Origin of the sequence: Paraburkholderia graminis (assembly GCF_003330785.1) — a bacterium.
Taxonomy (GTDB): domain Bacteria; phylum Pseudomonadota; class Gammaproteobacteria; order Burkholderiales; family Burkholderiaceae; genus Paraburkholderia; species Paraburkholderia graminis.
This window is the reverse complement of sequence record NZ_CP024934.1, coordinates 1,550,218-1,665,560: the sequence shown is the minus strand read 5'-3', so window position 1 is coordinate 1,665,560 and position 115,343 is coordinate 1,550,218. Positions and strand designations below refer to the sequence as shown.

The 115,343-nt window shown below is 64.2% G+C and carries 96 protein-coding genes and 2 pseudogenes (2 of these 98 only partly in view); 39 read left to right on the top strand and 59 right to left on the bottom strand.

Going from position 1 to position 115,343, the window contains the following annotated elements:
- From CUJ91_RS07385 to CUJ91_RS07360, 6 genes are all read left to right on the top strand, one after another.
- A protein-coding gene (locus CUJ91_RS07385) for a 2,3-butanediol dehydrogenase (protein WP_029969320.1) crosses the window boundary here: on the top strand, nt 1-410 show its final stretch. Its footprint begins 661 nt before the window's first position; only the last 410 of its 1,071 coding nucleotides appear in the window; the start codon falls outside the window, past its left edge; its stop codon occupies nt 408-410.
- Nucleotides 411-414: 4 nt separating this feature from the next.
- The gene (locus CUJ91_RS07380; RefSeq protein WP_107708300.1) at nt 415-1,323 is read left to right on the top strand and encodes an NAD(P)-dependent oxidoreductase; all 909 of its coding nucleotides are present in this window, start codon (nt 415-417) and stop codon (nt 1,321-1,323) included.
- 29 nt (nt 1,324-1,352) lie between these two features.
- The gene (locus CUJ91_RS07375) at nt 1,353-1,637 is read left to right on the top strand and encodes a YciI family protein (protein WP_006051026.1); all 285 of its coding nucleotides are present in this window, start codon (nt 1,353-1,355) and stop codon (nt 1,635-1,637) included.
- Nucleotides 1,638-1,657: 20 nt separating this feature from the next.
- Nucleotides 1,658-2,521, top strand: a complete 864-nt coding sequence (locus CUJ91_RS07370; protein WP_107708302.1) for an intradiol ring-cleavage dioxygenase — start codon at nt 1,658-1,660, stop codon at nt 2,519-2,521.
- The gene (locus CUJ91_RS07365) at nt 2,518-3,597 is read left to right on the top strand and encodes a maleylacetate reductase (protein ID WP_107708304.1); all 1,080 of its coding nucleotides are present in this window, start codon (nt 2,518-2,520) and stop codon (nt 3,595-3,597) included. Before CUJ91_RS07370 ends, CUJ91_RS07365 begins: the two co-directional genes overlap by 4 nt.
- Nucleotides 3,598-3,667: 70 nt before the next feature.
- Complete coding sequence (locus CUJ91_RS07360; RefSeq protein WP_006051029.1) at nt 3,668-4,738, top strand: SDR family oxidoreductase; 1,071 nt, start codon at nt 3,668-3,670, stop codon at nt 4,736-4,738.
- A gap of 10 nt (nt 4,739-4,748) precedes the next feature.
- On the opposite strand, the gene CUJ91_RS07355 is transcribed toward CUJ91_RS07360, so the two are convergent.
- Nucleotides 4,749-5,648: a LysR family transcriptional regulator gene (locus CUJ91_RS07355; RefSeq protein ID WP_107708306.1), complete on the bottom strand. Its 900-nt coding sequence runs from the start codon at nt 5,646-5,648 to the stop codon at nt 4,749-4,751.
- Between the two features lie 100 nt (nt 5,649-5,748).
- On the opposite strand from CUJ91_RS07355, the gene CUJ91_RS07350 reads away from it, so the two are divergent.
- Nucleotides 5,749-6,612, top strand: coding sequence for an SDR family oxidoreductase (locus tag CUJ91_RS07350; RefSeq protein WP_107708308.1), 864 nt, complete (start codon nt 5,749-5,751; stop codon nt 6,610-6,612).
- A gap of 47 nt (nt 6,613-6,659) precedes the next feature.
- Here CUJ91_RS07350 and CUJ91_RS07345 read toward each other — a convergent pair whose 3' ends face one another.
- The 7 genes from CUJ91_RS07345 to CUJ91_RS07315 all read right to left on the bottom strand — a co-directional run bounded on the left by CUJ91_RS07345 (nt 6,660) and on the right by CUJ91_RS07315 (nt 17,713).
- Complete coding sequence (locus CUJ91_RS07345) at nt 6,660-7,937, bottom strand: NAD(P)/FAD-dependent oxidoreductase (protein WP_107708502.1); 1,278 nt, start codon at nt 7,935-7,937, stop codon at nt 6,660-6,662.
- A 103-nt stretch (nt 7,938-8,040) separates the two neighbouring features.
- The gene (locus CUJ91_RS07340; RefSeq protein ID WP_107708310.1) at nt 8,041-9,612 is read right to left on the bottom strand and encodes an ABC transporter substrate-binding protein; all 1,572 of its coding nucleotides are present in this window, start codon (nt 9,610-9,612) and stop codon (nt 8,041-8,043) included.
- Nucleotides 9,613-9,855: 243 nt separating this feature from the next.
- Nucleotides 9,856-11,883, bottom strand: coding sequence for a hydantoinase B/oxoprolinase family protein (locus CUJ91_RS07335; RefSeq protein ID WP_107708312.1), 2,028 nt, complete (start codon nt 11,881-11,883; stop codon nt 9,856-9,858).
- A gap of 31 nt (nt 11,884-11,914) precedes the next feature.
- Nucleotides 11,915-13,954 carry a hydantoinase/oxoprolinase family protein gene (locus CUJ91_RS07330; RefSeq protein ID WP_107708314.1) on the bottom strand — a complete coding sequence of 680 codons (2,040 nt, stop codon included), beginning with the start codon at nt 13,952-13,954 and terminating at the stop codon, nt 11,915-11,917.
- Between the two features lie 52 nt (nt 13,955-14,006).
- Entirely contained in the window at nt 14,007-15,341 is a 1,335-nt protein-coding gene (locus tag CUJ91_RS07325) for an NAD(P)/FAD-dependent oxidoreductase (RefSeq protein WP_107708315.1), read from the bottom strand.
- 66 nt (nt 15,342-15,407) lie between these two features.
- The gene (locus tag CUJ91_RS07320; protein WP_244230982.1) at nt 15,408-16,832 is read right to left on the bottom strand and encodes an aminotransferase; all 1,425 of its coding nucleotides are present in this window, start codon (nt 16,830-16,832) and stop codon (nt 15,408-15,410) included.
- Complete coding sequence (locus CUJ91_RS07315) at nt 16,829-17,713, bottom strand: aldo/keto reductase (RefSeq protein WP_107708317.1); 885 nt, start codon at nt 17,711-17,713, stop codon at nt 16,829-16,831. The genes CUJ91_RS07320 and CUJ91_RS07315 overlap by 4 nt, the downstream gene beginning before the upstream one ends.
- A 162-nt stretch (nt 17,714-17,875) precedes the next feature.
- On the opposite strand from CUJ91_RS07315, the gene CUJ91_RS07310 reads away from it, so the two are divergent.
- On the top strand, nt 17,876-18,607 hold the full coding sequence (locus tag CUJ91_RS07310; protein WP_029969294.1) for an IclR family transcriptional regulator: 732 nt from the start codon (nt 17,876-17,878) through the stop codon (nt 18,605-18,607).
- Between the two features lie 28 nt (nt 18,608-18,635).
- Here CUJ91_RS07310 and CUJ91_RS07305 read toward each other — a convergent pair whose 3' ends face one another.
- A complete protein-coding gene (locus CUJ91_RS07305; RefSeq protein ID WP_107708319.1) occupies nt 18,636-19,559 on the bottom strand; it encodes a LysR substrate-binding domain-containing protein in 924 nt (307 codons plus the stop codon).
- 102 nt (nt 19,560-19,661) lie between these two features.
- Here CUJ91_RS07305 and CUJ91_RS07300 point away from each other — a divergent pair, with 102 nt between their 5' ends.
- From CUJ91_RS07300 to CUJ91_RS07280, 5 genes are all read left to right on the top strand, one after another.
- Nucleotides 19,662-20,807, top strand: a complete 1,146-nt coding sequence (locus CUJ91_RS07300) for an NAD(P)/FAD-dependent oxidoreductase (protein WP_107708321.1) — start codon at nt 19,662-19,664, stop codon at nt 20,805-20,807.
- Nucleotides 20,791-21,093: a (2Fe-2S)-binding protein gene (locus CUJ91_RS07295; protein ID WP_107708323.1), complete on the top strand. Its 303-nt coding sequence runs from the start codon at nt 20,791-20,793 to the stop codon at nt 21,091-21,093. Before CUJ91_RS07300 ends, CUJ91_RS07295 begins: the two co-directional genes overlap by 17 nt.
- Complete coding sequence (locus CUJ91_RS07290) at nt 21,090-22,559, top strand: NAD(P)/FAD-dependent oxidoreductase (protein ID WP_107708325.1); 1,470 nt, start codon at nt 21,090-21,092, stop codon at nt 22,557-22,559. Before CUJ91_RS07295 ends, CUJ91_RS07290 begins: the two co-directional genes overlap by 4 nt.
- A gap of 68 nt (nt 22,560-22,627) precedes the next feature.
- The gene (locus CUJ91_RS07285) at nt 22,628-23,422 is read left to right on the top strand and encodes an ABC transporter substrate-binding protein (RefSeq protein WP_006051045.1); all 795 of its coding nucleotides are present in this window, start codon (nt 22,628-22,630) and stop codon (nt 23,420-23,422) included.
- A 206-nt stretch (nt 23,423-23,628) separates the two neighbouring features.
- Nucleotides 23,629-25,587 (top strand): acid phosphatase, encoded by a 1,959-nt coding sequence (locus CUJ91_RS07280; protein ID WP_107708326.1) that lies wholly within the window; start codon nt 23,629-23,631, stop codon nt 25,585-25,587.
- A 69-nt stretch (nt 25,588-25,656) separates the two neighbouring features.
- Here the strand turns inward: CUJ91_RS07280 and CUJ91_RS07275 are convergent, their stop codons facing one another.
- The 7 genes from CUJ91_RS07275 to CUJ91_RS07245 form a co-directional block, all read right to left on the bottom strand.
- The gene (locus CUJ91_RS07275; protein ID WP_107708328.1) at nt 25,657-27,213 is read right to left on the bottom strand and encodes a DHA2 family efflux MFS transporter permease subunit; all 1,557 of its coding nucleotides are present in this window, start codon (nt 27,211-27,213) and stop codon (nt 25,657-25,659) included.
- A 105-nt stretch (nt 27,214-27,318) separates the two neighbouring features.
- The gene (locus CUJ91_RS07270; protein WP_107708330.1) at nt 27,319-28,659 is read right to left on the bottom strand and encodes an HlyD/EmrA/EmrK family protein; all 1,341 of its coding nucleotides are present in this window, start codon (nt 28,657-28,659) and stop codon (nt 27,319-27,321) included.
- 46 nt (nt 28,660-28,705) lie between these two features.
- Nucleotides 28,706-30,208 carry an efflux transporter outer membrane subunit gene (locus tag CUJ91_RS07265; RefSeq protein WP_006051049.1) on the bottom strand — a complete coding sequence of 501 codons (1,503 nt, stop codon included), beginning with the start codon at nt 30,206-30,208 and terminating at the stop codon, nt 28,706-28,708.
- Nucleotides 30,209-30,245: 37 nt separating this feature from the next.
- Nucleotides 30,246-30,683, bottom strand: coding sequence for a MarR family winged helix-turn-helix transcriptional regulator (locus CUJ91_RS07260; RefSeq protein ID WP_107708332.1), 438 nt, complete (start codon nt 30,681-30,683; stop codon nt 30,246-30,248).
- A gap of 151 nt (nt 30,684-30,834) precedes the next feature.
- The gene (locus CUJ91_RS07255) at nt 30,835-31,272 is read right to left on the bottom strand and encodes a MarR family winged helix-turn-helix transcriptional regulator (RefSeq protein ID WP_107708334.1); all 438 of its coding nucleotides are present in this window, start codon (nt 31,270-31,272) and stop codon (nt 30,835-30,837) included.
- A gap of 102 nt (nt 31,273-31,374) precedes the next feature.
- A complete protein-coding gene (locus tag CUJ91_RS07250; RefSeq protein WP_114156067.1) occupies nt 31,375-33,243 on the bottom strand; it encodes a serine hydrolase domain-containing protein in 1,869 nt (622 codons plus the stop codon).
- A 284-nt stretch (nt 33,244-33,527) separates the two neighbouring features.
- A complete protein-coding gene (locus tag CUJ91_RS07245) occupies nt 33,528-34,316 on the bottom strand; it encodes a phytanoyl-CoA dioxygenase family protein (protein ID WP_114156066.1) in 789 nt (262 codons plus the stop codon).
- A 165-nt stretch (nt 34,317-34,481) separates the two neighbouring features.
- Between CUJ91_RS07245 and CUJ91_RS07240 the strand changes: the two genes are divergently transcribed.
- From CUJ91_RS07240 to CUJ91_RS07220, 5 genes are all read left to right on the top strand, one after another.
- Nucleotides 34,482-35,579 (top strand): LacI family DNA-binding transcriptional regulator, encoded by a 1,098-nt coding sequence (locus CUJ91_RS07240; protein ID WP_006051054.1) that lies wholly within the window; start codon nt 34,482-34,484, stop codon nt 35,577-35,579.
- Nucleotides 35,580-35,687: 108 nt separating this feature from the next.
- Nucleotides 35,688-36,698, top strand: coding sequence for an ABC transporter substrate-binding protein (locus CUJ91_RS07235; RefSeq protein ID WP_006051055.1), 1,011 nt, complete (start codon nt 35,688-35,690; stop codon nt 36,696-36,698).
- Nucleotides 36,699-36,781: 83 nt separating this feature from the next.
- Nucleotides 36,782-38,344 carry a sugar ABC transporter ATP-binding protein gene (locus CUJ91_RS07230; protein ID WP_107708338.1) on the top strand — a complete coding sequence of 521 codons (1,563 nt, stop codon included), beginning with the start codon at nt 36,782-36,784 and terminating at the stop codon, nt 38,342-38,344.
- Nucleotides 38,334-39,314, top strand: a complete 981-nt coding sequence (locus CUJ91_RS07225) for an ABC transporter permease (protein ID WP_107708340.1) — start codon at nt 38,334-38,336, stop codon at nt 39,312-39,314. The genes CUJ91_RS07230 and CUJ91_RS07225 overlap by 11 nt, the downstream gene beginning before the upstream one ends.
- A gap of 5 nt (nt 39,315-39,319) precedes the next feature.
- On the top strand, nt 39,320-40,276 hold the full coding sequence (locus tag CUJ91_RS07220) for an ABC transporter permease (RefSeq protein WP_053857943.1): 957 nt from the start codon (nt 39,320-39,322) through the stop codon (nt 40,274-40,276).
- 31 nt (nt 40,277-40,307) lie between these two features.
- Here CUJ91_RS07220 and CUJ91_RS07215 read toward each other — a convergent pair whose 3' ends face one another.
- Together CUJ91_RS07215 and CUJ91_RS07210 are read right to left on the bottom strand one after the other, a co-directional pair.
- Nucleotides 40,308-41,270, bottom strand: a complete 963-nt coding sequence (locus tag CUJ91_RS07215) for a quinone oxidoreductase family protein (protein ID WP_107708342.1) — start codon at nt 41,268-41,270, stop codon at nt 40,308-40,310.
- Nucleotides 41,267-41,551 (bottom strand): hypothetical protein, encoded by a 285-nt coding sequence (locus CUJ91_RS07210; protein ID WP_107708344.1) that lies wholly within the window; start codon nt 41,549-41,551, stop codon nt 41,267-41,269. Before CUJ91_RS07210 ends, CUJ91_RS07215 begins: the two co-directional genes overlap by 4 nt.
- A gap of 95 nt (nt 41,552-41,646) precedes the next feature.
- Between CUJ91_RS07210 and CUJ91_RS07205 the strand changes: the two genes are divergently transcribed.
- The 3 genes from CUJ91_RS07205 to madM all read left to right on the top strand — a co-directional run bounded on the left by CUJ91_RS07205 (nt 41,647) and on the right by madM (nt 43,909).
- A complete protein-coding gene (locus tag CUJ91_RS07205) occupies nt 41,647-42,474 on the top strand; it encodes an AraC family transcriptional regulator (protein ID WP_107708346.1) in 828 nt (275 codons plus the stop codon).
- A gap of 257 nt (nt 42,475-42,731) precedes the next feature.
- Nucleotides 42,732-43,127 (top strand): malonate transporter subunit MadL, encoded by a 396-nt coding sequence (gene madL, locus CUJ91_RS07200; protein ID WP_006051063.1) that lies wholly within the window; start codon nt 42,732-42,734, stop codon nt 43,125-43,127.
- A 14-nt stretch (nt 43,128-43,141) separates the two neighbouring features.
- A complete protein-coding gene (gene madM / locus CUJ91_RS07195) occupies nt 43,142-43,909 on the top strand; it encodes a malonate transporter subunit MadM (RefSeq protein WP_006051064.1) in 768 nt (255 codons plus the stop codon).
- Nucleotides 43,910-43,954: 45 nt separating this feature from the next.
- Here the strand turns inward: madM and CUJ91_RS07190 are convergent, their stop codons facing one another.
- The 11 genes from CUJ91_RS07190 to CUJ91_RS07145 all read right to left on the bottom strand — a co-directional run bounded on the left by CUJ91_RS07190 (nt 43,955) and on the right by CUJ91_RS07145 (nt 56,092).
- Complete coding sequence (locus CUJ91_RS07190; protein ID WP_006051065.1) at nt 43,955-44,869, bottom strand: LysR family transcriptional regulator; 915 nt, start codon at nt 44,867-44,869, stop codon at nt 43,955-43,957.
- Nucleotides 44,870-45,001: 132 nt separating this feature from the next.
- The gene (locus tag CUJ91_RS34330) at nt 45,002-45,169 is read right to left on the bottom strand and encodes a hypothetical protein (RefSeq protein ID WP_006051066.1); all 168 of its coding nucleotides are present in this window, start codon (nt 45,167-45,169) and stop codon (nt 45,002-45,004) included.
- A gap of 48 nt (nt 45,170-45,217) precedes the next feature.
- The gene (locus CUJ91_RS07185; protein WP_006051067.1) at nt 45,218-45,415 is read right to left on the bottom strand and encodes a hypothetical protein; all 198 of its coding nucleotides are present in this window, start codon (nt 45,413-45,415) and stop codon (nt 45,218-45,220) included.
- A 463-nt stretch (nt 45,416-45,878) separates the two neighbouring features.
- Nucleotides 45,879-46,082 (bottom strand): hypothetical protein, encoded by a 204-nt coding sequence (locus CUJ91_RS07180; RefSeq protein ID WP_107708347.1) that lies wholly within the window; start codon nt 46,080-46,082, stop codon nt 45,879-45,881.
- Nucleotides 46,083-46,118: 36 nt separating this feature from the next.
- Nucleotides 46,119-48,980, bottom strand: a complete 2,862-nt coding sequence (locus CUJ91_RS07175) for a nitrate reductase (RefSeq protein ID WP_114156065.1) — start codon at nt 48,978-48,980, stop codon at nt 46,119-46,121.
- Nucleotides 48,981-48,993: 13 nt separating this feature from the next.
- Complete coding sequence (locus tag CUJ91_RS07170; protein ID WP_053857937.1) at nt 48,994-50,283, bottom strand: NAD(P)/FAD-dependent oxidoreductase; 1,290 nt, start codon at nt 50,281-50,283, stop codon at nt 48,994-48,996.
- Nucleotides 50,280-50,627, bottom strand: a complete 348-nt coding sequence (nirD, locus tag CUJ91_RS07165; protein ID WP_107708508.1) for a nitrite reductase small subunit NirD — start codon at nt 50,625-50,627, stop codon at nt 50,280-50,282. Before nirD ends, CUJ91_RS07170 begins: the two co-directional genes overlap by 4 nt.
- A 396-nt stretch (nt 50,628-51,023) precedes the next feature.
- On the bottom strand, nt 51,024-51,404 hold the full coding sequence (locus CUJ91_RS07160; protein WP_029969264.1) for a DUF3579 domain-containing protein: 381 nt from the start codon (nt 51,402-51,404) through the stop codon (nt 51,024-51,026).
- Between the two features lie 6 nt (nt 51,405-51,410).
- Nucleotides 51,411-52,796 (bottom strand): sigma-54-dependent transcriptional regulator, encoded by a 1,386-nt coding sequence (locus CUJ91_RS07155; RefSeq protein WP_029969263.1) that lies wholly within the window; start codon nt 52,794-52,796, stop codon nt 51,411-51,413.
- The gene (locus tag CUJ91_RS07150; RefSeq protein ID WP_244230981.1) at nt 52,786-54,726 is read right to left on the bottom strand and encodes a sensor histidine kinase; all 1,941 of its coding nucleotides are present in this window, start codon (nt 54,724-54,726) and stop codon (nt 52,786-52,788) included. The genes CUJ91_RS07155 and CUJ91_RS07150 overlap by 11 nt, the downstream gene beginning before the upstream one ends.
- The gene (locus CUJ91_RS07145; protein ID WP_107708350.1) at nt 54,716-56,092 is read right to left on the bottom strand and encodes a 2-hydroxycarboxylate transporter family protein; all 1,377 of its coding nucleotides are present in this window, start codon (nt 56,090-56,092) and stop codon (nt 54,716-54,718) included. Before CUJ91_RS07145 ends, CUJ91_RS07150 begins: the two co-directional genes overlap by 11 nt.
- Nucleotides 56,093-56,688: 596 nt before the next feature.
- On the opposite strand from CUJ91_RS07145, the gene CUJ91_RS07140 reads away from it, so the two are divergent.
- On the top strand, nt 56,689-57,696 hold the full coding sequence (locus CUJ91_RS07140) for a sulfonate ABC transporter substrate-binding protein (protein WP_006051076.1): 1,008 nt from the start codon (nt 56,689-56,691) through the stop codon (nt 57,694-57,696).
- Nucleotides 57,697-57,758: 62 nt separating this feature from the next.
- Here CUJ91_RS07140 and CUJ91_RS07135 read toward each other — a convergent pair whose 3' ends face one another.
- The 10 genes from CUJ91_RS07135 to CUJ91_RS07090 form a co-directional block, all read right to left on the bottom strand.
- Nucleotides 57,759-58,232 (bottom strand): VOC family protein, encoded by a 474-nt coding sequence (locus CUJ91_RS07135; protein ID WP_107708352.1) that lies wholly within the window; start codon nt 58,230-58,232, stop codon nt 57,759-57,761.
- Nucleotides 58,233-58,516: 284 nt separating this feature from the next.
- Complete coding sequence (locus CUJ91_RS07130; protein WP_006051078.1) at nt 58,517-58,942, bottom strand: organic hydroperoxide resistance protein; 426 nt, start codon at nt 58,940-58,942, stop codon at nt 58,517-58,519.
- Between the two features lie 183 nt (nt 58,943-59,125).
- On the bottom strand, nt 59,126-59,692 hold the full coding sequence (locus CUJ91_RS07125; protein ID WP_107708354.1) for a TetR/AcrR family transcriptional regulator: 567 nt from the start codon (nt 59,690-59,692) through the stop codon (nt 59,126-59,128).
- A 128-nt stretch (nt 59,693-59,820) separates the two neighbouring features.
- Nucleotides 59,821-60,087 (bottom strand): hypothetical protein, encoded by a 267-nt coding sequence (locus tag CUJ91_RS07120; protein WP_029969256.1) that lies wholly within the window; start codon nt 60,085-60,087, stop codon nt 59,821-59,823.
- Nucleotides 60,088-60,166: 79 nt separating this feature from the next.
- Entirely contained in the window at nt 60,167-61,009 is an 843-nt protein-coding gene (locus tag CUJ91_RS07115; RefSeq protein ID WP_107708356.1) for an IclR family transcriptional regulator, read from the bottom strand.
- A gap of 70 nt (nt 61,010-61,079) precedes the next feature.
- A complete protein-coding gene (locus tag CUJ91_RS07110; protein WP_107708357.1) occupies nt 61,080-62,621 on the bottom strand; it encodes an AMP-binding protein in 1,542 nt (513 codons plus the stop codon).
- A 26-nt stretch (nt 62,622-62,647) separates the two neighbouring features.
- Nucleotides 62,648-64,429, bottom strand: coding sequence for an ABC transporter permease subunit (locus tag CUJ91_RS07105; protein ID WP_107708359.1), 1,782 nt, complete (start codon nt 64,427-64,429; stop codon nt 62,648-62,650).
- Between the two features lie 11 nt (nt 64,430-64,440).
- A complete protein-coding gene (locus CUJ91_RS07100; protein ID WP_107708361.1) occupies nt 64,441-65,541 on the bottom strand; it encodes an ABC transporter ATP-binding protein in 1,101 nt (366 codons plus the stop codon).
- A 9-nt stretch (nt 65,542-65,550) separates the two neighbouring features.
- On the bottom strand, nt 65,551-66,612 hold the full coding sequence (locus CUJ91_RS07095; RefSeq protein ID WP_006053144.1) for an ABC transporter substrate-binding protein: 1,062 nt from the start codon (nt 66,610-66,612) through the stop codon (nt 65,551-65,553).
- Nucleotides 66,613-66,716: 104 nt separating this feature from the next.
- On the bottom strand, nt 66,717-67,478 hold the full coding sequence (locus CUJ91_RS07090; protein ID WP_006053145.1) for an enoyl-CoA hydratase/isomerase family protein: 762 nt from the start codon (nt 67,476-67,478) through the stop codon (nt 66,717-66,719).
- Nucleotides 67,479-68,092: 614 nt separating this feature from the next.
- Here CUJ91_RS07090 and CUJ91_RS34730 point away from each other — a divergent pair.
- The 3 genes from CUJ91_RS34730 (at nt 68,093) to CUJ91_RS07070 (ending at nt 69,670) form a co-directional block, all read left to right on the top strand.
- Nucleotides 68,093-68,287, top strand: a complete 195-nt coding sequence (locus tag CUJ91_RS34730; RefSeq protein ID WP_006053146.1) for a hypothetical protein — start codon at nt 68,093-68,095, stop codon at nt 68,285-68,287.
- Between the two features lie 229 nt (nt 68,288-68,516).
- Entirely contained in the window at nt 68,517-68,924 is a 408-nt protein-coding gene (locus CUJ91_RS07075; RefSeq protein WP_029969247.1) for a hypothetical protein, read from the top strand.
- 119 nt (nt 68,925-69,043) lie between these two features.
- Nucleotides 69,044-69,670, top strand: coding sequence for a dihydrofolate reductase family protein (locus tag CUJ91_RS07070; protein WP_107708366.1), 627 nt, complete (start codon nt 69,044-69,046; stop codon nt 69,668-69,670).
- Nucleotides 69,671-69,704: 34 nt separating this feature from the next.
- Here the strand turns inward: CUJ91_RS07070 and CUJ91_RS07065 are convergent, their stop codons facing one another.
- A complete protein-coding gene (locus CUJ91_RS07065; RefSeq protein WP_029969244.1) occupies nt 69,705-70,607 on the bottom strand; it encodes a LysR substrate-binding domain-containing protein in 903 nt (300 codons plus the stop codon).
- Between the two features lie 97 nt (nt 70,608-70,704).
- On the opposite strand from CUJ91_RS07065, the gene phnA reads away from it, so the two are divergent.
- From phnA to CUJ91_RS07045, 3 genes and pseudogenes are all read left to right on the top strand, one after another.
- The gene (gene phnA, locus CUJ91_RS07060; RefSeq protein WP_107708368.1) at nt 70,705-71,934 is read left to right on the top strand and encodes a phosphonoacetate hydrolase; all 1,230 of its coding nucleotides are present in this window, start codon (nt 70,705-70,707) and stop codon (nt 71,932-71,934) included.
- A 51-nt stretch (nt 71,935-71,985) separates the two neighbouring features.
- Nucleotides 71,986-73,275: an MFS transporter gene (locus CUJ91_RS07055; protein ID WP_107708370.1), complete on the top strand. Its 1,290-nt coding sequence runs from the start codon at nt 71,986-71,988 to the stop codon at nt 73,273-73,275.
- A 333-nt stretch (nt 73,276-73,608) separates the two neighbouring features.
- Nucleotides 73,609-73,881: pseudogene (locus tag CUJ91_RS07045) on the top strand (cation efflux transmembrane domain-containing protein); the annotation flags it as partial.
- 243 nt (nt 73,882-74,124) lie between these two features.
- Here CUJ91_RS07045 and truB read toward each other — a convergent pair.
- The 9 genes from truB to CUJ91_RS07000 all read right to left on the bottom strand — a co-directional run bounded on the left by truB (nt 74,125) and on the right by CUJ91_RS07000 (nt 87,222).
- Nucleotides 74,125-75,063, bottom strand: a complete 939-nt coding sequence (gene truB, locus CUJ91_RS07040; protein ID WP_107708371.1) for a tRNA pseudouridine(55) synthase TruB — start codon at nt 75,061-75,063, stop codon at nt 74,125-74,127.
- A 111-nt stretch (nt 75,064-75,174) separates the two neighbouring features.
- The gene (gene rbfA / locus CUJ91_RS07035) at nt 75,175-75,540 is read right to left on the bottom strand and encodes a 30S ribosome-binding factor RbfA (RefSeq protein ID WP_006053158.1); all 366 of its coding nucleotides are present in this window, start codon (nt 75,538-75,540) and stop codon (nt 75,175-75,177) included.
- A 262-nt stretch (nt 75,541-75,802) separates the two neighbouring features.
- The gene (gene infB, locus CUJ91_RS07030; protein WP_107708372.1) at nt 75,803-78,751 is read right to left on the bottom strand and encodes a translation initiation factor IF-2; all 2,949 of its coding nucleotides are present in this window, start codon (nt 78,749-78,751) and stop codon (nt 75,803-75,805) included.
- Nucleotides 78,752-78,845: 94 nt separating this feature from the next.
- The gene (gene nusA, locus CUJ91_RS07025; protein WP_006052963.1) at nt 78,846-80,321 is read right to left on the bottom strand and encodes a transcription termination factor NusA; all 1,476 of its coding nucleotides are present in this window, start codon (nt 80,319-80,321) and stop codon (nt 78,846-78,848) included.
- Nucleotides 80,318-80,776, bottom strand: a complete 459-nt coding sequence (rimP, locus tag CUJ91_RS07020) for a ribosome maturation factor RimP (RefSeq protein WP_006052964.1) — start codon at nt 80,774-80,776, stop codon at nt 80,318-80,320. The genes nusA and rimP overlap by 4 nt, the downstream gene beginning before the upstream one ends.
- A gap of 481 nt (nt 80,777-81,257) precedes the next feature.
- Nucleotides 81,258-83,201: a 23S rRNA pseudouridine(2605) synthase RluB gene (gene rluB, locus CUJ91_RS07015; protein ID WP_114156064.1), complete on the bottom strand. Its 1,944-nt coding sequence runs from the start codon at nt 83,199-83,201 to the stop codon at nt 81,258-81,260.
- Between the two features lie 64 nt (nt 83,202-83,265).
- Complete coding sequence (gene scpB, locus CUJ91_RS07010; RefSeq protein WP_029969238.1) at nt 83,266-84,420, bottom strand: SMC-Scp complex subunit ScpB; 1,155 nt, start codon at nt 84,418-84,420, stop codon at nt 83,266-83,268.
- 340 nt (nt 84,421-84,760) lie between these two features.
- Nucleotides 84,761-85,987 (bottom strand): pyridoxal phosphate-dependent aminotransferase, encoded by a 1,227-nt coding sequence (locus tag CUJ91_RS07005; protein ID WP_107708374.1) that lies wholly within the window; start codon nt 85,985-85,987, stop codon nt 84,761-84,763.
- 332 nt (nt 85,988-86,319) lie between these two features.
- Nucleotides 86,320-87,222, bottom strand: a complete 903-nt coding sequence (locus tag CUJ91_RS07000; RefSeq protein WP_107708375.1) for a LysR family transcriptional regulator — start codon at nt 87,220-87,222, stop codon at nt 86,320-86,322.
- Between the two features lie 408 nt (nt 87,223-87,630).
- On the opposite strand from CUJ91_RS07000, the pseudogene CUJ91_RS06995 reads away from it, so the two are divergent.
- Nucleotides 87,631-88,026, top strand: a pseudogene (locus CUJ91_RS06995) (transposase); the annotation flags it as partial.
- Between the two features lie 383 nt (nt 88,027-88,409).
- Entirely contained in the window at nt 88,410-88,664 is a 255-nt protein-coding gene (locus CUJ91_RS06990; protein WP_006052970.1) for a hypothetical protein, read from the top strand.
- 301 nt (nt 88,665-88,965) lie between these two features.
- On the opposite strand, the gene CUJ91_RS06985 is transcribed toward CUJ91_RS06990, so the two are convergent.
- Nucleotides 88,966-89,289, bottom strand: a complete 324-nt coding sequence (locus tag CUJ91_RS06985) for a hypothetical protein (RefSeq protein ID WP_053857918.1) — start codon at nt 89,287-89,289, stop codon at nt 88,966-88,968.
- A 267-nt stretch (nt 89,290-89,556) separates the two neighbouring features.
- Here CUJ91_RS06985 and CUJ91_RS06980 point away from each other — a divergent pair, with 267 nt between their 5' ends.
- From CUJ91_RS06980 to CUJ91_RS06970, 3 genes are all read left to right on the top strand, one after another.
- The gene (locus CUJ91_RS06980; RefSeq protein ID WP_181324916.1) at nt 89,557-90,276 is read left to right on the top strand and encodes a YdcF family protein; all 720 of its coding nucleotides are present in this window, start codon (nt 89,557-89,559) and stop codon (nt 90,274-90,276) included.
- A gap of 257 nt (nt 90,277-90,533) precedes the next feature.
- Nucleotides 90,534-90,779, top strand: coding sequence for a hypothetical protein (locus tag CUJ91_RS06975; protein ID WP_006052973.1), 246 nt, complete (start codon nt 90,534-90,536; stop codon nt 90,777-90,779).
- Between the two features lie 232 nt (nt 90,780-91,011).
- On the top strand, nt 91,012-91,269 hold the full coding sequence (locus tag CUJ91_RS06970) for a hypothetical protein (RefSeq protein WP_006052974.1): 258 nt from the start codon (nt 91,012-91,014) through the stop codon (nt 91,267-91,269).
- A gap of 115 nt (nt 91,270-91,384) precedes the next feature.
- Here CUJ91_RS06970 and CUJ91_RS06965 read toward each other — a convergent pair whose 3' ends face one another.
- Nucleotides 91,385-91,675: a putative quinol monooxygenase gene (locus tag CUJ91_RS06965; protein ID WP_006052975.1), complete on the bottom strand. Its 291-nt coding sequence runs from the start codon at nt 91,673-91,675 to the stop codon at nt 91,385-91,387.
- Nucleotides 91,676-92,279: 604 nt separating this feature from the next.
- On the opposite strand from CUJ91_RS06965, the gene CUJ91_RS06955 reads away from it, so the two are divergent.
- On the top strand, nt 92,280-93,590 hold the full coding sequence (locus CUJ91_RS06955) for an EAL domain-containing protein (protein WP_107708514.1): 1,311 nt from the start codon (nt 92,280-92,282) through the stop codon (nt 93,588-93,590).
- Here CUJ91_RS06955 and arfB read toward each other — a convergent pair.
- Nucleotides 93,587-93,991 (bottom strand): alternative ribosome rescue aminoacyl-tRNA hydrolase ArfB, encoded by a 405-nt coding sequence (gene arfB, locus CUJ91_RS06950; RefSeq protein WP_029969227.1) that lies wholly within the window; start codon nt 93,989-93,991, stop codon nt 93,587-93,589. The genes CUJ91_RS06955 and arfB overlap by 4 nt on opposite strands.
- 139 nt (nt 93,992-94,130) lie before the next feature.
- Here arfB and CUJ91_RS06945 point away from each other — a divergent pair, with 139 nt between their 5' ends.
- On the top strand, nt 94,131-94,772 hold the full coding sequence (locus tag CUJ91_RS06945) for a VC0807 family protein (protein WP_114156063.1): 642 nt from the start codon (nt 94,131-94,133) through the stop codon (nt 94,770-94,772).
- Nucleotides 94,773-94,866: 94 nt separating this feature from the next.
- Here CUJ91_RS06945 and CUJ91_RS06940 read toward each other — a convergent pair whose 3' ends face one another.
- From CUJ91_RS06940 to recC, 3 genes are read right to left on the bottom strand one after another with little or no spacing between them, the layout of a single operon-like run.
- Complete coding sequence (locus CUJ91_RS06940) at nt 94,867-97,233, bottom strand: AAA family ATPase (RefSeq protein WP_114156062.1); 2,367 nt, start codon at nt 97,231-97,233, stop codon at nt 94,867-94,869.
- Complete coding sequence (gene recB / locus CUJ91_RS06935; RefSeq protein ID WP_107708380.1) at nt 97,230-100,931, bottom strand: exodeoxyribonuclease V subunit beta; 3,702 nt, start codon at nt 100,929-100,931, stop codon at nt 97,230-97,232. Before recB ends, CUJ91_RS06940 begins: the two co-directional genes overlap by 4 nt.
- Nucleotides 100,928-104,341 (bottom strand): exodeoxyribonuclease V subunit gamma, encoded by a 3,414-nt coding sequence (gene recC, locus CUJ91_RS06930; RefSeq protein WP_114156695.1) that lies wholly within the window; start codon nt 104,339-104,341, stop codon nt 100,928-100,930. Before recC ends, recB begins: the two co-directional genes overlap by 4 nt.
- Before the next feature lie 244 nt (nt 104,342-104,585).
- Here recC and CUJ91_RS06925 point away from each other — a divergent pair, with 244 nt between their 5' ends.
- A complete protein-coding gene (locus CUJ91_RS06925) occupies nt 104,586-107,171 on the top strand; it encodes an FUSC family protein (protein WP_107708381.1) in 2,586 nt (861 codons plus the stop codon).
- Between the two features lie 93 nt (nt 107,172-107,264).
- Here CUJ91_RS06925 and CUJ91_RS06920 read toward each other — a convergent pair whose 3' ends face one another.
- Complete coding sequence (locus CUJ91_RS06920) at nt 107,265-107,498, bottom strand: hypothetical protein (protein WP_029969219.1); 234 nt, start codon at nt 107,496-107,498, stop codon at nt 107,265-107,267.
- 246 nt (nt 107,499-107,744) lie between these two features.
- On the opposite strand from CUJ91_RS06920, the gene CUJ91_RS06915 reads away from it, so the two are divergent.
- Nucleotides 107,745-109,172, top strand: a complete 1,428-nt coding sequence (locus CUJ91_RS06915; protein ID WP_107708382.1) for a homospermidine synthase — start codon at nt 107,745-107,747, stop codon at nt 109,170-109,172.
- Nucleotides 109,173-109,194: 22 nt separating this feature from the next.
- On the top strand, nt 109,195-110,505 hold the full coding sequence (locus CUJ91_RS06910; protein WP_107708383.1) for an NAD(P)/FAD-dependent oxidoreductase: 1,311 nt from the start codon (nt 109,195-109,197) through the stop codon (nt 110,503-110,505).
- A gap of 49 nt (nt 110,506-110,554) precedes the next feature.
- Here the strand turns inward: CUJ91_RS06910 and CUJ91_RS06905 are convergent, their stop codons facing one another.
- Entirely contained in the window at nt 110,555-111,022 is a 468-nt protein-coding gene (locus tag CUJ91_RS06905) for an Lrp/AsnC family transcriptional regulator (RefSeq protein WP_006052938.1), read from the bottom strand.
- 132 nt (nt 111,023-111,154) lie between these two features.
- Between CUJ91_RS06905 and CUJ91_RS06900 the strand changes: the two genes are divergently transcribed.
- On the top strand, nt 111,155-111,787 hold the full coding sequence (locus tag CUJ91_RS06900; protein WP_374710133.1) for a cysteine dioxygenase family protein: 633 nt from the start codon (nt 111,155-111,157) through the stop codon (nt 111,785-111,787).
- 95 nt (nt 111,788-111,882) lie between these two features.
- On the opposite strand, the gene CUJ91_RS06895 is transcribed toward CUJ91_RS06900, so the two are convergent.
- Both CUJ91_RS06895 and CUJ91_RS06890 read right to left on the bottom strand, forming a co-directional pair.
- A complete protein-coding gene (locus CUJ91_RS06895) occupies nt 111,883-114,594 on the bottom strand; it encodes a mechanosensitive ion channel family protein (protein ID WP_107708384.1) in 2,712 nt (903 codons plus the stop codon).
- Nucleotides 114,595-114,782: 188 nt separating this feature from the next.
- Nucleotides 114,783-115,343, bottom strand: partial view of an NAD(P)-dependent oxidoreductase gene (locus CUJ91_RS06890; RefSeq protein ID WP_107708385.1) — the 3' portion only. The gene runs 87 nt beyond the window's last position; only the last 561 of its 648 coding nucleotides appear in the window; its start codon lies beyond the right edge, outside the window — the gene reads right to left on this strand; its stop codon occupies nt 114,783-114,785.

Here is a 115,343-nt window from a genome sequence, read left to right as displayed (position 1 = left end):
CAATCTTCGATCCATCCGACGGCGAACTGCCGCAAAAGATTCGCGACCTGACAGAAGGCGTCGGCGTGGACGTGGCGATCGAATGCGCGGGCAACCAGCATGCGCTGAACGCATGCGTCGACGCGGTGCGATCGGCGGGCGCTGTGGTTCAGGCGGGTCTGCACGTGGGCACAGCGAGCGTCGACCCGATGAAATGGTCGCTGAAGGACATCCGGATCGAAGGCACATGGTGTTACCCCGTCACGATCTGGCCGCGCATCATCGGCATGATCGCGAACGGCAAGTTCCCGGTTGAAAAGCTCATTCACGATCTGATCGATGCCGACGAAGTCGTCGAGAAAGGCTTTGACGTACTGAGCGACAAAGGCAGCGACAAGATGAAGATTCTCATCAATCCCCAGACACGGTGACGACATGCCGCACACGCAAGAGAAGCAACACACACAAACGGTAGGCTGGATCGGGCTCGGCAAGATGGGGTCGCCCATAGTGCGCAATCTGCTCGCCGCGGGGTTCGACGTGACCGTGTACGACGTCGATACAGGACGCGTCGACGAGGCCGTTGGACTCGGCGCGCGCCGTGCAGAGGATGTCGCGAGTGTCGCGCGTTCGGCACCGCTCGTGTTCTCGATCATCCCCGACGACGACGTATTGCGTAAAGTCGCGCTCGGCACACATGGCGTGATCGAAAATGCGAACGACGGCGCCGTTTATATCGACATGAGCACGGTGTCGCCCACGGCATCGGGCGAAGTTCGCGAAGCAGCGCGTAAGCGCGGCGTCGGCTACATCTGCGCGCCGGTATCGGGCAGCACGGTCCTTGCCGGCAACGCGCAGTTGACGGTATTCGCATCGGGCGCGAAAGAGGCATACGGGCGCGCGTTGCCCGTCTTCCAGGCCATGTCGGCGCGTCAGTACTATGTCGGCGAAGATCAGCAGGCACGTTATCTGAAGCTCGCCATCAATCACCTTGTCGGCTCGACGGCCGTGCTGCTTGCCGAAGCCTTGACGCTCGGCACGAAAGGCGGCCTCGACTGGGCCGAGATGCTCGATGTGATCGGCGACAGCGTCGCGGCATCGCCGCTCGTCAAATACAAACTCGATCCGCTGAAAAAACGTGACTTCTCTCCCGCGTTTTCTTCGCGGCAGATGCTCAAGGACATGTCGCTCGTGGTCGACGCCGGCGTCGAAGCCGGCGTCCCGATGGCAGCCGCGGCACTCGTGCGCGAGCAGTTTTCGCACTACGCCCAAGGCGATGGAGCGGAACTGGACTTCTTTTCCATCGTGCGTGCTGTCGAAGCACAAGCCGGCCTTACCCGCTAAGTACGCTTTCACCTTACTCCGGAGTCACGATGCACTACACCGTCTACTGCCTCGACCACGACAACATGGTCGAACGCCGCCTTGCCCATTACGAAGAACACAAGGCGTACCTGGCCACGTCGCCAGTCAGAATGGTCATGTCGGGCCCGCTGCTGGCCGGCGACGAGGAAACGATGATCGGCAGTTTCTTTCTTTTCGAAGCCGACGAGATCGGCGACGTGATGCGCTTTAACAGCAACGACCCGTTCAACAAGGCTGGAATCTGGCGTACCGTCGATATCCGCCCGTTCCTCAAGCGCGTCGACAACCGCTAGGCAGATCAAGGAATCGATTCATGCGAAACCTCGACGAAAACACCATCACGGATGCCGTTCTTGCACGCCACGAACACGCACCCGATGAGCGGCTGAAGACGATCGTCACGAGTCTCGTGCGGCATCTGCACGACTTCGCCCGCGAAGTCGGCTTGAGCGAACGCGAATGGGAAGCCGGTATCCGCTTTCTCACCGAGGTCGGCCATATCACCGACGAGCGCCGTCAGGAATTCATTCTGCTGTCGGATACGCTCGGCCTTTCGATGCTCGTGACCGCGATGGCGCATCGCAAGCCTCAAGGCTGCACGGAAGCCACGGTTTTCGGGCCGTTTTTCGTCGACCATGCGCCCGAGTATCGCGACGGCGACGACGTGGCCAACGGCGCGCGAGGCGAACCGTGCTTCGTGTCGGGCGTGGTGCGCGGCCGGGACGGCGAACCGGTGAGCGGCGCACGCATCGAAGTCTGGCAGGCGGACGCCGATGGTTTCTACGATGTCCAGCACAGCGACGCCGACACGCACCGCGCGCGCGGCGTGTTGCATAGTCTTTCCGATGGGCGCTATCACTTTCGCTCGATCGTCGCGGTGCCCTACCCGATTCCGCACGATGGTCCGGTGGGGCGAATGCTCGAAGCGCTGGGGCGCCATCCGTGGCGCCCTGCGCATCTGCATTTCATGATCACGGCGCCCGGCTATGAACGGCTCGTCACGCACGTGTTCCGCGACGGCGATCGTTACCTCGATTCGGACGCCGTGTTTGGCGTGCGCTCGTCGCTGATTGCGCAGTGGATTCATCACGAGAGCGGCACGGCGCCCGACGGCACCGCAATGACGACGCCCTTCAGCACCCTCGAATTCGACTTTGTCTTGAGCCGATCGTCATGATTGCCTTCACCTACACCAGCCGGCCCGGCCGCATCGTGTTCGGCGCGGGAGCGATCGAGCGCGTCGCGGAGGAACTCGACGAACTGTGCATCCGGCGCGCGCTCGTGCTCTGCACACCGGAGCAACGTTTTCTCGCCGACCGCGTGCGCAGGATAGCCGGCGAGCACTGCGTGGACGTGTTCGATCGGGCTGTCATGCATGTGCCCGTCGAAACCGCGCAGGAAGGCGTTGCGGCCGCGCTCGCAGCGGGCGCCGATGGACTGGTCGCGGCGGGCGGCGGGTCGACGCTGGGGCTCGCAAAAGCCATCGCGCTGGAAACGTCGTTACCGATCCTCGCGATTCCGACGACCTACGCGGGCTCCGAAGTCACGCCGATCTACGGCATGACGTCCGCCGGTGAGAAAAAGACCGGCAAGAGCTACCGTGTACTGCCGCGCACCGTGATCTACGACGCGTGCCTCACGCTGACCTTGCCGGCAGCGCTGTCGGCAACGAGCGGCCTCAACGCGATCGCGCACGCCGCCGAAGGGCTCTATGCGCAGGACGCCAATCCCGTGATGTCGCTCTTCGCGGAAGAAGGCATCCGCAGTCTCGCGCATGCGTTGCCGCGCATCGTCGAACAGCCGGACGACATCGCGGCACGTGAAGCCGCCCAGTACGGTGCATGGCTATGCGGGACCGTGCTGGGGAGCGTCGGCATGGCGTTGCATCACAAGCTGTGCCACACGCTCGGCGGTATGTTCGATCTGCCGCACGCGGAAACTCATGCGGTGATGCTGCCGTACTCGATGGCGTTCAATCTGCCGGCAGCGCCAGCGGCACACGAACGTCTGTGCAGAGCGCTCGATACGCCGGAGCCCGCGACCTCGCTCTACGAGCTTGGCCGCTCGCTTCATGCGCCGGCGTCTCTCAAAGCGCTGGGCCTGCGCGCAGCGGATATTCCGACGGCTGCGGCCGCCGCAATGCAGGCGCCGTATTACAACCCCCGGCCACTCTCATACGAAGCGGTACACCGCTTGCTCACTTCAGCTTTCGACGGCATGCGGCCCGACAGCCGCACGTTCGAAAGCGTATAAGCGCTTCCCTTACCGAAGCGCGGCTCCGCAAATACTCCTGCAAACAGACACTTTTCAATTTCAATTCGCTATGAAAAAACGGGCACTCATCATCGGCGCGACGGGCATCGTCGGCGGCAATCTCGCGCAACATCTACTCGCGTGCGGAGACTGGGACGTGACAGGTCTTTCACGCGGCCGGAGCGCAGCGAATCGCGCGATGGAATCCGTCACCGCCGATCTGACTTCCGCCGCATCCGTCGCCAATGCGCTACAGGGCCGGCAGTTCACGCACGTTTTCTTTACTGCGTGGTCGCGACAGGCGACCGAGCGCGAGAACATCGAAGTGAACGGTGCAATGGTCCGTCATGTACTGGACGCGCTGGGACCGTCCGGCACGCTGGAACATGCGGCTCTCGTCACAGGGCTCAAGCACTACCTCGGACCCTTCGAAGCGTATGCGCAGGGCACTGTGCCGCTTACGCCGTTTCGCGAGGAACAGGGCCGCCAACCCGTCGACAATTTCTATTACGAGCAGGAAGACCGGCTGTTCGAAGCAGCGCGTCAGTACGGCTTTAACTGGAGCGTGCATCGGCCGCATACGATTATCGGCTTCGCGCTCGGCAACGCGATGAACATGGGCGTGACGCTCGCCGTGTACGCGACGCTGTGCAAGGAAACGGGACAACCGTTCATGTTTCCCGGTTCGGCCGCGCAATGGAACGGTCTCACGGATATGACCGACGCGCGCCTGCTTGCGCGACATCTCGAGTGGGCTTCAACGTCGCCCGCCGCGCGCAACGAGGACTTCAACGTTGTGAATGGCGACGTGTTCCGCTGGCAATGGATGTGGTCGCAACTGGCGCAGTACTTCGGCATCGAGCCTGCGCCTTTCGACGGTGAGACGCGTCCGCTCGAACATCGCATGCAGGGAGCCGGCGAACAATGGGCGACAATCGCGGCCCGCTATCAATTGAGGGAAGCGAGCATCGAAAAGCTCGTGTCGTGGTGGCACACCGACGCCGATCTCGGACGTCCGATGGAAGTTCTGACCGACATGAGCAAGAGCCGCAAAGCCGGCTTCCTCGACTATCAGAGCACGCCGGATGCCTTCTTCGCACTCTTCGACAAACTGAAAGAGGAACGCGTCATACCTTCGTAGAGGGCACGCCTCACGGATCCAACCCAATAAATCCCGCCAGTTCCTCGGGCTTTCCGAGAGGAAACGCTTCCTTGATGTGATCGAGAAAGGCGGAGACCCGAGGGCTTAGCAAGCGTCGCGAAGGATAAAGCGCCCATAGCGGGATGTCGGGACCGTCCACATCGCCCCAATGCGCAAGCCTGCCGGCCGCGATGTCATGACTCACGAGCGACAGCGGCAGCCTCGCGGCGCCTACGCCAAGACGCACCGTATCGCGGACCATGAGCAGCGACGAAAGGTGCGCAACCGGCGTGATCGAGATGCGCGATTTTCCCTTCGGGCCCGTGACGTCCCACGCGGCGATCCGGTCAGGCGTCCCGCGAACGACAGCCGGAACACTCGACCCATCCGTCGGCCGCGCCAGGCCCGGTGTGGCCACGACGACCAGCCGGTCGCGCAGGAACACACGGCCGATCAGGCTCTCGTCCACATCGGGGTTCACGCGGATCACCAGATCGTAGCCTTCCTCGACCATATCGACGGGACGATCTTCCGTCGTCACTTCCAGTCGGATGTCGGGGTATTTCAGCGCAAAGGTGGCGACCAGCTTGCCCATCGCGATCTGCGAAAAGAGCGCGGGCGCGCTGATGCGCAGTCGGCCGCGCGGGTGTTCGCTACCCGACGTGATGGCGGCGGCGCTGTCCGCAAGCTCCGCGAGAAGCGCACCGGTCCGCTCGTAAAGCGCGCGTCCTTCCTGCGTGAGTTTCACTCCGCGGGACCCGCGTTCAAACAGCCTGAGCCCCAGGCTGTCCTCGAGCTCGCTGACCCTGCGCGAGAGCGTGGCCTTCGGACGCTCCGCCACACGGGCGGCCTCGCCGAAGCTCCCGTGACGGGCAACCAGGTTGAAATCCGCGAGAGCAAGAAGGTCCATGTGTTCCACCAGTGAGATACCCCGTCTCTTTATAACATCTTCCGGACCACGCATGGATCACTTACCTTGGAGGCGTCCCAACCAACCAAGGAGTAACACCATGACTATCCTCGTTACCGGTGCCACCGGCCGTGTCGGCCGCCAGGTCGTCAACCAGCTCGTCAAGCGCGGTGCCAAAGTGCGCGTGCTTGTCCGCGATCCGTCGAAGGCCGACTTTCCCGCCGATGTCGCCGTGGCCCAAGGCGACATGCTCGATATCGACTCGCTGCGCAGCGCGTTCAGCGGCGTGCGCACGCTGTTTCTGCTCAACGCCGTGGCAGCCGACGAATTCACTCAGGCACTCATCACGCTCAACGTTGCCCGCGAGTCGGGCGTCGAGCGCGTGGTCTACCTGTCGGTCATGCACGCTGAGCGCTCCGTGAACGTGCCGCATTTTGCGGTGAAGTCCGGCGCCGAGCGGATGATCGAACAGATGGGCTTTAACGCGACTATCCTGCGTCCGGCGTACTTCATCGATAACGATCTGACGATCAAGGACGTCATCCTGAACCACGGCGTCTACCCGATGCCGATCGGCAGCAAGGGCGTCGCGATGGTCGACACGCGCGACATCGCGGAGGTCGCGGCAATCGAACTGCTGCGTCGGGATCAGGCGCCCGGCAAATTGCCCGTCGACGTCATCAACCTCGTTGGGCCCGACACGTTGACGGGTCCAGGCCTCGCGTCCATCTGGTCGGAGCTGCTTGGCCGGCCGGTTGCCTACGGCGGCGACGATCCCAGCCAGTTCGAGCAGAACCTGACGAACTTCCTGCCGAAGTGGATGGCGTATGAGATGCGCCTGATGGCCGAGCGCTTCGTCAGCGACGGGATGGTGCCGGAAGCGGGCGACGTCGCTCGGCTTGTCAGCATCCTCGGCCGGCCACTGCACTCATACCGCGACTTCGCCGCCGGCCTCGTCGGCTGAGTCTCACGCGCCGTTGCATGCGGTGCGCGAGCGCGCACCGCATCGGCTCAGTGCAGAACGTCCTGCAGCCGATAGTAGACGCCGACGAGCGGCAGCATCCACCGGCGCGCGGCATGCGCCGGCACGGGCGGCCACGGCAACGCGCGCCACGGGTTGGCATCGGCGGAACCGGACATCACGTCCGCCATCACGCGGCCCATATGCGTGGACATCTGCACGCCGTGGCCGCTGTAACCCATCGAGTAGTAAAGCCCGTCGTGTTGTCCGGCGCGCGGAAGACGGTCCACGGTGATGTCCACGAGACCGCCCCAGCAATAGTCGACTCTCGTTGTGGCCAACTCGGGAAAGTACTTCGCGAGATTGGCTTGCAGTACGTGGCCGCTTTTCGCATCGGAGCGCGGATCGGACATTGCGAATCTCGCTCGCCCGCCCCACAGCAGCCGGTTATCAGGCGTGACGCGAAAGTAGTTGCCGATGTTCAGCGACGTCACATAGTTGCGCCGCTGAGGAAACAGCGCGTCCAGTTGCCCCTTCGAAAGCGGCTCTGTCACGACGATAAAACTGCCGACAGGCGCCATTCGTTGCTGGAACCATTGCAGCGGACCTTGCCGCGAAGGCCCTGTCGCCACCAGCACGTTGTCCGCCCGAACCACGCCGCGCGCACTAGTGATCTCGTAACCGCCACCGGCGATTCGCCTGATCTGGGTCACCGCCGCGTTCTGGAAAATGCGCGCCCCGTGACGCGCCGCCGCCTGCGCGAGCCCCACGCCGAACTTGCCCATATGCATCTGCGCGCCGTTGCGTTGCAACAGTCCGCCATGAAAACCATCGGAGCCGACTTCAGTGCGCATGCGCGCCGGCTCGATCAGTTCGATATCCTGATCGACTTCGCGATGCAACACGTCGTAGGTCCGCGCGAGCTTGTCGAAGTGCTTCGGCTTGGCCGCGAGTTTGAGCTTGCCGCTACGCACGAAATCACAGTCGATCCGATGTTGCGTGACGATGGATTCGACCGTCTGTACCGCGCTTTCGTACGCACGGTAAAACGCGCGCGCTTGTTCCAGCCCGACGCTGGCCGCGAGCGAAGCGAAGTCTTGCGCGACGCCGGTGTTGCATTGTCCGCCGTTGCGCCCCGATGCCTGGCCCGCGATCCGCCCCGCCTCGAGCACCGTGACCGACGTCCCACGCAACGCAAGTTCCAGCGCGGCCGATAGACCTGTAAAGCCGCCGCCGATCACGACCACATCGCTGCGTCCCTCGACGGGACCGTCGGCGCCCTCGTTGAAGTCGGGAGCGGTGTCCAGCCAGTACGAATCTAGCTTCATTGCATTTTCTAATTGAATGTCGGAGCAGACCGGCTTTGCCAGCGAGCGAAGCCTCGGCGGCGAGCCGGTCACCGTAGCGATCAACCGCGAGCACCCGCCTCGCTCATGCCGACCACCACGCATATTCGGCGAACGAAAAACCCATCATCGCGCCGGTCGGAATCGCGCCGAGCCCTTTAAGGCGCTTGTCGTTCGCATCGATCAGACTGATGAACGACGGGATGCCGATGCCGCCTTCGTCCGTGACCAGCGCCTGCATTTCGCCGTACATCTGCTTGCGTTTGGCGTCGTCGGTCTCGCCGCGCGCGCTCACGAGCAATTGATCGAACTTCGGGTCCTTCCACGCCGATTCATTCCACGGCGCATCGGATTTGAAGAACTGCGTGAACAGCACATCCGCGCTAGGCCGCGGGTTGATGCTGCCGAAACCGAGCGGATGCTTCATCCAGTGATTCGACCAGTAGCCGTCGGACGGCACGCGATTCACGCTCAGATTCACACCGATCTTCGCGGCCGTTTGCTGGATCAACTGCGCCATTTCGATTGAGCCGTTGGCGTCGGTGGTGGCATAGATCGGCGGCAATGTAGTTCCGACCGCGCCGGCCTTCTGCATATAAAACTTCGCCTTGTCGAGGTCGAAGCCGCGCTGCGGCAGCGAAGCATTGAAGTACCGATGACCCGGCGGAATCGGCTGATCGTTGCCGGTCACCGCATAGCCGAGAAACACCGCGGAGCGGATCTGCTCCCGATCGAACATGTACTTCATGCCCTTCACAAAATCGGGGTTGCCCGTCAGCGTGTTGTCGCGACGCATGATCAGGTCCGTGTACAGGCCCGACTTCGTCTCCTTGACTTCGTACCCCGGCGTCGACGAAATGCGCCGCGTCGAACGGGGATCGACCGAGTTGATCAGGTGGACGTCGCCGGCGAGCAGCGCGCTGACACGCGCTGCGTTGTCGCTGATACTGATGAGTTCGATCTGATCGAGGTACGGGTGCCCCGGTTTCCAGTAGTTGTCGTTGCGCACGCCCACCGTGCCCGCGCCCGGCGCGAAACTTTTCAGCTTGTAGGGACCGGTGCCGATCGCCGAGTTGAAGTTGGTCGTGCCGTCCTTGACGATGACGAGTTGCGGCGTCGCGAGAATCACGGGCAGATCGGCATTCGGCACCTGTAGCGTCAACGTCACTTCGTTCGGCCCGCTCGCCGTCACGCTCGCGAACTGGTCGGCGAGTGTCTTCACGCGCGAGGCCGTTTGCGGATTCTTGTGACGCATCAGCGAGTACACGACGTCGGCGGAAGTAAGCGTCTTGCCGTCGTGGAAAGTGACGCCTGAGCGCAGCTTGATGATCCACGTCTTCGCGTCCGCGCTCGACACCGACTCCGCGATGTTCATGCGCGGCGCGAGGCTTTCGTCAAGTTGCGTCAGGCCGCTGTAAAACATGAAGAAGCGGATATAGTCGCCGCCGGTCGAGCCCGCTGCGGGATCGAGCGTATCCGACACGGAGCCCGCGTTATAGGCGACGCGAATGCTGCCGCCCTTCTTCGGAACCTCGGCGGCAAGCGCGCCGGGCGCAGTCGTCAGGAGTCCCCCGCCGGCTACCATCATGCCGGTCCCAGCCAACATGCGCATCATGTCGCGGCGGCTGATGCCGCGGCTATTCGTTTCGTCGTTCATCTGAATTGGCTCCGCAGAGGTAAGTGATCCTGGCAATGTTGCATAGAAGTTCGTATAGGCAGCGAGAAGAGATTTTTTCGCGGCTCGTTAGCAGCATCGTATGCCTGCACAAACCGCGTAAAGCGCCGACAAAAAAGGGCAGACGGCATAAACAAACTGTTCCTGCGGCGCTAACGCGGCAATTTGCATGGTCGCCGGTTATGCGCGAAAGACTCGCTGCAAGCGCGGCATCAACGGGCGATATCAGGCGCTCGCCGATGCCTCGACTTCAAGCAACTGCGGATAGCGTTGCAGCACTTCTTCATACAGTTGCGTGATCACTGTTGGCCCCGGCTGCAAGCTGCCGGCCGCTTCTCTTGCATCGAGTGCATCGAAGATCTTGTGCTTGAGAAAATGCCGCCATACCACCGGCGCGCGCGACAGAATGCCGGTCAGCACGTCGTAGCGCTCGCGCGTCCATTTCGCTTCGTACGCGTTGCGCTCCGCGCCATAGTCGAAGTGAGAGGCCGGCCGCCGATGAGCGTCGCTCTTCGCGGCCTCGCGCATATGCAGGGTCGCGGCTTTGTCGATGGCGATGGCGCCGGCTTCTGCGCCGAGTACCACGCCATACAACTCGCGCGCCTGATCGACGGACAGATAGCCGCGTCGCACGTCTTCGAGCACCTTCTGCACGTCTCGTTCGTACGGATCGCCATAGCCGCCGCCGCCACAGCCTTCGAGACGGATCACATCGCCGGGGCCGCACATCACGAGATCGGTCACGCCGAGATCTTCTTCGCCGTCGGTGCCAGGGTTGCGGGTAAACCGCGATACGGCGCCCGCCTTGCCGCCCAGCACGCCCCATGAAGCGAAGCGCGAGCGGTCGCGATTGCGCGCCGTGACGAGCGTACCCGGCGACGACACGCGAAATTCCATCACCGTTCCAAGCCCGCCGCGATACTTGCCGGCGCCGGCGCTGCCTGGCACCACGCCATAGCGCGTGATGCGGATCGGCACTTCGGCTTCGTTGATTTCGACTGGCGTGTTGCGCAGGAACGCGACATTCGCACCCGATGCGTCCGAGCCGTCGGCCGACGCCATGCCGCCCGCGCCGCCGCCCACCGGTCCGATCGACGCGATCACCGTGCGGCCGTTGCGGTCGACGGTCTTCACGTTGAGAATCGACATGCCGCCCGCTGGACAGGCCGGCAGGCGCTCGGGGCACACCATCGAAAATGCGCCGAAGGTGACGTACTGTGCGACCTTCGCAGTCAGACTGCGCATGCCGACCGCGGCCGGCGGCACGCAGTTCATGATCGTGCCTTCGGGCAGGATGCAGCGCGCGACTTTCAGCATGCCCGCATTCAGCAGCAGATCGGGATTCAGCGAATACAGCACGTAGTTCAGGCCGACGAGCGCGAGCACATGGCGCTCCTTGCCGCCCGTCGGCATATTCAGCGACGAACTCAGTTGCGGATCGCTACCCGTGAAGTCGAACACGAGCGAGCCGTCCTTCACCGTCAGCGTCAGCGCGACGCGCAGCGGCTTGCCGTTGACCGAATCCTCGTCGGCGTACTCGGCGAAGAAGTACTCGCCATCGGGCATGCCGCGCACGATCGTGCGCGCCTGCTCCTCCGAATAGTCGAGCAGCGCGTCCATGCCGGCGCGAAACTGCTCGATGCCGAAGCGCTCGATGATTTCGAGCACACGCCGCTCGCCGGTCATGAGCATCGCGATCTGCGCCTTCAGGTCGCCGCGATTCTGCTCGGCCGCGCGCACATTGATCGCCATGTGTTCGAGCAATGCTTCATCGAGCACGCCCGCGCGGACGATCTTGGTCGGCGCGAAACGAATGCCTTCCTGATAGATCTCGGTGAGCGTGCGCGACAGCGACGCGGGCACCGCGCCGCCCATATCGGTGTTGTGAATGTGCCCGCCGACATAGCAGACAATCTCGCCGCCGAAGAACACCGGCTTCCACATCATCACGTCCGGCGTGTGCGTGGCCACGTAGCCGCTATACGCGTCGTTCGTCATGCAGATGTCGCCCGGCTCGTAGTGATCGATCATGTCGATCACCGCGCCGAAGTCGAGTCCGGGATACCAGGTCGCGCCCAGCGTTTTCGGCGACGCGAAAGTCAGGCCGCGCGTGTTCATCAGCGTGCAGGAGAAGTCTTCCGTCTCCTTCACGAACGCGGAGTGCGCGGTTCGCACGAGCGTGTATGCCATGCTTTCGGCGGCCGCGACGCAATAGTTCGCGAAGATCTGAAGGACGGATTTATCGAATGTCATGGTGTGTTTCCTGGATCGATCTATCGATCTATCAGACCGCTTCGAGAAAGAGGTTGCCGTATTCGTCCACGCGTCCGTCGAAACCCGGCAGCACGCATGTCGTGGTGTCGTCCTGCGCGACGATCGCGGGCCCGGCGAACCGGTGTCCGGCGAGCAGCGCGGAGCGCCGGTAAAGCGGGACGCGCCGCCACGCGCCGTCCAGATACACGTCGATCTCCGATTCCGCGCGCGGCGCACCCTCGCCTGTCGCGATGCGCGGCAGCGCGGGCTTCGGCGTGGGCGCGGTGATGACGAGCCGCAGCGCCACCACCTGAATCGGCGACTTCTCGTCGCTATGCCCGAAGAGGCGCGCGTGTTCGCGGTGAAACGCCTGCGCGATTGCTTCGATATCGCCGCCGGTGATCGCTTCCCGCGCGAGCGGCGTGTCGATTTCAAACGATTGCCCGCGATAGCGCATATCGGCCGAAACGACGATCTCGGCGCTTGCGTCCGTCCCCGCCTCGCGAATCACCCATGCGCGCGCGTCGGCTTCCAGATGCGCGAGATCTTGCGCGAGCAAGGCGAGCGAAGCACGGTCCAGCGGATAGTACGTCGTCCGAACAAAATCGTTTTTCGTATCGGCGATCAGGCCGCCCAGCGCGCTCAACACGCCCGGCGTGGTCGGCACCAGCAGATTGCGCACGTTCAGCGCGCGTGCGAGAAAGCAGCCGAGCATGGGCCCCGCGCCGCCGAACGGCATCAGCGCGAACGTGCGCGGGTCGATGCCGAAGCGCGAACTGAGCCGGCTCACGCCCGCATACATGCCGGAGATCGACACCTCGATGATGGCCGCGGCCGTCTGATAGATGTCGAGACCCAGGCGCCTCGCGAGCGGTTCGATTGCCCGCCGCGACGCGTCCACGTCGACCTTCACCGCGTTGTAGCCGAGCGCGGCGCTGCCGAGCACGCCGATCACGGCGAACGCATCGGTGATTGTCGGGCGCGTGCCGCCACGGCCGTAACACACTGGCCCAGGGCTCGAGCCCGCGCTTTCGGGCCCGACCTTCAGCACGCCGAATTCGTCGACCCACGCAATCGAACCACCGCCGTCGCCGACCGATGACACCGACACGGACGGAATATGAATCTGGAATTCGCCGATGTATTCGCCGGTCGCATATTGCGGCTGGCCGTCCACGATCAGCGCGATATCCGCTGTGGTTCCGCCGATGTCGAGGCTCATGCAATCTTTCACGTTACAAAGGCGCGCGAGATACGCCGCGCCGATCACGCCTGAAGCGGTGCCGGACAGGATCATCTGCACGCAGTTCTGTTTGCCGTGCTCGGCGCTCATCACGCCGCCGTTCGATTTCGTGACTTTCAGATCGGCCGCGACGCCGCTTTCCGCCAACGCCGCCTGCAACTGCGTCAGATAGTTGGACACGCGCGGCTGCACATAGCCGCCGATAGTCGCCGTCACCGTGCGCTCGTATTCGCGGATGATGGGCCAGACCTCGTGCGAGCACGACACAAAAAAGCCCGGCAGCGCAGCCTCGATAATTGCTTTCACCTGCTGTTCATGCGCCGGGTTGCGGTACGAATGCAGCAGCGACACCACCACGCCTTCGCAGCCCGCCGCCTGCAAGCCGCGTATCGCATCGAGCACGCTTTGTTCATCGACCGGTGTCTCTTCTTCGCCGTCAGCGCCGAGCCGTCCGATGACACCGAACACGCGGTCGCGCGGAATGAGCGGCGCGGGACGGCTCGACATCAGGTGATACATATCGGGAATCTTCAGGCGCGCGATGTCGAGCACGTCTTCGAAATTGCGCGTTGTGATGAGGCCGAGTTTCAACCCGCGGCGCTGTACCACCGCATTCACGCCGACCGTCGTGCCGTGCGTGAAATAGCTGACATCGTGCGGCTCGATGCCGTAGCGCTCGCGCAGTCCTTCGACGCCCGCGAGCACTTCGCTGCCCGGGCTGTCCGGGCGCGAAAACACCTTTAGCGTGCGGATGCTGCGCGTGTCCTCGTCAAGCACCGCGAAGTCGGTGAACGATCCACCGATATCGACTCCGATTCTCAAGCCCATTGTCGTGCCCTTGCGTGTGTTAAATGGTATGCGTCAAGCGATGTGCGGCCGTTCATGCGTGCCGCCTGCGTTTGTCGATGACGTCGCGAATCTGGTAGTAACTGCCGAGCGCGGGCATGAACCACGGCTTGCCGCTATAAAGCGGATGCGTGACCATCGGCGTGCCGTAGGCGCTTGTCTCGGGCGCCTGTCCTTCGGCGATCAGCCGCGCGACCTTGTAGCCGAGGTAGGTCATCATCACGACGCCGCTGCCGTTGCAGCCGAGCGCGTAGTAAATGCCATCGGCGGTGCGGCCCAGATGCGGGAGAAAATCGAGCGTGAGCGCCACGGTGCCGCCCCAGCTATACGCGACCTTCACATCGGCCATCTGCGGAAAGCGCTCGACCATCTGCGCGTGCAGCACCGCAGCCGACTGGCGGCGATCGAGGTGATAAAAGCGCGCGCGGCCGCCGAACAGCAGGCGTTTGCCATCCGGCGAATAGCGGTAGTAGTTGACGACACGCCGTGTCTCGGAGATGCCGCGACGCTTCGGTATCAGCGAGGCGCGCAGGTCGGCCGGCAATTCCTCGGTGGCAATCTGGTGCGATACGACCGGCACCACGCGACGCTGCAAATCGGGCATCGACGAACCGGTGTAGCCGTTCGTGCAGATCACCACATGCCGGCTCGTGAGCGCGCCGCGCGACGTTTCCACCCGGTATTGAGCGCCGCTTCGCGCGATGCTTCGAACCGCCGCGCGGCTGCATACGGTCACGCCCGCGCCGCGCGCGGCGGCGAGCAAACCGGCGAACATCATCGACGGATGAACCTGGCCCGCGCGTTCGATCAGCACGCCGCCCGCATAGATGTCGCTCGCCAGTTCGCCGCGTAATTCGTCGCGCGACAGCATGCGTGCGCCGGCGCGCGCATAGGCGTTCAGATTGACGATGCGCTTGCGCCAGGCGGCCATGTGCGCATCGGTCCACATTGCGTTGATGCGCCCTGCCTTGACGTAGCTGCATTCAATCGCGTTGTCGCGCAGAATGTTTTCAAACACTTCGTACGACACGGACGCTTCGCCGAGCAACCTTCTCTGTCTTTCTTCGGATACCGAATTATCCAGCTTCTTACCCGACGGCGCCTTGCCGACGTTCACGCCTCCCGATACCTGGCCACCGCTTAGCGTGCTGGCGCCGATGCCCGGCACGTCCGCTTCGAGCACCGCCACGCGCAAGCCCTGCTTCGCGAGTTCGAGCGCGCACGACAAGCCCGCATAACCGGCGCCGACAATCGCCACGTCCGCGTCGCGAGGCACGTCCGACATCAGTTCGTCATGAGGACGCCAGTCTTGCCACCAGTACGGCGTGTCGGTGAAATCGGAAGAGAAAACCTGCTTGCGCGTGGACACGGTCGAGTCCCTGGTTGAGTTGAAGAGCCCCGCTCGCGAGGCAAGCGAGGGCGTGAAAACAGGCGGCTACTGCACGGATAACGCGTCGCTAACATCGTCCAGCGCACGGCGCGCAATCGCGACAATTTCGTCGATGTCCGCGCGCGTGGCGACAAGCGGCGGCGCAAAGCCGACGATGTCGTTCGTGCCGAGCGCACGCACGATCAAACCGCGCGCAAGCGCTGCCTGCGCTACCCGCTGGCTCGCCTTCGCCGCGGCCGGAAACGGGCGGCGCTCGCTCTTGCCGGCCATCAGTTCGAGCGCGGCGAGCATGCCCACGCCTCTGACATTGCCGACGAGCGGATGCGCGTCGAACGCCTCATGCAAACGCGCCTGGAAATAAGCGCCAACCTGCGCTGCGTTGTTCACGAGCTGCTCGCGCTCGATGATGTCGAGATTCGTCAACGCCGCCGCCGCGCACACCGGATGGCCCGAATAGGTCCAGCCGTGATTCATCGCGCCCTGCTCACGCGAGCCGCGCTCGATCACATCCCACACGCGCTCGCTGACGATCACACCCGACAGCGGTAGATACCCGCTCGTCAGGCCCTTCGCCACCGACATCAGATCCGGCTCGAGACCGTAGTGCTCGCTGCCCGTGCGCGAACCGAGCCGGCCGAAACCGCACACCACTTCATCGACGGCGAAGAGAATGTCGTGACGCCTGAGCACCGCCTGAATCGCGGGCCAATAACCTGACGGCGGCGGCACGATGCCGCCCGAGCCCATCACCGGCTCGCCGAAAAATGCGGCGATCGTGTCGGCGCCTTCACGCGCGATCAGTTGCTCCAGGTGCTCGACGCAATCCGCGACGAACTCCGCTTCGCTCGCGCCGGGACGTGCATCGCGATAGAAGTCGGGACTAGCCGTGTGCAGCACTTCGCGCATCGGCAGATCGAAACCGGCGTGGAACTTGGGCTGCCCCGTGAGGCTGCCGGTCGCGATGCCCGAGCCGTGATAACTGCGCTGCCGCGCGATGATCTTTTTCTTGCGCGGCCGTCCCAGCACGTTGTTGTAGTACCAGGCGAGCTTGATCTGCGTTTCGTTCGCGTCCGAGCCCGACATGCCGTAGAACACTTTCTTCATGCCGGGCGGCGCCCACTCTTCGATCAGGCGCCGCGACAGTTCGACAGCGGGGTCGTTCGAGAAGCCCGCATACGTGTGATAGAACGACAACTCGCGCGTCTGCGCGGCGATGGCGTCGGCCATTTCCTCGCGTCCATAGCCGATGTTCACGCAGTAGAGTCCTGCGAACGCGTCGATGTACGAACGTCCCGCCTGATCCTCGATGCGAATCCCTTTCGCCCGCGAGATGAGGCGTGCGTCGAGTTGACCCGACGCATGATCGGACGCATGCGTGCCGGGATGCATCAGATGCCGCCGGTCGGTTTCGAGCGTCAGTTCGCCAGGCGTGCGGATCGCGGGGTTCATGGCGGTGTCGATGAAGTTCATGGTTTGTCCGCCGCTGATGAATGCGCAGGTGCGTCCCACTCGGGATGCCACGCGGGCTTGCTCACGCGGCCGTCGGCGCGAGTGAGCGCGCCGATGCGCGCCATTGCGCCCGCATCCAGTTCGAAATCGAACACGGCCAGGTTTTCGCCGATGCGCAGCGGATTCGACGACTTGGGAATCGCCGCCACGCCAGGCTGCTGCACGAGCCAGCGCAAGATGATCTGAGCCGGCTTGCGCCCGTATTCGCGTGCGATCTCCGCGATGACCGGATCGGCGAGCAGCTTGCCGCTGCCAAGCGGCGTATGCGCAATGAGCACCATGCGATGCCGCCGGCACGCGTCGAGCACGCGCGTCTGATCGAGATACGGGTGGTATTCGCACTGATTGGCGGCCAATGGCACAGAAGCAAGCGCGACCGCGCGATCGAGCAGCGCGGCCGGAAAGTTCGATACGCCGATATGCCGCGTCAAGCCGCTGCGCTGCGCGTCGCAGAGCGCGCCGATGGTCTCTTCGAGCGGCACATCCGGATTGGGCCAATGCACCAGCAGCAGATCGACGTGATCGAGCCCGAGCCGCGCGACGCTCGCCTCGGCGGCACGCCTGAAATCCGCCGCGCGCAATTCTGTGTGCCACACCTTGGTCGTGACGAACACTTCGTCGCGCGGCAAACCGCTCGCCGCGAGCGCCTGCCCGACCGCCTGCTCGTTCTCGTAACGCGCCGCCGTGTCGATATGGCGATAGCCCGCTGCGAGCGCCGCGCACACCGCTTGCACCCCTTCGTCATGGGTGGAGCGCCAGGTGCCGAGGCCGATGGCGGGCAAGCGCGCGCCGTGCGCTTCGATAACCGGCGCAGCGCCGGGCGGCTGAAAAGAGAGTCCCATTGCCTTAATCGTTCTCCGATGCTTTGCAACTCTAAGAGAGGTGTGCCACAATACGGCACGGCGTGCCACGAACAGTGCCCGAAAAGTAACACGCGCTTTTTTGCGTTGCAAGCGCAGCGTGGGCGCGCGCTCGCCCGTCGCCGTCGCTCATCGGAGACCTGCATGAAAAGTTTGTTGAAGAGCCTCGAGATTCTCGAAGCTGTGTCGAAGAACCAGCCGGTCAGCGTCGGCGTGCTGGCGCGCCTGCTCGATATGCCGAAGTCGAGCGTGCAGCGCGCGCTGCTGACGTTTCACGAGGCCGGCTGGCTTCGCCAGACGAGCGGCGACCTGACACGCTGGGAAGTGGGTCCGCGAATCCTCGGCGTGCGGCCTGCCGCGCTGCGCGGCGGTGCGCTGTATGCGGCCGCGCGCGGGCCGATGCGCGAGTTGCGCGATTTGACCAACGAGACAGTTCATCTGTCGGTGCCGGACAGCACCAACTCAATGGTCCTGATCGATCGTGAAGACTGTACGCAGACGGTGCGCACCTTCAGTCCGATTGGCGATCTGAGTCCGTTTCATGCGACCGCGACGGGCCTGGCGGTACTGGCGTACATGACGGAAGCCGACGCCGACGAAATCCTGAGCCGTGACTTGCCGAAGTTCAGTGACACGACGCCATCCGATCCGGCCGAGATACGTCTCGAACTCGAGCGCATCCGGCAACGCGGCTATTCGGTGAATCTCTCGCAGTATCGTCCTGCGGTGTGCGCGATCGGTGCGCCGGTCATCGACTCGGACGGCGCGCCGGCGGCGAGCATCTGCATCTCGATGCCTGAATCGCGCTATGACCCGGCACGTCTTGAAGAATGGGGTAATGCGGTGGCGAAGGCCGCTGCCGCGATCGGCGTCTAGCAGTCGGGCGGCATGCGGATTTCACCAGTCATTTTTTGCAGATATCAGCTTCAGCTATCGCGCGCTCAAACGCTTCCCGTATCGCGCCGCAAAACGTCTCTGCCACGAGCGATAACGGCCGTGACCCATTGGTCACGAGATAAAAATGATCCGGCACGGCGGGCGTGAACGGCCTCACGGCCACACGCTGCCGCGCAAATGCAGCGGTGACCGGATCGATCAGCGCGACGCCCGCGCCATTCGCGACGAGCGCCACGATGGCTTGCGAGAGTTGCGCCTCAATCACGAGATCGCGCGCGATGCCTGCATCGACGAAAACCCGGTCGATCGCGCTGCGTGCATCGAAACTCTGCGGAAACGACACGAAGCGCTCGCCGCGTAAATCCGCGGGAGTCAGCGACGTCTTGCGCGCCAGCCGATGCCCGCGCGGCACGATGCAACGCATGACCGCATTCGCCAGGCGTTCGCTTTTGACGGCCGGATGCGGAATCGGCTCCGCGATCACGCCGACATCGCACTGCCCGGACGCGACTTTCTCGACGACCGTCGTCGCGCTATGCGTAAGCAGACTGATGTCGATACCCGCATGCCGCTCCACGAACCGCGCGATCACCGAAGGCAGCAAATCCAGCGCCACGGCGGGCGAGCCTGCCACGCGCAACGAGCCGCGCCGCATCGCGCGTATCTGCCGCGCCGCCTGCGAGATGCGGTCCATGCCGACGAACGCGCGCTCCACTTCCTCGGACAACACGCGCGCTTCCGCCGTGGGCGTGAGCCGCCCCTGCTGACGATCGAACAGCACGAAGCCGACGCGGCTTTCCAGATCGGCGATAAGACGGCTCACGGCAGGCTGCGAAATATGCAGCGACTCCGCGGCGCGGGTGACGGTGTGCCGAAGCATGACGGCGCGAAAGGCCTCGATCTGGCGAATCTTGAGTTCGGATGTGTCCATAACATTGGATTATAGATGACCGACAAACTGGCATTTGACGCAGTTTTTTGCAGCGCCCAAAGTTCGGTCTCGACTCGTAAAAACAGGCAGGAAACGCATTTCATGCAGCATAAGCTGGCTCATAACACGGCACGCCGCTTCGACATCGTGATCGCGGGCGGAGGACTCGTCGGCATGGCCATCGCCTATGGGCTCGTTCGTGCAGGAAAACGCGTGGCCGTATGCGACGGCGCGGACTCCGCGCATCGAGCGGCACGCGGCAATTTCGGGCTCGTCTGGGTACAAGGCAAGGGCGGCCGGTGCCTGCCCTACGCGCAGTGGTCGCGTGAATCGTCCGAGCGCTGGGGCGCGTTCGCCGCGCAATTGCAGCGCAAGACCGGCGTCGATGCGGGCTTCGAACGTCCCGGCGGCATCGAGTTGTGCGAAACCATCGAGCAGCTCGAAGCGGGCCGGCAATTGCTTGAATCGATTCGCTCGCGCGACGCGTCGCTCACTTATGAGGTGCTCGATATCCATGCGCTGAAGGCGCGCGTGCCCTCGGCATCGGACAAACTGGCGGGCGCGCTGTACTCGCCGCATGACGGACACGCGAGCCCGCTCTATACGTTGCGCGCGATGCAGCAGGCCTTCGCGCTCGCGGGCGGCACGTATCTGCCGCATCATGAAGTCCGCGAAATCCGCCCATATGTGGGCCGCTTCGAAATCGATACGCCGCACGGCACGCTGGAAGCCGAACGCGTCGTGCTCGCCGCGGGCCTCGACAACCAGCGCCTGGCGCCAATGGTCGGCATGCTCGCGCCCATCACGCCCCTGCGCGGCCAGATCATGGTGACGGAGCGGCTCGCGCCGTTTCTCGACTATCCGACGCTCGTCGTACGGCAGACGCCCGAAGGCTCGGTGCTACTCGGCGATTCTGCCGAAGCCGTCGGCTTCGACGACGGCCAGACGCGCGCCGTCATGGCCGATATCGCGCGCCGCGCACGCACCGCATTTCCGGTGCTCGGGCATGCGCGCATCGTGCGCGCGTGGGGCGCGCTTCGCATCATGACGCCCGACGGCCTGCCGGTCTACGAGGAATCGTCCACGCATCCCGGCGCGTTCCTCGCCATCTGCCATAGCGGCGTGACGCTCGCCGCCGCCCATGCCGACGTGATCGCGCCGTGGATCGCGGGCGGCGCGCGACCTTCAATACTTGATCCCTTCGTCGCCACGCGTTTTTCGAATTCGACCGATGCCCACGTACTTTGAATCTCTCGTCACCTTGCCGGCGCCCACGGTGCGCGTCGATATCGACGGCACGCACCGGCATGTGCCGCAGCACTACACGGTCGCCGCGGCGTTGCTCGAAAGCGGCGCGCTCGCCTGCCGGACCACGCCCGTCAGCGGCGCCCCGCGCGGACCGTTCTGCATGATGGGCGTGTGCTTCGACTGTCTCGTGGAAGTCGACGGCGTGCCGAACGTGCAGGCGTGCATGACGCGCGTCTGCGACGGCATGCGGGTCCGCGCGATGTCCGGTAAAGCGAGGCTCGCATGACGCAGCGTCCAGTGCAATCGACGTGCGATCTGCTGATCATCGGCGCGGGACCGGCGGGCATGTCGGCGGCGATCGCTTCGCGCCGTGCGGGTCTCGATGTGATCGTCGCGGACGAAGGCGAGGCGCCTGGCGGACAGATTTATCGCAACGCCGCGCAGTCTCCGCTCACGGATGCGCATGTGCTCGGCGACGAGTATCTCGGCGGACGCACGCTGATCGCGGCTTTCGATGCCAGCGGCGCGAAGCATCTGGCGCGCTGCGTCGTATGGCAGATCGCGTTTGAAAACGGCCGCGCCGTCGCGATGCTCACGCGCCGCGCGCAAGGTGCACAAGGTGCGCAACCTGGCGGCACGCTCGACATCTCGGCGCGCGCGGTGCTCGTCGCGACGGGCGCGCAGGAGCGTTCGTGGCCGGTGCGCGGCTGGACGCTGCCGGGCGTGATGGGCATCGGCGCGGCGCAAACGCTGCTCAAGTCGTCGGGACTCGCGCCATCGCAGGACGCGGTGCTCGCGGGTTGCGGACCGCTGCTGTGGTTATTCGCATCGCAGTTGCTGAATGCCGGACGCCGTGTGCGCGCCATCATCGATACGACGCCGCGCGATGCGTGGCGCGCCGCCTTGCCTCATGCGCTGCCCGCGCTTGCAGGCGCCGATTATCTGCTGAAGGGTCTGCGCATGATGCGCGCGGTAAAGCGCGCGGGCATCCCCATTTATCGCGGCGCAAGTGCGTTCTTGATCGAAGGCGAAGAGCGCGCCGAACGCGTGCATTTCGCCGATGAACACGGCACGCGTCGTTCGATCGACACGTCGCTCGTGCTGCTGCATCAGGGCGTGATTCCGTCGACGCAACTGGCCCGCTCGCTCGGTTGCGAGCACGAATGGGATGCGTCGTCGGCCTGCTGGCGCCCGCGCACCGATGCGCACGGACGCAGCACGGTCGGGCATGTTTGGATCGCGGGCGACGGCGCGGGCATCGGCGGCGCGAAAGCGGCTGCGCACGCGGGCACGCTTGCGGCACTCGATATCTCGCGCGAACTCGGCGCGCTCGATGCCGCGTCGCGTGATGCACGCGGCCGCCGCTCGCGGCTCGCGATGAAACGGCACCTCGCCGTGCGCCCGCTGCTCGATGCGCTCTACACGCCGCCTGCCGCGCTGCGCCGTCCCGCCGACGACGTCATCGTGTGCCGTTGCGAGGAAGTCACCGCAGGCGAGATTCGCGCGATCGCGGCAATCGGCTGTCAGGGGCCGAACCAGATGAAGGCGTTTTCACGCTGCGGCATGGGCCCGTGTCAGGGCCGATGGTGTGGCGCGACGGTCGGCGAACTCATCGCGCAGGTGCAGGAACGCGCGGTCGGCGACGTCGGCTACTACCGCATTCGCGCGCCGATCAAACCCGTTACGGTCGACGAAATCGCCGACTCCATCGCGCTCGGCGACGACTTCACTCGCGGCGAATTTCCCAGTTGATCCCATCCATCGCAGACGAAACGAATCGCACCACACCCACACCACACCACATCACACACGGAGCCTCTATGAAGACCACACGCGTAAAGACGATGTTGAGCGCCGCCCTGCTCGCCCTGATGGCCGCGAGCACGATGGCATCGGCCAAGGAGTGGACCACGATCCGCATCGGCGTCGACCCGACGTACCCGCCGTTCGAATCGATCGCAAAAGACGGCACGGTCGTGGGCTTCGACGTCGACCTCGGCAATGCAATCTGCGAGAAACTGAAGGCGAAGTGCGTGTGGGTGCAAAGCAGTTTCGACGGACTGATTCCCGGCCTTCAGGCGCGCAAGTTCGACGTGATCCTTTCGTCGATGGCGGCGAACGCGAAACGCCGCGAACAGATCGACTTCACCGACCGGCTGTACCGCAACCAGACGCGCCTGATCGCGAAGGACAGCGCGCATCTGCTGCCCGAAGCGTCGAAGCTCGCGGGCAAGCGCGTGGCGGTCGAGCAAGGCACGGTGCAGGAAACGTATGCGCGCGAGAAGTGGGCGTCGTCGGGCGTGGAAGTGGTCGCATATCCGAGCTACGACCAGGCTTATTCCGACTTGACGGCGGGGCGCGTCGATGCGGTGCTGATGGACGCCGTGCAGGGCAAGCTGGGTTTTCTCGCGACGCCGGCCGGCAAGGGCTTTTCATTCGCAGGCGATGTGGTCTACGACGCGAAGATCATGGGCGACGGCGACGCGGCGGGCGTGCGCAAGTCGGAGCCGCAACTGCGCGACGCGTTAAACGGCGCGATTGCCGAATTGCTCAAGGACGGCACGTATCGCAAGATCGAAGCGAAGTACTTCGATTTCGACATGTACGGGAAGTAACAACCGTTTTTCTCGCTTGTTGCGTATGTATGCGCCGGATAGCCACATCCATTGAACACCGGCGCATCGATCCAGCTAAAGAGTAGCGAGCGTCGCCTCGCTCTCTCCTACTCCAACACCAAATCCCCCGCTAAACGGCTCCGTAACCTCCACGTCACGTTCGCCCACGACAATGCGCCATCTTTGACCCTCAGGATGGAGTTGGCATGTTTGCGTCACGAAGCCGTTTTCCGCTGCACGTCGCAGCGTTGTCGAGTGCGATCGTTCTGGCTGCCTGCGGCGGCGGCGGCGATGTCGTCGCCACTAATACGCCCGTCGCGGCCGTGCCGGCGCCGCCGGCCGATCCCGGTTTCGTCGACAGCGCGCCCGTGCCGGGCGTGCCCGCCTTCGTCGATAACATCGCGACCAACCAGCGTGGCGACGCGCGCTATGCAACGCTGTCGACCAACGCCGCAGTGCGTGTCGTGAGCCGCTTTCTCGACCTGTGGCAGCCGTCGACGATGCTGGTCGACGCGGGCGTGAGCGCGCCGGCAAACGGCGCGTTTCCGGCGATCGTGCCGTCGACCTGCTCCGGCTTGCCCGCCAGCGGCACGCCGTGCGGCACGATCCTGAACAGCACGGTGCTGAGCGCCAACGTTCAATACGTGATCGACGCGACGACCGCGCGCACGCCGCAGCAGGCCGACGCCGCGTATTTCGACGACCGCCGCGGCAAGGGCTACAGCGTGACCGACGGGATGGGCCCGCTCACCGCCGCATGGCGCACGGCGGCGCAGCAGACGACCAGCATCACGAGCGTGCCGCCGGATGCGACGACCGTGCTGTACAACGACTCGGGCAATAACGTCGGCGTCGGCGGCAGCACGAACGCGAGCTTCGGCAAGGTCGTCGATCTGCTCAACGAGATGGGCAACAACGCATCGACGGAACCAGCGAAACGCTTTTACAAGTACGCACGGCCGTATCGCTGGAGCGCGAGCGTCGTGGTCGCGCCGACGCTCGTTCCCGCGGAAAGCACGACACCCGCGACCGACGGCGGCTTCATCAGCGGTCATGAGGCCGAAGCGATGCGCGATGCGACGACGATGGCGTGGCTCGTTCCCGAACGATTCCAGGAAATGGTGAGCCGCGGTCTCGAACTCGGCGAGAACCGGATTCTCGCCGGCATGCACTCGCCGCTCGACGTGATCGGCGGCCGGATGCTCGCGCTCGCCGTCAGCGCGGCGAACCTGAACACGTATGCAAGCGACGCGCAGGCCGCCTACGTTCAGGCTCACCAGGCGCTGCAGCAGCTCAGCGGGACCAACGGCGCGAGCTTCGCCGCATTCGCTCGTTCGGGCACGGCGGCAACGGACCGCTTCGCCGATTACACCGCAAATAAAGCGGCATTCATGCGCCGCATGACGTTCGGCTTCGGCCCGATCGCATCGACCGATGCGCCGCCGCTCGTGCCCAAGGGCGCGGAAATTCTGTTGCAGACGCGCTTCCCGTACCTGAGCGCGGACCAGCGGCGCGTCGTGCTGAAGACGACCGAGATGCCGTCCGGCTATCCGGTGATGGACGACGCGGAAGGCTGGGGCCGCCTGAACCTGTTCGCCGCGGCGGACGGCTATGGCGCGTTCAACGGCAACGTGATCGTGTCGATGGATGCGTCGCAGGGCGGGCTCAATGCGGCCGACGTGTGGCGCAACGATATTGCCGGTGCAGGCAAGCTGACGCTGCAAGGCACAGGCACGCTGACGCTGTCGGGCAACAACCGCTACACGGGCGGCACGCAAGTGAGCGGCGGCACGCTCGCGGCGGGCTCGGCGAACGCGTTCGGCAACGGCGACGTGTACGTCGGCTCGGGCGGCAGCGTGAAGATCGCGGCCGGCGTGCCGGTGACGATCGCGACGCGCTACACGCAGCTCGACAACACGACGCTCGAACTCGACATCGACGGCAACGGCGGCGGGCGTCTGCGTGTGGGCGGCACGCTGAGCGTCGTGGGCGGCACGCTGCATGTGAAGTTCGTCAACGGCTATGCGCCGAAAGCCGGCGACACCATCGCGCTGATCGACGGTGCGGCCGGCTCGGCGAAGTTCTCGACGGTGACCGTCGACGGCTTCAAGGCGACGCCGGTTTATACGGGGACGGGCGTGTCGGTAAGGTTGTCGGCGGCGTAACGGTTGTGGCTGAGCAGTGAACCGCGACGAGACGTTCGCTACTTCAAACGTCTCGTCGCCTCGCGCATCCTAGTGCGCGCCTGCCGCCGCCCCGCCGCCACCGCCCTTGCCCGGCTTCGTGAGCCAGATCAGCGGAATGATCACGATAAAGATCATCGACGAAAGCCAGAAGATGTCGTTCAGCCCGAGCATCGCGGCCTGTGCATTCAGCGAGCGCTCGAAGAACGCCGCCGCCTGATCCATGTTGCCGCCGAGCGTCGTATGAATGTCCGCGAGCGCGGACGTATAAGCCGGATTGTTGACGCTCGACTGTTCCGCGAGTTGCGCGTGATGCAGGATCGTCCGGTTGTTCCAGCCCGTCGTGATCAGCGACGTGCCCACGCCGCCGGCGAATACGCGCACGAAGTTCGACAGGCCGGCGGCCGCAGGAATTTTATCGGGTGAGAGTCCCGACAGAATGATCGCGGTAAGCGGCGTGAAAAAGAGCGCCATCGGAATGCCTTGCAGCAGCGTCGGCAGCACGAGCGTATAGGTGTCGACGCCCGTCGTGTAATGCGAGCGCATCAGGAAAACCGCGGCGAAACCGACGAAAGCCAGCGTCGCGAGCACGCGTGCATCCGTCTTCGGCATGATCTTCGCCATCACGGGCGCGAGCAGCACCGCGAAGATGCCGAGCGGCGCGGTGACGAGACCCGCATCCACCGAACGATAGCCGAGATAGCCCTGAATCCATTGCGGCAGAATCACGAGGTTCGCGAAGAACACCGCATACGCGACCGAAATCGCAATCGTGCCGCCGCGGAAATTGCGTACCGCGAAGAGCCGGAGATCGACGATCGGGTTCTTTTCCGTGAATTCCCAGATCAGGAAAAACACGAAGCTGACCGCCGCCACTGCCGCGAGAATGCAGATCACCGGCGAGCTGAACCAGTCGAGGTCCTTGCCCTTGTCGAGCATGATTTGCAGCGACGCGACCCATGCGACGAGCGACATCAAACCCACTTTGTCGATGGGCAGTTTGCGCGCCGGCGTCTCGCGGTCGCGATAGATAAACCACGTCACGGCCGCAGCAAAGAGACCAACCGGAATGTTGATGTAAAAGATCCACGACCAGCTATAGCTGTCGGTGATCCAGCCGCCCAACGCCGGACCGGCAATCGGGCCGACCGTGGCCGTCATCGCCCACAACGCCAGCGCGGTCGAGCTCTTTTCCTTTGGATACGAGCCGAGCAGAATCGCTTGCGACAACGGAATCAGCGGACCGGCCACGGCACCCTGCAACACGCGCGCGGCGAGCAGGATCACCAGGTTCGGCGCGACCCCGCACAGCCACGAAGAAAATACGAACAGCACGATCGCGGCGACGAACAGCTTGATTTGACCGACGCGCTGCGTGAGCCAGCCCGTCAGCGGAATGGCGACTGCATTCGCCGCGGAAAACAACGTGATGACCCACGTGCCTTCATCGACGGATACGCCGAGGTTGCCCGAGATAGTCGGAATCGCAACGTTGGCAATGGACGAATCGAGCACGTTCATGAACGTCGCGAGGGCGACGGCGAAGGTCGCGAGAACCAGCTTTGCGCCGCTCAGCGGCGGCGGTGCGAGTTGCGTCGAGGAATTCATCTTACTTCCAGTACGAAGTCGCGAACAGGCCGGCAATATCTATCTGACCTGTCAGCTAAATGGATAAATGAAGACGCGATAACGAACGGCGTCACGTTCTGCACTTCAGCCCGCGCGTTTTGGCATGGCGGCGCTGTTGCGCTTGTCACGCGTGCCCTGTGCCGACGATACGACACGCTCCGTCGGTCCCGGATGCGCGACAACACTATTCCGCTCGATGATCTTCTGAATCTCCGCATCGGCCTGAGCCCCGTATTGCGCGAAGACATCGGTGCGGTACGTCGTATTCACGGCCGCGCCGAGTTGCGCGCCGGTGCTATCGCGTGTGTCCACATCGACCTGCATCGACAAGCCGATTCGTAGCGGATGCGCTTGCAGTTCCTTCTGATCGAGTTCGATGCGCGCGGGCAAACGCTGAACCACCTTGATCCAGTTACCGGTCGCGTTCTGCGCGGGCAACGTCGCAAAGGCGCTACCCGTGCCCGCCGAAAAGCCGACCACGCGGCCGTGATATTCGACCTTGCTGCCGTACACGTCGGCCGTCAGTGTGACGGGCTGGCCAATACGCATGTTGCGCAACTGGCTTTCCTTGTAGTTGGCATCGACCCAGACGCCGTTGAGCGGCACTACCGCCATCAACGGCGTGCCCGGCGATACCCGCTGGCCCACCTGCACCGAGCGCTTCGCCACATAGCCGGTGACGGGCGCGGGCAACGTGTTGCGTGCATAGGCGAGGTACGCGTCGCGCACTTTCGACGCCGCCGCCTGCACGCTCGGGTGCTGTTCGATTGTCGTGTGGTCGGTCAGCGCGCGATTGGCTTCCGCCTGCTGACGCGCGGCGTCGAGCGCGGCCTGTGCGGCGGTCACCGTGTCGCGTGCATGCGCGATGTCTTCCGCGGACACCGCGCCCGTGTCGGCGACGGCCTGGCGGCGGCGCAGATCGTCTTGCGCCCGAGCCAGATCGGACTGTTTCTGCGCGATGTTGGCGGCGTAGAAATCGTTGTTCACGTACAGGCTGCTCACCTGGCGAACGGTCTGCCCCAGCATCGCTTCGGCGTTGCCGAGCGCGACTGTGGCGTCCGCGTTATCGAGCGTGACGACAGGGTCGCCCGCCTTCACGATCTGCGTGTCGTCGGCGTTCACCGCGACGACCGTACCGGTTACTTGCGGCGTGAGTTGCACGAGATTGCCGCTTACGTAGGCGTCGTCGGTCGTCTCGTGATAACGCGCATAGGTCATGTAATAGGCACCGTATGCCGCGACCGATACGACGACGGCCGCACCAAGCAGCGTGAGCAGCAGTTGGCGCTTGCGCGAATTCGGTTCGCTCGCGGCGGTGGGCGCGGTGGCCGCGGTGGCCGCGGCGGCATTGGGTGCCGTCGCTGTGTCTACGTTGGCGGGCGCCGCATGCGTCGCGGCGCGCTCCGGCGTGTTGATTTCACTCATGTCGATTCTCCAGGCAGATTCGGTCGTGGGTTATTCGGAAGGCCGCTCAACGCGCGGCGTCAACGGATGGGTTCGATGCTTGCGTGCGCCCCGCATCGGTGTTCGATGTATCGACGAAGCCGCCGCCAAGCGCGGAAGCCAGCGCAATCTGCTGATCGCGGCGGCTCATGCGCAGGTTCGCCACGGCCTGATCGGCGGAAAGCGCGTTGACGTCGGCGTTCAATACGGTCAGTTGATTCGTCAGGCCCGCCTTGTATTGCACGAGCGCGAGTCTGTCGGCCTCGCGCGCGGCGTCCTGTGCCGCCTGTGCATCGACAAGCTGTGCATCGGTCGAACGCACATTGGCCAGTTGAGATGCGACCTCGCTCAGCGCCGTCACGAGCGTCTGGTTGTAGGTCGCGACCGCATAGTCGAAGTCGGCGTAGCGGCCCTTCAACTGCGCCCGCAGTGCGCCTGCGTCGAAGATCGGCAAGTGAATTGCCGGGCCGGCCGATGCCGTTCGGCTAGCCGCCGTCAGAAAGCGGCCAAAGCCGAATGCGTCGAGCCCGATTGCCGCGCTCAGGTTGATGTCGGGATAGAACTCGGCCTTCGCTTCCTTCACGTCATGCGTCATCGCGTCGACGCGCCAGCGCGCGGCCACGATGTCGGGGCGGCGGCTCACAAGATCGGCGGGCAGGTTGTCGGGCAGACGGACTTCGTCGCCGAGACCGAGCGACGGCCGCGCAATCTGCAACCCGCGGTCCGGGCCCGCACCGAGCAGCGCGGCGATCTGGTAGCGCGTCGCGAGAATCTGTCCGTCGAGCGACTTCAGCGCGGCACGGCTCGTCGCGAGATTGGCCTGCGCCGTCTTGCGTTCGACTTCGGTATCGAGCCCGGTCGCAATGCGCCCCGCGGTAATGCGCTCGATCTGCTCACGCTGCGTGACCTCCTGCTGCGCGATGTCGCGCAACAGATAGAGGCGCGCAAGCTGGTTGTATGTGCGTGCAATCGACGTCGTCAGCGTCAGCTTCACGACCTCGGCATCGGCCTGACTCGCTTGAAGTTGCGAAATCGCGGCCTTCAGCGCTTCGCGATTCTTGCCCCACAGATCGAGATCGTATGAAGCATTCAACAAGCCCTTGTTTTCCGTTTGCCACGAGCCGCCGTACGGAGGCGGAACGAGCGCCGTGCCCGAGAATTGCTGACGCGTCAGCGAATAACTCGCGTCGACGCGCGGCATCGTGCCGGCCTTCGCGGTTTCGCTATAAGCAGCGGCCGCCGAGACGCGGGAGCGCGCCTGATCGAGCGTCGGGCTGCTCTTCAGCGCTTCGTCGATCAGCGCTTTCAGTTGCGCGTCGCCGAACTGGTCGGCCCAGTCCGCGGCGGGCCAGTGACCTTGTTCGGCGGGAATGCTTTGTTGCGTGGCGTACTGCTGCGGGCCGGCCGTCTTTGCGTCGCTGTGGATGCCCGCATAATTCGCGCACGCCGACAGCACCGCGGCAAACATGATCGACACACCCGCTTTCAGCAGCCGTGAAGCGCGCCGTTCTTTCTTTAACTCGTTTCTCATTTGCTGACCTGTCAGATATATGGTTAAAAAAAAGCGCTCAGTCGCTCAGAAACTTGCCAAGCAGACGGCGCAGTTCATTGAATTCGTCGCGAGTGAAGCCTTCGAGCCGGGCATTCAGCACATCCGGCACAATCTCGGCGATACGCAGCGCAACGTCGCGGCCCGCTTTCGTGAGTTCGACGTTGACGACGCGGCGGTCGCCCGTGCTGCGCGAGCGCGTCAACAGGCCCCGCGTCTCGAGTTTGTCGAGCGTGCGCGACATCAGGCCGGTATCGACGCCCAGATGACGCGACAGCGCCGCCGGTGTCGTGTCGATGCCCTGCAGTAGCGACAGCAAAATGCCGACGTGATGCGCGCGCACATTCAAGCCCTTCACCGCCGCGTCCATGTGCATCGCCATCAGATTGCGCGCCTTGCTGATCGCAAAGCCGACGCTATCCGTCAAATGAAAGTCAGCCTTTGAATAGTGCGACATGCGTTGCTCCTCGTTGCCTGCCGACACAATAGTTGACATGTCAGATACTATCAACGGCGCCACATGGAACTCATTGTTTCATTGGCGGCGACAGTCTTTAGTTTTGCGGAGGCACGGGCGAAGCAGACGGAGCAGACGGCGAGCGCCGCGTTCAGTCGCTCAGGAATTTACGCAGCAAACGGCGCAATTCAACGAGTTCGGATTTTGTGAAGTCGTTCAGCCGTGCGTTCAGCACAGCGGGCGCGACGTGAGGAATCTGATCGGCGACGGCGGCGCCCTCTTTCGTGAGTGAAAGATTGACCACGCGGCGGTCCGTCTCGTCGCGCGAGCGCACCAAAAGGCCCTTGGTTTCGAGCTTGTCGAGCATGCGCGTCATCAGGCCCGTATCGATGGCGAGCATTTTCGACAGCTCGAACGGCGTCGACGCGAGGCGCTGGCGAAGCGTCAGCATGATGCCCATTTGCTGGCTGGAGATGTCGAGTTCCTTGAGCGCCGCGTCCATTTCGGCGACGATCAGGTTGCGCGCCTTCACCAACTGGAAGCCCACGCTCTCCGTCAGCCTGAAATTGTTTTTGGTGTAGTGACGCACGCGAGGCCTCCTGAATGATCCGATATAACTGACCAATCAGATATTATCAAATCAGGCCTCGGGACATCGGCGTTCGGTTTACCGCGGTGCGCGCACTCAGCGTCAGATACGAGCGTAAATCGAACTGCCGATCGTCAGCGTCGTCGCGCCAGGCGACGCAAAGCGAATCTCGTACAGGTCGCGTCCGAAGTTGCCCGGCACTTTAACCGACATGCCGCCGAGCGTATCGCTCACCGGCACGAACAGTTCGTAGCGAAGATCTTCGTTGCCGAACAGCACGTAGCCGGGAAGTTCAGCCAGGGTCGCGAAAAACGCCGGCGGATTGCCAAGAACGACAATCGGCACGGCGCTCGGCGAATCGTTGGTCAAGGTCCATTGCGTGCCGACGCGTTGCTGCCACGCGCTGTCGAGCGGCGCCAGCGGTGCGAGTTGCTGGCCGACCGGCAGCGTCAGATACGCGTAGCCCGCGCCCGGCACGACCCGCTTCATCAGATAGCGATAGTTGAATGCATTGCCCTCGCTGTCGTTGCCCGACACGACGGTGAAGCGGTACGACGCCGTATCGGCAGCGCTCCACCACCAGCCGTCGCTGCGGTACTGGTATGCGCCGATCTCGGCCCAGCCTCGCGTATCGGCGTCCCACTGGTTGATCTGCAGACTGCCGTTCGCATTGGCGAGCACCTGATACGGCGAATCGGAATTGCCGTAAATGCCGGCGCCGCCCGCGATGCCCGGCCCCGATGCGGCCGGCGGCGCCGTGTTGGCGAGCTTCGCCGGCAGCGACGCGATCGTGCCGTCTTCCTTCAGCGCCGACAGCACCAGCGTTTCGGCAATCGCACGCGCGTTGTATCCGGCATTGCCGGTCACCATCAGCGCGAACTTCGCATTGGGGACGACGAAAAATTCGGTCGAGTAGAACGCCGTGCCGCCGTCCTTCTCCCAGCCGAGCACGCCTGCGGCGTTGAGCGCGGGCTGGACCACGCTGTCCCAGCCCAGACCCCAGCGCCATTCCGGCGACGGGTTGATCGTCAGGCTTTTCGTCTGGTCGGCGCCCATCTCCGCGATGCCCGCCGCGGACACGATGCGCTGTCCCTGGAAGACGCCGCCGCCGTAGATCATCTGCGCGAGATTCATCATGTCGACGGGTGTCGAACTCAGTCCGCCGGTCGCGTACGCATTGACGAATTCCTGATGCTGCGCGCCCTTCACGTACGGCAGCGAGAACGATCCATCGGACGGCACACTCGTCAGATAGCTGGAGTGCGTCATCTTCAGCGGCGCGAGAATCTCCGACTGCACGAAGTCCGCGAAACTCCGGCCCGTCACGGCGAGCACGATCTGCTCGACCATCGTGAAGCCGTCGTTGCAATAGACGGCCAGCTCGCCGGGCAAATGCTTCAGATGCGAGTTGGCGAGTTCGGCTTGCGTGTCGGCGGCGTAACCGGCGACCGGCTCAAACGTGAAGAGATTGCGCCCGTTCGTGCCGGGCAAACCGGATGCGTGCGACAGCAGATGACGCGTGGTGATTCGCGCGTATTCCGGCGACAGCATCGTGAAGGCCGGCAGATATTTGACGATCGGCGTGTCCAGCGTGATGAGCCCGCGGTCGACGAGGATCGCCGCCGCCAGCGCCGGGAACAGCTTGCTGACGGAGCCGATGTTAAAGCGCGTTTGCGGCGTCGCCTTGATCTGCCCCGGCACCGACGCCACACCGAACGCCTGCTGCCAGACCACCGCGTTGCCCTTGACCATCGCGACGGAGATTGCCGCGACGGGAGTCGACGGATCGCTGACGACCTGCTGGATCATCTGCTGACCGAGTGCAATGGTCTGCTGATAAGGCGTCGACTGCACCTCGTCGCTGCCGCAACCGGGCAGCATCGCGGCGAGCACGCCGGCGCCGGTGTAGCCGAGAAACTGCCGCCGGCCTGTGTTGAACGGAACCTCGTGATTGCGATCGTAGCTGGCCACGGCATTCCCCTTCGTTCTGGTTTGTTTCCAGGACCTGCAAAAGGCGCTTTGTTCAACCGCTTGTTCAACCGCTTTGTTCAACCGCTTTCTTCAACCACGAGCCGCCAACGCGGCAAACACAATCTTCACCAGTTTCGACGCAGCGGGACGGCGCTTTTGAATAGGCCAGGCGCCGCCCTGCTCCAATCATAGCTGCGCGGCGCGTGCGCGAATAGCGGCGTGTCGAGATGCTGCGAAGCTATGGCTCAATAGAGCGTCCTTGCGCCTCGCCGCTCAATACGCGCTCAATAAGCAAATTGCCGGTAGTTTTCATCGAAGGTGCGCGCGGTTTCTTCGACGACCGGATTAAAGCGCAACAAACGCCGCGCGCGCGGCGGCAGTTCGGCGAGCACCTTGCGCGGCACGTCGATATGCACTTCCGGCCGGAAATACCACCCGCGGCTATAGCCGATCACGACCATCGGACGCGGCACGCCGGTCAGATTCGGCGTGCCGCGATGCAGCCCGCGCACGTCGCGGATCATCACGTCGCCGACCTGCATCGGCACGCGCTCGGCTCGGAAGCGCCCCGCTTCCAGACCTTCCAATGCTTCTTCCCGCGAGATGCGATGCGTGCCGCGCGTCGTCTCGAGCGGCCCATTGCTATCGTCGACATCCACGAGCGGGAAGTTGACCGCAAGCTGAAACGACGGCGTTTCCGGCGCGTCGTCAAAGAGCGGCGGCGTATCGCGATGCCAGTCCTGGAACTGCGAGCCGAGCACCGGCGTATCGGTGGCAAGCTGGCACATCACCGGATCGTGGCCCGCCACACGCTCCACGATACCGACGATGTCTTCATCGCAGACAATGGCCGGATCGGCAAAGAGGCCTTCGAACGGCAGCGTCACGTAATAGCGGCCGGGGCCGCGATTGCCGTTCGCGTCCGATTCGACATGAGGCTCGAGCAGCGGCGCGAATGCGTCGCGCCACGCTTCGATCGTCGCGCGCGGAAAGTGATTGCGCAACAGCACGAAGCCGTCGCGGTTGAACGCATCCGCGAGTGCGTCTCTCGTGCTTTCGTCGTAACGGGCCATGCGCGTCTCCTCCATGTCGGTTTGCAAAAAAGAATCGCATGCGTCGCTTTGGGTCGTCAATATTATTAGTAATACTCGGTGAAAACCCCGATCGAATGGGCGCCGATTCGCGTTGTTCATCGCTAATATTAGTGGTAAGTTTGCTGCACTCCAGCCGGCAAGCCCATGAAGAAGACGACCCAACGCCGCCCTACCATGACCGACATTGCGAAGCTCACCGGAGTCTCGCAATCGACGGTTTCACTCGTGCTCAACAACGCGAGCGGCGCGAAGTTCTCCGACGCCACGCGCGACAAGGTACTGCGCGCGGCCCAGGAACTCGGCTACCGGATGACGCAGCGCGAAACGAGCGCGCTGCCCTCGTTCGACACGGCACAGGGCGAACGCAACCTGATCGTCTATCTCGCCGATGAGATCTCCACGAGCCCGCATCCGGTCGTCAGCATCGACGGCGCGCGCGATGCCGCGTTCGCTCACGGCCGCATGCTCGCGGTGTATTCGACGCACGGCAACGCGGAGATCGAAGCCCGCGTGCTCGAAGCGACGCTCGGCAATGCGAACGTGCTCGGCGTGATCTACGCGACCGTGTACACCCGCCGCGTGACCGTACCCGCGGCGCTCGCGCGCGTGCCGACCGTGCTGCTCAACTGCTATTCGAGCGATGCCGATGTGTCGTCGGTGGTGCCCGCCGAAGTCGCGGGCGGCCACACGGCGACAGACTATCTGCTCGCGGCGGGACACAGGCGGATCGGTTATATCAACGGCGAGCCGTGGCAGGATGCGGCGCGCGATCGTTTGAAGGGTTATCGCACGGCTTTGGCGACGGCCGATTTGCCGTTCGCGCCGGAACTCGTGCGCGAAGGCGACTGGGGACCGGCGACCGGCTTCGAGGAAACGCTCTCGCTGATGCGCGAGCCGAATCCGCCGACGGCCATTTTCTGCGCCAACGATCTGATGGCGCTCGGCGCCATCGAAGCGCTCAAGCAGCTCGGCCTGCGCGTGCCCGACGATGTGTCCGTGCTCGGCTACGACGATCAGGAAATCGCGCGGCACACGCATCCGCCGCTATCGACCGTCGTGTTGCCGAACTACGAGCTTGGCAAATGGGCGGTCGACACGCTCTTGCAGGAAGAACACAACCGCGCGGCGGGCGCGCCCGTGCGGCGTCGCACGGTCAAGCTCGACGGACCGTTGATCGAGCGCGGCTCGGTCAAGGTCATCGCCGAAACGAAGCAACTCGCTATTAATAATATTAACGACTAGCCAGTGCATCTAGCTCTCTAGCTGGCGCTCTCGCAGCACGCAGTAGACCGGGCATCACAAGCATCGGCATTGACAAGAAGAGGCAAACCATCCTTATCGGAGGAAGACATGCTGTCGCTCACAAAGAAAACGGGCCTGCGCCCGATCGCTGCATCGTTTATCGCACTCGCTGCGCTCACCTTTTCCGCCGGCTTCGGCATCGCGCATGCCGCGGACGACGCGCTGCCGAAGATCCCAAACAAGAAGCCGCTGAGAGTCGGCTTCGCGCAGACGGAAAGCAATAACCCGTGGCGGCTTGCGGAGACGAGAAGCTTCAAGGAGATCGCCTCGAAGTGCGGCTGGCAGATGGTCATGACCGACGCGAACAGTTCGGCCGCCAAGCAGGTCGCGGACATTCAAAGCATGATCGCGCAGCACGTCGATCTGCTCGTGTTCCCGCCGCGTGAAGAGAAGCCGCTCGTGCCCGTCATCATGCAGGCGAAAAAGGCCGGCATTCCGGTGATTCTCGTCGACCGCAACGTCGATCAGTCGATGGCGAAAGCCGGCAAGGACTACATCACGTTCATCGGTTCCGACTTCATCGACCAGGGACAGCGCGCCGCCGACTGGCTCATCAAGGCGACCAATGGCAAGGCGACCATCATCGAACTCGAAGGCTCGACGGGCGCGTCCGCCGCGAACGATCGCAAGAAAGGCTTCGATGAAGTCATCGCCAAGAATCCGGGCATGAAGATCGTTGCATCGCAAAGCGGCGACTTTGCACGCGACAAGGGCCGCCAGGTGATGGAGACGCTGTTGCAGGCGCATCCCGACGTGACCGCCGTCTATGCGCACAACGACGAAATGGCGCTCGGCGCGATCGCCGCGATCAAGGCCGCGGGCAAGCAGCCGGGCAAGGACATCCAGATCGTGACAATCGACGGCACCAAGGGCGGACTCGAAGCGATCAAGGCCGGCGAACTCGGCGCGAGCGTGCAATCGAGCCCGTTCTTCGGACCGCTCGCCTGCGACGTCGCGCAGAAGTACGCGAAAGGCGAAACGATCCCGCCGTGGGTCAAGGTCTCCGATCGCTTCTATGACAAGAGCAACGTCGACGCGAGCATGCAGTACGGCTATTGAGCGACAGCTCTGTGCCTTCGCGGGCGCTTTTTCCAAAGCGCCCGCTTTGTCGTTTCAGTTCTTTCGATGATGGATGACGCACGATGGCTCAAGCTCCGTTGCTCGACATGCAGGACATCGACATCTCTTTCGGCGGTGTCGCCGCGTTGAAACGCGCGCGGCTGACCGTAACGGCGGGTGAAGTGCATGCGCTGATCGGGCAGAACGGCGCGGGCAAATCGACGCTCATCAAGATCCTCACCGGCGCGTATCGGAAAAGCGCGGGCACGATTCGCTTCGACGGACGCGAAGCCGATTTCCGCACGCCGAAGGAAGCGCGCGAAGCGGGTATCAGCACGATCTATCAGGAGATCAATCTGGTGCCGTTCCGCTCGGTCGCGGAGAACATCTTTCTCGGACGCGAGCCGCGCCGCTTCGGCCTGATCGACTGGAAAACCGTGCAGCGCCGCGCGGACGAACTGCTCGAATCGTTCGGACTGAAGATCGATGTGAAGAAGCCCGTGCGCGAATATTCCACAGCGATTCAGCAGATGGTCGCGCTCGCGCGCGCGGTGTCGTCGGATGCGAAGATGGTCATCATGGACGAGTCCACCTCGTCGCTCGATGAACGCGAAGTCGAGTTGCTGTTCAGCGTCGTGCGCCGTCTTCGCGATGACGGACGCGCGGTGATCTTCGTCTCGCATCGGCTGGACGAACTGTATGCGTTGTGCGATCGCGTCACCGTGATGCGCGACGGGCAAACCGTCGCCGAAAGCGCGATGCAGGACATGGACAAGCTCAGGCTCGTCACGACGATGCTCGGCCGCACGCTCGCCGCCGTCGTCCACGAAGACAGCGCGGTCAAGGAAGCGAATCTCGCGAAGCGCGGCGGCCTCGCGCTGAGTGCGCAAGGACTGTCGGCCGGCGCAAAAGTCGCGGACGTGTCGCTCGACGTGCACGCGGGCGAAGCCGTCGGCCTCGCCGGACTGCTCGGCTCGGGCCGCACGGAGACGATGCGTTTGCTGTTCGGCGCGGATCGTCCGGAGAAAGGCACGCTGTCGATGAATGGCGAGACCGTCGCATGGAAATCGCCGAAAGATGCGATCGCGCATGGCGTCGCGTATCTGACCGAAGACCGCAAGGCCGAAGGCATCGTGCCGGAGTTGTCGGTGCGCGACAACCTCACGCTCGTGTGTCTGCCCGCGCTCACGAAACGCGGCATCGTGGATGTCGCGCGGCAGAAAGAAATTGTCGATGGCTTTATCGAGTCGCTCGGCATCAAGCTGCGTTCCGCCGATCAGCCGATCCGCGAACTCTCGGGCGGCAATCAGCAGAAGGTGCTGCTCGCGCGCTGGCTCGCGACGCATCCGCGTCTGCTGCTGCTGGATGAACCGACGCGCGGCATCGACGTCGGCGCGAAGGCCGACGTCGCGAAGATCGTGCGCGAACTGCGCGATTCGGGGCTGGCGGTGCTGCTGTCGGCCTCGGAACTCGAAGAGCTCACGGCGGTCGCGGATCGCGCAGTCGTTATCCGCGATGGACAGACCGTCGCGCAGCTCGACGGCGCGCAGATGAACGAGGCCTCGATCATGGACGCAATCGCACACGGCGCGGGCGAGCGGTCGACGCTGGCCGAAGCGGTGGAGGAAGCCAAACATGATCGATGATACGCAGCGCGCGGCGCAAATCGTTCAGGCGCCCGCGAGGAAAAAACGCGGCGTCGCGATTCAGCGCGAGATCGTCGTGCTCGTCGCGATGATCGTCTTCAATCTGCTTTTCACGCCGCACTTCGTGTCGCTGCAAACCTTCAACGTCAACTTGACGCAAGTGGTGACGATCGTGATCGTCGGCATCGGCATGACGCTGGTGGTGGCCACAGGCGGCATCGATCTGTCGGTGGGCGCGTCGATGGCGATTGCCGGCGCGGTCGCGCCGATGCTCTTTATGAACATCGCGGGGCCGCCCGGCATTGCCCTCGCCTTCACGCTGCCGATCGTCGCGGCCGCGCTATGCGGCGTGTTCAACGGCCTGCTCGTCACGCGGCTTCGCGTGCAGCCGATCGTCGCGACGTTGGTGCTGTTCATCGCGGGACGCGGCATCGCGCAGGTCGTCACCGACGGCAGCCTGCAAGCCTTCTCCAATCCGGCGTTTCAATGGATCGCGCTCGGCAAGGTCGCGGGCGTGCCCTTCCAGATTCTGTTGATGCTCGCGCTCGTCGCCGTATTTACGTGGATCGTGCGCAAGACGCTGTTCGGCAAGTATCTGCTGGTGACGGGCGGCAATGAAGACGCGGCGTATCTGTCGGGCATTCCGACCGTGCGCGTGAAGATGATCGCCTATACCGTCTGCGCGGCGCTCGCCGGACTCGCCGGTCTGATTTCGATTTCGGTGAATTCGTCGTCGGATGCGAACGTCATCGGTCTGGGCGTCGAGTTGGATGCGATCGCGGCGGTGGCCGTCGGCGGCACGGCGTTGACAGGCGGCAAGGCGTATATCACCGGCACGCTGATCGGCGCGCTCATCATCCAGTTGCTGCGTTACACGCTGCTCGCGCACGGCATTCCGGATGCGGCGGCGCTGGTGCTCAAGGCGGCGATCATCATCGTCGCGGTGTACGTGCAACGCAAGCGAGGCTGACGCTTATGAAGAAGAATCTGCCCATTATCAGCGCACTCGTAGCGCTGCTCGTGCTAGGCGTGACGCGCTACGAGCATTTCGCCGACGCGTACAACGTGCTTTCCTTTTGGCGCTACAACTCGATGTTCCTGCTGATCTCGATCGGCATGGCGTTCGTCATCATCACGGGCGGCATCGATCTTTCGGTAGGCGCGGTGGCGGCGCTCGCGAGTGTCGTGTCGGCGCTGGCGAGTCCGCATGGCGGCGTGGCCGCGGTGCTGGCGGGATCGTTAGCAGGGCTTGCTGTCGGCGTGCTCAACGGACTCGTCATCACGCGCATGCGTATTCTGCCGTTCATCGTCACGCTCGCGACGAGTCTCGGCGCGCATGGTCTCGCGCTGCTGCTCGGTCACAACGACGCGGTCGGCATCGCGTCCGATTCGAGCTTTGCGGGCTTCGGCCAGGGCGATCTGTTCGGCTTGCCGATTCCGGGCATCGTGTCGGCAGTCGCTGCGATTCTCGGCTGGATCGCGCTGCGCTCGTCGCGCTTCGGGCGGCATGCGCTGGCTATCGGCGGCAGCGAGGAAGCGTCGCGGCTCATGGGGCTCAACGTGGATCGCACGCTGGTCGCCGTGTATGCGGTGAGCGGTTTGCTCGCGGGCATTGCCGGCAGCATTCTCGCCGCGCAGTTCGGCGCGGGGCAGCCCAACGAGGGCGTCGGCTGGGAGCTGTTCGCGATCTCGGCGGTCGTGCTCGGCGGCACACGGCTGACGGGCGGCGAAGGCTCGATTGCGATGACGATTGCGGGCGTCGCACTGCTCGCGCTCGTTTTCAATCTGCTCAACTTCGAGAACGGGCTCGGCTATATCAGCTTGTCGGCTTACTGGCAGTCGGTGATTCGCGGCATGTTCCTGCTGCTTGTCATCGTGTTGCAGGCGCGCGTGCTGAACCGCAATCGCGGCGCGGTGAAGCTGGCGCATTGAGTCGCAGCCGCAGCCGCAGCGCAGCCGCCGGTTAGCCTTGCATCGTGAAGACGGTGCGCAAGCGGCTGCCGCTTTCGTTCCAATGCGTCGCAAGTTCGGCGAGAGGAACGGCCTGCGTGGCAATCTCGAAGCGGGATGGAATCGCGGCATGCAACACCTCGCGCGTCGCGTTGAACAGCCGCTCGAGAGGAATGCTGCCAATTCCGCTGCCCATCAACATAATCGCCGATGCACGCAGCGCCGCGCCCGGCAGCGAGATGGTTGCGCCGCCAACCGAGCCGATCTGCACGAAGCGCATCGGATAACCACCCGGAAGCGACCGCGCCGCGCCCGTCAGCAGCGTGAGCGCGCTGGCGCCCCAGAGGTAATCGAGCACCACGTCCACACCTTCATGAAAGTGAGGCTCGAGCGCGCGCTGCAATGCGGACTCTTCCTGATCGAGCGAAAGCACGTAATCCGCGCCCACGGATGCAAGCGTGCTGAGCGTCTGCGGATGCCGCCCTGTGGCGATCACCTTCGCGGCCCCGAGATGTCTGGCGATCTGCACAGCCAGCCGTCCCGACGCACCTGTCGCGCCGTTGATCAACACGGTCTCGCCGCGAGCGAAGTGCGCGCGTTCGGCGAGCGCTGCCCACGACGACATGCCGGGAATCGCCATCGCCGCAGCCAGGACGGGATCGAGCGTCTCGGGGATTTCGATGCACTGGCTTTGCGCGACGACGGTTCGCTCGGCCAGGCCGCCTGACGGCTCCTTCGGCGCGAAGAAATAGACGCGCTTGCCGTCCTCGCGGCGGCGGCCCACACCGTCGATGCCCGCGACGAACGGCAGACGCGCCGATGACGAATAGTGCGTGCCGGACGCCCTGCCGCGCGTGATGTGACTGAGCGCCGAAGCCTCCACGTCGATTATCGCGTGACCTTCCGCGGGCGCGGGCTCGTCGATGTCCGAATACACCGGCATCTGACCGGCTTGCATGACGACCGCTGCTTTCATGACCGCGCCTCGGTAGCCGAATGAGTCGGTGCCCCGCTATCGATCCACTCGCGCAACTGTGGATCGCGAATCATCACGAAGTCGAACAGGCCGGACGCGCGCAACGCCGGCAGCGCCTCGCGAATATCGGCGGCGGCCTGGCCGCGTGCGGTCTCGCTTGCGGTGGGATCGGTCCACACACGCGCATTGGCAAAAAAGGCCGCGATCGTGCCCTTGCGAATCGTCACGCCGCCGACATCGACGGAATCGGCATGGTCGGGAAGAATGTGTTCGGCTCGCATCGTGATGAACTCCTCGAAGTGGTAGTGAGTTCAGTCTAGAGATGCAGTGCCGGGTCGTCTCAGGTATAAATGCCATTCGATACGGATTTCGAGCCATGACTATTCCGCTGATTCGTCCAGAACTGCTCACAGCGCCTGACGTGCCCTTTCTGATGGCGGGAGAACTCACACAACGGGCGTCCCGCGAAGTGGCCTCGCACGCGCATGCACGCGGGCAGTTGATGGGCGCGTTGAGCGGCCTCGCGTCGGTCGGCGTGGGCCGGCAGCAATGGGTCGCGCCCGCCATTTACGCCATATGGGTGCCGCCGTATTGCGAGCATTCGATGCGCTCGCATGGTCCGTTTTCCGGCTGGAGCGTGTTCATTGCCGAGGAGCGGTGTGCCGGGTTGCCCACGCAACCGCGGGCGATCCGCACGACGCCTTTGCTGCGCGCGGCCGTGCGCCGCGCGGCGAGCTGGACCGGCGCATTGCTCGATGCGCAGCAGGCGCGGGTTGCCGAAGTCATCATGGATGAACTGGCGGCGTCGAAGGCCGAGTCGCTGAATTTGCCGAGCCCGGAAGACCCGCGGCTCATGCGTATCACCGACGCGCTGGCCGCCGATCTTTCCGACTCGCGACGTCTCGAGGAATGGGCCGAGTGGGCGGGACTGTCGCCGCGCACGCTGAGCCGGCGCTTCGTCGCCGAGACGGGACTCAGCTTTGCGCAGTGGCGCGCGCAGGCGCGCCTGCTTCGCGCGCTGGAACTCGTCGCCGAGGGCGTCAGCGTGACGACGATCGCGCTCGAACTCGGCTATGAAAACGTGAGCGCGTTTATCGACATGTTCAGGCGCGCGACCGGGACCACACCGGGGCGCTATGCGGCGGCGGCGACGTCAAATCAAGAACCGGGCTGCGCCGCGTCTCGCGCGAGGGAAAACCCCTAAACCGCGCCACGTCCCCGCCCCACGCTGCTTTCACCGCTTCTTGCCGCGAATCGTTAGCCTCGCGATAACAAATGCTTGCCGAAGGTGATTGAAACCGGGTCTCTGTGTCCCATAGACTCGGCCATGCCCTAAAGAGCCGCGTTGTGCACGCAATGCTGGCTCGTAAGCGGTCAACCCCACCCGTCAGCAGCCCTTGCACAAAACGCGGGTAAGACACTAAAGCAAGAGAGTCGACCGCGGTCGACAGGAGACAACAGATGATCATCTACGGAACGGCGCTGCTCGCTTTCTGCCACCTTGCGGGACTCTTTCTCGGCGATCTGCTCGGGGTCGCGATCGGCGTCAAGACCAACGTCGGCGGTGTCGGCATCGCGATGCTGCTGCTGATTTTCCTGCGGCTCTATCTGCACGGCAAAGGACTGCTGCCGAAAGAAACCGAGGCCGGCGTCGGCTTCTGGGGCGCGATGTACATCCCCGTCGTCGTCGCGATGGCGGCGAATCAGAACGTGGTTGCCGCGCTCAAGGGCGGACCGGTCGCGCTGCTTTCCGCGTTGGGCGCGGTGGCTGTGTGCGCCGTGTGCATCGCGGTGCTCTCGCGCACCGGACGCGACAGCACCTCGTTCATCAGCAGCCCGCAACCCGAAGAGATCTGACGCAGGAGCCAGCCATGATCCATATGATCGACAAAGTACTGATACAAAACGGCCTCGTCACTGCGTTCGCGCTCGTGGGACTCATCATGTGGGTGTCGTCGATGATCTCGCGCAAGCTCACGTTCGGGCGCGTGCACGGCTCGGCGATCGCCATCGTGATCGGCCTCGTGCTCGCGTACTTCGGCGGCGCGTTCACCGCGGGTCAGAAAGGTCTCGCCGATTTGCCGCTGTTCGCGGGCGTCGGCTTGATGGGCGGCGCGATGCTGCGTGACTTCGCGATCGTCGCGACGGCCTTCGAAGTGCAGGCCACCGAAGCGCGCAAGGCCGGGCTCATCGGCGTGCTGTCGCTGCTGCTCGGCACGGTGCTGCCGTTTATCGTGGGCGCAAGCGTCGCGCATGCGTTCGGCTATACCGATGCGGTCAGCATGACGACCATCGGCGCCGGCGCGGTCACGTACATCGTCGGACCGGTGACGGGCGCGGCGATCGGCGCGAGCTCCGACGTGATCGCGCTCAGCATTGCAACGGGTCTCATCAAGGCGATCATCGTGATGATCGGCACGCCGCTCGCGGCCAACTTCATGGGCCTCAAGACGCCGCGCTCGGCGATGATTTTCGGCGGCCTCGCGGGCACGGTCAGCGGCGTGAGCGCGGGACTCGCGGCGACCGACCGGCGGCTCGTGCCTTACGGTGCGCTGATCGCCACGTTTCATACAGGCGTGGGCTGCCTGCTTGGACCGTCGCTGCTGTTCTTCGCGACGCGCGCGCTGGTCGGCGGCTGAGCGGCGACGCAAATGCGCAGCCCTGGTTTATGTGTCAGCCTTCGTTTAGCCTTCGTTTCGCGTACGAAGACGGCACACGGCCATCAGCGCGAGGAGATTCGGGTCGCGCTCGCGCGCCCGCAAAAAACTCACGCCGATGGTCTGGCGCATCCGGTATGGCGGTTTGAGCGCGATGAGTTGGACCTTGTCGCCGAACACGTCACGCACGCGGCCCGGCAACAGCGTATAGCCGACGCCGCCGCTCACGAGGTTCATCAGCGAGAAAATGTCGCCGACTCGCATGGTCACGTTGGGCGTGAACTCCGCGACGCGAAACGCTTCCTGAAAGCCGTGATAGGTCGCAAAGCCCTCGCCGAGCGAGACGAAAGTTTCGTCACGGCAGTCGCGCAGATCGACCGCTTCGAGATTGGCATACGGCGAGTTGGCGGGCGCGGCAAAGAAAATGTCGTCTTCGAAAAGCGGAATGGATTCGATCTCGGGCTCGGCGTCGGGCAAGGCCATCAGCGCGGCGTCGATGGCGCCCTGCTTGAGCTTCTCGATCAGTTCGGCATTCGGGCCGAGCACGAGTTCGACCTGAAGCGCGGGCCGCCGCACCTTGATGTCGACGACGATGCCCGGCACCGTCCTGATGGTCAGCGAATAGAGCGAGCCGATCTTCAACCGGTCCGATGAATAGCCCGCCGCTTCGCGCGTCGCACGAATGCCGTCGGACATCAGCGTGATGACTTCCTGCGCGACGTCGGCGAGCATTTGCGCCGCGTCGGTCGATCTGAGATTGCGGCCTTCGTGGCGAAACAGCGCGCAGCGCACGCCCTGTTCGAGCGAATGCAACGCGCGATGCACGCTGACCGTGCTCACGTTCAGCGCTTCGGCCGCCTTCGCGAGACTGCCGGTTTGCATGAAGGCGAGCAGCACTTCCAGTTTACGAAAGGTGATTTCGTCGTCGATTCGGTCGCGCATGTCGAGCTATGGAACGGTCGGAACCGTCCATTATCGGCTCGTGCGCGCCTGCTGCAAATAGCGTTAATCCCTCACGCGCCGGCGAGCTTGCGGCGCGTGCCTGCATACGTCACGTCGGGGCTGGCCGCGTTGTCAGTGGCGATGCTGATGATGCCGCAACCAGTTCCACACGGGCGCGTGGTCGAGTTGGCGCAGCAATTGTGCGCGGCGATGCTCCCGCCGATAGTGGCCGACCGCGAAGATGATGCCTATCGCGAGCACCGCGCAGCCCATTACGATGCTTACCAGTTGTTCGTCCATGACTACTTTCTCGTCAATATTTCGATGCAACGATGAGAGGTTCGCCGCCTAGCGTTTGCGCGCCACCGCGTTGAGCATGGAATGACCTGCACAAGTGACATGCAGGCGCTGGTGTCCGGAAGCGAGGTCTTCGAGTGCGACGAGTTGCCGTTCAAGCAGCGTGTCGAGTTCTTCGCGACACATATCGATCTGATCCGGAGCAGCCTTGACCAACATGAGGGTGGCAAACTCCTTGGGGCTTAGCATAGTTGTCTCTCTCCAATGTTCTATTAATGCAGACGGAAGAATCAATTACCGGCCGGTCTATCTGAAAAGATAAAATGGCGGGAAGTCTTTCCGCTTTATATTGTTTGCGGCAGCGATGCGCCGGGGAAATAATTGTAAACTGAAATGATGCAATTCCGCCGCATGAATAAATGGATCGGCGTGGGGGGGCCGATAGCGATGGTTTAAACATATGATATGCAATCGGCGACCAGGCGGGCACGCGGTGGATCGGGATAGGGCGACCGGGTGATTGAACGTTTGAAGCTGAAAACGGCTATTTTATTTTTAATTCGCCCGCTTTCATTAAAACTTCTTAAAACGGGTTATCAGCTATCGTGCATTTCGCGAATCGCGAATTAAATCGCCGCATTCGAATTACGCGAATTTTTTACGCCGCTATGGCGAGTTAATAGCCGCGCATGACGCGCGCGACCACTATCCGTTATCGCGGCACGATCCTCGGCCGACGCGAACGTGCGGCACGCCACGGGCCGCGCAAGCGCGCCGGACGAGGATTGGCCGCATGCCGTTGTTGCAGGCCGCCTTCGCCTTGCACCGACGACATCGCGATACCCGCGTCGTGCTCGTCGTTGAATCCGCGGGCCGAGTCGATCGCGCGCAGCATCGTTTGCAGTTTTTTCAGCATCGCAGAAGAGGTTCCTCGTTAGGCCCACTCAAGCACTCAAGCCGCATTAAGCCGCGCCAGCTCCGTATCGACCAGGAGCTTCTTCAACTCCGGCACGCACGAGCCGCAGTTGCCGCCCGCCTTCAGACACGCGGTGATGTCGGCGGCGCTCTTCAGGCCGTGCTCGCGTATCGCCGTGCATATCGTATTGCGCCCGACGCCGAAGCACGAACAGATGGTCGGCCCCGTATCGGCGCCCTTGCCGATCGACTGGCCGGAGAGCACGCCGATGCGGTCCGCGTCGTCGAGCTTGCCCTTTGCAAAGAGGCTCGCGAGCCATTCGCGCGCCGGCAGGTCCGGACGCGCCGAGAGAAACACGCAGTTCTCGATGCGATCGTCGACGAGATGCACCGCGCGATAAACGCCTGCCGCGCGATCCTCGTATTCGAGCCAATCGGCGTGTGCATCGTCGACACAGAAGAGCGCACGCGCCCACGCGCCGCGATCGCCCTCCTCTCCAGGCGGATTGCGGCCGGCCAGTTCATAGCGCACGAACTGCGTGCCCTGCACGCGCGTCCAGTACGTGACGCCGTCGAGAACCGGCGCGCGGCGGCTCAGCGAAAAGCCATGCCACGCGACATGAAACTTGTCGACGCGCACGGGCGTGTGCTTGAACTCGGGCTCGCCGGAAACCGGATCGACCGACGGATTCACCACGGCCCCGACGCGCGCGTCGGACGCCACCTGATCGTTCCAGTGAATCGGCACGAACACACTGCCGCGCGGCATGCCGCCGCCGTATTGCACGCGCGCGACCATCGCGCCCCAACGGCTCGACACTCGCGCGAGGTCGCCTTCGCGCACGCCGCACAACAACGCATCCTGTGGATGCATGTCGACGAACGCCTCGGTCACATGGCCCGCGAGTTTTTCGGACCTGCCCGTGCGGGTCATCGTGTGCCACTGGTCGCGCACGCGGCCCGTGTTGAGCGTCAGCGGATAGTCGTCGTCGGGCGCATTCGCGGGCGCGCGCGGCGGCGTGGCGATGAAACGCGCGCGGCCGTCCGCGTGGCTAAAGCGGCGATCGTCGAAAAGACGCGCGGTGCCGGGTGCGGCCGTGTCGCTGGCCGTGTCGCTGGCCGTGTCGCTGGCCGTGTCGCTGGCCGTGTTGTTATTGGCGCGTACGGGCCATTGAACAGGCTGCAACGATGAGTAGCCGTCGCTGCCGAGGCCCACCAGCCCCGCCAGATTGAACGCGCGACGCACGCTGTCGCCGTGTTGGCTATGCGATTGGCTTTCGCTCTCGCTCTCGCCGTTGCGCCATGCGCTCAACCGCGCATGCTCGTCGAAGATCTCCTGCTGGCTCGCGAATTCGAAGCCCGCATAGCCCATGCGCTTTGCCACATCGCAGATGATTTGCCAGTCCGCGCGCGCCTCGCCCGGCGCGGGCAAGAACGCGCGCTGACGCGAAATCCTGCGCTCCGAATTCGTGACGGTGCCGTCCTTCTCGCCCCAGCCGAGCGCCGGCAACAGCACATGAGCGAACACATTGGTGTCCGTGCGCTCGACAATGTCGGAGCTGACCACCAGTTCGCAACGCGCGAGCGCGCGCTTTGCCTGATCGCCGTCGGGCAGGCTCACGACCGGATTCGTGCCCATGATCCACACGGCCTTGACGCGTCCTTCCTCGATCGCCTCGAACAGCTCGACTGCTTTGAGCCCCGCGCGCGATGCAATAACCGGCGCGCCCCAGAATTGCTGAACGAGTTCGCGATGCTTTGCATCGTCGAGTTCGAGATGCGCGGCGAGCGTGTTCGCGAGACCGCCGACCTCGCGCCCGCCCATCGCATTCGGCTGTCCGGTGAAAGAGAACGGCCCCATTCCCGGCTTGCCGATGCGCCCCGTCAGCAAATGGCAATTGATGATGCTGTTGACCTTGTCGGTGCCCGCGCTCGATTGATTGACGCCTTGCGAATAGACCGTCACGACGCGCTCGGTGCGCGCGAACAGGCGGTAAAACTCGAGCAGATCGTGCGGATCGACCTTGCACGCCTTCGCGCATTGGGCGAGATCGAAGGCCGCTGTCGTGCCCGATACTTCACCCTCAGAAGCAGCGGCCAGTGCCTGCGCAAAACCGTTGGTATGCGCATCGACGAACTGCGCGTCGATCGCACCATGCTCCGCGAGAAAACTGAGCAGCCCGTTGAAAAGCCGCACGTCGCTGCCGGCGCTCAACGGCAGATGCAGATCGGCCATCTCGCACGTCGCGGTATAGCGCGGATCGATCACGACCACTTTCATGTCGGGCCGCGCTTCCTTGATCTTGACGATCCGCTGGAACAGGATCGGATGACACCACGCCGTGTTCGAACCAACCAGCACGACGAGATCGGCGAGTTCGAGATCTTCGTAGCACACCGGCACCACGTCTTCGCCGAAAGCCCGCTTGTGTCCCGCAACGGAAGACGACATGCAGAGCCGCGAATTCGTATCGATGTTCGCGCTGCCGACGTAGCCTTTCATCAGCTTGTTCGCGACGTAGTAGTCCTCGGTCAGCAACTGGCCCGATACGTAGAGCGCGACCGCATCCGGCCCGTGTTCGTCGACGATCCGGCGAAAGCCGTCCGCGACCGCATCGATTGCTTCGTCCCACGAAACATCGCGCAACGCGCCGCTCGCGCGCTCGCGCATCTTCGGATGAAGCAGCCGTCCGTCGAGCCCGATCGTTTCGCCGAGCGCCGAGCCTTTCACGCACAGGCGTCCAAAGTTCGCGGGATGCTGTTCGTCGCCGGCAATGTCATGGCCGCCGTCGGGGCGCGCTCGCGCGCGCACGCCGCAACCGACGCCGCAATACGGACAGGTGGTTCTGACAGCATCGCCGCTGCCGGACGTGCTCGAAATAGCGATGGGAAAACTCACGGTGTGTTCCAGGTCAGGCTGCCTGCGTCTCGCAGAGGGCTTTGCCGAACAGCAACTGGCTGCGCAGCGAGGAAATGTCGGTCCGGTTCTGGATCAGCTCGAAGTACCACGCGCCTTCGTTGACGTCGCCATACAGCACGGCGCCGATCACGCGGTTCTCTTCGATCACGAGGCGCTTGTAGACGCCGCGCCGCGGATCGCGCAGCACGAGGTCTTCGCTGTCCGGGCCGCCGATGAAGTCGCCGGCCGAATACAGTTCGACGCCGGTGACCTTGAGCTTGGTGGCAGTCGCGCGCTGCACGTAGCGGCGATGGCCCGCGCCCGCGAGATGCGCGCCGCACACGCGCGCCTGATCCCAGATCGGCGCGACGAGGCCGAAGGTCGCCGTGCGGTGCTGCACGCATTCGCCGACCGCGTAGACGCGCGGATCGTAGGTCTGCAACGTATCGTCGACGACAATCGCGCGCTCGCAATGCAGCCCCGCCTGTTTCGCGAGGTCGATGTTCGGGCGCACGCCGGCCGTCATCACGACGAGGTCCGCGGGAATCTGCGTGCCGTCGGCGAAACGCACGGCGCTCACACGATCCGGTCCGACGATCTCCGCGGTGTTCGCCTTCAGCAGGAAACGCAGGCCCTTGCGCTCGAGCGCCTGTTGCAGCAGGACCGACGCGCTGCGGTCGAGTTGGCGCTCCATCAGGCTGTCCATCACATGCACGACGGTTACCGACATGCCCTGGCGCATGAGTCCGTTGGCGGCCTCGAGCCCGAGCAATCCGCCGCCGATCACCACGGCATGCCGATGATTGCGCGCCGCCTCGAGCATTGTTTCGACATCCTGAATGTCACGAAATGCGATTACGCCAGGCAGATCGTGGCCCGGCACCGGAATCAGGAAAGGCTTCGATCCCGTCGCGATCAGCAGACGGTCATAGCCGACTTCCACGCCGCCTTGCGAACGCACGACGCGGCGCCTGCGGTCGATCGCGATCACCGGGTCGCCCGCATAGAGGCGAATGCCGTTCTCGTCATACCAGTCGCGCGTATTGAGGATGATGTCGTCGACCGTCTTTTCGCCCGCGAGCACCGGCGACAGCAGAATGCGGTTGTAGTTGCCGTACGGCTCGGCGCCGAACACGGTGATGTCGTACAGATCCGGCGCGAGCTTCAGCAGCTCTTCGACGGTGCGCATGCCGGCCATGCCGTTGCCGATCACCACGAGCCGCGGGCGCGCGGGCGCGGCGTGGGAGGCGTGTGACGCGTGCGAGGCGCCTCCCGACAACTGTGCGTCGATCTCGTGTCTCATGCCGCGACCCACACCTTGCCGCTTTCCACCCGCACCGGATACGCGCTGACCGAATTCTCGGGCGCTTCGAGGCACTCGCCGGTGCGCAGATCGAAGTGATGCTTGTAGATCGGCGAGGCCACGACGATGCGCTCGCCGAGGCTGCCGATCAGCCCGCGCGACAGCACGGCCGCGCGCGAGCCCGGGTCGAAGTTGTCGATGGCGTACACGCCGCCCTCACCGTCCGTGACGTGAAATACGGCGACCTGTCCGCCGTTGACGAGCGCGCAGACGCCCGTATTCGGAACGATGTCGTCGAGCGTGCAAACAGGCGTCCAGGTTTGCGGCAAGCGGTCGTGACTCATGGCGGAGTTCCTCTCGGCAACGTTCATGACAAAGGCTTCCTTCATTTGCGATGCGGTACGCGGCATGATGTGTCCGGCAATAAAAAAGCGTCCCGCGGATGCAATCGCCAGTGCGACTGTATTCGGGGGACGCCGTTGTCCAAAACGAGTGATCTAAAACAGAGTGCGTGCTGCAGATGAGCCGGATCGCCTTTGATCCGCAGCCACGTTAAATGCAAGGCTCATGCCATTAGGCGAGAACGCCGCGAAGGCCCCGCGCGGTGGGCTTCTGGCGAGTATTGGAGCGCGCGCCGTGCGCCGTGGGCTGGCGCATTCCGATGCATGAACGCGCGATGATGGTGCGGCGCAGCACCTTGGGCGTGCAACGCTGCCTGGCCGATTGGGCCATGCTCCGGGTCAGCAACGCGACGTTGTAGAAGCCTCGGACGCAAGAACATCCGGCGAAGCGAGCCTCTGCGCGCGACGCACATCGACCGGCAGATCATTGTCTTTCGCGAAGCGCATCACGAAGTCGAATGCGTCGGCACAGACTGCGCGCAGTTCGTCGGAAACGAAAAAGCATTTGATCCCGGCGTCGATCACAGGCATCGCGAGACGCGTGCACGCGATATGAATGCCCGGCCGCTTTTCGCCGACGAAAAGCGTGATGACGCCGGCAAGACGCTCGGGCCAGTCGCCTGGCCGAAAGGTCTTCTGCGAATGCGTGATGCCCTTGATCAGATAGCCCTGAATCGCCCCTTCAATCGGCTCTTGTGTAGTCAGAGGTAGACGGTCCATGCGGGTCTACTCGCCTCCCGATGACGACCGGTCGACGTCGCTCTCGTCGCCCGGCACATCGCGAGCGGCGATCTTGAGTTGCCGGAGCTTGTGATACAGCGTCTTTTTCGGCATGCCGAGCTCGACGCTGGCTTCCGCGACGTTGCCGTTGTGACGCCGCAGCATGTCTTCAATCAGCATGCGCTCGAAGTACGCAAGCTGTTCGCCGAGCGTGCCGCCCTTGCTTGCGTTGCCGCCGGGCGTCAGCAGACTATCGCCGGTTAGTCCGAGCACGAAGCGGTCGGCGACGTTCTGCAACTCGCGCACGTTGCCGCGCCACGAATGCGTCATTAGCTCGGAAAGCTGCGACGCCGATACGATCGGCGCGGGCTGCCCGAAACGGCGCGCGGCCGCGAGCACGAAATGCTCGAACAGCAAGGGCACGTCCTCGCGCCGTTCGCGCAACGGCGGCAATTCGATCTGCGCGACGTTCAGGCGATACAGCAGGTCCGCGCGAAACTGGCCCTCGGTGGAAAGCTGCATGAGGTCGGCCTTGGACGCCGCAACGATCCGGCAATCCACCGATATAGGTTCGTTTGCGCCGAGACGCTCCACGGTGCGTTCCTGCAGCACGCGCAGCATCTTGATCTGCAAGGACACCGGCATGGTTTCGATTTCGTCGAGAAAAAGCGTGCCGCCATGCGCCCATTCGATTTTGCCGATGCGCTTTTTGATCGCACCGGTGAAGGCGCCCGCTTCATGCCCGAACAGCTCGCTTTCGAAAATCTGTTCCGGCAAGCCGCCGCAGTTCAGCGCGACGAAATGCTTGTCGCGTCGCGCGCCGAACTCGTGCAGGCTGCGTGCGATCAACTCCTTGCCCGTGCCGGTCTCGCCGGTGATGAGCACCGACACCGACGTATCCGCCAGACGCAGGATCTTCTTGCGCACCTCGGCGATGGCGGGCGACTTGCCGAGTACGAGCGCCTCGATGCCTTGCCAGTTATCGAGCGCGGCGCGCAAGCCCTGCACTTCGAGCGTGAGGCGGCGCTTTTCGACGGCGCGCGCCACGCGCCGCGCAATATGGTCCGACGAGAACGGCTTTTCGATGAAGTCGTACGCGCCCACCTGCATCGCGCCGACGGCGGTGGAAATATCCGCGTGTCCGCTGATCAGAACGACTGGGATTTGCGGGTCGATCGCCATGACCTTGTCGAGCAATTGCAAGCCGTCGATGCCCGGCATTCTCACGTCGGATACGATCACGAGCGGCGCGCCGGGCGCGACTTCGGCGAGCGCATCGGCCGCACCCGCGTAAGCGGACACGGGCAGGCCCGCGAGCTCGACGGCCTGCTGGACACCGAAGCGCACGTTCTCGTCGTCCTCTACCACGAGAACGCGAATTTCATCTCCCATCGACAACTCCCTTCGCTGACGCAAACTCGATATTGAAGCGCGCGCCGCCTTCATCGCGATTGACGGCGGAAATTTTCGCGCCGAATGCTTCGACGATACGCGACGTGATCGCGAGGCCAAGCCCGAGGCCGTGGCCTCGCGGCTTCGTCGTGACGAACGGCTCGAACAGATGCTCGAGCACTTCGGGCGCGATGCCGGTGCCGCTGTCGGCAATCGAGAACAGCACGCGGCCATTGTCGGCGGACTCGGTTGCTTCGAGCGTAATCACGCGCTGCTCCTGTTCGCGGACCGCGTCGAGCGCATTGCCGAGCAGATTGACGATCACCTGTTGCAACTGGCTCGCCTCCGCACATACCAGCGTGCCCGGCGCCATTCGCACGTCGACTTGCACGGCCTCGTCGCGGATTCGCGCGTCGTAAATGAGCCGCGCATGCGCCACCGCTTCGTTGAGCGACACGGCCACGCGCTCGACAACCGGCTTGCGCGCAAACGCTTTCAATTCGCCGGTGAGCGTGGCCATGTTGTCGACGAGACGCGACACGCGCTCAAGATTCGTGATCGCGTGCGCCGGCTGATCGCGTTCGAAAAACGTGCGCGCGTTATCGCACAGCGTGCGGATCGCGACGAGCGGCTGACTCAGCTCGTGCGTGAGACCCGCAGCCATCTGGCCGAGCACCGCGAGCTTGCCCGCATGCACGACTTCCTGCTGTGACTCGCGCAAGCGCTCTTCAGTCCGTTTGCGCTCGGCGATCTCCTGCTGCATCCGTTCGTTCGTTTGCGTGAGCGCCGCGGTACGTTGCGCGACGGTCGCCTCGAGTTCATCGTTGGCGCGGCGCAATGCGTCCTGCGCTTTCAGCTTCTCCGCAATCGTGCGACGGCGCTGCACCGCGTAAAGCGCATAGAGACCGGCGATCAGAAAGCCGCCCGTCACGAAACCGAGCGCAAGCTCCTGCTGACGCCGCGCGCCCGCGACGTCGAGCAGCACCATGATCGAGTCGCCCGCTTGTGGCGCGGGCCGCGACATCGCGAGATAACGCGTGGTGTGACCGGGGCGGCGCGGGTCAGGAAAGCGGCCGAGCCACGCGCTTGCGCCCCACTCGCCGATGCGCCGATATTGAAGCGGCTCCACGAGGCGGCCCGCGTATTGCCGCGACGCCTGAATCTCGCGCTGCTGTTCCGAAGTGATGGGCCGCAGCGCGGTGAATTTCCACGCCGCCACCGTCGAGATGACGATCACGCCGTTGTGGTCGATGACCATCGCCGCCTCATTCGGCCGGCGCCACGCCGACTCGAGTTCGTCGACGCTGATCTTCACCGCCGCCGCGCCGATCGCCTTGCCGCCGTCGCGCACCGCGCTCGCGAAGTAAAGCCCCGGAATGCCGGTATTGGTGCCGATGCCGAAGAAGCGCCCGCTGCCGCGCGCGAGTGCATCCTTGAAGTAAGGCCGGTACGACACGTTAGTCCCGACGAAGCTCAGCGGCTGGTTCCAGTTGCTCGCGGCGATCACCGAGCCTTGCAGATCGATCACGTCGACCGCGACGCTGCCCGCCTCCTGGTTCACCGCTTCGAGATACGTATTGACGCCCTGCACCAGCGCGGGCGACGCGTGCGGCCCGGCGTTGAGCAACGCACGCACGCTGTCCTGTCGCGCGACGATCGCGGGCATCATCTCGAAGCGCCCTAGTTCGCTTTTCAGGCTCGCGCCGTACAGGTCGAGCTGATGCGCGCCGGCCTCGGCGAGCGCGTCAATCGCGCGATTCCACGCGAGTTCGATTGCCGCCGCGGCCATGCCGGCATACAGCAGTGCCGCGATCGCCCACACCCACAGCGGTATCCCTCTTATTCTCACTTGATGTTCGACCTCGCGAATACCCGATGCCCGACGACGCCACGCGCGCGCCGCACCGGAACGCGACGCGTCAGACACCATGCGCGACCGCGATCAGCGTAACCGTGACGACGATCGCACCGCCGATGCGCGTGGCGATCTGCGCGAACGGCATGAGTTGCATGCGGTTGGCCGCGGTCAGGATCGCGACGTCGCCGGTGCCGCCCTGCCCGCTGTGACAGGCGTTCACGATCGCGGTGTCGATAGGGTACATCTTAAGCTTGCGGGCAACCAGAAAACCGGTGCCCATCAGCGTCGCCACCGTCGCGACGATCGTCACGATATTGGCGATGGTGAAGGCGGCCATCAGCTTGTCCCACGGCGTCATCGCGACGCCGATGGCGAACAGCAGCGGATACGTGACCGCGGTCGAGAAGAACTTGTAGACGACGAACGCGCCTTCCTGCAATTGCGGCGACACGGCGCGCGCGAGCTTGACCAACACGGCGAGAAACAGCATCGCGACCGGCGCGGGCAAGCCGAACAGATTGCGGCACATCAGGCCGAGCAGATACAGCGTGATCGCGGTGATGCCGGCCGCCGCGATATGCGTGACGTCGATATGGCCGCGAATTTCTTCTTCGGCGGGCGCCATTTCGTCGGTCTCGCCGACTTGCAGACGTCCGTCGCCGGTGAGATGCGGAAAGCGCTTGCCGAGCATGTCGAGCGCACCCGACAGAACGATCGCGGTGAGGCTGCCGAGCATGACGGGCGGCAGCACTTGCGCGAACAACTCGCCCTGCGGCAAGTGCATGATTTCCGAATAGCCGATCGACAGCGGAATAGCGCCTTCACCGACACCGCCGGCCATGATCGGCACGACGATATACAAAAGCGTATGGCGCGCGCCGAGCCCGAATGCCGCGCCGACGGCAATGCCGACAATGGCCGCGGCCAGCGAGCCCAGCGCAAGCGGCACGAAGATCTTCACGAAGCCGCGGATCAGCACGCGCCGGTCCATGCTCAGAATGCTGCCGACGATAATCGACGCGATGAAGAGATACAGGAAGTTCGTCGACTTCGTGAACTCGGTCGTGAGATGAAGAATTGGCTTGGGCAGCACGTGGTAGTACGTGAGCGCCGACGGCACGAACGTCGCGCAGATTGCGGCCGCGCCGATGTTGCGCAGAAGAGGCAGACGCTTGCCCAGTTCGGCGCACGTGAAGCCGAAGAATGCGAGCACGGCGATTGCCATCGAAATTTCGCCCGGCATTTTGCCCGTCACCGCAAAGCCGACGATCAGCGCGAGGAGAATGAAATAGACCGGCAGCGGGATGATGCCGATGCGGTATTCCATCAGCTTCCACCAGCCTTCTGGCCAGAAGCGGGTCTTTTCGTTGGACAACGGCGCGGCGTCGAGCGCGGGCGTGGAACGCGAAGCGTCCTGGGTATGGGCGGGTGTGGACAAAACATGTCTCCTTGCTTTGGCGCGCCGCGGTGGCATGGCGGCGTCGCGTTTCGATGCGGATGTCGGCGCATCCGGCTGCGGCTCTTCGAGCCAGGTGCTGGATAAGCTCGGGGAAAACCCGGGCGATCCGTGGAAAATATTGTGGGAAGTGGGAAGCGATGCGCGCGGGTTAGCGCCGCGCGGGTCGATGAGAGTTGGGCTGGGTCATGAGTGTCTCCGTGAGGATCTCGAGTCTTGTGGATTGCGCTCTGGGCGCTCTTGTAGGGGTATAAGGCAAGGCCTATGCCAATGGCGGCCTGATTGCGGATATGTTTTAAGCCATTGATCTAGCGGGCTTTTTTGTGACGTGAGCGGACACCGCAAGCCCCGTGTTCCGAGACTTCAGAATTCGCCGCGGTGGGCAGGCTGAGAGTTCAGCCGTGAGCGTGTGGATGAGCGCGATCCTCTGACGAAAGGAGCGAGCGGCGCGAAGGCCATCTTCGATTGCGTGCTTTCGATATGCGCAAACATTGGTTGGATTTGCGCGGGCGTCGATTTAACGTCGCGAGTTCAACGCGCACCGTGCGCCGCATCTTTCACGCAGAGAGCAAAGACCGATGACCACACGCAAAGATTCGATCGATACACGCAGGCGCCGCCTTCTGCACGGCGCCGCAGCCGGTTTGACGGGCGCCGCGCTCGGCGGCGTACTCTCGCCTATCGCGCCGTTCACGGGCGGCTCCGCTCACGCGCAAGGCGACAGCAAGCGCATCCGCATCGGCTATCAGAAGTACGGCAACTTCGTCGTGCTGAAGGCGCGCGGCACGCTGGAAAAGCGGCTGGCAAGCGAAGGCGTCGCGGTGCAGTGGCTCGAATTTCCGGCCGGCCCGCAGTTGCTCGAAGGATTGAATGCCGGTGCCGTCGATGTCGGCACGGTCGGCGAAACGCCACCCATTTTTGCGCAGGCTGGCCGCGTGGACTTCGTTTATATCGGCAACGAGCCGCCCGCGCCGCGTGGCGAAGCGATCGTCGTCCCGCAGGATTCGCCGATTCGCACGGTGGCGCAATTGCGCGGCAAGAAGGTCGCCTTCAACAAAGGCTCGAATGTGCACTTCCTGCTCGTGAAGGCGCTGCAGCAGGCGGGACTGACGTACGCGGACATCGAGCCGGTCTACCTGACGCCCGCCGACGCGCGCGCCGCGTTCGTGCAAGGCAGCGTGCACGCGTGGGTGATCTGGGACCCGTACCTGGCCGCTATCGAACGGCAGGCGAATGCGCGCACCATCGCGAACGGCGACGGGCTCGTGCGCAATACGCAGTACTACGTCTCGGCGCGCAAGTTCGCGACGGCGCAACCGCGCCTGCTGAATGCGCTGCTCGAGGAAGTGAACGCCGTCGACAGTTGGGGACGCGACAACGTGGCCGAAGTGGCGAGCCTGCTGTCGCCGCTCGTGGGCCTCGACGCGGCCACGCTCGAAGTCGCGCTCAAGCGCACCGGCTACGGCGTACAGCCGATCACCGATGCAACCCTCGCCTATCAGCAGCAGATCGCCGACACGTTCAGCGCGCTGAAGCTGATTCCCGGCAAGCTGAGCGTGGTGGACGCGCGCTGGAAAACAAGCTGATTTGAGGATGTGCGTCCGCGCGCGCCGCATCGTGTGGCGCGCGACGCGCTGCACGTGTGAGACTACCCCGCCGTCCCGTTGTACGCTGCCCGCAGCGCCGCGACGTCGAACTTCACCATTTTCATCATCGCCTCGGCGGCGCGCCGGGCCTTCTCCGCGTCGGGGTCGCCCATCATGCCGATCACATCGTTCGGCGCGATCTGCCATGAGACGCCGAAGCGGTCTTTGAGCCAGCCGCATGCCTCGGGCACGCCGCCGCCTTCCAGAAACGCGTCCCAGTAACGGTCGATTTCCGCCTGATCGGCGCAATTGACCAGAAACGATACCGAGTGATTGAACGGGTCTTTGCCGCTCGAACTCATTGCGAGAAACGGCTGTCCGAACAGCACGAAGTCGACGACTTTCGTCGAGCCGGCGCTCGGCACCTCCGTGACGCGAACCACGCGCGAGTCCGGAAAGACGCTCGTGTAGAAAGCCGCGGCCTCTTCGGCCTCGTTCAAATACCAGAGAAACGGGGTGATCTTCTGAATCGTCATGGCGAGTCTCCTGTCAGGATCGGTCAACTGGCGGCCGAGCCGCATGCCGCTATTAGAACGACGAAGGAGGATCATCCGAATCGACACGACGGCAATAAAAAATTTTCGCCTGCCGTGCTTTCGATTTGACGTGCCAGCTTCGTCGTTGCATCCGGCCGATTATAGACAGCGGAGCACTGCGCGATGTTGATAGCGAGCCGGCATGATCGCCATGCACCAACCTTCATGCGGCGGCAAGGGGTTCGCCCTGGCCGCCGCTTGCGATCATGCCGTGAAGCGACGCATCAAACGATGGTCAGCGTCACGTCGATATTGCCGCGCGTTGCGTTCGAATACGGGCAAACGATATGCGCCTTGTCGACGAGCGCCTGAGCGGCGTCGCGCGGCATGCCCGGCAATGCGATCTTCAGTTCGACTTCGATGCCGAAACCGTTCGGAATTGCGCCGATACCCACGCTGCCGTCGATCGAAACATCCGCGGGAATCGCAATCTTGTCGCGCGCCGCGACGAATTTCATTGCGCCGAGGAAGCACGCGCTGTAGCCGGCCGCGAACAGTTGCTCGGGATTCGCGCCGTCGCCGCCTGCGCCGCCGAGTTCGCGCGGCGTGGTCAGCTTGAAGTCGAGCTTGCCTTCGGGGACGATGGCGCGGCCATCGCGGCCTCCGGTAGCGTGAGCATGAGCGCGATACAGAACTTTTTCGACCGACATGGTGAAGCTCCTTAGTGAACAGGTTTAAAGTCGCCTATCTATGTACAGATAGATGCGATTGCACAGTCAAACGGGTTTTATAAAACTACCACTTACATCATTCAAAGTCTATCTATCACAAGATAGACAACACACCGCAAAAAAAGACAGACGTGCTGCTTTCGGATATGCCCGCTTGACGTCTTACCGAGCTATCCTTACCGACGCCTCGACATCATCCAGCCGGGCCTTGGTATTGAATAACCGGCTCGCCAACACGCTACCTTGAAACGCCGCGAAGAGCGCGCGCGCCGCGTTCTCAGGCTTGCCATTTACCGCCAGCGTACCCGCTTTCGAGCCTTCCGCGAGCACCTTCGCGAGCCACTTCTCGTTCGCCTTGAAGAATGCCTGCACCGCTTGCCGAATATTGTCCGGCAATGTTTCGATGTCCGACGCCAGCATGCCGCACAGGCAGATCTGGTGCCCGTCGCCCAGCGTGCGGCCGAACAGCTTGGTGTACTTGCCGAGCCTGGCCTCAGCGGGCAACGATTCGTCAATCCCTTTCAACGTGTTGAACACTTCGTTGCTATAGGCGTTCACCGCTTCGAGAACGAGGTCGTCTTTCGACGGGAAATAGTAATGAATGCTCGACGTCTTGACGCCGACCAGGCTCGACAGGTCCCGATAGCTAAAGCCGTTATAGCCGCGCATCATGATAAGCGTGATGGCGTGCTCGAGAATCTGTTCGCGCACTGAAGTCGTCGTGTCCATGAACCGAACTCTATCTACCTGCAGATAGATTGTCAAGCACGATTGAATCGGCGGACAGCGTTGCCCGATTGGCATCGGCGAATGGTGTCGCGCGCGGCGACGTGACCGCCGCCGCGCTCTACCCTGCGCTACTGCTTGACCTCGCCAGTCCGCGGCGGCGCCGACGCGCCTTCCGGCGACATGGCATTCGCCCGCTTGTCCATCAGCGTGCCCGGCTTGTTGCCTGGCGCGCCGACGTCCGCCGGCTTATCCACGGCCTGCCCTGCCTGTCCTGGCTGAATCTGTTTTCCGCTTTGCGTACCGCTGTTCGCCGGCGCGTTACCGCTTTGTTGCGAGTAAGCCACGCTGCTCATGCAGACGATCAACGCGATGCCGGCAACCTTGAAGGTTCTCATGTCTGTCTCCCAGTTTCACGGCGCTTGCCGCTTTTTAGAAGCACAGCATGGAGCGTGCCGCGTGCGGAAGCAGGCGCGGTTATTCGATCCGCCGACGTGTGGAAATAGCCGAAGCGGTCGAAATCACGAGATCGGCGAAGCGTTTTTCGTCGCGATCGGCCTGCCAGCGCGAGCGCGCCACGGCGATATTCACCGCGCCGATGCCGCGTCCGTGCGCGTTCGTAATAGCCGCCGCCGTCGAAATATCGCTGACGAAGTACTCGTCTTCCGTATGCGCGTAGCCCTGCTTGCGGATCTGCACGATCCGCTCCTTGATCTTGCGCGGCTGACAAACCGTGGAAGCCGTATAAGCGACGAGATTCGTGCGCGACAGAATGTCGTCGATTTCGCCGTCGGGCAGCGTCGCAAGAATAGCGAGACCCGGCGCCGTGCAATACGCGGGCAGCCGCGAGCCGGTAATGACGTGCGCGTTGAATACATTGCGGCTGACGATGCGCAGCACGAACACAATGTCCGTATCGTCCAGCACCGTGAGGTTGGTCGCCTCTTCCGTCTCCGAGCCGAGTTGCTGCAGATAAGGCGTTGCGCGGCTCACCAGATCGTTCGACGTCAGATAGTGATAGGTGAAGTCGAGAAGCCGCGGCGAGAGTTCGTACTTGCGGCTGTCCGCGTCCTTGAAGAGATAGCCGAGCGCAGCGAGCGTGTAAGTAAAGCGCTGTGTCGCGCTCATGTCGAAGCCCGTGGACGCCGAGATCTCGGAGAGCGACAACTGACGCTTGCTGCCGTCGAACGCGGTGAGCACCTTCATCGCCTTCTCGACCGACTGCACGTAAAGCGGCGACGCGCTCGGGTCGGCTGCCTCCGCGGGCAGCTTTGCCTGCGAAGTGTTGCGCTTGCGTGCGGCTTTGGGCTCGTCGCTCATCACGTCAGTGTCTGTCTGGTTCGAACGGGAAATTATCGCATAGCCCTAACAATCCACCTCTATACGATAACTATTGCGTGACCGTCGCGAGACGGTCCCACGCGTCTTCGGTGTTGCGCGACAGCAGATGCTTCTTCACGCGCTCGCTCGCGGTCAACTCGAACGCGGAGACCGCGCGGTAATAGCGCGGCAACTGGAAGCTCGCAAGGCGCTCTTGCGCCCACGCGTGCAGCGCCGGCCACGCGACCGGCTCGTCCTTGAACTGGACGTTGAGCAGGATATCCTGCTCGCCGATTGCCGACGCGACGCCAATTGCCGCGCTGGCGCGAATCGCCGGATGCGCCGCAAAAATACGCTCGATTTCCCATGCGGACACGTTCTCGCCGCGCACGCGCATGCTGTCCGTCTGCCGGCCGATGAAGAACAGATCGCCGTCCGCATCGCGCCGCGCACGATCGCCGGTGTGAAGCCGCCCGTCGCGCAGCGCGGCTTTCGTCGCATCGGGATTGTTCAGATACGTCGGCAAAAACGTGCCCTCCACTTTGCTCGACAGCACGATCTCGCCGGCTTCGCCGTCTTGCACGCGCTGCCCGTTTTCGTCGAGTAACTCGATGTCGATCCACGGCAACGCGCGGCCGATCGAGCCCGGCTTTCCCGTGAGATTTGCGGTTGCGAAGCTCGAGCATTCGGTCATGCCGTAGCACTCGCGCAGCGAGACCTTGAGCCGCGCCTGAATCGCTTCCCACGACGCCGCGCTCACACCCGCGCCCCACGCGACGCGCAGCGTGTGCGCCGCCGGCTGCTCGCTCTCGGGCAACTGCATCAGAATGTCGAGCACGCCGCCGAGATAATGCAACTGAGTCGCGCCCGCGCGCTCGATCTGCGGCCAGAACTGCGATGCCGAAAAACGCGGCACCGCATGCAACGTCACGTTCTCGAGGAACGGCAGCAGCAGCATTTGCGCGCCGCCGATGTGACACAGGGGCTCCCACAGAAACAGCCGGTCGCCGTCGCGCACATCGGCGACACGCAGCGCCGCCTCGCTCGCGATGCGCATCATCCGGTGCGTGAAGACGACGCCCTTCGGCGCGCCCGTCGTGCCCGACGTGTAGATGATGCACAGCGGATCGTGCACGCCGATCGCGGGCGTCGCGAACGCCGCATGGGTGTCGCTTGCGTCGAACGCAGGCAGACGCGTGCGTTGCGCCGCGCCGCAATCGAGTTGCGCGGTCACCGCGTCGAATTCATCGTCGATCACGAAGAGCTTGGGCTGTGCATGTTGCAGCAGATATTCGAGGCCCGCTGCACGCAGCTTCGTGTTGACGGGCACCCACACAAGCCCGCTGACATGCAGCGCGTAAATCAGGTGAATGTGTTCGGGACTATTGCCGAGCATCGCGGCGACGCGATCGCCCTGTACGAGACCGCGTTCGCCGAACCAGCGCTGCAACTGCGCGACGTGCCGTGAAGCGTCTTCGCAGGTGATCGCGTGATCCTCGAAATGCACGACGGTGCGCGTGGGATCGCGGCGCAATCCTGCCGCGAGCAGCGGCACACAGTCGAGCTCGTCGTTGGCGTGCCGGTGAGCAAAATATTCTGGATAACGATGCATGTGTGAACCGGTTGAATGACCGAAAATTAGCGCGCCTTGCGCTTGAGCCAGGAAGAAACCGCGACGACCAGCGCGATCAGTATCACGAGCGTGGTCGACACGGCCGCGAGCGTCGGCGTGATGGCGAGCTGGATGTCGTCCCACATCTGCTTGGGCAACGTCGAGTTGATGCCGCCGGAGACGAAGATCGCGATAGTCAGGTCATCGAACGAAACGAGGAATGCGAACAGGAACGCGGCGGTCACGCTTGCCATGAGGAGCGGCAACACGATCGACGTGATGCGCCGCAACGGCGACGCGCCCATCACGCGCGCGGCGTCGTCGAGGCGCCAGTCGAAGCGCTGGAAGCCTGCGGCCAGCGTCACGACGACATAGGGAATAGCGAGCACGGTATGGCCGATCACGAGGCCGAGGTTCGTACCCGTCAGCCCAAAGCGCGCGAACAGATACAGCAAACCGACGGCCACCACGATACGCGGCACGATCAGCGGCGCGACCAGCAACGCGAATACGGGCTTGCTCACGCGGCGCGGCATGCGCGTCATCGCGAGCGTCGCGCCGAAGCCGAGCAGCAGCGACAGCAGCGCGGTGCCGAGACCCACTTCGAACGAACGGATCACTGCGCTTTGCCACACCGGCGAATCCATGAACGTGCCGAACCAGCGGATGCTGAAGAGCTTCGGCGGAAACGCGATGTAGTCGCTCTTCGTGAACGCATACGGGATCACGGACAGCACCGGCACCACCAGCACGAGCATCACGACACAGGTGTAAAAACCCAGCGGGCCGAGCGCGCGCGATGCTTCGCCGGCGTGCACCTTGCGGCGCATCGTCAGCGGTGCGAAGACGCGTCCCGCGGTCATCAGCAGCGCGAGCTTGAGCCCTTGCGCACGCGAGCCGCGTTGACGCTCGGCGACTTCGCCGGTCAGCGACGTGAGGCCCACCATCCGGTCGTAGATGAAGAAGATCACGATCGAGCAGACCAGCAGCACGGTCGAGAGCGCGCCGGCAAAGCGCATGTCGAAGAGTTCGAGCACCGACGAGATCACGAGTTGTGCGATCATCGTTTCCTTCGGCGAACCGAGAAGCGCGGGCACGATAAAGAAGCCGAGGCTCGAGATGAAGACGAGCAGACCCGCTGCCGCCACACCGGGCGACGACAGCGGCAGATAGACGGTAAAGAAACTCGTGCTGCGCTCCGCGCCGAGCGTTTCGGCGGCTTGCGTCAAACGGTCGTCGATGCCGCGCATGACGGGCAGCATCGTCATCACGGCGAGCGGCAGCATGGAATGCACCATGCCGATCAGCACGCCGGTCAGCGACGGAATCGTGCCGCTCGTCTCGCTCACGAGACCGAGCGATAGCGCGATGGTCGACAGTACGCCGGTCTTCGACAGCAGCAGCATCCACGCATACGTCTTCACGAGATAGCTGGTCCAGAACGGCAGCATCACCCACAGCAGCCAGCGTTCGCGGGCGCGCTCCGACAGACGGCTCAACAGATACGCGACCGGATAGCCGAGCACGATGGAAAGCGCCGCTGTCATGAACGAAATGGCGAAGGTGATCCATAAAACCTTCGCGTAAACCGGCGTGCGCGCGATGCGCTCGAACTGCGTGAGCCCGATCTGCCCGTCCGCGCCGACGAGCCCGCCTTGCAGAATCTCGCCAACCGGTACGATAAAGAACACGAGCAGAAACAGCAGCGTCGGCACGATAGGCAGAAAGCGCAGGCAGCGCGCGAGCCACATCGAACGGCCGCGCCGCGAGGCTTCGCTTTCGCGATGCGCGTGAAGAGCGATGGTCATTCCGATCCCTTTCAGCTATGCAGAAGCGTCGTGCGATACGGGTCCCACACGAGGCCCACCTTGTCGCCGATACGCGGGGACAGACTGCGTTCGCAACGCACGGTGAGCTCGCTGCCGTCGTTCATCGCGAGCTGCACGCGCGTATCGCTGCCGAAGAACACGACGTCCGCAATCGTGCCGTCGACAAAACCGCTGCGCGGCTCGACGAGACGCGGCGCTTCGGGCCGCACGAGCAGCGTGTGGCGCGCAGCGGAAGCCGCGCCCTTCCCGTTCGTCGCCTTCATCGTATTCATTGCGTTCATTGCGTTCATCGGCAATGGAATGCGGCCGCCGGCTGCGAGCAGGATCGGTTCGCCGCTCGCGCCGCGCGTGTCGTCGAGCGCGCCTTCGAGCAGATTCGAATGACCGATGAAGCCGGCCGCGAAACGCGTCGCGGGGCGGTCGTACAGATCGGCAGGCGTGCCCACCTGCTCGATGCGCGCCTGATTCATCAGGCAGATGCGGTCGGATAGCGTGAGCGCCTCGTCCTGATCGTGCGTGACGTACACGAACGTTGCGCCGAGCTCCTTATGCAAGCGACGAATTTCGCCCTGCATGTGCTCGCGCAATTTTTTGTCGAGTGCGCCGAGCGGCTCGTCGAGCAGAATCACCGACGGCCGGTAGGCGAAGCAACGCGCCAGCGCGATGCGCTGCTGCTGCCCGCCCGACAGTTCCTTCGGAAAGCGCTTCGCGTAGTCGGTCATGCGCACCATCGCGAGCGCGCTGTCCACAGCCGCGCGTACTTCGTCGCGCGACTTGCGGCGCATGCGCAAACCGTACGCGACGTTGTCCCACACGCTCATGTGCGGAAACAGCGCATAGCTCTGGAACACCATGCCGATGCCGCGCTTGCCCGGCTCGACGTGCGTGACGTCGCGCCCGTCGATTTCGATGCGGCCCGCGCTCGGCGCGACGAGCCCCGAGATCATCTGCAGCAGCGTCGTCTTGCCCGAACCCGAGGGACCGAGCAGCGTCAGGAATTCGCCTGCCTGCACGGCGAGATCCGTCGGTTCCAGCGCGAGAGCCTCGCCGTAGCGCTTCGCAATGCCTATCGCCTCGAGTTTGGAGCTCATCGTGCGTCCTTACGAAATGATCCACGAATTGAACCGTTCGGTGACTTTCTGGCGGTTCGCTTCCCACCATTGCGGACTCGGCAGCCGCATGTCGCGAAGATTGTCGGGCGCCGTGGGCAGCAACGTCGCACGCTCTTTCGAAATCGTCTCGAACGCTTTTTTGTTGGTCGGCCCGTAGGCGAGCGTGCGCGTGAGCAGCGCCTGGCGCTTCGCGTCGGCGCAAAAACGCACGAACTGCTTCGCCGCATCGGCACGCGGCGTGCCCTTCGGAATGCCCCAGCCTTCGATCGAATACAGCCCCTGATTCCACACGATCGTGACCGGCGCGCCCGCGTCTTTCGCGGCTTGCGCGCGGCCGTTCCATGTCGAGATCATGTCGACGTCGCCGCTCTGGATCGCCTGCATGGCCTGCGCGCCCGAGGTCCACCAGATGTTGACGTGCGGCTTGATCCTGTCGAGGCTCTTGAACGCGCGGTCGACGTCGAGCGGATAGAGCTTGTCGAGCGGCACGCCGTCGGCGAGCAGCGCCTGTTCGAGCGTGTCGAGCGGACTGCGACGCAGGCAGCGGCGGCCGGGGAATTTCTTCACGTCCCAGAAGTCGGCCCACGATTTCGGGCCGCCGTCCTTGAACTTGTCGGCGCGATACGCAAGCACCGTCGAATACACGTCGACGCCGAGCCAGTTCGGCGTGATCGCTTCGGGCATGAGCTCCGGATAATCGCTCGCTTTCAGGCCGATCGGTTCGAGCAGACCTTTTGCTTCGAGGTACGGAATATCGGCGGAGAGCGTCAGCGTGGTGACGTCCCACACGTAGTTCTTCGTCTGCACCATCGCCGCGAACTGGGCAACGGGCTGCGATTCGCGCGCGACGCTCACGACCTTGATGCCCGTCGCTTTCTCGAACGGATCGTAGAACGCTTCGCGATAGGCGGTCGTGTAGGGACCGCCCGGGTCCGACACCACGATCTGCTTGGCCTGCGCACGCGCGGCGAGCGGCAATGCGCTCGCCACGGCAAGCGCGCCCGCGCCGTGAAGGATGCGGCGGCGCGCCGCGTTGAAGTCTTGCGTCATTGTTCAGGTCTCCGCACTACGGTTGAGATTGGAACGGCTGACTTGCGGTTGCTGTGGGACGGGCCTGACTCGCAGGCCTGATTCGCGAGCCTCGCTCGCGGCGGCTACTTCGCGCGCTTGCTGAAGAACTCTTCCATCATGCGTGCAGGCTCGCCGGAGTCGTACGCTTCGCGCTGAATCCGCTCGCCCGCTTCGATGCAGTCGATGAACCCCGGCTCCGTCATTTCGCGAAAACGCTGCTTGTCGAGGCGCATCGCGACGGGCGGCTTCGCGGCGAGTTCGGTGGCGATTTCGAGTGCCTTGTCGAACACCTTGTCTTCGTCGACGAGGTGATGAATGAGGCCGATGCGATGGCACTCTTCCGCCTCCATCAAACGGCCGGTCAACGTGAGCTCGATAGTGCGCGACATGCCGAGCATCGCGTTCATGATCCACGGGCCCGTGGTGCTCGCGATGCCCGCGTTGATCTCCGGCTGCCCCATGCGCACGCCGGGATGCCCGACGCGAATGTCGCCGAGCAGCGCCACCTGAAATGCGGAGCCCGCAGCCGTGCCGTTCAGCGCCATGACGAGCGGCTTCGACAGGCTGCGCAGCGCCGTGTAGTAACGCTGCCATTCCTTGACCCACGCGACCGCGCGTTCGCCGTCGAAATCATGCGCTTCCGACAGGTCCTGGCCCGCCGAGAACGCGCGATTGCCCGCGCCCGTCATGATGATCGCCGCGACCTCCGGGTCACGGTTAAAGCGCTCGAGCGCGTCGATGATCGTCTCGCGCATCGGCGTCGTCCACGCGTTCAGGCGCTCGGGACGGTTCAGGGTGATGACCGCGACGCGGCCGTGATTCGAGAACAGCACGTCATTGCTCATGATTTATCGCATCGCAATAGTTGATGGTGTATAGCAATATAGGCGCGTCAAAATCATGATGCAACCGGGTTTACCAGAGAGATGGAGAGGTCGACGAAAACCGGGCGGGTGCGCGTGAAGCGCGGGCGCCGGGAGAGACTTAGTCGTGTTGCGAGGGGGAAGGCGCGCCGCCTGTCGTCAGGTCAAAGGCGTCTGACGAACGCAGAGACTTGCGACTGCGAGGCGCAAAGAAAAAAGCCGCAGACAAAGCTGCGGCCAAAAAACAAACACACACGCCGAACGTTTGGGAACGCTGACGCCTTACAAATCGTAGCCATGTTTACCCGCGCTGGAAATCGGGTATTTCGTATGAATGGTTAGCGTTGTGCCGTCAAATGCTTCCGGCGCGTGCTGTTCCCGCATGCGGCGTTTTGTGCAGGTCGCGAAAAAACAACGATCCACTCCGACGTCGGGCGCGGCGCGTCGAGCGGTCAGGCCGGAAGCTTGCTTTTGAACCTGCATTCATGACCGGGACGGCAAAACGCGAACCGGTCTTATCGATCACTGCAGGCCGACGAAATAGCAAGCGACGCGACGCTTTGCATTTCAGCGGCCACAGCGTGCACGAAACGCTGATGGGTCATACAAGCAGCGGACGGATCGAAGCGCCGCTCGTTCATCATACGTTCGAGACCACAGCGGAGATGATGCAAAAGCTCGATCTTTATACCGATCTCGCTTCGATCGATCTGCTCGACAGCAACGACCCGGCTGCGATGCTGTGGCTCAAGAGTTGCATCAGCCCGCTCGGCGCGTTCGTGAAGTGGTAGGTTCGCAAGGGGAAGATCCGCGACGGTCGCGTCGGTCTGATATTGGCGCTTTACGCTTGCGCTTATACGCGGCGCAAGTACCACAAAGCGCTGGCGCTGGCGCGGCGGCGTCGCGAGCGATGACGCACTTACTGGCAACGCTCGCAAGCGAAATGAAAAGTGCCCCGCCGATACTGGACCATGCCGCGCGATCCGTATCGCAGTGAGTGAAGACGACCGGGAGTGAGCCATGACGGTATCGATGAATGCGTGTTTCGAGGGTCCGGGCAGTTTGCGCGCGGGCACGATCGGGCTGACGCTGGCGCTCTTCGTGTCCAGCGCCGACGCCACGTCGAGTTGTCCGACGGTGATCACGACGCCCGCCGGCAGCGCGTTCGACGTCGCTTCGCTCATTTCGGACAACGGCTCGCCGCAAGCGGCGCTCGCGAAGCTGCGCACGATGTTGTCGAAGCTCGGCGGCGGCGCTCGCTGCAAGCTGCTGAGGGACGTGGTCGCGTGTAACGAAACCGTTGAGCTTGCAAAACGCGCGGCGGTCGCGCTCGAGGCATGCGCGGGGTCCGCGCCGCCAGGACCGAGCGTCGACCGGCGAGATCAGAAGCGTCCCGATCGACGCGAGTCCGCGGAATTGAGCCGATGAAGCGGTGAGGCAGCGCGGGGCTCGATCGACGGCGCAAGGATGTCGCCTGGTTGTCGATCGTGATACGACTCGCTCGTCGTATGGATGGGCCGATCCGGTCCGTCAACCTGGAGAACCCCATGCGCAAGCTCACTGTTTCGGCATTCATCAGTCTGGACGGCGTCATTCAGGCGCCCGGCGGTCCGCGCGAAGATCTCAGCGGCGACTTCCGCCTCGGCGGCTGGATCGTGCCGTATGGCGATGAAGCTATCGGCGGATATGTGCAGGAACTGCTCTCAGAGCCCTTCGAATTGCTGCTCGGACGTTGCACCTACGACATTTTCGCGGCGCATTGGCCGCAAGTGCCGGCTGGTTCGCCGAGTCGCGGCATCGCCGATCTGTTCAACAGCGTGCGCAAGCATGTGGCCACGCATCGGCCCAAGACGCTCGAGTGGCAAAACAGTCATGCGCTTGAGGGCGGTTTGGCCGATGCGCTGCGCGTGCTTAAACATGATGACGGTGCGGATCTCTTGACGTTTGGTAGTGCGAATATGGTTAGGCAATTGCTCGCTGCCGGTTTGGTGGATGAGCTGAGGTTGCTTGTGTATCCGGTGATACTTGGGCGGGGGAAGCGGCTTTTTGGTGATGACGCTGCGGCGTGCGCGTTCAGGCTGGTGCAGTCGGTGGGGACGTCGCGTGGGGTGATTATCACGCGGTATTTGCGCGACGGTGAGGTGCGGACTGGGGCGTTTGGGAAGGAAGGTTAGGTTGCTGGGCGGTTCTTGGGTACTTTGCGAAAGCTCATCTTTTATCGGAATGGCCGTCGTCGCCACCTGATCGCAACCAATCGACGAAATCCCTCATATGCACAGGCTTGTCGGCATCCAGCGGTACCAATGCAAAGTAAGTCGCTCCCTTCGAAGTCAGATCGGGAAACGGTTTTTGTAGACGCCCTGCAGTGCAATCGGCATCGAGCGTTGGGAACGGTCCGATACCAAAACCCAGGCCATCGACCACGGCCTGCAACGTCACAAAAAAGTGATCGAATCTCAAGGTACGACTGGCCCGGAGCGTGGGTTGACCGACGGCCTGGGTCCATCTCTCCCAATCGCTCGGACGCGATTCCGTGGTGAGCCATGTTTCGGCGGCAAGTTGTTCGACCGACGAGATTGTGGTTTGCGCGATCAGCGCCGGACTCGCGATCACCGTGTTGCGCTCCTCAAATAATGGCCACGCCTGATATTGCCCGGCTGCGGGTACTTCGCGACGAATCGCCAGATCGAAACTGCCACGCAGTGCGGAATCGGTCGTCAGCGTCGTGGAGACGCGCACATCCACATCCGGGCAGATCGCCGTGAACAACGGCAGGCGAGGAATCAGCCAGCGCATTGCGACCGTCGCCGCCGCGCTGACCCGGATCACTTTACGGTGCTGGCTCTTGCCATAGCGTTCCGCCGCGTCCGCAATGTGGTCGAAAGCCGCGCTGATTTCTCGGGCCAACGCTCGTGCATGCCCGGACGCGACCATGCTTTGCCCATCGCGCACGAACAGTGGCTGGCCGAGCCAGTCTTCAAGGATGGTGATATGACGGCTCACGGCGCCGTGCGTCAGGTTGAGCTCACGCGCGGCTGCGGAGTAGCTGCCCGCGCGCGCGGCGACTTCGAACACGCGCAGGGCGTTGAGTGGGGGAAGCTTCGATCGCATGTGTGAGTTTATTTAACGCAATCCGGACAATTTTGTCGGTTGTGTGAGTAGATTGATCATCATACGCTGCCGTCATTCCACTCAGAAAGGTGTCCCCATGACCCAGCAGATCACCGTCAACTCCCGAACTTATCAATTGCCCTCCGCGCCGACGATTGTGGTGTGCGTCGACGGTTGCGAGCAGGAATACATTAATCAGGCGATCCTGGCCGGCAAAGCGCCGTTTCTGGCCAGCCTGCGTTCGTTCGGCACAGTGCTGACCGGGGACTGCGTCGTGCCGTCGTTCACCAACCCGAACAATCTGTCGATCGTCACAGGCGCGCCGCCGTCGGTACATGGCATTTGCGGCAATTTCTTTTTCGACGAGGAGACGCAGACGGAAGTCCTGATGAACGACGCCAAATACCTGCGCGCGCCCACCATTCTTGCGGAGATGGCTCGCGCGGGTCAGCGCGTCGCTGTCGTTACCGCGAAGGACAAGCTGCGCAGTCTGCTCGGACACCGGCTGGAAGGGATCTGTTTTTCGGCTGAGAAAGCTGACGAAGTGACGCGGCAGGAGCACGGCATCGACAACATCCTGGCAAGAGTCGGCATGCCTGTGCCGTCCGTGTACAGCGCAGAGCTTTCGGAGTTCGTGTTTGCCGCCGGGCTTTCCCTGTTGCGCGAAGAGCGCCCTGATCTCATGTACCTCTCTACAACAGATTACGTCCAGCATAAACACGCGCCGGGCACGTCAGACGCAAACGCCTTCTACGCGATGATGGACGACTACCTGCTGCGTCTGCACGCCGAAGGCGCCGTGTTGGCGCTCACCGCCGATCACGGCATGAATGCGAAAACCGATGCGATCGGCCGGCCCAACATCGTGTTTCTGCAAGATAGGCTCGATGCGCAATACGGCGCGCGCACGACGCGTGTTCTCCTGCCAATCACTGATCCGTATGTCGTGCATCACGGCGCGCTCGGCTCCTACGCTACGGTGTACCTGCGCGATCACGACGAACAAAAGCAGCGCGACGTGGCAGCGTTCCTCGCGGCTATCAACGGCGTCGAGGCGGTATTGACCCGTGCACAGGCTAGCGAGCGATTCGAGTTGCCGTCAGACAGGATCGGTGAACTCGTGGTGCTCGGCGAAAGGCTCACGGTGCTCGGCAGCGCAGCCGACAAACATGACCTGTCCGGGCTCACCGTGCCGCTGCGCTCCCACGGCGGTATGTCCGAACAGAAAGTGCCGCTCATTTTCAATCGCAAGCTCAGTGGCAACGACGGCACGCGACGCTTGCGCAATTTCGATGTCATCGATCTCGCGCTCAATCACCTCGTCTGATAACGAAAAACGGCCAGCGCGGCAAAGACCGCGCTCCGCATGGAGACAGCAATGCCCACAGATACGCCTGACGCGTTGCAATACGCGTCGATCAAAGGGAGCACGACGTTCGCGCAATATAAGTGGCGTGCGTTGATCGGCGTGACGTTCTGTTACCTGTTCTACTACACCGGCCGGCAGACGCTGGGTTTTGCCGTTGCCGGTATTCAGCACGACTACGGTCTATCGAAGTACGAGATTGGCTGGATCAGCGCGACCATGCTGTGGTGCTATGCCGGCGGCCAGTTCATCAACGGCAATCTGGGTGACAAGCTGGGTGGCAAGACGATGATGATCGCCGGGGCCGTCCTGTCACTGGCGGCGAACTGGCTATTTAGTTTCGGTCACACGTTCGTGTTCTTTCTGCTGGCGTGGGGGCTCAACGGTTATTTCCAGTCGATGGGTTTCGCGCCTGGCAGCCGCCTGCTATCCAACTGGTGGGGTCACAAACATCGCGGCTTTGTCTATGGCGTTTATGTGGGCTTCTCCGGATTCTCTTCGGTGCTCGCCTACGTTTTTCCGGTCATCATTCTGGGCACGATGCAGCTCGGCTGGGTCTGGATCTTCCGTCTTGCGCCGCTGTCCATGCTGCTGGGCGCACTGGTGTTGTTGCTATTCGTTTCCGAACGACCGGAGGCTCAGCATCTGCCCGCTGCGGAAAAACCGGAAGACGCGGCCTCTCCAGCGGAGTCGGAGGATGAGCTGACGAGCGCGCAGCGATACGCGCTCGTGATGAAGAACTGGAGGCTCTACATCACGGGTCTCGCAATCGGTTTCCAGAACGCGGCACGGTACGCATTGGTGGTCTGGGTGCCGGTCCATTTTCTCGGCATGGACTGGAAGACTTCATCGGCGCTGATCGACCCCAAGTGGATCACGGTCGCGTTACCGGTAGGCATGGCGCTCGGCTCGCTGTCGAATAGCTGGATATCCGACGTATTGTTTCAAGGGCGCCGTTATATGGCGATCGTCTGGTACATGGTGCTGGCCTGCGCGACGGCGATCGTCATGATGTTCGTGCCGCACGGTAGTATGTTTGCGATCGTGCTTCTGTTTTTGTGCGGCTTTTTTGTCTTCGGGCCGGCGTCCTCTTTCTGGGCCTTGTGTCCTGATATTTTCGGGCGCCGCGCTGCGGGGACAGCAACAGGTGTGCTCAACACCATGTCGTACATGTTCGCTGGCATCGGCGAACCGGTTATCGGCCGCATTATCGATGCCACCGGCCATACGTCGATCATCTTTCCGATTGTCGCGGGGCTTTGCGCAGCAAGCGCAGTGCTTTCGATGCTGATCAAGCGCTGATGAATCGCGCCGCGCGAACCGGGATGGACTTATGACGCTTCACTGGAGAGGCGCTGCCGCGGTCTTTATGCGGTCAACCAGTGCGTCTTGCGACCCACGTCCGCTTTGATCTCAGATGTCGAAGAGGGAGACGGCTTGCGCGACGCCGGCCGCTTTCAGACGGATTTCTTCGGATATCGAAGCAACGGGGTCCACCAGTGGCGCAATGAATGGGCTTCTCGACGAAATTATCGAGGCGCATGCCCGCGAGCATGTTGCCCACCCTGACTTGACCGCTAAAAAGCGAGAAAGCGGGCTTGACGCACTGATTGAAGCCATTCGGCGATACACGAAATGACAGACTCAAAGAACCAGGCACTCGGACACGAGCACTCTTTTTTAGGAAGCTCCCACGACGAGAACGCACGCCGGACGCGCTCTGTCGTCGCACTGACGTTCATCATGATGGTCGGCGAGATAGTCGCTGGGTACGTCACCGGCTCAATGGCGTTGCTCGCTGATGGGTTTCATATGGCAACCCATGCAGGGGCGCTCGGAATCGCGGTCCTTGCATACGGATATGCAAAGCGAAACGCTGATAACCGTGCCTACAGCTTTGGGACTGGATTCGGGCCATACAGCCTTTCAAGCGGCAAACTACTCGATCGAGCGAATGACCGAAGCTGGCCGATCACGGTCCGACGTTGCACTGGCCGAGTAAGCCGCGATTGATCGGTCCGCGTCGTGCAGAAGTCGGCCCTCAACGGGCCTTCAAGTTTCTACAAAGCGGACATTGCCGCGCCGGCAGATTTGTCAAAGCGCCGCTTGCGCGACTTCTGTCAGACGCGTTGCCGCCCCGAACCCTGGTTCCTAGTTTTCCGCCGTGACCACGAGCCGTTCGGGCGCAAGCACTCCCTCGCCCGGCTTCGCGACACCGAGCAGGCGGCCCTGCGCCGCCGCGTAGACTCGCACGCGCGACGCGTTCATCGCCTCGCGGCTCACGTTCAGTTCCGCGAGCTTCAAGCGCTGGCCATGCAGAAAGCGGCGCGTCGCGTCCTCGTCGAGATGCACGGACGGGAACGTCGACAGCAACGCGTCGACCGGTTGGAGCCACGCATCGCGTTCGCTTTCCGTTGCGTCCGACAACGCGTCGAGCGTCACCGAATGCTCAAGCGTCAACGCGCCGACGCCGGTGCGCCGCAACGCCACCAGATGCGCGCCGCAGCCGAGCGCCTCGCCGATGTCCTCGGCGAGCGTGCGCACGTACGTGCCCTTGCTGCACGTGACGCGAAAGGTGACGTCGGGCAGCGCGCAAGCGAGCAGTTCGAGCGCGTGGATCGTCACCTCGCGCCCTTCCCGGTCGACGGTCTGACCGGCGCGCGCGTATTCGTAAAGCGGCTTGCCGTCGCGCTTGAGCGCCGAATACATCGGCGGCACCTGAACGATGTTACCGAGAAATCCGGGCAAGGTCGCCAGCACCGCCGCTTCGTCGCAGGTCACCGCGCGCGTGTCGACGGGCTCGCCTTCGGCGTCGCCGGTCGTCGTGCGAATGCCGAGGCGCATGGTGGCCTCATAGGTCTTGTCGGCCTCGAGCAGATCCTGCGAGAACTTGGTGGCTTCGCCGAAACACAGCGGCAGCAGGCCCGTGGCAAGCGGATCGAGCGTGCCGGTGTGGCCTGCCTTCTTCGCCAGATAGAGGCGTTTGGCGCGAATCAGTGCGTCGTTGCTCGACAACCCGAGCGGCTTGTCGAGCAGCAGCACGCCGTCGAGCGCGCGGCGCGGCACGCGGGGGCGTTGAGGTGCGGTCATGTCGAAAGAGGAATTTGATAGTGAAGCCGGATCGGTGCGCGTCAGGTGCGCTGGGTTGCTGCGCCGCGGCCGTTGCAACACGCGGCGCAACGCGAGAACCCCACGCAGCGCTCAATCCTCTTTCGCACGACTGGCGTTAGCCTCGTCGATCAGGCGCGACATTTCGACAGCGCGCTCGATGGTCTTGTCGTAATGGAAATGCAGCGTCGGCACCGTATGGATATGCAGGCGCTTGAACAACTGATTGTGCAGATGGCCGGCCGCGTGCGTGAGCGCCGCGAGCGTCTGCTGCGGATCGCCGGTCAAGGTCGTGAAATAGACCTTCGCGTGCGCATAGTCCGGCGTCAGCTCGACGCTCTGGATCGTGACGATGCCGATGCGCGGGTCCTTGACCTCGCGCAGCAGCTCCGACAGATCGCGCTGGATCTGATCGGCGATCTGCACGTTGCGATTGGGTGAAGAACGTTTTTTAGGCATGGTGTTGTGTGATCCGTTGTGACGGATGCAAAAAATGGTTCGCGGCCGGGGCGTGCCGGACAAATCGCGGCGTTCGCGCGGCGGCGCCGCTCACGGCGCCAGAAGCAGCAGGCCCGAAACGGAAGAGCCCTAAACGGAAGGCCCCAAGCGGCAGGCCCAAACGGGCCGCCCCCAGCGGGTCGCCCCAAACGGGTCGCCCCAAAAACAACGGGCGGAGCGGGCGTTGATGCCCGCTCCGCCCCCTGGAACCGTGCCGCGTGACTTACAGCGTACGCGCGACTTCGGTGACCTCGAAGACTTCGAACTGATCGCCTTCGACGATGTCGTTGAAGTTCTTGACCGACATACCGCACTCGAAGCCCTGACGGACTTCCTTCACGTCGTCCTTGAAGCGCTTGAGCGAATCCAGCTCGCCCGTGAAGATGACGACGTTGTTGCGCAGCACACGCACCGACGACGAGCGCTTCACGAAACCGTCCGTGACCATACAGCCGGCCACCGTGCCGACCTTCGGCACCTTGAATACCTGGCGAACTTCGACCGTACCGGTCACGACTTCGCGCTTCTCCGGAGCCAGCATGCCCGACATCGCGGCCTTCACTTCATCCACTGCGTCATAGATGATGTTGTAGTAGCGAATGTCCACGCCGTTGGACTCGGCCAGCTTGCGAGCCTGCGCATCCGCCCGCGTGTTGAAGCCGATGATGACCGCCTTCGAAGCCGTTGCCAGGTTGACGTCCGACTCGCTGATGCCGCCCACGGCGCCGTGCACGATCTGTACGCGCACTTCGTCGGTGGAGAGCTTGAGCAGCGACTGCACCAGCGCTTCCTGCGAGCCTTGCACGTCGGCCTTGACGATGAGCGGCATGTACTGCACTTCGCCTTCGCCCATCTGCTCGAGCATGTTCTCGAGCTTCGCGGCCTGCTGCTTCGCCAGCTTGACGTCGCGGAACTTGCCTTGACGGAACAACGCGACTTCACGCGCCTTGCGCTCGTCCGGCATGACGATGACTTCCTCGCCAGCCTGCGGCACTTCCGACAGACCCTGGATTTCGACCGGGATCGACGGACCCGCCGACTTGGTCGGCTTGCCGGTTTCGTCCAGCATCGCTCGCACGCGGCCATAGGCGCTGCCTGCCAGCACCACGTCGCCACGGTTCAACGTACCCGACTGGACGAGGATGGTCGCAACCGGACCCTTACCCTTGTCGAGCTTCGCTTCGATGACGAGACCCTTGGCCGGCGCTTCGACCGGTGCCTTCAGTTCCAGCACTTCGGCTTGCAGCAGCACGTTTTCCAGCAGGTCGTCGATACCCGAGCCGGTCTTGGCCGACACGGACACGAACGGCGAATCGCCACCGTATTCTTCCGGCACGACGCCTTCGGCGACCAGTTCCTGCTTGACGCGGTCCGGATTCGCATCCGGCTTGTCGATCTTGTTGATCGCGACGACGAGCGGCACGCCGCCTGCCTTCGCGTGGGCGATCGCTTCCTTCGTTTGCGGCATCACGCCGTCGTCGGCTGCGACCACCAGAATCACGATGTCCGTTGCCTTCGCACCGCGGGCACGCATGGCCGTGAAGGCCTCGTGACCCGGCGTGTCGAGGAACGTGATGACGCCACGCGGCGTTTCGACGTGATAAGCGCCGATGTGCTGCGTAATGCCGCCCGCTTCGCCCGCTGCAACCTTCGCGCGGCGGATGTAGTCGAGCAGCGAGGTCTTGCCGTGGTCGACGTGACCCATGACGGTGACGACCGGCGGACGCGGCAGTGCTTCCGCATCCGACACTTCGCCTTCCACCAGCATGGCTTCCGGATCGTCCAGCTTGGCCGCCACCGCGTGATGGCCCAGTTCCTCGACGATGATCATCGCCGTTTCCTGGTCCAGCATCTGGTTGATCGTGACCATCTGGCCGAGCTTCATCATCGACTTGATGACTTCCGACGCCTTCACCGCCATCTTGTGCGCCAGATCGGCGACCGTGATGGTTTCCGGCACGTGCACTTCACGCACGATCGGTTCGGTCGGCGCCTGGAACGTGGTGTTCTGGTCCTGATGCTTGCCGCGACCCTTCGGGCCGCCGCGCCAGCCGCGGTCGACGCCGCCGCTCGTGTCGCCGCGCGTCTTGATGCCGCGGCGCTTGGCTGCGTCGTCCTGCCAGCCGCCCTTGCCGCCCGGCTTCTTCTTGTCGCCTGCCGACGGCGTGGTCGTCGTCGCAGCCGGAGCCGCGGTAGCGGGCTTGCGGGCTGCGGGACGCGCGGCCGCTTCGCCAGCCGGACGCGCCGGCTTGTGCAGCGTGCCCTTCGCTTCGGCGGCCTTGGCCGGCTCGGCGGGCTTCGGTGCCGGTTCCGGCGCCTTCACCTGCGCCTTGCGCGGCGTGTTCATCATTTCGCGGATCGCACGCGCTTCGGCTTCCGCCGCGGCACGGCGCTTGGCGATCTGTTCCTGCTCGGCACGCGCCTTTTCAGCAGCCTGACGCGCTGCGTCTTCCGCCTTCTTCGCCGCTTCGCGTTGTGCCGCGCGTTCTGCTGCGGCACGCTCGTCGTCCTGCTCGGTGTCTTTCGCGACGGCCGGTTCGGCCGCGCTTGCAGCCGCCGCCTCGACCTTCGCCGTTTGCGTGGCCTGCTGCACTTTCTCGCGAGCCGTTACCTCGGCCGCAGCCGCTGCGCGCTTCTTCGCCGCTTCTTCTTCCGCGCGACGACGCTCCGCTTCAGCAGCCTGCTCGCGCGCCTGGCGCTCGGCCTCTTCGCGTTCGAGCTGCTCCTGACGCGCCTTCAGTTCCTGAGCCTGCTTCTCGAGCAGTTCGGCTTCATGACGCGCTTCTTCTTCGCGGCGCTGAAGTTCGAGATCGTCGACTTCCGGTGCCTCGGCCACATGATTCGATGCCTCTCCGCCTTCAGCGGAGGTTTCGTCGCGGCGGACGAAAGTGCGCTTCTTGCGCACCTCGACCTGAATGGTGCGAGCCTTGCCCGTCGCATCGGACTGCTTGATCTCCGACGTATGCCGTTTCGTCAGCGTGATCTTGCGCTTGTCTGCATCAGTCGAGCCGTGTGACTTGCGCAAGTGGTCGAGCAGACGCGCCTTGTCCGTTTCGGACAAGGAGTCGGCTTCGCTCGCTTTGGTGACGCCCGCCGCCTGCAGCTGCTCGAGCAGCACGCCTGCAGGCATTTTCAGTTCCGCGGCAAATTGGGCTACGTTGTTACTCGCCATTCATTCCTCTTAATGCAAGGACCGATTCCTTGCGGTTAGCATCGGGTCATGCGGCCTGACGGCCGCGTTCAATTTAGTGCGCCATGGTCATTTCTCACTGGAACCAGTGTTCACGTGCTTTCATGATCAACGCCTTAGCGGCATCCTCTTCCATTCCGGTCATCTCGACCAGTTCGTCCACAGCCAGCTCGGCGAGTTCGTCGCGCGTCTGGATCTGATGTTCGGCCAGCTTTGCGAGCAGGTCGGCGTCCATGCCGTCCAGGCTCTTCAGGTCGAGCGCTACATTTTCGACCTTTTCTTCATTCGCGATCGCCATTGTCAACAACGCGTCACGCGAGCGGTTACGCAGTTCGTGGACGGTGTCTTCGTCGAATGCTTCGATTTCGAGCATTTCGTTGAGCGGCACGTAGGCGATCTCTTCGAGGCTCGTAAAGCCTTCGTCGATCAGGATGTCAGCGACTTCCTCGTCGACATCGAGACGCGCCATGAACAGGTCGCGCAGAACACCGCGTTCCTGATTCTGCTTTTGCGCAGATTCGTCCGGCGTCATGATGTTGATCTGCCAGCCGGTGAGTTCGCTGGCAAGACGCACGTTCTGGCCGCTGCGGCCGATCGCGACCGCCAGTTCGTTTTCGTCCACGACGACGTCCATCGAATGCTTCTCTTCGTCGACGACGATCGATTGGACGGCTGCCGGCGCGAGCGCGCCGATCACAAACTGGGCGGGATCCTCCGACCATAGCACGATGTCGACGTTTTCGCCACCGAGCTCGTTACGCACCGCCTGCACACGCGAACCGCGAATGCCGACGCAAGTGCCGATCGGATCGATGCGCTTGTCGTAAGCGACCACGCCGATCTTGGCGCGCACGCCGGGATCGCGCGCCGCCGCCTTGATTTCCAGCAGGCCCTGTTCGATTTCGGGCACTTCCATTTCGAATAGCTTCATCAGAAATTCGGGCGCCGTACGCGACAGTTCGATCTGCGGACCGCGCGCGGTGCGATCGACCTTCGCGATATAGGCGCGCACGCGGTCGCCCACGCGCAGGTTTTCCTTCGGAATCAGCTGGTCGCGGCGCAAGAGCGCTTCGACACGGCCGGTTTCGACGATGAAGTTGCCCTTGTCCAGGCGCTTCACCGAGCCGGTCATGATGTGCTCGCCGCGCTCGAGGAAGTCGTTCAGGATCTGCTCGCGCTCGGCGTCGCGCACCTTCTGCAGGATCACCTGCTTGGCGGCCTGCGCGCCGATCCGGCCGAATTCGATGGACGGCACCGGTTCTTCGATGTAGTCGTCGATCTGGATTTCAGGCTTCTGCTCGCGTGCTTCGAACAGCAGGATTTCCTGATCCGGCTCTTGCAGACCGGCTTCGTCCGGGACCACTTTCCAGCGGCGAAACGTTTCGTGCTCGCCGCTTTCACGGTCGATATGGACGCGGATGTCCGCGTCTTCTTCGAAGAGTTTCTTGGAGGCCGAAGCGAGAGCCGCTTCGAGCGCGGCAAATACCACGTCTTTGTCGACGTTCTTCTCGCGTGCCAGCGCATCCACCAGCATCAACACTTCGCGACTCATTGTTTGCGGCTCCTAAAGTCAACTTTCGGAACGAGGCGTGCTTTGTCCATGTCCGCGAGCGTGAAATCGAGCATCGCGGCGCCTTCCTTCCCTTCAAATTCCAGACCGATGGTCTCGCCTTGCGGGGCATGCAAAATACCCCGGTACGATTTCCGTCCGTCCAATGGCTTTTTCAATGTGATTACCGCTTCGCTGCCTGCAAAGCGTTCAAAATCCGCCAGTTTTTTCAGCGGACGGTCGAGCCCCGGCGACGATACTTCGAGCCGCTCATAATCGATATTTTCGACCGTCAGTACGTGCTGGAGCTGACGCGTGACTTTCTCGCAGTCTTCGATCGCGATGCCGGCAGGCTGGTCGATATAAATACACAGCATGCCGCGCCCGGTGCGCTCGAGATCGACGAGCTCGTAGCCGAGTCCCACGACCGTGGTTTCAATCAGTTCCGTCAGTTGCACAGTGCCCTCTTAGATGTTCGCGCAGCGAGCCTGCCGCTTGTTCTGCAAACAACCAATGCGGGCCGCGCGCCTGGCCGGCGCACGTTCGTGCTACCCGAGATGACGAACCACGATGAACTGAGCGGCAAAAAAAAATGGGCTAAACGCCCATCATCTTATTACCGGTGGTCGCACCTGAGCCGCACATGAAAAGCCGCACGCCCAGCGACTCCGCGATTGTAGCCATTTTTCAGGACAAACGCAAACCGCAGAGCGCCGCGCCAAGCGGATTCCCGCTTGATTTCATGGCGATCTTTCGACGATATGGCGGCGCTTGCGGGACTTTACAAGGCGGCGCCGCGCGATGCGGCCCGAGTTCGGCCTGCGCGGCGTTTCATACGCCTCGCGGTCAGCGACCGCGACGCCCGTCGATTGAATGATTAAGACGGCACTTTGCGGCTGGCGCGATGAAGCCGGGCCGCAATGATCGTCACGCTCGCGATCAGCGCCCGCGCGAACGGCCGCGCGGTGCGCCGCCGCTACGGTTTGCACCGCCGGCGTTGGGGTTGCCGCCACCCGAGCGGTTGGCGTTGCCGCGGTTGCCCGCGGGCGCACGATTGCCGCCGCCCGCATTCGGACCGTTGCCGCCAGCGCGCTTGCCGCCGCCCGAAGGAGCGCGATTGCCGCTGCCCGAAGGCGCGCGGTTGCCGTCGACGTCGCGGCCGCCGCGCGGACCGCCTGCACCGCCGCCTGCGCCTCCCGCGCCGCCGCTAAATCCACCAGCGCCGCCCGCGCCGCGACCCGTGCCGCGATTGCCGTAGCCGCCGCCGAACCCCGTGCCCGCACCCGCGCCGCCGCCGAAGCCGCCGCCTGCCGCACCGCGCCGGCCCTGGCCGCGCGGCTGCTGCTCGAAGCGGCTATGCGACATCAGCACCGGTTCGCGGTTGATGAAGCCCATCGACGTCTGCATCGGATCGGGTTGCTTGCGCTCAGGCGCCGCATTGCGGCCGCCGCGCTCTTCGCTCGGCGCCTTCAGGCCAACCGACGCCATCAGCGCGCGCACCTGATTGTCTTCAAGCTCTTCCCAACGACCGCGCTTCAAGCCCTTCGGCAGCGAAATCGGGCCGTGACGCGTGCGGATCAGACGGCTCACCATCAGACCGGCCGCCTCGAACATACGACGCACTTCGCGGTTACGCCCTTCGGCGAGCGCGACGTGATACCAATGATTGGTGCCTTCGCCGCCGCCGTCGCGAATGCGCAGGAAGTTCGCCGGGCCGTCGTCGAGTTCGACGCCGTTCAGCAGCTTTTGACGCATGCCTTCGGCCAGTTCGCCGACCACGCGAACCGCGTATTCACGCTCGACGCTGTAACGCGGATGCATGAACCGGTTCGCCAGATCGCCCGAGGTGGTCAGCATCAGCAGACCTTCGGTATTGAAGTCCAGACGGCCAACCGCGAGCCACTTGGCGGTTTTCATCGGCGGCAGTTTGTCGAACACCGACGGACGGCCTTCCGGATCGGCATGGCTGACGATCTCGCCGGTCGGTTTGTGATACAGCAGCACGCGCGGCGGCTTGTTGGCGAGCTTGCGCTTGACCGGCTTGCCGTTGATGCGGACCTGGTCGGTCGGCATGATGCGCTGGCCGATGTGAGCCGGCTCGCCGTTCACCGACACGCGGCCGGCGACGATCAGCTCTTCCATGTCGCGGCGCGAACCCATGCCGGCCTCGGCCAGCACCTTGTGGAGCTTCGGCGCGTCGTCGTCGGCGGACAGCACGCGCTTCGGCGCAGCCGGCTTGCCACGGCGCAGCATCGGCGCGCGCACGCCGCCCGTCGTGCTGTTGTCGGCATCGAAGGCCGGCGACGTGACGTAGGAGAACAGATCATCCTGATTCCCTTCGGCCGCTGCGCCCGCTGCTGTGGGAGCTTCGCCGCCGCGGCGATTCTGCCGCTGGCCGCCTGCGCGCGGCTGACGCTCGCGCTGGCCTTCGCGGGGGGCGCCTTCACGGGGGGCGCCTTCACGCGGCGCGCCGTCGCGTTGACCGTCGCGTTGACCGTCGCGTTGACCGTCGCGCTGCCCTTCGCGTTTAGCGCCGCCTGCATTGCGTCGCGGCCCTTGACCCTTGGCGCCCGCGTCCTTGCGCGGCGGACGCGCTTGCGCCACCGCTTCGCCTTCCGGCGCAGCCTCGCCGGCGGCCGGCGCGGCCTGCCCCGGCGCGCCTTCGACGGCCTTCGTCTTCGCGCCGGCACGGCGCCGGGCGATCAGGCTGCGCGGCCCGCGACGCAGGCCGCGGCGCGGACGGTCCTCGCCGTCTGCTTCCGTGGTCTGCGCCGGGCGCTCATGCTCGCCTGCCGACGCTTGCGTGGTGCGCGTTTCGTCAGCGCGCGCCGACGGCACGGCGCGCTCGGATTCGGACGAATCGGTGTCGTGGGTATGTGTCAAAACAACCTCAAAATGTCAGGTCGCGCGCGCCCCTTGCAGGCGCGGCAAAAAATGTTCGGTTACGTCAGGCGCTGCGCGACTCGGTTTCGTCGTCGGTCAGAATGCCTGCGTCCTGTGCGGCGTCGCGACGATCTTCCTGATCGCCGTGCGCCGCCCTGGTCGGGTTCGATCCGGCCGCATGCTCCGCGTCGCGGAGAACGTCCGAACCATGTGCGGCTGCTGCCGGATCGGCCTTGGCGGCCGGATCGCGATTCTCTTCGGATGCCACGGCGGCGGGCAGCGGTGCAACGTTTGCCGCTTCGGCGCCGGCCTCGCGGGCGTGTTCCGCACGGTCCGCGTTGTCCGCGTGTTCCGCGTCGTTCATCACGTCCGCCTGCTCCGCGGGTTTTGCTTCTTCTGGTGCTACGTCGGGTTGCGCTCCGAAAGCCTCATTCGCGGCGACTTCAAGAGTGTCGACGCCATCAGCCGCGATGCCCGTTTGCGTGCCATCGGCCTGCTGCGCCGGATCGCCCTGAGCCTCTTCGCCAGCGATTTCCGTTCCTGCCGCGAGCTGCGCGCCGCTTGTTGCTTCCGCGTGAGCCATGTCCGGCTGTTCGGACGCGCTCGCTTCGCCTTCTTCGTTCGATGCCGGCGTCTCGCCGACCTCGGCGTCCGCATCGGAAAACTCGATTGCATGCTGTCCGAGCAAGTCCGCGTTCAGTTGCGCCGACGGGTCCGCGAGCGGCGGCAATTCGTCGAGCGCGCGCAAGCCCAGGTCGTCGAGAAACTGCCGCGTGGTCGCGTAGAGCGCCGGGCGGCCCGGCACGTCGCGATGGCCGATCACTTCGATCCAGCCGCGATCCTCAAGCTGCTTGACGACCTGCGTGTTCACCGTCACGCCGCGAATCTCTTCAATATCGCCACGCGTAACCGGTTGCCTGTATGCAATGATCGCGAGCGTTTCGAGCACCGCGCGCGAATATTTCGGCGGCTTTTCCGGATGCAGACGATCCAGATACGAACGCATCGCGGGCTTGCTTTGAAACCGCCACCCCGACGCCAGCCCGACCAACTCCACACCGCGCCCCGACCAATCCTGTTTCAGGTCTTCGAGCAGAGTCCTAACGGTGTCTGCCGACACGCCGTCGGCAAAGAGCTTGCGCAAATCGCCGAGCTTTAACGGCTCCTGCGCGCAGATCAAGGCTGTCTCGAGGACGATCTTCGCCTCTTGGGTATTCATGCAGCTAGGTCAGACCCTGTGGTCAAAGAACCGGATCAAACAGACGATGTGGAACTGAAGACGCGCTCGCCCGATTCTGATCGGTCATATTGATGGGAGCACGCACCGGGGGGAGGCGAAACAGACTATCGAGCCAAACCCAGCCGGACGGAGCAGCGATATTCCGGACAGGAATCGCGTGACTGAGCGCCATATTACGCAAAAACATCCGGTGCGTAAAGCCAACCGCCGCCAGGCGCCGGAGAACATGCCCGGCGCATTGGTGCATATGCGCGAATGCGGGTGCATCCGTGAGGGCGCTCGTCGCACGCGAGGTCCCTCGCGTCTTTCCCCGCATCAGCTACAGCGCGGCATGCCGCGCGAGAAAGCGCTTCAGGCGCTCGACGCCCGCATCCAGCCGCGCGACGTCGCACGCGTAGCACCAGCGCAGGAAGCCCTCGCCCTCGGGACCGAACGCGCTGCCGGGCGCGATTCCCAGGCCGACTTCGCGCACCAGCGCCTTGCATAGCTCGAGGCTGCGCGAGGCGCCCGTCATCGAGAAAAAGAGATACATCGCGCCGTGGGGCGCCTTCACGTCGACGCCGGGCACGGCAGACAACGCCCGCACCAGATGGTCGCGCGATGCCTTCAGGTCGCGCACCAGGTCCTGCGTGAAGCGCTCGCCCTGCTGCACGGCGGCGATCCCGGCCTGCTGGACGAACGACGGCGCGCACGAGGTGTTGTACTCGACGAGTTTGCCGAGATCGTCCATCAGACGCGTCGGCGCGACGATCCAGCCGAGACGCCAGCCTGTCATCAGCCACGCCTTCGAGAACGAGTTCACGCAGATCACCCGCTCGTCGCGCGAGGCCAGATCGAGAAACGACGGCGCCGTGCGGGCGGGAGCGGCGCCTTCGCTTTCGATGGAAGCGTCCGGGTAATAAAGGCGCTCGTAGACTTCGTCCGCGACGATCCAGATGCCGTGCCGCCGGCAATGCGCAAGCACCGCGCGCTGCTGCTCGCGGCTCATCACCCAGCCGGTCGGATTGTTCGGCGAATTGATGAGCAGCATTTTCGTGTCGGGCGTGAGCGCCGCGAGCAGGCGCGCCAGGTCAAGCTGCCAACCCCCTTCGCCGTAATCGAGCGAGACGGTTTCCACATGAGCGCCGAGAATTTTCGGAATCTCGACGAGATTTGGCCACAGCGGCGTGACGGCAACCACGCGGTCGCCCGCTCCCACGACCAGTTGCGCCGCCAGCATGAGCGCGTTGACGCCCGCGCTCGTCACCGCGACGTGGTCCGGCAAGGTGGCGCCATGCAGTTCGCCGACGTAATCGGCGAGCGCCGCGCGCAACGGCGCGATGCCCAGGTTATGCGTGTAGAAGGTCGCGCCCGCCTGCAGCGCGGCGCTGGCGGCATCGCGGATAAAGGCCGGCGTCACGCGGTCGGACTCGCCGAACCAGAACGGCAGCACGTCGGCGACGCCGAAGCCGGCGTTCGCCACTTCGCGAATCTGCGACGGACGCAGCGCGCGCACCGCCTCGCGCGCGTTGGGCATGGATGACACGGAGAGGTCCGGTTCGCTCATCGAGAGTTCCAGGTTAGAAGAAATGCAGAGGTCGGGCTGGCGCGCCACGAGGCGATATATGTTGTCGGGAAGCGCAGCCGGGAGTGTAGCCCAGCGTTCGGTTGCGTTCGGTTGCGAAACGTCGTGCCGCGCGGGGGTTATGAGAGGCGAGGTGTTGGGGCAAGGCATTGAGAACCTACTGCGGCCTTGGTATTGCGGGAACACCCGAAAGACCCGCCACGACGAATGCAACCCGCCGTGCGCCGGGCCACACCCTTCTGCCTCGGGCGACCGCACCGACCGCACCGACCGCACCCGCAATCGGGAGCTCAAAAGCATCCAGGCCCCCCTCCTCAAACCAGATCTTCCGCCCGCGCCGGCAGTTCGCGGATCAACTCCCACACCGCCTCGGCCGCCGGCGATAGCGAGCGGTCGCGCCGCCGCACCAGTTCGACCGTGCGCTCGGCCCGCGGCACGAGAGGACGCGCGGCAAGCGCAGCGCCCGCCGGCAACGGCAACGCGAGCCACGGCAGCACGCTCACGCCGATGCCCGCCTCGACAAGACCGAACACCGTCGCCGAATGCCCGAGCTCCTGCACCACCGTGGCGTTCACGCCGTGCTCGTGCATCACCGCGTCAATGAGGGGACGGCTCCCCGATGCGTAGTCGAGCATCACCAGCCGCTCGCCTTCGAGATCCGCCCACGCGACCTCCTTCTGGCGGGCAAGCGGATGATCGTCGCGCGAGACGAGGCAGAAGGAGTCGGTCATCAGCGATTCGCTCAGCAGATCGTCGGCGGCGAACGGCCCAATGATCACGCCGAAATCCACCTCGCCCGACTTCACCTTGCGCACCACGTCGCTCTGCACGTCGTCGCGCAAGCCGAGCGCAATGTGAGGAAAGCGCTCGCCGCACGACGCGAGCACGCCCGGCATCAACCGGCAGGCGATGGTCGGACTCGCGGCCACCACCACCCGTCCGCGCCGCTGCTCGCCGATTTCGCGGATCTCGCGCAGCGCGTCGTCCAGATCGCCGAGGAGCCGCGACACGCTCGAGACGAGATTCCCGCCGACGTCGGTGAGTTGCACCTCGCGCGTCGTGCGGTCGATCAGTTTGAGGCCGATTTCGCCCTCCAGCTCGCGCACGCAACGGCTCACCGCCGATTGCGTCAGCCCGACCTCCTCGCCCGCTCGGCTGAAGCTCTGCAGGCGCGCGACCTCGATGAAAACCCTTAGCTGGCGCAGCGTGACGTTCATTTCTTCGGCTCATCAATGGCATGTTTTGATGCGCATTGTACGCGCCGGCGCGCGGTGGCACGGGCTTTCGACGCACTCGTTGCAATGCAGCATTGAGGCGCAAACGCACGCCCTGCGGGCCTCGTTGCACAAGATTGGTGATTGTCCCGATTTGCGAGATGGGTTTTTTGGATTCTCATACGGCCCTAGCTAGCGCCCGCGCTGGCCCGCTGTTACGGGGCTTCGAGGCGGTTGGAGTCAACTTGGCATACATCCTGCATTGACATGCTCACAGGATCGGCGCCACGACTTCTGACCGCATGGCAGACCGTGGCAAACCCGACCCCCTTGGCACTCGCCTATCGAGTGCATGGAGAGTGCGCGGCGCGGGGCAGCGCACCGGAGTTAGCTTCGCTGAGGTGAAACATGATGCTGTTCGACGATTTGAGAGACAACGAGTGGGCGCTGGTCGAGGCGTTGTTCTGTGCGGAGCCTGCACGGAGCGAGCGTCGCGGTCGGCCGCGTGTCGAAGCGCGCGCGGTCGTCAACGCGGTGCTGTGGGTGCTGTCGACAGGCGAAGGCTGGTCCAAACTGCCGGGCCGCTATCCGTCGCCGCCGACTTGCCGCCGCCGTTTCGACGAGTGGCAAGCCGACGGCACGCTCGCCGAAATTGTGAAGCGACTCGGCACGAGCGGCCGCGAGATTTCGCTGCGCGGACGCATCGGCGCAACCGCAGCCAAGCCGCCCGCACCGCCGAGCCGCGACCGTCTGCGTGGCGCATTCTGGACCAATCCGGAATCGTGGCGCGCGCCGGTGAAGATGGCTTAAGCAACCTCGTTTTTCTCCGGGCGCCTGCGGGCGCCCGAAGCTTATCTGGACCCGCCCGGCGCACGCCCGGCGGCTTGTTCCCGACGGCCTCGTTTCCACGGAACTGGGCGGCCGCCACGGTTCACGTGGGCCGCTCGGCCCGCGTCTCCAGACGGTCGCCGGGGAGGCGGCAGTGCATCGGCAAGCCACCGCGCCGCTGGGCGCGCTCCTCCTCGCGTGTGCCGCCGCATTACGTGTCTCGAATCGAACACTCCCCGCAACCACTGAGTTGCGGGTGAAACATCCATTTACTATTACTTACAGCGTGCTTTCGTCCATCCGCATACCTTATACGTATGCAAACAGGCCTGGTAACCAGGGGGCTTGGACGGGAGCTCAGCATGAAACCAATGTCACTGCTTCTGTGCGGCATTGTGCTTTCATCAATGGCCGCATCGGCGCTTGCCCAACAGCGCCCGCAAGGCTGGAACTGGCGGCCCGACCGCACGGCTTCCGTCGAGGCCTGGCAGCGCAGCGCCGAGCGTGGCCGCAACTTCACGCCACCGGCGCCGCGGGGCGACTTGCGCGGCGATATCGCGAGCAATGTGCGCACGCGGCCCGAAGCGCCGCACGGCGACGCGCCGCGGCGCCGTTAACATGCGCGGCTTCGGTAGCTGCGCAGTGCGAACCGCAGCTCGCGCGAAGATCGGCGCGAGTCGCCGAAAGACAAGCGAATCTCGGGGAACCACGGCTATCCGTATCGGTCTGACTTAACGCCATTAGCACAGCGTGGCAGTAGTAATTCCGGTACGCCCGTATCCTTGCGATACGGGCTTTTTTTCGCCGGCGAGAAAGGGAAGAAACGAGAAGGACAACGACGGGCCGAACGCGCACACGCGTCGCGTGATTCGCGCTTGCGCGTCGCTCGACCAGCGGGATTGGCTAAATGCGGCGCAGCTAGGTGCGCGCTTCGAGCGGTGCGACGGCGTGCGTCTCGGCGGCAGCCAGGACGTAGTCGTTCATGCGCTGCACGGTCCAGGTCAGGCGGGTTTCGTCGTGTGAGAGCCGCGCAAATTCGGCGCGGCCGCGATCCGTGAGGACGGCGATGTCGACAGGAGCATGAAAGCCAGGCGCCGGCGCGACGGTACGTTGCCGAACAGTGTCCATCAGGCCGAGCGCGCGAAGATATTGGAAAACGCCCGGGCGCCTGGCCCACGGCACTTGACGATATTGCGCTCGCCGCAGCGCTTCGAGTACTGCTTCGTTGGAATACGTGGTCATCTCACTTCTTTCTTAAAGTGCAGCCATGACACATTTATGCCAACACGTCGCCGCGCCACCAGCGACGCGCCTGGCACCCGCCCATGGCTGGAAGCTGGCCGTAAGCACTACGGCCGAATTCCGCCAGGTGCTGCCTGGTCTAATGTTTCAGGACCCCCGTCAGAACGGCATGTTAGCGTTCTACCTACGAACCGACGATGCAACCGCTGCGGCGCGATAGCAGGCCCGAAGATTTAATCCCGAAAGACATACGTTACCCCATCTAAATTGATTCTATTCACTTTATTGGCGCTTTTTTTTGCAGCAATTGTTATATGGAAGCGCGCTCGACGGCCTCTCCTCTTTTGCACAATCGCCATTTTCTGGCTGCTTTCTGCCGGCTGGCTGACGGCTCCGCTCTTGAGCCTTGCGCAGCCGCAAGCGCAAACCAGCACGCCCGCCAGATTCGCGCCGCGCACCGCCATCGTCCTGCTCGGCGGCGGTACGGTGTACAACCGCGACAAGGTGCTCGTGCCGCCGCGCGAAGTGCTCGCGCGCATCGCGGTCAGCGCGAAAAACTACGCCGCATGCAAACGCAGCGCGACGGTCTGCAGCGTGATTGTCAGCGGCGGCAATCCGCAGCGGCATCCTGCAACCGAGGCCGACACCTATCTGCCCTACCTGCTGCGCGAACAGGTGCCGCGCTCGGACATCGTGCTTGAAAACCAGAGCCTCACGACATACGAGAACGCGCGCAACGTGTCGGCCATTGTGGGCCAGTCACGTTACGATTCCTTGATACTGGTCACGTCCGCGTATCACATGCCGCGCGCGATGCTCGACTTCAGACATTTCGGCCTCGAGCCGCAGCCGTTGATCTCGAGCGCGCGCCGCGCGCGCCTGGGCGTGCTGCCGCGCTACTCGAATCTGGCGAACGCTGAGATCGCGTTGCATGAACTGATCGGCATCGCGCAATATCACCTGTATAGCGCGATTGGCCTGTTCTGACATGGGTCTGACATGTGTCCGACATACGCGGCAGCGGCTTTGCTTAGCGATGCCAATCAATCTGACAGAGCGGCCTCGCTCGCGCGACAAGGACGCCGCATCTAAGCAACGCGCATCAAGAAGCCAGTAACAAGATGTAACCAATGGCGCGCGCGGTTACAAACCGTCCGCTGGAGCGGAGATTGCTGGCTAGAATGCACTGTCTCTCCGATGGATAGACAAGTACTCGGGTCCACAACCACTCTGCGGAGGTAGCAATGAAGAAAGTGTCCCTCGCGATTCTGATTTCTCTCGGTGCCCTATCCGGCGCGGCCTATGCGCAACAAGGCGGCGTCACGATGAGTACCGATCCGGCGCGGGCCGCCGACGTCGAGCAGCGCGCGCAAGATTTGCAAAACCGCCAGCAAACGATGGAAACCGCGCCCGCCGCGCCGATGAAGCATCACAAGGGCTCGCAGCATCATCACAAGAAGGGCGCGAAGGCCGACGCCTCGGGCTCCTGAGCGCAGTGCGCGGCCTTTGGTGAGAGCGGGCAACGCGGGCCATTTTGCCGACCCGCAGCAACGCCCCGCGGCCTCGCCGGCGCAGTGGAAAAGCCGAAGCCGGCAGCGCCGGTTCCGGCTTTTTTATTGTCCAATGGCCCGGCCGGCGCACGATGCCCGGTATGCTAAAGTCGCGCACCGACCGGCGCCTGCCGGAACCCTAACCCGTGCGCACCCTGGTGCGGAGGACAGCATGAGCAACATCCAGCTAGATATCGAATGGACTGAAGCAGCATCCCGCAAAATCGAAAAACTGATGCCGCGCGGCGGTCAGGAAGCGTTCCTTGCGCTGCCGCCCGTCGAATGCCTGCCGATGGAAGGCGACGTGCTGTTTCTCGGCCCGGACGGCAAGCAGCAACCGTTCATCGTCGCCGAGCGTCAGTATCATCACGATGGCGAGGCCGACTGGACGATCATTCTGATCCTCGACGTGCCGCAAGCCACGCATTGATGTGCGCGTCTAGCGGTGCGCGGCGCGCGCCGCGCTAGCCCACACCGCTGATCGCACGAAAACCGCACGATCAGCGCGTCGAACCGCCAGGCGCTCCGCGGAGCGCCCGGAAGACTTACAGAATTTTCGACACCACGCGAATCTCCGCGTGTTCGACCCAATCGGCCACCGCCTGCTTGTAGGCCGTGATGTGCGCCGACTTTGCGTGTGCGGCGAGCGCTTCCTGACTTGTCCAGCGCTCGAAAAAGACGAACCGGCGCGGCTCCTGCATGTCGCGGTGCAAATCGTACTGAAGCGCGCCCTGCTCTTTGCGTGTCGGCCCGACGATTCCTTCGAGCGCTTCGCGCAAGCGCTCTTCGTAACCGGGTTTCGCTACCGAAATGGCGACCACCGCGATCTCCGACATCTTGACTCTCCGTTTTTGCGAAAGCAGCAGCATACCCGCCACCCGCCGATGTTGCAGGCGGCCGCGCACCGCCGCCGCGCCGTTCGGCGTAGAAGCCGTCGAGCGCGCGAAGCTAACGTCTGAGCACCGTCGCCGCCTGGAGTTTGGCGGGCATTCACGGGCCGCCCTGATACCCTCGGCTCATGCAAGCTTGCAGATACCTCACGACGGCCCGCGGCCCGCCACAGCCGGCGCGCGGGGCGAAGCGATGCAAGCGCGCATCGCAGCGAACGCCGGCGAATCCACCGTGACACCGCGCGCGCCGCGCCGTTTGCCCGCGGCAACGCAAATGTCATGCGTTGCACGCGCGGTTCGCGCCTCTGTGACAGCCCGCACATTCATGCGAAATGCAAGCTGCTAGACTCAATTTGACCACTCCGCCGGAGTCCCGCATGGCTGGCACCGCTCTCCGCGTTCCAGGGTTCGATCCGGTCCGCCGTGCGGGTGCTCCGGTTGAGTATTCCGTTGCGCATCCGCCGCGCGCCGAACTCGCGCGCGTGCCCCGCCACCCGATTGCCGCGATGCCACCATGTCCGCTCTCATGCCCGCCGTTATGCCCGCCGTTATGCCGTCCGTCAGCGAACTGAGTCTGAGCGGCCTGCTTCCGCATCTGGTCCGCGACGAGTCCGGCTGGACGGCGACGTGGCGCGCGCTCACGCTGCACAGCGTGTTTCAGCCGGTGCTGTCGGTCACGCATCAATGCGTGGTCGGCTACGAGGCGCTGCTGCGTGCATTCGATCCGGTCGGTTTGCCGGTGTCGCCGGAAGTGCTGTTCTCGGGCACGCGCTCGGCGGCCGACGCGCGCGAGCTCGACCGCATCGCGCGTTGCCTGCACGTCGCGAATTTCATGGAGCAACGCGTCGCGAGCGGCTGGCTCTTTCTGAACACGCGGCCGCAGGTGTTCGAAACCGGCTGGCCGCAGCGGACGTTCATCGACGAACTGTCCGCGCATTTCGGCTTGCCGCAGGAGCGCATCGTGATCGAGGTGCTCGAGCAGCCCGCCGATGACGAATCCGCCGTCGCCAGCATGCTCGCCGCTTCGCAGCCGCGCGACTTCCTGATTGCAATCGACGACTTCGGCACCGGTTTCTCCAATTTCGATCGCGTCTGGCGCTTCCGGCCGGACATCGTCAAGCTCGACCGGTCGCTCGTCGCGCGCGCGGGCAAGCGCGAGGGCGACGACTCGATGATCGGTCACCTGATCGCGATGCTGCATCAGTCCGGCACGCTGGTGCTTGCCGAGGGCGTCGAAACGGACGAGGAGCTGATGATCCTGATGCAGGCCGACGTCGACTTCGTGCAAGGCTTCTGGCTTGGCCAGCCGAACGGTTCGATCGAGGCCGCCGTCGCGAGCGTGCCGGCACAGATCGAGTCGATGTGGGGCAAGTTCGCGGACTACGAGCGCGCGCACGCGCGCCACAAGCAGCTCGGCTTCGAAGGTTTCGCGGAAGCCGTCACAGCCGCCGCCGACGCATACCGGAACACCGGCGATCTGGATCAGGCGGCGCAGAAAGTGTGGCATCTGAGCGAGGCGCGCCGCGTGTTCATCACCGACGAGCACGGTCAGCAGACCCAGGCATCCGTCACGGCCGCGTCGGTGCCGCTGCCCGAACTGCGGCTCGCGCCGCTCACGAGCAGCGCGCGCAGCAACTGGTCGCGGCGCGCCTATCTGAAACACGCGCTCGCCGCCCGCGGACGCGTCGCGATGATGGGTCCGCACTACTCGCTCGCCGACGGCGACGACTGCTACACCGCCGCGCTCGCGTTCGAGCGTGACGGCAAGACGCACGTGCTGTGCGTCGACTTCGTGCCTGCTGGGTCTGCCGGGCCTGCCGGCTCCGTTGCAGGACCGCGCGCCGGCGGACGGGCTCGCTAATCGTCGATCCGGCCACGGCCGGCCTTGATCTCGCCGCGCCGCGTTTTGCTCTCGAGACGCCGCGTATTCGATGCGCGCGTCGGCCGCGTTGCGACGCGCGGCTTGCGCGTCACGCTGACGCTTTCCACCAGTTCGTCGAGCCGCGCGAGCGCCGCCGCGCGGTTCAGATCCTGCGTCCGATGCTCCTGAGCCTTGATGACCACGACGCCGTCACGCGTGATGCGGCGATCGGGCAACGCAAGCAGGCGCATCTTCAGCACCTCGGGCAGCGACGAAGCGCGCACGTCGAAACGCAACTGAATGGCGCTCGATACCTTGTTGACGTTCTGACCGCCGGCGCCCTGCGCACGAACCGCGGTCAACTCGACTTCGTTCAACGGAATGGGATAGCGGGATGTCATGGCGCTCAAAGTGTACACAGCCGCGCGATGCGGCGCGCGTCGGGGGCGGGTGAAAACCGGCGTGCGAGTTGATCCGGCGCCGCGCAATCGTCGATACTGGGCGCTGTCTCTTTCCCTTTCTCCTTCGACGGATCTTTGCATGAAGCTTCGTTCCGGTTTTGTGGCCGAACTGGCCGTCAATTTCGTGTTGCCCTGGCTCGCCTATCGGCTGGCCCTGCCGCATCTTGGCGAAACGCGCGCGCTGCTCGCCTCCGCCGCGCCGCCCGTGATATGGAGTCTCGTCGAACTGGCGCGGTTTCGCCGCGTCGACGCACTCAGCGTGACGGTCGTTGCCGGCATCGTGCTCTCGGTCGGCGCGATGGCGCTCGGCGGCAGCCCTCGCATGTTGCTGTTGCGCGAGTCGCTCGTGTCCGGCGCTGTCGGCGTGGCCTTCCTGCTGTCGCTCGGCATGCGCCGGCCGCTGATTTTCTACCTTGCGCGCGCGACCGTCGCCCGCGAGATGGAAGGCGGTGCGCAACGCTTCGAAGCGCTATGGCGCGAGCGTCCCGCGGTGGTCAGCAGTATGCGGCTGATGACCGTTGTATGGGGCGTCGGGCTCACCGCCGAAATGGTGCTGCGAGCATGGCTGGCAATGGCCTGGCCGATCGAGCGGTTTCTCGCGATGTCGCCGTTCATCGGCTACGGCATCTACGGAGCGTTGGCTCTGTGGACGCTGCACTATCGCCGGACGATGCGCAGGCGCGCGGAGGAACCGGTCGAAGCGGCGCCGAGCGCGAGTTGAGACGACGTGGCGGCTGTGGGTGTGATTGCTGTGTGCGGCGCGAAGCACCGAGCACAGCGCATCCCTCGCTTTTCACACCGATGCACCGCTACTGCTAACGCCCCCGCGAAGCCTCCGCAATTCTCGCGGCAAGCCCCGAGTCGCGCTGCGTCGGCGTGGCGATCGCTTGCGCCAGCACCGCGCGCGCCCCGATCACCTCGACCCGTTCACGAGCGCGCGTGATCGCCGTATAAACCAGTTCGCGCGACAACACCCTGCTGAATGCGGACGGCAGCATCAGAACCGCATGCTCGAACTCCGAGCCTTGCGACTTGTGCACCGTCAGCGCGAACGCGGTGTCGTGCGGCGGCAGCGCGGCGGGCGACACGGCTCGCAGACCGCCGTCGCCGGTGCGAAAATAGACCCGCAGCGCACCGCCCGCGCCCGGCAGCGCAATGCCGATGTCGCCATTGAAAAGCCCCAGCGCGTAGTCGTTGCGCGTGACCATCACCGGCCGCCCGGCAAACCACTGCGCACCGACTGCGAGCGTGACGCCGGCCACGCGCCGCACCTGCGCCGCCATCAGCGCGTTCACCTGATCGACGCCGCGCGCGCCGGAGCGCGTCGCGCACAAAACACGGAAGCGATTGAGCGCGTCGAATAGCGGCAACGGGTTCGGCGTCGCCTCGGCGAGCGCTGCGGCCAGCGCTCGCGCATAAGGCGCGAAGCCGGCGGCGAGGCGCTCGACGGTGCGCTCGGTCAGCGTCGCCTGCGCGTCTTCGTGAAGCACGGCCGCAGCTTGCGTCGCGTCGGCGAGCAGCACGTCGAGCGCGGCGCTCGCCGCGCCATTGCGAATCGCCAGCGACAGGCGGCCGATCGGCGATTCGAGCCCGAACCGATAATTGCGCTCGAGCCACACGACGCAATCCGCGAGTGGGCTTGGCGGCTGCTGAGCGGCCGGCGCGGGGCGCAAGTTGTTGCTGGAGACGTCGGCGTCAAAGAGATCCGCATTGACTGGCTCGCGGGCGGAACGGGCCGCAACGGGCTCGTGGAAAACGTCGTCTTCGGGGCCGCGGAAAAGATCGGGGACGTCATCGCCATCGCTGTCGGGCAAGTGCGAGCCTTTCGTGAAACGCCCGGCGTCCGCGTCGATGTCCTGCGCGACTCGCGGCAGCGACCGAACCAGCCGCGCCTCGTCAATGCCCAAAGCGCCGGCAATCCGCTTCAACCCTTGCGCGGTAAAAGTCGGCTGGGCGCTCAATTCCGCGAACACGGCGCCGGCCTCGACCGCCGCGAGCTGATCCTTGTCGCCGAGCATCACGAGCCGCGTATGCGGTGCAATGGCGTCGAGCAGATGCGCGGCCATCGCGACGTCGATCATCGACGCCTCGTCGATCACGACGACGTCATACGGCAATGGATTATCCCGATGATGCCGGAAGCGCCCGCCCGGCCCCGAGCCGAGCAGACGATGCAACGTATACGACGTCTGCGGCAAACGCGCGGCCAGCTCGGGCGGCAGATCTCCGGCGCGCGCGAGCAGGGCTTCCTGCATGCGCTGCGCCGCCTTGCCGGTAGGCGCCGCCAGCGCGATCCGCAAATCGGCGCGCGTATCGAGCAGACACGCGAGCACGCCGACCACGGTCGTCGTCTTGCCCGTGCCCGGGCCGCCGCTGACAATCGTGAGCCGTCCCGACAGCGCCATCACGGCAGCCACGCGCTGCCAATCGACCTGGTCGTCCTTCGGCGGGCCGAAGTAGCGTAGGAGACGTTCGTTGAGCGTTTGGGTGTCGTCGGCGTTGGTGGAGGCGTTGGAGGAGGCGTCGGTGATCGCGCCAGTGGCTGCGCCAGTGGCTGCGTCGGTGGCTGCGTCGGTGGCTGCGTCGGTGGCTGCGTCGGTGGCTGCGTTGGAGGTGGCGTCGGCATCGCCGCCCGCCACCTTTCTTGCACCGACCGCCTCGTCGCTGCGCGCACCGCCCGCTGGGCCGGAACGCCCGACGAGCCACGGCGCCGCGGCATCGGAAAAACGGTGAGCCGCGCCCGCATGCGCGACCAGCGCCCGTGCGAGACGCCGTTCGTAATCGTAGTAGCGCGCGAGGTACAGCCGCCCTTGTCCGTCGATAACAAGCGGCCGCAGCGCCGCAGCGCCGCTCGCGCCATCGCTCGCCATGCCGCTCGCGAACAGCGCTGCGCGTACCTCGGCAGCGGACGCCTCGAAGCGCTGCGCGAGCGACGCAAGCGGCACGCACACGTGCCCTTCCGCGGTCGCGCGACTCGCGGCGAAAGCAGCGCGCGCCGCCCACTTGACCGCGTCGCCGGATGCGCCGCCGCGTCGCGCCAATGCGCCAATGCGGCGCGCGAAACCTTCCGCGAGCGCAATGCTGAAATCAGCCGGCGCAGGCAGATTGACGCCGATGTCTTCGAGTTGCAACGACGGCACCGACGCCAACGGCACCGATGCGTCCCGATCGAACGTGCTCATACGCCGCCGCCGATCATCGCCGCGTCGAGCAACGCGACCAGTTCGAACGACGGCCGTCTGGCATGCACGCCGGCCGGCCCTTCCGCGTCGCGCCAATGCGGACGCACGCCGCGCACGAACAGATACAGATAGCCGCCGATATGCGCGTCGTACGAATAATCGCGCAACCGCGTCTTCAGATAGCGATGCAGCGCGACCGTATAAAGCAGCGCCTGGAGGTGGTAAGCATGGCTCGCCATCGCGGCTTCGAGCGGCACGGCCGAGTAGTCTTCGGCGGTCTCGCCCAGATGGTTCGACTTCCAGTCGACGATCCAGAAACGCCCGTCGTGTTCGACGATCATGTCGATGAATCCTTTGACGAAACCGCGCAGCGCGCCCGGCTCCAGCGCTACATCTGGATAGCCGTGCTCGATCAGCAACGCGCGCAGCGCGGCGAAATCGAGCGAAGGCGCGGCGAACAGAAATTCGAGCTCGTTCAGACGCCGCCGTGGATCGAGTTGCGCGAGCGTCATGCCGGGCACGAGTTCCGTGCTCACCACGTCCTCCAGCAGCTTATGCATCATCGCCGGCAAACGCGGCGCGAGGTCCGGCGACGCCGGCGCGGGACGCTCGCGCAACGCACCGCGAATCGCGTCGGGCCACGTGCACGGATGGCTGAAATCCGCCAGTTCGAACATCCGGTGCAGGCACTCGCCGGCCGCGGCACCGCGCGGAAACGCGAGAATATCGTCGGCGGCAAGCGAGGATACTTGCAGCGCAGGCGCGGCTGCCAACAACGTCGGCGCCGCGGCCAGCACATCGGCTATCTCGTCGTGATCGGGACGCACTTCCTCCAGCGGCGCTTGCGCCTCTTCGGCCTTGTCGCCCGCGGCGATCAGACCGCTAAAGCTCGCCATGCGCCACTGATCGCGTAAAGACCGGCGATGGCTCCGAGCGCGTTTCCGCGCGCCGCTTTCCTGCATGCTCTCGAGCGGCCTGCGGCGCTCCACCTTCGGCAGCGGCTGCAATGCGATCGGACCGCCCGCCAGCGCTTGCCAGCGCGCGGACAACGCCGCTTCGTCCGGCGGATCGGCGAGCCAGTCGTCGAATTCGTAGCCGCTGCCGGCCACCAGCCAGTTCAACACGCTGCGCCGCGACTCTTTCGTGGAACGCGACGACAGGTAGGTGCCCGCCACGAGATAACAGCGATACACCGCACGCGTCAGCGCGACGTAGACGAGCCGCGCCCGCTCGGCCGCCTGCTCGCGCGCCGCGTGACGGGCCGCGCGTTCCGCCTCTTCGTCGTCGCAGCCGTAATGCAGTACCGCGTCGCCGCCCGGATCGTGATATTCGCGTGCATCCGGCAAACCCGACGACGGCGGTTCGCGCAATCCGCCGTCATTCAGAAATGGGCAGAACACGACTGCATATTCGAGTCCTTTCGACTTGTGCACGGTGACGATCTGCACGAGATTGCGGTCGGACTCGAGCCGCAACTGCGCTTCCTCGCCGCCGCCCTGCGTCCGCTGCGCGGCAAGCCAGCGCAAGGTCGGCGCGATGCCCGGCTGCGTGGCCGCGCGCGCCTGCACGAGTTCGGCAAGATGGTTGACGTTGGTGAGACGTCGCTCGCCGTCCGGCGCGGCGACGAGCCGTTGTGCGATCCGCAGTTCGCGCATCAGCGTGCGCCACATGACGGCAAAGCCGCGCTCGTGCCAGAGCATGCGATAGCGCGAAAACCGCTCGACCCAGCCCATCGCGTCGGCGGCGTGCGCGGGATCGTCGGCGACAGCGGGCGCGTCGGCGACCTGCTCCAAACGCCACAGCGCCGCAGCATCGAGCCCGAGCCAGTCGGTCGCGAGCGCGGCGCGCAGACGGCGCAAGTCGCCGGGCGTATCGACGGCGGCCAGCACGCGCTCGATCTGCTCGGCGTCGAGCGTCGCGAACACCGACGCCTGCGCCAGTTCCACACTGCCGACGCCCCACGCCGCCAGCACGCGTTTGATGAGGCTGCCCTGCTTGTGCGTCTGCACGAGCACCGCGATATTGCCCGGCGCAAGCGGCGCGTCGCCGATCGTCACGGTGCCCTCGCGCGCGCCGCGCAACAGCCGGACGATTTCGGCCGCGCACGCTTCGCTCGCTTCGCGCTGAGCCTCGCGCTTGGTCAACGCCTGCTCGCCCGGTGGCAAGGTCCAGATGCAAAAGTCGCCGCCGCTCGCATCGAGATCGGAGAACGGCGGCCTGCGCCGTTCGCCCGCGCGCACCGGCTGATAGTCGAGCCCTTCGAGCACGAAGGCCTGCGGGTTCGCCTCGAACACGCGATTGCAAGCGTCGACGATGGGCGCCGTGGACCGCTGATTGACGGCCAGCGTATAACGCGCCGAAGCCGACGCGCGCGCCGCCAGATACGTATGCAGATCGGCCGCGCGAAAACTGTAGATGGCCTGCTTCGGATCGCCGACCAGAAAGAGCGGCCCGGCCGGCGCGAAAATGCGGCTGAAGATCGCGAACTGCAGCGGATCGGTGTCCTGAAACTCATCGATCAAAGCGGCGGGATAACGGGCGCGCAACGCATCGGCTAGCCACGGATGCGCGGCCAGCGCACGGTACAAATTCGACAACAGATCGTCGAACGAAACGACGCGGCGCGTGCGCTTGCGCGCGACCAGTTCGGCGGGCGCATGATCGAGCCAGGTTTGCACGATCGCGAGCCAGCGCGCGCGTTGCGCCGCTTCCGCCGCGACGACGGCCGCGGCGAGCGCTTCCGCGTGTTCAAAAAACGCGTGTTGCGGCGGATCCAACTTGACCTTCGTGGCCTTCTTCAACGCCGAGGCCGTCAGTTTCAGCGCGGCCCGCGGCGGCGGCGCATGGCAATCGCCTTGCGCGAAGTACTCGGTCCATGCGGCAATCGCGGCGCTCACGTGATCGGGCTTGTGTGTGGTCTTGCTCAAGCGGTCCTGTGCCTCGGCGAGCAGGCTGACGATCGCATCGCGCTCGGCATGCCACAACTCGCAGGCGGCGTCGAAACCGGCTTGCGGATCGGCGCTCGCGTCGGCGCTCATGCTTCCCCAGCGCAATTGCGCCAACGGCTTCTTCAGGCGCCGCGCGAGTTGTTCGTCGAGCGATGCGGGCCCGGCGCGTCTCGCCACCAGCCATGCGGCGAATGAGGGATGCGCATGCGCGACGGGCTCGACCTGCTCGCGCCAGAAATCGGCGGCCATTTCGAAGCGGAGTGCGGCGTCGTCGGCTTCCATCTCGAAGGCGAACGGCATGGCGGCAGCAAACGGCGCCTCCTGAAGCGCGCGCTGGCAGAACGCGTGAATCGTGTGGATGGCCGCCTGATCGAATGTGCGCAGCGCGCGGCGCACGACCTTCAGCGCGGTCTCGCGGTCGATGCCGCGCTCCGGCGCAAGCGTCGTTTCGAAGAGCCGGCGGATAAACGGATCGCCGCCGTCGTCGTCAAGTTCGATCGCGCGATGCAGTTCCGCGAGCCGGCCGCGAATGCGCTCGTGCAGTTCGGCGGTCGCGGCCTTCGTGAAGGTTACGACGAGAATCTGATCGGCGTTCAGGTTCTTCTCGAGCAGCAAGCGCACATACAGCGCGCAGATGTTCCACGTCTTGCCGGTGCCCGCCGAGGCTTCGATCTGATTGACGCCGTCGAGCGAACACGCGAAGACGTCAAGCTCCTCAGCCGCCAGCGTATGACGATGCAGCGCGCTCATGACGTGCTCCGCAGATGCTGCATCAACGGCTTGAACACGATCGACGCGAGGCTGCCGAACGGTTCGTCGAGCGTGAGCGGCGTGCCTCGCAGCGCGATGCGCAAGGCCGGGTCGTCGGACTCGCCGCGCACGCGGTCGTTGATCCACACGCCCTGCGCTGCGGAATCGCTTTCGCTGACTTTGGCCCACGCGCTCTTCGGGAACAAGCGCAGCGGCAATCTGCGCCCTGCCCTGAACAGCGCGGCGAGCGGCGCGAGTTGATCGAGCGGCGCGGCGACCGGCGCAAGCTCGAAGCTCTCGCCGCTGCCGTGCCAGACGGTGCGGCGCGGACCGTCCGGCCAGGCCGCGCAATAAGCCAGATGCGCGAGCCATGCCGACAGATAGTCGCGCGCGGTGGGTTTGGCGTAGCGAAAAATCACTTGTCCCGTATCGGTCAGCAGGTTCAACGTGCCGTGCAATTGCAACGGCGCTTCGGCGGCTTCGCGAAGCGCTTCGTCATGCGAGCCGAACAGGTCGCCGGCGATGTCCGCAGCGTCCGGCCAGCGCGGCGCGATGTCGAGCACGAACGGCAAGCGCTCGATGCCCGACGCCACTTCGCGGCGCACGCTGTCGGCCAACTGGCGCAGCGCGCCCAGTTCGCGCGCGCGCCACACCGCGCCGGTCGCGCCTCCTGGCAATTCGGGACTCGCCTCGGCGACACGCCGCACGCGGTCGAACATGAGATCGCCGTCTTCGTCGTCCGTGTCGAGCAGTACCGGCAACAGACGCCCGGCCAACGCGTCGCGACCGGCGTAGTCGAGTTCGAACGGCTCGGTGTCGAGCAGTTCGGCCTGCGCGTCGGACAACACGATGCCGAGGCGATCGCGCAGCACTGCTCGCGCCGGATGACGCCAGAAACGCACGAAATCGTCGAACGCGACAGGCGCGGCGTCTTCGGGCGGCAAGGGCTGGTCGAAGAACGGCGCGGCGGTTTTCTGCTGCGGCGCGGCCAGCAAGGTCGCGAGTTCCGCGCGATCGGCGTCGTAGGTGAAAAGCTCGGGCTGCGCGGCGAAGTACTCCGACGCGAACGCCTGCAACGGATGATCGACAATGAACGCGCGGCGCGCCTCGTCAACCTCCGCGGGACTCGCGCCCTCGCCCGCCGACACTTGCGCGAGATAGTCGAGCAGTTCGTCGACGAGCGCGGCCGGCGGCAACGGTGCGTTGTCGCGAATGCTACGTCCCGTGTACGCGATAAAGAGACGGCTGCGCGCGGCGAGCAGCAGATCGAGAAACAGATTGCGCTCGTCGTCGCGGCGCTGGCGGTCGCCGGCTTTGCCGAACGCGGCCATCAGATCGAACTCGTCGGCACGCGCGAGACTCGGCAGCACGCCGTCGTCCATGCCGAGCAGACACACCACGCGGTAGGGCAAGCCACGCAAGCTCGTCAGCGATGAAAACGTCACGCTGCCCCAAGGCACGCCGCCACGCGCCGGGTCGTCGAGCGCTTCGGTGAGCGCGCCGCGCACGACCGCGGCGGGCAGCGTGACCTCCTGCGCGCCGGCCTGCATCGCGTCGCTCATCTTGTCGATCGCGTCTCGCACGGCGGAGAGCGACTCGGCGAACTGGACGCCGCCGTCAAAACATTGAGCAAGCGTTTCGAGCAGCAACTGCGTCCATTCGGCGGGCGTCTGTTCGCTCGCGCAGCGGCTCGCGAAGCTGTCCACGTCGTCGACGAAACGCGACAGACGGCCGAGCAGTTCGGCGTCCGAGCCGCCCGCGCCCTCGACGGGCAGCCACGCATCCACCGGCTCGCCGCCGTCGGGCATCGCATAGCCGAGGTACAGGCGCGTCAACGCATCGGCAAACGTGTGACGCGCGACCGGCACGTGTTCGCCGCTCGGCTCGGCAGGCGACAGCCCGCGCCGCGCGCCGGCCGCCGCGAGCCATTCCTGCGCGGCTTCGAGCGAACCCGCGTCGATGCCGTAACGCACCGCAACCGCGTCGACGCGCAACCATTCGATCAGGTCCGGCGCGCCGACGCTGCGCTCGGGCAACGCGAGCCAGTCGAGCAAGAGACGCGCGACGGGATTGGCCTGCGAAGGCGGCAAGCCGGTGATCCGATACGGAATGCGGCGCGTGTCGCCAGCCGGCGTGGTGCCGAACACGGCGTCGATCAGCGGACCGGCGGCGGCCAGATCGGACACGGCGACGAGCACGTCAGACGGTTCCAGGTTGTCGAACTCGTCGAACCAGCCAAGCAGACGATCGTGCAGCACTTCGAGCTGCCGCGAGAGGCTATGGCACACATGAACTTCGATGCCGTGCTCGTACGGCAACTCGTCCGCCTGCGTCTCGGAACGCAGATCGAGAATGCTGTTTTGCACGGCGGCGAGCCAGCTCGGTTCGGGATTCTCCGTGAACTCGCCCGTCTCGCCCGAAGCCGCGCTTTCGGTGAGTTCGTGCAGCATGTGCAACTGCGCCTGCGTCTGACGACCCCATTCGGCCAGCAGCGGATGACCCACTTCCTGATAGTCCAACTGCCCTGCCGCGTCGAGCGCCTGAACGCGGCCTTCGCTCACCACGTCGAACCAGAATTCGCGGCACGGGTTCATCACGTACAGACGCACGTCGACCCAACGCGATAGCGCGCGCAGCAACGCGACGTGCAATGGCGGCATGGTGGGCAGCGCGAACACGCTCACCGCTTCGGGCCACCTGGCGTTGGCAATCGCGTCGAGATCCAGCGTGCCGATTTCGTCGAGGAAACGATAGGCGGGCGGCAGCGCGGCTGCGGGCGCTTGTGCCCCCCCGGCACCCCCGGCACCCCCCGCGTCCCCGGCTTCCCCGGCGAGTTCGGTCAGCACCGCGCGCCACAGCGCCGCCTGCCATCGCTCATCTTCGCGCGCTGCCTCGCTTGCGCCGACGAGGCGCGGGCCCGTGTCGTCCGCTGCACCGCTCGCGAAAATCGAACCGCCCTTCTGCCATTGCAACAGCCACTCCGGCCGATAGGTCAGATAGTGATCGAGCACGGTCGCCACACGGCGCGCGAGTTCATAGCGCATGGACGGATCGGCCGCATCGAGATACGCGCGAAGACGCGGCGACGCATTCCACGGCAAGGCTTCGTTCGAATCGCCGAGCAAACGATAACAACGCCACACGAGCCGGTCCGGCGCGAACGGCGAATGCCGCGGCACCTCGATCACGCCGCCGATTTGCGCCCACAGCCATTGCGCGAGATAGCCGAAGCTGACGTTCGCGCACACGCCCTGGCGCGCCGCGATGTCCAGTTCGAGCCGCCGCCGCACAGCAGCGCTCGGCACGATCACGGGCTGCGCGGTCCAGGGATCGGACGGCGCTTGCGCGAGATCGTCGAGCAGCGCGCCGACGAGCGTTTCATAACGGTTCGAATAGAAGAGCTGGAGCATGGGTCCTGACAACGCGATGGGGCTTTGCCGCATTCGCGACGAACGCGCGAAGCTCGGCAGACATTGAAGCGACAGCATAACAAAGCCGCTCGCGGCGCAGAACCCGCCCGAATCGGGGAGGTCAGATCAGACGCAAAATCAGTTAGACTCGTCGGCAGTTTTGGGCTGTCCAAGTTGCGCCCGAAGTTGTATCCGAAGTTGTGTCCTCAACCGCTTTTTGTCAGTGAATGAAACCAGGCTGTCGATGCGCTATTCGGTCGAAATAAAAAAATTCCTTTACAGCCAGTATTTTTATGGCGGACTGCGCATCGCGGTCGGCGTGTCGTTACCAGCGGTGCTGTGCCTGATCGTGTTTCACAATCGCGAGCTGGGCTTCACGATTGCGACGGGCGCGCTCGGCGCATGTGTCGTCGACATGCCGGGTCCGCTCAAGTACAAGCACAACGAAATGCTGGCGTGCTCGGTGATCGGTTTTCTGTCCGCGCTCGCCACCGGCCTTGCCACGGTCAATCCGGTGGCGCTGTGGTGCACCGTCGTGCCGCTCACGTTCGTGCTGTCGTTGATCGTCGTGTATGGCAACCGCTGGCCGCAGATCAGCTTCGCCACGCTCTTCATGATGATCATGACGCTCGAGGAGCACTTTACGCCGATGCAGGCGCTCGTGAATGCGTCGTGGATACTCGTGGGCGGGCTCTGGTTCACGTACTGGTCGACTGCCGTGAGCCGCTGGATGATGCATCGGATCGAGCAGCAGGCGCTCGCCGAAAGCGTGTTCGCCTGCGCCGATTATCTGCTCGCGCGCGCCGCGTTTTACGACCTCGATAACGATCTGGACGAGTGTTATCGCAACCTGGTCGCCAAGCAGATCGCCGCGGTCGAGCGGCAGGACGCGGCGCGTGACATCGTGCTGCGCAATCTGCCGAAGTTAAAGAGCGGCAAGCTCGAGCCGCGTCGCGCGATGCTGTTCAATCTGTTTATCAACACGGTCGATTTGCATGAGTTGTTCGTCGGCACGCATACCGATTACCCGCTCGTGCGCAATACCTTCGGCGGCACCGACCTGCTGGTGTTCTATCGCGATCTGATCCGCAAAGCCGCTGAGGATCTCGAGGAAATCGGGCTCGCCGTCCTGCAGAATCATGCGCCGCGCGCACGCGTGAATGTGAAGGCGGAACTGCGCGCCATCGAGTTCGAAATCGAACTGATGCGCAAGCAGGAGTTGCCGGCGAAGAATCCCGAGGCGTATTCGGCGGTGTCGTCCACATTCCGCCGCGTGTGGAGCGCCACGCGACTGATCGACAAGATGCGCAAGAGTCTTTCGAGCGATCCGGCCACGACCGAAACGGAACTGCGCCTCGATCAGGCGCTGAACCGCTTCGTGTCGAGCCGCCGTGTGCCGTTCGGCCAGATCTTCTCGAACCTGACGATGTCCTCGCCGAGCTTTCGTCACGCGTTGCGCGTGACGATCGCGGTGGCGGTCGGCTTCTGGCTCGGCCGCCTGCTGCCGCTCACGAACGCTTACTGGATCGTGATGACTACGGTCATCATCCTGAAGCCCGGTTATTCGCTGACCAAGCAGCGCAACGGGCAGCGGATCGTCGGCACGTTGATCGGCTGCACGGCGAGCATCGCGCTGATGATCTTCGTGAAGGAGCCGCACATTCTGCTGGTGGTGATGTTCGCGTCGATGGTGATGAGCTACAGCCTGCTGCTGTTCAATTACGCGGCGAGCGTGGTGTTCACGTCATCGTATGTGCTGCTGATGTTTCATCTGCTTGCGCCCGGCAGCCTGCACATCATCGGCGAACGCGCGATCGACACCGTGGTCGGCTGCGCGATCGCGATTGCCGCGAGCCATCTGTTCCCGTACTGGGAATATCGTCTGATGGGCAAGCTGGTCAACAACGTGATCAGCGCGACGCGGCAGTTTCTTGAAGCAAGCTGGTGGTGGAGCGGCAAGCCGGCCGCGCCGCTCGCCGCCACCGTGACCGAAGCGGGCGCGCGGGCGCCGGTCGCGGCGATGGCGGACCCGGCGATCGATGTCGGCAGGCCGGCGTTGGCGGCTGCAAGCGGGCCGCTGACGAGTGATGGTTTGGTGGCTGGCAATCGGGGGCTATCGCAAGCGGATGTGTCGGCGAACGTGCGAACAGGCGCCGAAGCGAACATCGCAGGGAGCGCGGCGTTAGGAGCCGCGGCAGGCGCAACAGCAAGCCCATCGGCAACTGCACCGGCAACAACATCAAGCGCGCCCGCAAGCACACCAGCTTCCGCAACCACCAACACGACGGCGAAGCCCGTCGCCGGCGCCTCGCCCGCTGCCGCGGCCGCCGCCACTGCACTCGATCGCGATTACCGCTACCGCCTCGCGCGCAAGAACGTGCACGTCGCGTTTGCAAACCTCGGCCAGGCCTTTCAGCGGATGATGCTCGAACCGAAATCGGCGCAGAAGTTCGTCCCCGAACTCAATGGTTTGCTGGTGAGCAGCCATGTGCTTGCATCGCAAATCACCGCAGCCGCGCCGCTCTTGCGCACCTCCGCGCAACACGCCGAGGGCGTGTCGCTGCAGCCGCTGCAACGCGCGTTGAGTCTCGTGCGCGACAATCTCACCGAAGCAGAAGCAGGCACTGCGCCGCCTGCGGACCAGGGCGAGCAGATCAAACAGATCACGCGCGAACTGGACACGATGGTGGTCGAAGCGGAGAAATCGCAGGACTATTCGGCCGATGCGGTGCACGACATCAAACTGCTTGCGCATCAATGCAAGCAGATGCTGACGGCGGCGGCGTTGATTCGCAAGGACGCGAGCGTGATCCGCCTGCCCGATGAATGACGCGACCGGGCTTGAACTAGCGTAGTGAAGTGCGACGCCTAAGCGCGTCCGACTCAAACTCACACGCGGTCATACACCATGACCGCGACAAGCTCACTGCGCCGTGCCGCTCGCAGGCTTCGCAGCAGTAGCCGCAGCGCTCGTCGCCGTGGCCGTCGCCGCCGCTGCGCCCGATGAAACGGAAGCCGCCGGCGCGTTGTCGTTGTCGAACTCGCGCTTCTCCTTGATCGCGTTATAGAACAGCGTGGCGATGACGAACAGTACCGCGACCACAATGAATACAGCGATGCCGAAGGTCGGGTTTTTCTTGCGCGGCGGTTTGTTCATGAGGCGACTCGGACCGCGAGGCAATCGCGGAAGATAGCGGAGAAGGCGGCATTCTACGCCGAGGCGCCTTGCACTCGCCTTGCAGTCGGCAAGCGGTGGACAGCAAGGCTTGCGATGCTATCGAACCGAAATGAAAAATCCCCGGCACGCGCAATGCTGCGCCGCTAATGCGGGCCGAAACATTGGAGCCACGCATCACGCCCGCACAAAGAAGCGCGACCCAACGCGCGGTAGTCGGGAGGAAAGATGGATGCGCATGTGCAGTGGACGAAGCACGCTGTTTGCAACAGCGGCGTTGTAATCATCGGATTCGGCAGCATAGCGAGTTCGCTTTTACCGGTGCTTTTAAGACACATCGAGGTGAGCCCAAAAGACGTGACCGTGGTGTGTCCGCCTGGTAATGACACGGCGATCGCCCATGAATGCGGCGTGCATGTCGTCGAGCAGGCGCTCAGCGAAGACAACTTCGAGACACTGCTTACGGCATATGTGACGAAAGGCACGCTGCTGGTCAACCTGTCCGTCAATGTGTCGAGCGAATCGCTGATTCGCTTTTGCTGGTCTCGCGACGCGCTCTATCTCGATACGTCCATCGAACCGTGGGAAGGCGGATCAACCGATCCCGACCGTCCTCCATCACGGCGCAGCAATTACGCACTGCGCGAGGCGGTGCTGGCTTTTCGCCTCGACAAGCGCGACGGCCCGACAGCGGTTTTGACGCAAGGCGCGAACCCTGGGCTCGCTTCGGCTTTCGTCAAACAGGCGCTGGTCGACATGGCGGAGAACAGCGGCATCCAGCCGACCGCGCTCGACAGCTACGAAGATTGGGCCGTGCTCGCGCAGCGCCTCGACATCAAGGCGATTCACGTCGCTGAACAGGACTGGCAGTTCTCCGAACGCCGCAAGGCGCGCAACGAGTTCGTCAACACCTGGTCCGTCGATGCCTTCGTCGAAGAAGGCATGCAGCCGGCGGAACTGGGCTGGGGCACGCATGAGCGTCATTGGCCCGCCGACGCACAGCGTCATGGGTTCGGCAGCGATGCGGCGATCTATCTGCAACGGCCGGGACTTGCCACGCGCGTACGCAGTTGGACGCCGCTCGCCGGCAGCTATCAGGGCTTTCTTGTCACGCATGGCGAGTCGATCTCGATCGCGGACCATCTGACATTGCGCAAGGACGGCGAGGTCGTGTATCGCCCGACGGTTCACTATGCGTATCGTCCGTGCGACGACGCGCTGCTGTCGATCGAGGAATTCGCCGGACGTGGCTGGCGCATGCAGGACAACAAGCGGATCATGCGCGACGAAATCGTCGACGGCGCCGACGAACTCGGCGTGCTGCTGATGGGCAACGACAAAGGCGTTTACTGGTACGGCTCGCGGCTGACCACGCCGCAAGCCCGGCGCCTCGCGCCGCATAACACCGCGACGAGCCTCCAGGTGGTGGCCGGCATCATGGGCGGCATCGTGTGGGCACTCGAGAATCCGCGGGCCGGCGTGGTCGAACCCGACGACATCGACTATCGGACGGTGATGCGGGTCGCTCGTCCGTACCTGGGCGAACTCGTCGGCGTGTACGACACATGGACGCCGCTCGACCAGCGCTCGCCGCTTTTCGACACGCCGTACGACGAGGACCCCTGGCAATTTCTCAACGTACGGGTTCCGTGGTGAACCGATACCTGGAGCGCAGCCTATGTCGTCGCTGCTGAACAAGGAGCTTGGCGTCGTCGAGGACTCGTATTACGAGGCGAGCGTCACGCGTCCGCAACCGAGCGCGCCGCTGCAGCAAAAGCTGTCCGTGGATGTGTGCGTGATCGGCGGCGGCTACGCGGGCGTTTCGTGCGCGTTGGAACTGGCCGGGCGCGGCTTCGACGTCGCGCTGCTGGAAGCGCAGCGCATCGGCTGGGGCGCGTCGGGCCGCAATGGCGGGCAGGCGATTGTCGGCTTCGGCGCGGAAGGAGAAGACGCGATCGAGCAGCAGTGCTCGCGCGAGATCGCGCGCAAGGCCTGGGACGTGTCGCTCGAAGGTCTGCGCCTGCTCGAAGAGCGTCTCGCGCGTTATGACATCGAATGCCATTATCGGCGCGGTTATCTGACGCTCGCCGTCAACGATCGGAAGGCGCGCAAACTCAAGGAGTGGATGGAGCGCACACAGGACCGGTATGCGTATCCGCTCGAATGGCTGGATCGGTCGGCGCTTCGTTCGCATATCGCCACGCAAAGATTTTCTGCCGGCGTGTATGACGGCGGGTCCGGTCATCTGCATCCGCTGCTGTACTGCCTCGGTCTCGGCGAAGCGGCGCGGCAAGCGGGAGTCAAGGTCTTCGAAAATTCAGCGGTGTCCCGGCTCGAACGCGGCGCGCGGCCCGTCGTGAAGACAGCCGAAGGCGCGGTGTCGTGCGACCGCGTGGTGATCGCCGGCAACGTTTATCTCGGCGAATTCGGCGATCATCCGGCGCCCGAGATCGAGGCGCGGATCATGCCGGTGGGCACCTACATGGTCGCCACCGAGCCGCTTTCCGACGCATTCGCCAACGAGCTCATGCCGGGCCGAGCCGCGGCGTCGGACAACAATCTCATCCTCGATTACTTCCGGCTGAGCGCCGATAACCGGCTGTTGTTCGGCGCCGGAGAAAGCTATGACGCCACGACGCCGCGTAATCTGATCGACAGGATGCGGGATCGGATCACGGGCGTTTTCCCGCAACTCGCCGATGTCGGCATCGACTACGCGTGGGGCGGTTTCGTCGACGTCACCATGAACCGCGCGCCGGACCTCGGCCGGATCGGCGCGAACATTTACTACGTGCAAGGCTTTTCCGGGCACGGTCTGGTGTTCGCGGGAATGGCCGGGAAGATTCTCGCCGACGCGATCGCGGGCGACGCGTCGACCTTCGACGTGTTCAGCCGCATCCGGCATCGGCGCTTCCCCGGCGGCAAGGCGCTTCGCACGCGGGCTCTGGTGCTGGGCATGTGGTACTACAAGCTGCGCGAGCTTTTGTAGGGCAACGCCGTCAGAGACGCGAAGCCGATCGCTACGCGCCCGCTCGCCGTCACGCGCTATACCGCACCGGCAGCGCCGTCGAATATTTGATCTGCTCCATCGCGAAGCTCGAACTGACGTCGTACAGCGGCACGGCGGCGATCAACAGCTTGTACACGCGGTCGTAGTCGTCGATGTCGGAAACCACCACGCGCAGCAGGTAATCCGTCTCGCCGCTCATCCGGTAAACCTCCACCACTTCGGGAATGTCCTGCACCGCCTGCGTGAAAGTCTGCGCCCACGCCTGCGTGTGCTGATTCGTGCGCACGGCGACGAACACGGTCGTGCCGACGCCAAGCTTGCGCGCATCGCACAGCGCCACTTGCCCACGGATCACACCGGTCTCCTTCAGACGCTGCAGCCGCTTCCAGCACGGCGTTTGCGACAGATTCACGCGCTGCGCCAGTTCGGCAATCGGCATGGTCGCGTCTTCCTGCAGCAACTCGAGCAGTTTCCTGTCGATGATGTCCATTCCCATCGTCTCACCCCTTTAGCAAATTTTTCTACTTTTCAGATTGATGGGGGAATTATATGGAAACTCTTTCTCCGGACAAAACGGTATAAATCCTGATCCGAAGAAAAACACGGCAGCCAGTGCCGTTCAACGACCGTGACTCACAACCTCGCTTCCTCCGCCGCCCTCCTCGATACGTTCGCACAAGCTTGCGCCGCGCACGATCTGCCTTCGCGCGCCGCTCAGCCCGCGCCTCTCGCCCGCCTGTGCGATGCGCTCGACGCCATGTTCGAAGCGTGCGCCCAATTTGCCGAGCCTTCGCATTCGAGCTTCTTCGCGCGCAGCATGCGTATCGCGCTCGCGGAAGCGGCTGCGGACGCCGCGCTGCTGACGCCCGCGCAGCGCGAAGGATCTAGTGAGAACTACCGCCGTCATCTGCTCGCCGCCGATCCGCACGGCCGCTATGCGGTCGCCGCGCTTGTCTGGCAGCCGCATCAGGCGAGCCCCGTGCATGCGCATCACACATGGTGCGGATACGCGGTGATCGACGGCGCGTTGAGCGAAACGGTTTTTGAGTGGAACGAGCGCGAGCAGTGTGCGAGCGCTGAACGCACGCAGGCGCGCAGGCAAGGCGCGGTGTCGTTCGTGCGAGGCGGCCGCGGCAGCATTCATCGGCTGCAAAATTGCAGCGATGCGCCGGCCGTGTCGCTGCATATTTACGGCGTGCCCGGCGCGCGCATCGCCACGCATGTCAACGATGTAGTGCGCGCCGCGCCCGTGCTCGTCTGACAGCGGCACGGCGAGCACGGGCAAGGCACGAACAGGCGCACGCACATACGTACACACACGCACAAAACTTCGCGCCCTCTGCCCTCGCCGAATAATCAGCTCTTGCCTTCGCCCGCCGTGGGAACCTGCGGCGGAATCGGCGCCGTTTGCGCGGTCGCCGGCGGCGCCGGCCGTGGTTCATGCGACACGTCGCGCGCCACCGCTACCGCCGGATGCGCGCCGCGCATCGGCAGCGTTTTCTCCGTGTGCGGGCGAGCATGGCCGGACTCGTGGCCGTGCTCTTCATGTCCGGTTTCGTCCGGTGTACTGTCGTCGCGCCACGGCTGCCCCTCGCTGTCTTTCGACGACGTGAACAAGCGCATCTGCGGCACCGGAATCTCGATGCCGGCTTCGTCCATCTTGCGCTTGAGCCGCGCATTGAACGCCCGCGCCACGCTCCATTGCTGCAGCGGCCGCGTCTTGATCTGCCCTTTGACGACCATCCAGTTCGGATCGAAACGGTCGAGGCCCCACACTTCGATCGGCCCGAGCATCTCACGCCGGTAACGGAAGTCGGCCATCAGGTCGGCGCCGACTTCGCGGATCATCTGCGTGATTTCATCGACGTCGGTAGAGAACGACATGCGCACTTCGAACACGGCATACGCGAAGTCGCGCGACAGGTTCTTGACGATCTTGATCTGCGAGAACGGAATGGCGTGAATCGCGCCCTGACCGTCGCGCAGGCGCACCGTGCGGATCGACAGATGCTCGACCGTGCCCGCATGGCCGCCGTCCACATCGATCCAGTCGCCCACTGAAATCGTGTCTTCGATGATGATGAAAAGCCCCGTGATCAGGTCGGTCACGAGCGACTGCGCGCCGAAGCCGATCGCGAGACCGATCACGCCGGCGCCTGCGAGCAGCGGCGTCACGTTGATGCCGAGATTCGCCGCGGTGACGATGCCCGCGATCGTCATGATGCTCACGAGCAGCACGTTGCGCACGAGCGGCAACATCGTGCGCGCCCGCGTGCTCGGGTTGCGCGACTTGTTGCGCGAGCTGCCGGGATTGAGCGCCTCCGTGATCGCGGTGTCGACGAGAATCCACAGCAGCCACGCGATGAACACCGTCGCGACGATCGCGGTCACCGCATGTGCGATGCCGCGCGCCGCGACGTTTTCCTCGACGACCGCGGCCAGCGACACGCCCCACAAACGCGCCGCCAGTTCGAAGAAAAACAGCCAGATGAAAAGCGTCAGCAACGTGCCGCAAAAACGCAGCAAGCGCGTGAGGTACGGCGAGCGGCGCCGCGCGCGCGGACTGCGCGGGCGCGTCATGCGCAGGACGATGGCCGACAGGAAGAACGCGAGCACGAGCAACAGCGCGGTCACCACCGAAATCTGCAGCACGTTTTCGCTCGACCCCGAACCGCCAAGCGTGGCGACCACGGACGCCGTCGCCAGCACGAGGACCGGCACGTGCCACAGCGCGGCGAGCACCTCGAAGGCGTCGGTCGCGGCCTTGTGATCGTTGCGCTGTTCGTAAGGCCGGTTGCGGATCAGGTGCGCGACCGGCCGGCGAAACGCCAGCGCGAAATAGCCGGCGAGCACGGCGGCCGTCATGTTGGCGGCGGTCGAAACGAGTGCGGCCAGGTTGGTGCCGAGTTGATGCGCGACGTCGTAATTGACCGCCGCGTCGCCGAGCGCGCCGAACACGCCGACCGCGAACAGCAGGCGCCGCGCATGATCGATCAGCAGACGCACGGCGATGCGCCGGTGCCCCGAGCCGAACAGCGAAAACATGATCAGGCAGATCGCCGAAAACACCGCGCCCGCGACGATCGCATAGGCGACCACCATGCCGAGCGTGCGGCCGAGCGCATCGGGCATCGCGCGCACGAACAGCAGCGCGGCGACGAACGCGATGATCCACGGCCCCACGCGCCGCAACGCGAAGACGAGCAGCTCGCGTGTCGTCGGATTGGGATTCAGTCCCATCACGATGCCGAGGCGCCGGTACAGCCGCTGCTGCAAATAGATCAGCGCGGCCGCGCATGCGCCCCAGCCGGCCAGCATCGCGAACATCGACAGGAGAATGCGGCCGAAGCTCTCCGGCCCCTGCCCGGAGATGATGGTGTAAAGCTCGTTGCCGGCCGCGTTGAAGCGCCCGCCCCAGTAGCGCACGGGCGTACGGCCCTGATGCATGTCCGATTCGAACGACGCGATGCCCGACGCAATCGCGCCGAGCAAGCCGGGACTCGGCTGCGCGGGCGCCGGCGCGAGCGGACCGACGGTGCGCGAGACGTCGCGCAGTTTTTTGAGTTGCGCGACGAGCGCGGTGCGCTGGCGGTCGTTGTCGAGCGTGGCGATGACGCTGTCGAGCGAACGCGCGATTTCCGCCTGGCTCGCGGGCGACGGCGCCGACGCGGCCTCGGCCGCCGATGCGCCGGACGCCTCCGACGCGGGCGCGACCGTCGCGCTGTTGATCAGGCTCTGCAACGCGGGAATGACGGGCGTGCTGCTGGCTGCAGTGCCGGCGGCGTGCGCGCCGAGAGGCAGCGATGCGATGCAGACGAGAAGCGCGATTCCGATCGCGGCGGGACACGCGCTGATGACGGCACGAAGCCACGCACTGATCGAAGCGCTGATTGAACCGCTTCGCGCCGCATATCTGCGAGCCGACCCGCCCGCGCGCACACGAGCGCCGCCGCGGACGTGCGGCCATCCGACGCAAGCGGAAAGACGAACAAATGCAGCGTGAATCGAAGAAAGCCCGCCGTTTGACGGCGCAGCCTCGGATTCACGCCGCGATGGGCATGACTGCATGGCAATCCGTGAGAAAACGGGAGACGCCAGTGTAGCCTCAGTTGGCGCGCCCGCAACCGGACATGCGTAACGGATTGTTAGGACGCTTGCATGATTTCATGCGTGCAGCGCGCCGCGGAGGGTGACGAGCCGCGGCACCATGCCACCCACGCCGCGCGGCACGCACGCCGCGCAAGCACGCGGCGCCTTCAATAAGCGACCGTCGCGAGCTGACGGATGAAACGGCTCTGCTCGAGTTCGTCGACGAACGCGATCGCGTAATCCTCGGCGGAAATGCGGCTGTTGCCTTCGGCGTCGGCGATCAGCGAGTTCGTGCCGGTGCGGAACGTACCCGTGCGCTCACCCGGCGCGATGATCGCGGCCGGCGAAAAGAACGTCCAGTCGAGATCGGCGACGCTGCGGTAGTAGCCGAGCGCATCGCGATGCGCGAGCGCGACGGCCTTGTAGGCATCCGGGAAACCTTCGCTATCGACGAGCTGTTTGCCGGGCGCGACTTCGAGCGAGCCCGCGCCGCCCACCACCACGAGCCGCTTCACGCCCGCCGCGCGCACACCTTCGACCAGCGCGCGAGTCGCCTTGTCCAGCACGCCGACGTCGCCTTGCGGCGGCGCATATGCGCTCGCCACCACATCGTGACCGCGCACCGCTGCGCCCACGCTCGCCGCGTCGAGCAGATCGGCCTGCGCCGCTTTGAGATTGGGCACGTCGGCCGGAACGCGCGCGGGATTGCGCGCAAGCGCCGTGACCTG

Excerpts from the sequence above, each read along its gene's own strand:
- CUJ91_RS07140 (WP_006051076.1), top strand. The coding sequence starts at position 56,689 with ATGACCACACGCAAAGATTCGATCGATACACGCAGGCGCCGCCTTCTG.
- CUJ91_RS07275 (WP_107708328.1), bottom strand. The coding sequence starts at position 27,213 with ATGAATTCCTCGACGCAACTCGCACCGCCGCCGCTGAGCGGCGCAAAG.
- CUJ91_RS07340 (WP_107708310.1), bottom strand. The coding sequence starts at position 9,612 with ATGAACGACGAAACGAATAGCCGCGGCATCAGCCGCCGCGACATGATG.
- CUJ91_RS07095 (WP_006053144.1), bottom strand. The coding sequence starts at position 66,612 with ATGACGCAAGACTTCAACGCGGCGCGCCGCCGCATCCTTCACGGCGCG.
- CUJ91_RS07155 (WP_029969263.1), bottom strand. The coding sequence starts at position 52,796 with ATGGGAGATGAAATTCGCGTTCTCGTGGTAGAGGACGACGAGAACGTG.
- CUJ91_RS07380 (WP_107708300.1), top strand. The coding sequence starts at position 415 with ATGCCGCACACGCAAGAGAAGCAACACACACAAACGGTAGGCTGGATC.
- CUJ91_RS07150 (WP_244230981.1), bottom strand. The coding sequence starts at position 54,726 with ATGGTGTCTGACGCGTCGCGTTCCGGTGCGGCGCGCGCGTGGCGTCGT.
- rbfA (WP_006053158.1), bottom strand. The coding sequence starts at position 75,540 with ATGCCTAAAAAACGTTCTTCACCCAATCGCAACGTGCAGATCGCCGAT.
- CUJ91_RS07335 (WP_107708312.1), bottom strand. The coding sequence starts at position 11,883 with ATGACATTCGATAAATCCGTCCTTCAGATCTTCGCGAACTATTGCGTC.
- CUJ91_RS06925 (WP_107708381.1), top strand. The coding sequence starts at position 104,586 with ATGCGCTATTCGGTCGAAATAAAAAAATTCCTTTACAGCCAGTATTTT.
- CUJ91_RS07265 (WP_006051049.1), bottom strand. The coding sequence starts at position 30,208 with ATGAGAAACGAGTTAAAGAAAGAACGGCGCGCTTCACGGCTGCTGAAA.
- CUJ91_RS34730 (WP_006053146.1), top strand. The coding sequence starts at position 68,093 with ATGGGTCATACAAGCAGCGGACGGATCGAAGCGCCGCTCGTTCATCAT.
- CUJ91_RS07245 (WP_114156066.1), bottom strand. The coding sequence starts at position 34,316 with ATGGCCCGTTACGACGAAAGCACGAGAGACGCACTCGCGGATGCGTTC.
- CUJ91_RS06955 (WP_107708514.1), top strand. The coding sequence starts at position 92,280 with ATGCCGTCCGTCAGCGAACTGAGTCTGAGCGGCCTGCTTCCGCATCTG.
- scpB (WP_029969238.1), bottom strand. The coding sequence starts at position 84,420 with ATGAATACCCAAGAGGCGAAGATCGTCCTCGAGACAGCCTTGATCTGC.
- CUJ91_RS07355 (WP_107708306.1), bottom strand. The coding sequence starts at position 5,648 with ATGGACCTTCTTGCTCTCGCGGATTTCAACCTGGTTGCCCGTCACGGG.
- CUJ91_RS07070 (WP_107708366.1), top strand. The coding sequence starts at position 69,044 with ATGCGCAAGCTCACTGTTTCGGCATTCATCAGTCTGGACGGCGTCATT.
- CUJ91_RS07300 (WP_107708321.1), top strand. The coding sequence starts at position 19,662 with ATGCAGCATAAGCTGGCTCATAACACGGCACGCCGCTTCGACATCGTG.
- CUJ91_RS06910 (WP_107708383.1), top strand. The coding sequence starts at position 109,195 with ATGTCGTCGCTGCTGAACAAGGAGCTTGGCGTCGTCGAGGACTCGTAT.
- CUJ91_RS07290 (WP_107708325.1), top strand. The coding sequence starts at position 21,090 with ATGACGCAGCGTCCAGTGCAATCGACGTGCGATCTGCTGATCATCGGC.
- CUJ91_RS07110 (WP_107708357.1), bottom strand. The coding sequence starts at position 62,621 with ATGCATCGTTATCCAGAATATTTTGCTCACCGGCACGCCAACGACGAG.
- CUJ91_RS07320 (WP_244230982.1), bottom strand. The coding sequence starts at position 16,832 with ATGAACTTCATCGACACCGCCATGAACCCCGCGATCCGCACGCCTGGC.
- CUJ91_RS07240 (WP_006051054.1), top strand. The coding sequence starts at position 34,482 with ATGAAGAAGACGACCCAACGCCGCCCTACCATGACCGACATTGCGAAG.
- CUJ91_RS07270 (WP_107708330.1), bottom strand. The coding sequence starts at position 28,659 with ATGAGTGAAATCAACACGCCGGAGCGCGCCGCGACGCATGCGGCGCCC.
- CUJ91_RS07205 (WP_107708346.1), top strand. The coding sequence starts at position 41,647 with ATGACTATTCCGCTGATTCGTCCAGAACTGCTCACAGCGCCTGACGTG.
- CUJ91_RS07370 (WP_107708302.1), top strand. The coding sequence starts at position 1,658 with ATGCGAAACCTCGACGAAAACACCATCACGGATGCCGTTCTTGCACGC.
- CUJ91_RS06915 (WP_107708382.1), top strand. The coding sequence starts at position 107,745 with ATGGATGCGCATGTGCAGTGGACGAAGCACGCTGTTTGCAACAGCGGC.
- CUJ91_RS07185 (WP_006051067.1), bottom strand. The coding sequence starts at position 45,415 with ATGCTAAGCCCCAAGGAGTTTGCCACCCTCATGTTGGTCAAGGCTGCT.
- CUJ91_RS07170 (WP_053857937.1), bottom strand. The coding sequence starts at position 50,283 with ATGAGACACGAGATCGACGCACAGTTGTCGGGAGGCGCCTCGCACGCG.
- CUJ91_RS07315 (WP_107708317.1), bottom strand. The coding sequence starts at position 17,713 with ATGGGACTCTCTTTTCAGCCGCCCGGCGCTGCGCCGGTTATCGAAGCG.
- CUJ91_RS07210 (WP_107708344.1), bottom strand. The coding sequence starts at position 41,551 with ATGCGAGCCGAACACATTCTTCCCGACCATGCCGATTCCGTCGATGTC.
- CUJ91_RS06985 (WP_053857918.1), bottom strand. The coding sequence starts at position 89,289 with ATGACCACGTATTCCAACGAAGCAGTACTCGAAGCGCTGCGGCGAGCG.
- CUJ91_RS34330 (WP_006051066.1), bottom strand. The coding sequence starts at position 45,169 with ATGGACGAACAACTGGTAAGCATCGTAATGGGCTGCGCGGTGCTCGCG.
- CUJ91_RS07215 (WP_107708342.1), bottom strand. The coding sequence starts at position 41,270 with ATGAAAGCAGCGGTCGTCATGCAAGCCGGTCAGATGCCGGTGTATTCG.
- CUJ91_RS07280 (WP_107708326.1), top strand. The coding sequence starts at position 23,629 with ATGTTTGCGTCACGAAGCCGTTTTCCGCTGCACGTCGCAGCGTTGTCG.
- CUJ91_RS06965 (WP_006052975.1), bottom strand. The coding sequence starts at position 91,675 with ATGTCGGAGATCGCGGTGGTCGCCATTTCGGTAGCGAAACCCGGTTAC.
- truB (WP_107708371.1), bottom strand. The coding sequence starts at position 75,063 with ATGACCGCACCTCAACGCCCCCGCGTGCCGCGCCGCGCGCTCGACGGC.
- CUJ91_RS07055 (WP_107708370.1), top strand. The coding sequence starts at position 71,986 with ATGCCCACAGATACGCCTGACGCGTTGCAATACGCGTCGATCAAAGGG.
- CUJ91_RS07115 (WP_107708356.1), bottom strand. The coding sequence starts at position 61,009 with ATGAGCGACGAGCCCAAAGCCGCACGCAAGCGCAACACTTCGCAGGCA.
- CUJ91_RS07260 (WP_107708332.1), bottom strand. The coding sequence starts at position 30,683 with ATGTCGCACTATTCAAAGGCTGACTTTCATTTGACGGATAGCGTCGGC.
- CUJ91_RS06905 (WP_006052938.1), bottom strand. The coding sequence starts at position 111,022 with ATGGGAATGGACATCATCGACAGGAAACTGCTCGAGTTGCTGCAGGAA.
- arfB (WP_029969227.1), bottom strand. The coding sequence starts at position 93,991 with ATGACATCCCGCTATCCCATTCCGTTGAACGAAGTCGAGTTGACCGCG.
- phnA (WP_107708368.1), top strand. The coding sequence starts at position 70,705 with ATGACCCAGCAGATCACCGTCAACTCCCGAACTTATCAATTGCCCTCC.
- recC (WP_114156695.1), bottom strand. The coding sequence starts at position 104,341 with ATGCTCCAGCTCTTCTATTCGAACCGTTATGAAACGCTCGTCGGCGCG.
- CUJ91_RS06975 (WP_006052973.1), top strand. The coding sequence starts at position 90,534 with ATGAAGAAAGTGTCCCTCGCGATTCTGATTTCTCTCGGTGCCCTATCC.
- CUJ91_RS07285 (WP_006051045.1), top strand. The coding sequence starts at position 22,628 with ATGAAGACCACACGCGTAAAGACGATGTTGAGCGCCGCCCTGCTCGCC.
- CUJ91_RS07190 (WP_006051065.1), bottom strand. The coding sequence starts at position 44,869 with ATGCGCGACCGAATCGACGACGAAATCACCTTTCGTAAACTGGAAGTG.
- CUJ91_RS06895 (WP_107708384.1), bottom strand. The coding sequence starts at position 114,594 with ATGCAGTCATGCCCATCGCGGCGTGAATCCGAGGCTGCGCCGTCAAAC.
- CUJ91_RS07310 (WP_029969294.1), top strand. The coding sequence starts at position 17,876 with ATGAAAAGTTTGTTGAAGAGCCTCGAGATTCTCGAAGCTGTGTCGAAG.
- CUJ91_RS07005 (WP_107708374.1), bottom strand. The coding sequence starts at position 85,987 with ATGAGCGAACCGGACCTCTCCGTGTCATCCATGCCCAACGCGCGCGAG.
- CUJ91_RS07330 (WP_107708314.1), bottom strand. The coding sequence starts at position 13,954 with ATGGGCTTGAGAATCGGAGTCGATATCGGTGGATCGTTCACCGACTTC.
- CUJ91_RS07225 (WP_107708340.1), top strand. The coding sequence starts at position 38,334 with ATGATCGATGATACGCAGCGCGCGGCGCAAATCGTTCAGGCGCCCGCG.
- CUJ91_RS07345 (WP_107708502.1), bottom strand. The coding sequence starts at position 7,937 with ATGAAGCTAGATTCGTACTGGCTGGACACCGCTCCCGACTTCAACGAG.
- CUJ91_RS07220 (WP_053857943.1), top strand. The coding sequence starts at position 39,320 with ATGAAGAAGAATCTGCCCATTATCAGCGCACTCGTAGCGCTGCTCGTG.
- CUJ91_RS06970 (WP_006052974.1), top strand. The coding sequence starts at position 91,012 with ATGAGCAACATCCAGCTAGATATCGAATGGACTGAAGCAGCATCCCGC.
- CUJ91_RS06940 (WP_114156062.1), bottom strand. The coding sequence starts at position 97,233 with ATGAGCACGTTCGATCGGGACGCATCGGTGCCGTTGGCGTCGGTGCCG.
- madM (WP_006051064.1), top strand. The coding sequence starts at position 43,142 with ATGATCCATATGATCGACAAAGTACTGATACAAAACGGCCTCGTCACT.
- recB (WP_107708380.1), bottom strand. The coding sequence starts at position 100,931 with ATGAGCGCGCTGCATCGTCATACGCTGGCGGCTGAGGAGCTTGACGTC.
- CUJ91_RS07100 (WP_107708361.1), bottom strand. The coding sequence starts at position 65,541 with ATGAGCTCCAAACTCGAGGCGATAGGCATTGCGAAGCGCTACGGCGAG.
- madL (WP_006051063.1), top strand. The coding sequence starts at position 42,732 with ATGATCATCTACGGAACGGCGCTGCTCGCTTTCTGCCACCTTGCGGGA.
- CUJ91_RS07105 (WP_107708359.1), bottom strand. The coding sequence starts at position 64,429 with ATGACCATCGCTCTTCACGCGCATCGCGAAAGCGAAGCCTCGCGGCGC.
- CUJ91_RS07375 (WP_006051026.1), top strand. The coding sequence starts at position 1,353 with ATGCACTACACCGTCTACTGCCTCGACCACGACAACATGGTCGAACGC.
- CUJ91_RS07125 (WP_107708354.1), bottom strand. The coding sequence starts at position 59,692 with ATGGACACGACGACTTCAGTGCGCGAACAGATTCTCGAGCACGCCATC.
- CUJ91_RS07160 (WP_029969264.1), bottom strand. The coding sequence starts at position 51,404 with ATGGACCGTCTACCTCTGACTACACAAGAGCCGATTGAAGGGGCGATT.
- CUJ91_RS07365 (WP_107708304.1), top strand. The coding sequence starts at position 2,518 with ATGATTGCCTTCACCTACACCAGCCGGCCCGGCCGCATCGTGTTCGGC.
- nirD (WP_107708508.1), bottom strand. The coding sequence starts at position 50,627 with ATGAGTCACGACCGCTTGCCGCAAACCTGGACGCCTGTTTGCACGCTC.
- CUJ91_RS07130 (WP_006051078.1), bottom strand. The coding sequence starts at position 58,942 with ATGTCGGTCGAAAAAGTTCTGTATCGCGCTCATGCTCACGCTACCGGA.
- CUJ91_RS07305 (WP_107708319.1), bottom strand. The coding sequence starts at position 19,559 with ATGGACACATCCGAACTCAAGATTCGCCAGATCGAGGCCTTTCGCGCC.
- CUJ91_RS07120 (WP_029969256.1), bottom strand. The coding sequence starts at position 60,087 with ATGAGAACCTTCAAGGTTGCCGGCATCGCGTTGATCGTCTGCATGAGC.
- CUJ91_RS07090 (WP_006053145.1), bottom strand. The coding sequence starts at position 67,478 with ATGAGCAATGACGTGCTGTTCTCGAATCACGGCCGCGTCGCGGTCATC.
- CUJ91_RS06920 (WP_029969219.1), bottom strand. The coding sequence starts at position 107,498 with ATGAACAAACCGCCGCGCAAGAAAAACCCGACCTTCGGCATCGCTGTA.
- CUJ91_RS06945 (WP_114156063.1), top strand. The coding sequence starts at position 94,131 with ATGAAGCTTCGTTCCGGTTTTGTGGCCGAACTGGCCGTCAATTTCGTG.
- CUJ91_RS07180 (WP_107708347.1), bottom strand. The coding sequence starts at position 46,082 with ATGCTGAAAAAACTGCAAACGATGCTGCGCGCGATCGACTCGGCCCGC.
- infB (WP_107708372.1), bottom strand. The coding sequence starts at position 78,751 with ATGGCGAGTAACAACGTAGCCCAATTTGCCGCGGAACTGAAAATGCCT.
- CUJ91_RS07235 (WP_006051055.1), top strand. The coding sequence starts at position 35,688 with ATGCTGTCGCTCACAAAGAAAACGGGCCTGCGCCCGATCGCTGCATCG.
- CUJ91_RS06990 (WP_006052970.1), top strand. The coding sequence starts at position 88,410 with ATGAAACCAATGTCACTGCTTCTGTGCGGCATTGTGCTTTCATCAATG.
- CUJ91_RS07230 (WP_107708338.1), top strand. The coding sequence starts at position 36,782 with ATGGCTCAAGCTCCGTTGCTCGACATGCAGGACATCGACATCTCTTTC.
- nusA (WP_006052963.1), bottom strand. The coding sequence starts at position 80,321 with ATGAGTCGCGAAGTGTTGATGCTGGTGGATGCGCTGGCACGCGAGAAG.
- CUJ91_RS07350 (WP_107708308.1), top strand. The coding sequence starts at position 5,749 with ATGACTATCCTCGTTACCGGTGCCACCGGCCGTGTCGGCCGCCAGGTC.
- CUJ91_RS07000 (WP_107708375.1), bottom strand. The coding sequence starts at position 87,222 with ATGAACGTCACGCTGCGCCAGCTAAGGGTTTTCATCGAGGTCGCGCGC.
- CUJ91_RS07065 (WP_029969244.1), bottom strand. The coding sequence starts at position 70,607 with ATGCGATCGAAGCTTCCCCCACTCAACGCCCTGCGCGTGTTCGAAGTC.
- CUJ91_RS07295 (WP_107708323.1), top strand. The coding sequence starts at position 20,791 with ATGCCCACGTACTTTGAATCTCTCGTCACCTTGCCGGCGCCCACGGTG.
- CUJ91_RS07360 (WP_006051029.1), top strand. The coding sequence starts at position 3,668 with ATGAAAAAACGGGCACTCATCATCGGCGCGACGGGCATCGTCGGCGGC.
- CUJ91_RS07075 (WP_029969247.1), top strand. The coding sequence starts at position 68,517 with ATGACGGTATCGATGAATGCGTGTTTCGAGGGTCCGGGCAGTTTGCGC.
- CUJ91_RS07135 (WP_107708352.1), bottom strand. The coding sequence starts at position 58,232 with ATGACGATTCAGAAGATCACCCCGTTTCTCTGGTATTTGAACGAGGCC.